The sequence below is a fragment of the Mitsuaria sp. MSU3D genome (genome assembly GCF_056867975.1).
The window spans coordinates 4,425,654-4,539,707 of the sequence record NZ_CP200314.1 but is presented as its reverse complement, the minus strand read 5'-3'; the positions used below and the strand labels follow the sequence as shown (position 1 = coordinate 4,539,707).

The following is a 114,054-nucleotide window of genomic DNA, read 5'->3' as shown; positions in this document are numbered from 1 at the left end:
GCCACATGGGCTCCATCGAGGTGATGGCGCCGATCTTCTCTCGCGACTCGCTGCTGCGCTGCCAGCCCTCCTTCCACCGCAGCCGGATCGGCTGGGGGCTGGACTTCGTCTGGCCGGGCCTGATCGACAACGCGGACCGACGCCGCATCGCGGTGCTGGACGCGACGCCGGTGTGGCACACACGACCGGTGCGGGGCGGCGATCTCTACAAGAACCATCCAGACGCGGATCCGAAGGAGGACGAACGCCGTGTGCTGGCGACCTACGGTCGGGAGGCGTCGCGCTTCTTCGCGAAGTACCAGTTCTTCGGCGGCGTGCGCGAGGTGCGACCGCCGCTGGGACAGCGCCTTGCGCTGGCGCTGCGCGGGCTGAACGCGAAGCGGCGCTGGGCGCGCCGGCGCCGGCAGTTGCTCGAGCGCGGCATCGTGACGACGGAAGGCGGCGAGAAGACGGGGACGGTGTGAATCCGGCAGCGCCCTACTTGAAGCAGTAGGAATCGCGCGCACGTCGACCGCGAATGCGCAGGTGTCGTCGGCGCCTCGACTGCATAGAGTGACTGCATCGCCCAACCGGGCTTCCAGCAGTCGAGGTGCATGCATGACGACAGAATCCCATCGCGAGCCGGACCGCCCGCCCGTGGAAGCGTGGCAGGCGCAAGGCCTCTATCCGTTCTCCGGCGATCCCGCAACGACTGTTGAGGTGATCGAGCGTCAGCTCTTCGATGAAGCGGCCTGGCACTTGTCTCGCTTCCATCCGGTGTTCCCGACCCTCACGCCCGAGGCCGTGGCGCTGCAGTTCCGGCTGTTGCGGCAGGCGGTCGAATGCGGTCCGGAAGAGCTGCAGCTCCTGCTGACCGAGGTACTCAACCTGCCCGCTGAGGAGCGGCAGATGATGGCGGAGCTCCTCAAGGATGTGTCGTTGTCGTCGGTGATCCGCGAATCGCATGTGGTCGCGCAGCGGCTGCAGTTGCTCGACGGACTCGAGACGCTCCTCTTTGACACGCAGCTCCAGCCGCACGTGAAGGAGCGCGGCGAATTGCATCCCATCGTCGCGCGCAATCCGTGGCTCTTCGGGGACGAATTCGCTCTCTCCGTCGACAACCGGTCGCTCACGGAGGTGCTGCGCAAGCACCAGAAGATGCTGGGAAGCGAGATCCAGATCGACAAGCCGCTCGAAGGCCCGAAACAGAAGCTGGCCATCATCGACCTCATGTTCTCCCGCGCGACGCGTCGCCATCAGCCGTCGACGCTGGAGCATCTGGTGGTGGAACTCAAGGCGCCGCGGGTCAGGATCTCCGAGGACGAGATCGATCAGATCAACCGCTACGCCAAGCGCGTGTCACGCGATGAGCGCTTCCGCGGCGTCGAGGTCAAATGGTCGTTCTGGCTGGTGGGCCGGGAACTCGCGAGGGGCGCGCGCGAGCACGCGGAGTTGGAGCGGGAAGTGCATCTTCCGTACAACTTTTCGGTCCGCGTGACGACGTGGGCGGAGGTGATCGACGAGAACCGCGCACGTCTCCAGTTCCTGCAAGAAACCCTCGACTACAAGGCCAGCCGGCAGACGGGATTGAAGCACCTTCAGCGGCGTTATCCCGACTGCCTGGGCGAAGTGGTCCAGCGCGCGCGTGAACCGCAGGGACTCTATGCGCGCGGGAGGTGAGCCTGTGCGAAGGGGCAGCATCGCCGCCGCCTTCGCTCACGCCATCAGACAAACATGCCGCCCGACGCCTCCACGCGCTGCGCGGTGATCCAGCCGTTGTCGTCCGACAGCAGCGAGGCCACGACCGGGCCGATGTCGTCCGGCAGGCCGGCGCGGCCGAGCGCCGTGACCGAGGCGATGAAGCCGTTCACCTCCTTGTTGTCGCGCACCGCGCCGCCGCCGAAGTCGGTCTCGATCGCGCCGGGCGCCAGCGTGTTCACGCGGATGCCGCGGGCACCGAACTCCTTGGCCATGTAGCGGGTCATCACCTCGACGCCGCCCTTCATCGTCGCGTACGCGCCGTAGCCGGGAATCGTGAATCGCGCCAGGCCGCTGGACACGTTCAGCACGCTGCCGCCGTCGTTGATCAGCGGCAGCAGCGCCTGCGTCAGGAAGAACGGGCCCTTCAGGTGCACGCGCATCAGTTCGTCGAACTGGTCTTCGGTCGTGTCCGCCATCGGCGTGTGGACGCCCATGCCGGCGTTGTTGACCAGGTGGTCGAAACGATCGCGCTGCCAGTGCTGCTTCAGGGTCTGCTTCAGCGCCTCGGCGAAGGCCGGGAAGGCGCCGCTGTCGCCGACGTCCAGCTGCAGCGCCGCCGCGCGTCCGCCGAGCGCGCGGATCTCGTCGACCACGGCCTGCGCTTCGCCCTGCTGGCTGCGGTAGGTCACGATGCTGTCGATGCCGCGGCGGGCCAGATGGACGGCCGCATTGCGGCCCAGGCCGCGGCTGCCGCCGGTGATCAGCGCGATCTTGGTGTTGGAGGAAGTGGTCATGGTGAGCTCCTGTTCGGACGGGTTGATCGGATGCAGGAACTTTATTGATCGACGAATGGCGTATAAATCACCTAAGTCTGATTTGACCGTTCGTCCAAGGTGAACAAATGAGCGACGCCAACGTCCTTTCCTCACCGATCTCCGCGGCGCCTGCAGCGACTGCGCCCGCTCCTCCCACGGCGCCGGGCGCCACGCCAGGCGCAGCGCTGGCCTCGCCGCCGCCGTCCCTGGACACGCTCCAGGTCTTCGTCCGCGTGGCGGAGCTGGCCAGCTTCACGCAGGCGGCGCAGAGCCTCGGCCTGCCGAAGGCGAGCGCCTCGACGGCGGTCCAGCGGCTGGAAGCCAGCCTGGGTACGCGGCTGTTCCACCGCACGACGCGGCGCGTGCAGCTGACGCAGGACGGCCAGGCCTGCTACGAGCGCTGCAAAGACCTGCTGGCCGATCTCGACGACATGCAGACGATGTTCCAGCCGGCGGCCAGCGGGCTGCGCGGCCGGCTGCGGGTCGACATGCCGATGCGGGTGGCGCATGACATCGTCGTGCCGCGCCTGCCGGAGTTCCTCGCGGCGCATCCCGGCTTGGAGTTGGAGCTCAGCAGCACGGACCGGCGCGTGGACCTCGTGCGCGAGGGCTTCGACTGCGTGCTGCGGGTGGGACCGCTGAGCGACTCGAGCCTCGTCGCGCGACCGCTTGGCGGGATGGAGATGGCCAACCTGGCCAGCGCCGAGTACCTCGCCGCCTTCGGCGTTCCGCAGTCGTTGGAGGATCTCGCGCACCATCGGCTCGTCCAGTACGCCACGACGCTCGGTCAACGCTGCCCGGGCTTCGAGTGGTGCGACGCGTCCGGCGCGACGCGCTTCGAGCCCATGGCAGGGGCGCTCACGGTGAGCGATTCCGGCTCGTACACGGCGGCCTGTCTCGCGGGTCTCGGCATCACGCAGGTGCCGCGCCATGGCTTCGAAACGGAGGTGCTGGATGGCCGGCTGGTCGAGGTGCTTCCGCAGTTCCGGCCCGCGCCGATGCCGGTCCACCTGATCTATGCGCACCGCCGGCAGTTGCCCCGGCGCGTCCAGGCCTTCATGCAATGGCTGGCCGACCTGATGGTCCCGCGCCTGTTGCCGCTATCCTCTGCGTCTCCGGCCCCGACGGCCTGAACCGCTGATCACCTTGCGTTCCGACGACCCCCTCTTGGACCCGCACACCGCCCCTTCCCAGCAAGCCCGCGCCGCGCTGCAGGCCGGTGACGCCGTCGCCGCGCAGGCGCCCGGCGAGGAGTGGCTGCTGCTGGCGCTGGAGGAGGGGGACGACGCGCAGCGCGCGCAGGCGCTGCTGCACCTGGCGCGTTGCGACCGCGTGCTGCACCGGCCCGGTGACGCACGGGAGCGGAGCGAGCTGGCGGCACGGCTGTTCCGGCAGCAGGGCGACGCGATCGGCGAGGCCGGCGCGCTGTCGGTGCTCGCGCACAGCGCGTCGACGGCGGGGCATCACGAGGAAGCGATCGAGGCGGCGCTGCTCGGCCTGCGGCTGGCGCAATCGCGCGGTGACGGCGCGGCGCTGGTGGTGGCGTTGCAGGACCTCGGCGCCTGCCACGTGTGGGCGCGCAATTTCGACAAGGCGGCCGAAGTGCTGCGACAGGCCGCCGACGCGGCCAACGCGTGCAAGCCCCGGCTCAGTCCGCTGATCGCCTGCCTGTGGCTCGCGCTGGGGTCACTCCTTGCCTACGCCGGCGAGCGCGAGCAGCGCGGCCAGTTGCCGCCGCTGGGGCCGCTCGAGGGCCACCTCATCAACGCGCGGCATCTGCTGTCCGAAGGCGATGCCGAGACGCACTGCTGGTGGACGTTGATGCAGACGATGGCGCAGATCTGGAAGGGCGCCACGGCCTACGCGCAGCCGGAGCTGCAGCAGACGCTGGCGCAACTGCCGGAGCAGGAGCGCCACTGGCTCGTCGCCTTGGCGGGCTGGGTGCAGGCGGAGCTCGCGTGGGCGCGACGGCTGTGGCCGCAGGCGCGGCGCGCGGCGGCGCAGACGGTGACGGCGGCGGACGCCGTGCAGCATGAGCCGCTGGCGCAGCTCGGCGAGCTGATCGCCAGCCAGATCGAGGAACAGCAAGGGCAGCCGCAACGCGCGCTGCAGCGGATGCGCGCGCTGCGCGAGCGCGAGGCGCGCGTGCGGATCGCGAGCCTCGCGAGCCGCGAGGCGACGGTGCAATGGCAGCTCGACGCGCGCCGCAGCGAGCGCGACCGCGCGCAACTCGCCGACGAGGCGTTGCGGCTGGAGAAGCTGTCGATGGAGGATCCGCTGACGGAGCTGGCGAATCGCCGCAGCTTCGAGGATCACGCGCGGGCGCAGCTCGCGGGCGGCGGCGTGGTGAGCCTGGCGCTGATCGACGTCGACCATTTCAAGCAGGTCAACGACCGGCACTCGCACCTGGTCGGCGACCAGGTGCTGAGCCAGATCGCGCGGCTGATGCGGCAGCACGTGCGGGAGCACGACGTCGCCGCACGCCTGGCCGGCGACGAGTTCGTGCTGCTGCTGCGCGGCGCGACCGAGGAGATCGCGCAGCAGGCCTGCCGGCGGCTCGACGAGGCGGTGCGCAAGCACGACTGGAGCACGGTGTCCGAGGGCCTGCAGGTCAGCATCAGCATCGGCGCCGCGCAGCGCCAGGAGGGCGACACGCTGGAGACGCTGATGGCGCGCAGCGACGCCGCGATGTACGCCGCCAAGCGCGAGCGCAAGAGTGCCGCGATGACGGGGACTTGGCTGACCGATGAGAGCGAAGGCGAGGGCGATTCGCCGGATTGATCGCCGCTATCCTTGGCGCCTCTTCGCGTTCACAGCATCCTCCCTCGAGCGGGCGATCAAGCCGCTTTGCCGCATGCATTTGATTGAAGGGGAACGACATGGCGCTCGCCCTGCCATCCGGCTTCGAGATCGCGAAGTTCAGCGATCTCGATTACGAAGGAATGACCGTGGAGGTCCGGTACCGCGGCGTGCCGGTCGCACAGTTGAATCGCGAACACGGGAAGGACTGTCAGGAGGTGGAAATCCCGACTCGTTTCTCACCAGAGGATGAACGCTTCCGCTTCCCGCTGAAGGACTTCATCGAGGCGTTGGAAGCAGCACGGGAGTTGCTCGCGACGCTCGAATAGAGACTGCAGGGCAACGGCGACAGAGTTCGCGGGGAGCCGAAAGGGCCTCAGTGCCCCTGCTCCCTTGCCCGCTTGAGCAGCAGCTCCCGCTCGCGCTCATTGCCGGTCATCGCGGCGGCGCGTTCGAATTCCTCTTTGGCCTCCGCATTGCGGCCGAGCTTGGACAGCAGGTCCGCGCGCACGCTGGGCAGCCAGTGGTACTGCTTCAGCGCGGGCTCTTCCATCAGGCGGTCGACGATCTCCAGACCGACCGCGGGCCCGAAAGCCATCGACAGCGCCACCGCGCGATTCAGCTCCACCACCGGCGACGGCTGCCGCACCGCGAGCGCCTCGTAGAGCGCCGCGATGCGTGGCCACTCGGTGTCTTCGGCGCGACGTGCCCGCGCGTGGCAGGCCGCGATCGCCGCCTGCAGCGCGTAGGGTCCCAGGCCTTGCCCATCGTCCAGCTCGGCGGCCAGGCGGTCGGCCGCTTCCAGCGCCGTCAGGCCACGTTCGATAGCCGCCGCATCCCATGTCGACCGGTCCTGCTCCAGCAGCAGCACCGGCTGCCCCTGCGCATCGACACGCGCCGCGGCGCGTGAGGATTGCAGCTCCATCAGCGCGAGCAGGCCGTGCACCTCGCTCTCCCTCGGTGCGAGCTTCACCAGCATGCGCGCCAGCCGCAGCGCCTCGTCGCACAGGTCCTGGCGGATCCAGCGCTCGCCGCTGGTGGCCGCGTAGCCCTCGTTGAAGATCAGGTAGAGCACCTCCAGCACGGCGGCCAGCCGCTCGGTCAGCGCCTCGCCGCGCGGCAGCTCGAACGGCACGTTCGCCTCACCCAGCGTGCGCTTCGCGCGGACCAGCCGCTGCGCCACCGTCGGCTCCGACTGCAGATACGCGCGGGCGATCTCGCCTGTCGTCAGGCCGGCCACCATCTTCAGCGTCAACGCGACGCGCGCTTCCAGGCTCAGCACCGGATGGCAGGCGCAGAACATCAGTCGCAGCACGTCGTCGCCGATCTCGCGCGCCGCGCGGTCGTCGTCCAGGCGCTCGACGAAGTCCGGCACGATCATCGCCTCGCGCGCGTCGAGTTCATGGCCGAGCTGCTCCAGCTTGTCGCCGCTCAGCTTCACGTGGCGCAGCCGGTCCAGCGCGCGGTGCTTGGCCGTCGTCATCAACCACGCGGCGGGCTTGTCCGGCAGGCCCTGCCTCGGCCAGGTCTCCAGCGCGGCGACCAGCGCGTCCTGCGCCAGTTCCTCCGCCAGCGGGACGTCGCGCGTCAGCCGCGACAGGGCACCGATGATCTTGGCGGACTCCTGCCGCCAGACGGTCGTGATCGCGCGATGGGTCTCGTCGGTCATGCGCGCGATGGTACGCGCGCGCGCTCAGCCTCAGGCGCCGGGGAACTGCGTGATGTCCATGTACATCAGCTCCCAGATGTGCCCGTCCGGGTCCGCATACGCCTGCGAGTACATGAAGCCCATGTCCTGCGGCTCGCGCGGCACGGTGCCGCCGGCGGCCAGGGCCTTGGCGATCAGCTCGTCGACCTGCGCCTTGCTCTCGCAGGACAGGCAGGTCAGCACCTCGGTCGTCGCATGCGCGTCCGCGATCCTGCGCGGCGTGAAGGTCTGGAAGAACTCCTCCACCAGCAGCATCGCGTAGATGTCGTCCGAGATGATCATCGACAAGGCCTGCTCGTTGGAGAACTGCGGATTGAACTCGTAGCCCATCGCGCCGTAGAAGCGCTTGCTGCGCTCGACGTCCTTGACGGGCAGGTTCACGAAGATTTGCTTGTGGCGCATGGGGGAACTCCTCGATGGGTGTGAAGTCGTCGGGCCCGTGCGGGTGGATCGGTGGTCGCATCGTGCCCTCCTGATGGCGGCGCTCCGCTTCCGGAGCGTCCACACTGGCACGACGACGCAGCCCCGCCGGTTTCGACAGGACGCGACGCGATCCTGGAAAAAAACTTCAGGGAGTCCTCGGGAGGCGGCCTCAGGCCTTCGACTCCGCGTAGCAGGGGACCAGCGAGCGGACCTCCACCGTGCACCACTCCGCCGCCGGGCATTCGCGGGCGATCGCGAGCGCCTCCTCGCGGGTCGTCACGTTCAGCCAGAAGAAGCCGCCGACCATTTCCTTGGCCTCGGCGAACGGGCCGTCGATCGTCGTCATGCGACCGTCGCGCTTGGCCACGCGGGTCGATCCGTTGACCGACTGCAGCGACTGCGCCGCGTGCAGCAGCCCCTTCGCCTGGAGCTGCCCGGCGTAGGCGGTCATGCGGTCGTAGGCCTCGCGGCCTTCCTCCGGCGTGCGCGCCTCGCGCTGGCCGACAGGTTCGTTGATCAGCAGGATGTAGCTCATGCGGGTCTCCGTGGAATGCGGGCGGAATGCCGGGGAAGGCGGACTTGGCGGGAGTCGACCGGATCTGCGGGCTATTGGACACCACGTGCCCCCGGCACTGTCAAAGGTCAGGGCATGAGACGCCGGCGATGGGCCCGTCCACGCCGGCCGCCGTCGATCCGCCGGGCGCGCTGTCGATCCGTCGTTTCCCCGGGCCGGGCGGCCACGGCGGCTCCCTACACTGCGCCGCATGACTCCCGCCCCCTCCCGGCCTCTCTGGCGTGACGCCCGCCGACTGCGCGCCTCCTGGCATGCCTGGCTGAGCAACGACGTCCAGCCCAGCGGCCCCGAATGGCTGCAGTGGGTCTGGACGCTGCTGTTCTCCTGCGCGCTGGCGGTCGGCTTCACGGTGCTGGGCTTCCTCCTGAACGCGCGCTCCGCCCGCTGGACCGATCCCGCGATGTGGGCCTGGTGGTACTGGAAGAACGTTGTTGTCTGCGTGACCATCGGCCTGGTGATCCAGACGCTGTTCACGATCCTCGTGCCGCTCTTCGGCGGCCGCGCCCGCATCCGCGCCTGGGCGGACTGGAAGCGCACGGTGTTCTTCTCCGCCGTGCCCTTGCTGGGCGTGCTGATCGGCTGGGTACCGGGCATGTGGATGGCGGGCCTGGCGAACTGGGTGCGGATGGACTGGTCGCAGGGCGGGAAGATCATCGGCATCACCTCCGCGCTCTCGCTGTGCATCACCTTCGCGTTGCACCACTGGTTCGCGTCGAGGCACCGGCAGCTCACCGCCGAGCGCCGCGCCACCGAAGCGCAGCTGCGGCTGCTGCAAGGCCAGATCGAACCGCACTTCCTGTTCAACACGCTGGCCAACGTCCACTCGCTGATCGACTACGACGCGCCCAAGGCCAAGGAGATGCTGGGCGCCTTCACGGCCTACCTGCGGGCGTCGCTCGGCGGCCTGCGTCGCGAGACCGGCCCGCTCGACGACGAGCTGTCCCTCGCCACCGCCTACCTGACGGTGCTGCAGACGCGGATGGAAGACCGCCTGCGTTTCGAGATCCACGCCACGCCCGAGGCCCGCGTCGTGCCGTTGCCGCCGATGCTGCTGCAGCCGCTGGTCGAGAACGCGGTCCATCACGGGCTCGAGCCCAAGATCGAGGGCGGCACCGTGCGCGTCGATGCCGCGCTGAGCGGCGGCTTCCTGGTGATCGAGGTGCGCGACGACGGCGTCGGCCCCGGCGCCTCCCGCCGCACCGGCAACGGCATCGCGCTGGCCAACCTGCGCGAGCGCCTGATGACGCACTACGGCGACCGCGCGTCGCTGACCCTCGTTCCCGCCGAGCCCGGCTGCCGCGTCACGCTGCGCGTGCCGCTGGACACCTGAACGCCTGAACGCTTGAACGCTTGAACGCTTGAACGCCCGACGGCCTGACTCACTTCTTCTTCCCATGCCGACCATGACCGCACCCACCGCGCTGATCGCTGACGACGAACCCCACCTGGCCCGCGCGCTCGCCGCGCAACTGACCGCCGTCTGGCCGGAGCTCGACATCGTCCACATCGCCCGCAACGGCCAGGAAGCCGCCGAGCAGATCGCGGCGTTGCAGCCGGACCTGGCCTTCCTCGACATCCAGATGCCGGGCCTGACCGGGCTGGAGGTCGCGGAGGGCATCGAGGGGTCGACGCGAGTCGTCTTCGTCACTGCCTACGACCAGTACGCGGTGCAGGCCTTCGAGCAGGAAGCGATCGACTACGTGCTCAAGCCGGTGGAGGCGGAGCGGCTCGGTCGCACGGTCGAGCGGATCCGCCGCGCGCTGGCGAAGCGGGACGCGGGCGCGGCCGGCGCGGCTGGCGAGGACGGAGTGGACGCGCGCCTGCTCGCCGCGCTGCAGCGCCTGCACGCGCCGGGCAGCGCGCTGGCGAGGGCGGCGGGGCCGCTGCGCTGGGTGCGCGCGACGCAGGGTGACCTGATGCATCAGGTCCCCGTCGACGAGGTGCTGTTCTTCCGCGCCGACGACAAGTACACCTGCGTGCAGACCGCGACGACCGAGTACCTGATCCGCACGCCGATCCACGAGCTCGCCGCGCAACTCGACGGCGAACGCTTCTGGCAGGTGCACCGCTCGACGATCGTGAACCTGGACCATGTGAGCGGCACGCGCCGCGACGAGCTGAGCCGGCTGTTCGTGCGCGTGCGCGGCCACGCGAGCGAGCTGCCGGTCAGCCGCGCGTACGTGCATCTGTTCAAGTCGATGTAGGCCCCCGGGCGGTTGGCGGTCTGCTGGCGGCCTGTTGGCGAGCGGCGGCGGCCGAGGCGGGCGAGGTCCCGTCACGGGCGCCCCCTACACTGGCGGGCACATGCAGCTCGATCCCCGCTCGATCACCGTCATGACCGCGCTGATGGCGGCGATCATGGGCGGCGTGCTGCTCGGCGTGCGGCGCAACTATCCGCCGACGATCCGCGGATTGCTGCCCTGGGCGCTGGCGCCGATGACCTGCGCGCTCGCCGCCGGCGTCTACGCGCTGCAGGGACTGCTGCCGGAATTCCTGGTGGCGCAGACCGGCAACGTGCTGCTGCTCACGGGGTGCGGCCTGTTCTATTTCGGCTCGCAACGCTTCTTCGGACAGCGCGTGACCTGGCGCCTGTGGGGCGCGATCGCGCTGCTCAGCCTGGCCGTGCTGACCTGGTTCCTGGTCTGGCCGGACTACCGCGTGCGCATGGTCGTGTTCACCGGGACGATGACGGCCTGCGTGCTGGCGCATGCGCGGCTGGTCCTGCGGGATGGCCGCGGTTTCGCGGCGCGCCTGATCGGCGCGACGCTGCTGCTGCAGGCCGCCGTGCTGGTGCTGCGCGGCCTGGCGACGTTCTGGGTCGATGGCGCGCAGTCCTCGCGTTTCGCGATGACGGCGGTGCAGACGAGCTACATCGCGAGCTATTGCTTCAGCGTGCTGCTGCTGAGCGTGGGCGTGCTGCTGATGGCCAGCGAGCGCGTGCGCGAGGAATTCGAGCTGCTCGCCACCCGCGACGCGCTGACCGGCGCGCTGACGCGTCGCGCGCTGCTGCAGGCCGGCGGCGAGGAATTCGATCGCTGGCGCCGCTACGGGCAGCCGCTGTCGCTGCTGCTGCTCGACATCGACCACTTCAAGCTGGTCAACGACCGGCACGGTCACCAGGCCGGCGACCGGGTGCTGGCCGGCGCGGTGGCGGTGATGCGTGAGCAACTGCGCGTGACGGACCGGCTCGGTCGTTATGGCGGCGAGGAGTTCGTGATCCTGCTGCCGTCCACCGATGCCGAGGCCGCGCATGCCTCGGCCGAGCGCGTGCGGGCCGCGCTCGCGACGCACGCGCCGGAACCCGGCATCCCGCCGTGCACGGCGAGCCTGGGCGTGGCCTGGGCGCTGCCGGGGGATGTCAGCCTGGACGCGCTGCTCGCGCGTGCCGACGCGGCGCTCTATCGCGCCAAGGCGAACGGGCGCGATCGCGTCGAGTGATGCGGGCGCCGCCTCACTTGAAGAACCAGTACCCCACCACGATCGCGCCCACGAGGCCGACGAAATCCGCGAACAGGCCGCAGGTCAGCGCGTAGCGGGTCTTCTTGATGTTGACGCTGCCGAAGTAGACGGCCAGCACGTAGAAGGTGGTCTCGGTCGAGCCCTGGATGATCGCGGCGAGCTTGCCCTCGAAGCTGTCGACGCCGTAGGTCTTGAGCACGTCCACCATCAGGCCGCGCGCGCCGCTGCCCGACAGCGTCTTCATCAGCCCGACCGGCAGCGCCGGGACGAAGTCGGTCGGCAGGCCCAGCGCGCCCACGCCGGCGGCGATGCCGCGCACGACGAACTCCATGCAGCCCGTCGTGCGGAACACCGAGATCGCCACCAGGATCGCGATCAGGTAGGGAATGATCTGGATCGCGACGCCGAAGCCCTCCTTGGCGCCTTCGACGAAGGACTCGTAGACGTTGATGCGGCGCCACGCGCCGACGGCGACGAACATCACGATGATGCTCAGGATCACGCCGCTGCCCAGCACGCCGATGTACTGCGACATCACCTCCGGCGGGTAGCTGTGCAGCCAGCCGAAGACGCCGGCCATGATCGCGATGAAGCCGCCGACGAACACCAGCACCGGCACGCTGAACAGGTTGATGCGCTGCACCCACGCCACCGCGATCAGCCCCGACATGAACGAGATGAAGGTGGCGATCAGCGTGGGCAGGAAGATGTCGGCCGCGTTGAACCCGACCAGGCCCTGGTCCACCGCCATCGCCTGCCGGATCGCGATCACCGTGGTCGGGATCAGCGTGATGCCGGCGGTGTTCAGCACCAGGAACATGACCATCGCGTTGCTGGCGGTGTCCTTCCGCGGGTTGAGCTCCTGCAGCTCCTTCATCGCCTTCAGGCCCAGCGGCGTGGCGGCGTTGTCCAGGCCGAGCATGTTGGCCGAGAAGTTCATGACCATCGAGCCGCCCGCCGGATGGCCGCGCGGCACCTCCGGGAAGATGCGGCCGAAGAACGGGCCCATCGCCCGCGCGAACAGCTGGATCACGCCGGCGTTCTCGCCGACCTTCATCAGGCCCAGCCACAGGCTCATCACGCCGACCAGGCCGAGCGAGATGTCGAAGCCGGTCTTGGCCGTGTCGAAGATGCCGGTCAGCACCTGCGTGAAGATGGTCAGGTCGCCCTGGACCAGCCGCGCCAGCGCGACCGCGAAGCCGATCAGGAAGAACCCGATCCAGATGAAGTTGAGCACCATGGGCGCGCATTATTCCGGCCCCGCGCGCATCGGGCCGAGGCGACTGGGGATTGCGAGCATCACCTTGTGGGGGCGGGTCATAACCGCCGCGGGACAGGAGGGAGGATCACGTCGGGCGGACGGCGGACCGCCGCAGCCGTCGCGCGCACGACATCGGCACACCTGGGGCCGTCGAGCCCGATGCCGGGCAGTCGAGGGCCGAGGTGCCCCTGCTCGCGGTCATTGAGCCGCGAGGGCGGTCTCCGAAGAATGGCCTGGCCCTTCCTGTCGTCGAAGGGCTGGAGACCGTCATGTCGATCCTTTCCTGCTGTCGAGGGCCCGCCGGCCCGATCTCCCACGCCAGGCGCCCCGGCATCCGCCGCGGACGCGGACCGTGGATGCTCGGCGCCCTGCTGGGCACGATCCTCGCCGCCGAGGCGGCCGCGGACGCACCGCGGCGTCCCGCGCCGTCCGCGACGCTCTACCAGGTGCCCTTGTGGGTGCTGGGGCGGGACCATTGCTCCGCGACGCAGATCTCGCCGCGCGTGGCGTTGACGACCTACGCCTGCGCCGTCGGCGCGTTGTCCCCCGCGGGCGATGGACGCGTGCAGCTCACGCAGCGCGTCAATCGGCGGCCGTTGAGCGGGCGCCTCATCGAGGATCGCCTGCTGAGCCACGCGCCTCCGGCAGGACTGCAACTGATCCTGCTGGACGAACCCCAGTCCTGGGAGCCGTTGGGCACCACCGGCGCGCCGATCCCGAGCTATCGGCGCGAGCGGGAACTGCTGCGCGATCCTGCCGCGCCCAACCCCGCCCGGTGGGAGGGCACGCGCCTCTATGCCTACGGACCCACGCCGACGCGGGCCGATCGCACCGACACGCCCATGTTCATCCGGAGCTATCACGGCGTGATGGGCTCGGGCTTTCGATTCGGCGATGAGGTGAACGTGCCGCTGACCTACCGCTCGCTGGCCTTCCACAGGAAGACTGAACCGGCGCGTTTTGACGCCGCTCCCGGGACGGCTGCCAGCGGCGTGGACACCTTGGGCACGGACGTGACGGCGGCCTTGCACGGCCGCGATGACGTGTTGCGCGCCGACCGCTGGCTGATCCCGCTGGTCGGAACGGCGGCGGACGGCATCACCCGCACCGGCCGCCCGGTGCCCTTGCCCGGTCAGCCGGCCGTGCTCTACGCGCCCTTCATCGGCGCCAACCAGGGCGCCGGCCTGATGGCGACGCGCGCCTCGCCCGTGGACGAGTACTACCTGCCGGGGGCGCTCGTGGGTCTTGTGGCCGCGCCGGGCACCTTGCATCCCCGTCTGGCGCTGCATTGGCCGGAGGTGCACCGGGTGATGCTGGCTCAGGGACTGCGGGCCGATGCCGCGCATCTGGCGCGGCAGGTCCTGGATGCCAGGCTGCCGTGGAACGGCAATGCCGAAAGCGGAGCACCGGGCGACATCTTCGAGAGCGAGGATTCCCGGACCGGCGCGACGAGCTTCTATCGACTGAAGGCGCGGATCCCGGAAGGGTCCTACTGGTGGTTGCCGAGGATCGGGGACGACAGCGATCCGTGGTGGGAGCCGCTCGGCACCGCGCTGCCGACGCGTTGGCGCGTCCTGGGCTGGCGCGCGCCGCAGTCGGGCCGCGCGCCGGAAGTCGACGACATCCCTGCCGAGGATGCCACCGTGCCCTGACCTCGACCGGGAGGAGACCTGACCCCGGTCGGTCGACGCGGGTCGCGGTCCGGCACAAGCTCATTGGGCCGGCGCGACCGACTTCGAAGAATGGCCAGACCCTTCCGGTGTGGAAGGGGTGGAGTGCCTCATGAATGATCGTCTGTCCCGGCCCCGTCGTGGCCTTGCCCGCTGGCTGCTCGCGATGCTGCCGCTGACCGGCGCGGCAGGCGTCGGCGCCAGCGTCACCACCGGCGTCAACAGCGGCGCCCACATCGAGATGCCGCCCGCCTGGCTGCTCAGCAACATGCATTGCTCGGCGACGCTCATCACGCCGCGCGTCGCACTGACGGCGCAGCGCTGCGTCGAGGGCTGGCCTCACCACAGCTTCCGTCACCGCGGGACGGATCAATGGCAGATGGGCGTGGCGGTGACGTATCCCCGCCAGCTCGGGCCGTTGGGCGATGTGGCGCTCGTCCTGTTCGACGCGCCGTTCGGCGGCGGCATGCCGACCACGGTCCCCATCCCCAGCTATCGCCTCGAGCAGCGGCTGCTCTCGGATCCGGTGCCGATGACCGGCGAGCGCATCAGGACGACCCTGGCGGTCTACGGCCAGGATCACGATCCCGGCGGCGTCTGGACCTCCGCGCGCCGCAGGACGACGTATGTGGCCGACACCGAGATGCCCCTCATCCATCGATCCTTTGCCGGGATTCGCGCCTGGAGGACCTCGGATGACCTCTACCGGCACTTCTTCTTTCCCTACAGCTACTTCTGGCAGTCGGCGGCCAGCGGCCTCCATGCGTCGCTCTATGAGACGCCCGCCGGTCAGGGCGGGCTGGCGTTCAGCGACAGCGACACCGACGACCTGATCGTGGGCCTCACCGGGCACACGGCCGGCTGGGGCCGGTTCGCGGTGTCGCCCATCGATGCCGGCGACCGGGGCGGCGCCATCCTCGCGACCCGGCAGGTCGGCGAGTGGCTGGTGAGCACCGTCTCCGGCACGGTCGTGCATCCGCGGCTGAGCGCCTATTGGCCCTGGGTCTACAGGACGCTGATGGCCCGGGGGATGCGCGACGACGCGGTGCAGCTGGCGAGGCAGGTGCTGGGCACCGGCCGCTGGGGCGACAACGATCACCGCGGCACCCTCGGCGACATCCATGTCTACGAGAACCCGTACAACGACGATGTCGAGTTCTTCCGGCTGGCGGCGTTCGACGGCGAGGGCCGCTACTGGTACTTCTCCCCCGGCAAGACGGACAACCTCCACTGGGAATACCTCGGGACGGATCTGCCGGACAAGCTGCAGGCGACGACGCCGGTTCATGCCTGGGGCGAGAACGATTTCCGGGGCACCGTCGGCGATGTCTTCATCCATGCCAACCCGTACTCGAATCGCGTCGAGTATTTCCGCTTGAAGGCACTGGACAGCGATCAGCGCTACTGGCTGTTGCCGAGGGACGCCGGCGACACGTTCTGGTGGACCTATCTCGGCACTGATCTGCCGACGCGGACGCTCAGGTTCGTCGAGTGACCGTGACGTCGCCCGGAGATTCCGCGCGCGCCGACCCAGGCCCAGGCTCAGGCCCAGGCGTCGGGTCAGCTTTCGAGGAAGCGCTCCCGCACTTCCAGCACCTGCGGCAGCACGCTGATGAAGAGCTCCACCAGCGCCGGATCGAAGTGCCGGCCGGCTTGCGCGCGCAGGTGCTCGACCGCCCGCTCGATCGGCCACGCCGGCTTGTAGGGCCGGATGCTGGTCAGCGCGTCGAAGACGTCGGCGATGGCGACGATGCGGGCCTCCTGCGGGATCGCCTCGCCGGCCAGTCCTTCCGGATATCCGCTGCCGTCCCACTTCTCGTGGTGCGTCAGCGCGATGCGGCGCGCCAGGCCCAGCAGTCCGGTCGTCTGGTCGCCGAGGATCTCGGCGCCGATGGCCGGGTGCCGGCGCATCACCGTCCACTCGGCTTCCGTCAACGGACCCTGCTTCTGCAGGATCGCGTCCGGAATGCCGAGCTTGCCGACGTCGTGCATCGGCGCGGCGTGCAGCAGATCGTCTGCCTCCCGGTCGGTCCAGCCCGCGGCCAGCGCCAGCAGGTGGGCGAAATGGCTCATGCGAACGACGTGCCAGCCGGTCTCGTTGTCCTTGTATTCCGCCGCGCGGCCCAGCCGCTGCACGATCTGCAGCCGCGTCTCGCGCAGCTCGTCGGCGCGCACCAGCGACAGGTGCGTGCGCACCCGCGCGCGCACGACCGGGGGGCTCACCGGCTTGGCGATGTAGTCCACCGCGCCGGCCTCGAAGCCCTCGGTCTCGTCGCTCGAATCGGCCAGCGCGGTGACGAAGATCACCGGCGTGCGTTTCGTCGCCGGCTGCGACTTCAGCACCCGGCAGACGTCGAGGCCGGACATGCCCGGCATCATGATGTCCAGGAGGATGAGTTGCGGGGACTCGCTCTTCGCGAGCTCCAGCGCCTTCTGCCCGTCGCGCGCGAACAGCAGCCGGTAGTCGTCCTGCAGCACGTGGCGCAGCACCTGCAGGTTGGCCGGCTCGTCGTCGACGAGCAGCAGCTTGGGGCGGTGGTCGGCGATCACGGCGTCATCCTCGCGCGCCCGAGGCCGCTGACGAGGCCGCGCTCAGTTGCCTGCGCAGCGACTGCAGCAGCAGCACCGCCGCGTCGAAGTCGAAGTCGTCCAGTGCCTGCGCCAGCGGCGCGATGCGATCGGCGCCGAAGGCGGTGCGCAGCGCGGCCAGCGATTCGTCGTCGAGCTCGCTGCGCTTGAGGGCCGCCGCCAGCCGATCGATCAGCGTCTTCTTCTCGCGGATCTCCTGCGCCACGGCGACCGCCGCGGCCGACGGCTCCGCCATCGGCATCGGCGCGCTCGCGGCAAAGCCCGACGGCGTGCCGTCCAGCTCCACGATCGCGTCCAGCGTGTGCTGCAGCGCCATCGCCAGCGTGTCGACGAGCGCCATCAGATCTTCCTGCCGGCCCAGCCGCAGCGCCGATTCGACCGGCTGCGCCGCGGCGAGCAGTGCCGGCATCGCCAGGCTGCCGGCCACGCCGCGCCAGCGATGCACCAGCCCGCGCATCTCGATCCATTGCCGGCTGTGCGTCAGCTGATGCAGCCGCGCGACGCCGTCGCGCTGTTCCTCGGCGAAGCGGCGCAGGCCGCGCTGCCACGCGGTCACGCTGCCCCACAACCGCAGGCCCTGCTGCCAGTCCAGCGGGCCGGCCATCGCGCCCGCGACGCGGGCATCGATCGCATGGCGCGTCGTCGGCACCGGACCGGCGAGAGCCGGCGAGCGGCCCGGCGTCAGGCCCAGCACGCGGGCGATCTCGGCGAACAGCCGCGCCGGGTCCAGCGGCTTGACCGCGAAGCCGTCCATGCCGGCGGCCAGCGCCGCCTGGCGGTCTTCTTCCAGCACGCTCGCGGTCAGCGCGACGACCGGCGTGTGGCCGCGACCCTGCGCATGCTCGAAGTTGCGGATCCGGCGCGTCGCGCCCAGCCCGTCCAGCCCCGGCATGTGGACGTCCATCAGTACCGCGTCGAAGCGTTCGTCGGAGAAGGCCTTCAGCGCCTGCAGCCCGTCCGAGGCCAGCGTGACCTGATGGCCCTCGCGGCCCAGGATGATCTGCAGCAGCTCGCCGTTCTGCGCCACGTCGTCCGCCACCAGCAGGCGCAGGGGCGGCAGCGTCACGGCCACCTCGGTCGCGTCGGACTCGGCGCGCGCGGCGTCGCCCGCCGGCAGCGGCAGCCAGACGTGGAAGGTGCTGCCCTGGTCGACCTCGCTCTCGACGGTGATGCGGCCGCCCATGCGCTCGACCAGCTGGCGCGAGATCGTCGTGCCCAGTCCGGTCCCGCCGAAGCGGCGCGTCGTCGAGGCGTCGGCCTGCGCGAAGGCGTCGAAGATCCGGTCCAGCCGGTCGGCGGCGATGCCGATGCCGGTGTCGATGACGGCCAGGTGGATCTGTCCGCCCTCCTGGCGCATGCGCAGCGTCACCACGCCCCGCTCGGTGAACTTGATGGCGTTGCCGACCAGGTTCAGCAGCACCTGCTGCACGCGCAGCGGGTCGCCCTTGAAGAAGCGCGGCTCGGCGCCCGGATAGTCGAGGTGCAGCGCCAGGTTCTTGCGTTGCGCCAGCAGCCGCAGCGAGTCCAGCGCCTGCTCGCAGACGGTGCGCAGCGAGAAGTCGACGACCTCCAGTTCCATCGCGCCCTTGTCGAGCTTGGCGGTGTCCAGGATGTCGTTGAGCAGCGACAGCAGCGAACGCGCGGAGCCCCGCACCGTCGTCAGATGGCGGCGCTGCGAGTCCGTCAGGGTGGTGTCCAGCAGCAGCTCGGTGAAGCCGAGGATGGCGTTCATCGGCGTGCGGATCTCATGGCTCATGTTGGCCAGGAAGGCGCTCTTGGCCGCGGCGGCGGATTCGGCGCGTTCCTTGGCTTCCTCGAGCTGGCGCTGCAGGCGCTTGGGTTCGGTGATGTCGAGGATCACCCCGTCGATCCACTGCGCCGCGCCGCGGGCGTCGCGTACCGCGCGACCGCGCTCGGACACCCAGCGTTCGCCGGCTTCGCGGGTGTGGACGCGATACTCGATCGAATACGGCGCATCGGCGGCCACGGCGGTCTCGACCGATGCGTTCACGCGCTCCTGGTCGTGGCGGTGGATCAAGGCGGCGAAATGCTGCCGGCCCTCCAGGAAGTCCTGCGCGGGCCAGCCGGTCAGTTCCTCGACGGCGTCGTTGATCAGCAGCATCGACCAGTTCTCGTCCATGCGGCAGCGGAAGGTCACGCCCGGGCTGTTGGCGATGACGGTGCGGTACTTGGTCTCGCTGTCGCGCAACGCCTGCTCCATCGTGAGCATGCGGCGGCGCTCGTCCATCAGGTCGGTGTTGAGGCGGCGCAGCGCCAGCAGGCCGTTGGCGCCGGCGGTGATCGCGCTGATGGCCAGCGCCATCACGGTCACGGCCAGGGCGAGCCAGCCCGCGTTCTCGACGCTGGTGTTGCAGGGGCCGTCGCCCAGCCCGACGAAGCGCGCCGCGCCCATCGCCGTGTAATGCATGCCGGCGATCGCGCAGCCCATCACCAGGCCGCCCAGCGCGATCGCCCAGTGACGGTGGATCCGGCCGGCCAGGCCGAAACGGATCCACAGCGCCAGCATCGCCAGCAGCACCGCCACGACGATGGAGGCGGCGAACCAGACGGGGTCGTAGCGCAGCGCGAGGGACATCTCCATCGCCGCCATGCCGGTGTAATGCATCGTGCCGATGCCGGCGCCCACCAGCACGCCGCCGACGACCAGCCGCCAGCCGTTGAGCTGGTGACGGGCCAGCAAGGCCAGCGCGACCCAGGACGCGATCACCGCCGGCACCATCGAGATCGCGGTGATGTGGGCGTCGAAGGCGACCTGCGCGCACAGTTCGAACGCCAGCATGCCGATGAAGTGCATCGACCAGATGCCGCCGCCCAGGGCCAGCGCGCCGGTGGCCAGGATCGCCTGGCGGCGCCAGCCCTTGGCCGGCTTGGCCACGCCCGCGACCTGCAGCGCCAGCGCCGAGGTCAGCGAGGCGACGGCCAGCGACAGCAGCACCAGTGGCCAGTCGTAGCGGCCGGTGAGCAGCAGCGTCGGGGCGCCGTCGCGGAACAGGAAGAACTGCGGCAGGACCGCGAGGAGGTCGGACACGGAGGGGGCAGGTCGTGCGCTCGCGCGAGCGCACGACCCGGGCATGGGAGGAGGGCGCCATGGTGCCAAGAAGCGGCGTTCGTCATACGGCACAAATGCGCGACTACTCGCCCGCAAATGCAAACGCCCCGCGAATGCGGGGCGTTTAGCGGAGCGTCCGGAAATCAGAAGGCGGGGACGACCGCGCCCTTGTACTGCGTCTGGATGAAGCGCTTGACCGCCTCGGTCTGCAGCGCGGCGGCCAGCTTCTTCACGGCCGGGGCGTTCTGGTTGTCGTCACGCGTGACCAGCCAGTTGGCGTAGGGCGACTCGCCGCCCTCGATCGCCAGCGCGTCCTTGGACGGATTCAGCTTCGCCTCCAGCGCGTAGTTCGTGTTGATCAGCGCCAGGTCGACCTGCGGCAGGATGCGCGGCAGCGTGGCGGCCTCGATCTCGCGGAACTTCAGCTTCTTCGGGTTGTCGGCGATGTCCTTGGTCGTGGACAGGATGTTGGCCTTGTCCTTGAGCTTGATCACGCCGGCCTTGTCCAGCAGCAGCAGCGCGCGGCCGCCGTTGGTCGGGTCGTTGGGGATGGCGACGGTGCCGCCCTCGGGCAGCGCGGCCAGGGTCTTGTGCTTGGTCGAGTAGGCGCCGAAGGGCTCCACGTGCACGGCGGCGACGGCGACCAGGTGCGTGCCCTTGCCCTTGTTGAACTCGTTCAGATAGGGCTTGTGCTGGAAGAAGTTGGCGTCCAGGCGCTTCTCAGCGACCTGCACGTTGGGCTGGACGTAGTCGGTGAAGACCTTGACCTCGAGTTCCACGCCTTGCCTGGCCAGCTCGGGCTTGACGAGGTTCAGGATCTCGGCGTGCGGCACCGCGGTGGCGGCGACGGTCAGCTTCTCGGCGGCGGCGGTGCCGGCGGCCGCCAGGGACAGGGCCGCGACGGCGGCGGTGAACAGCTTCTTCATGGGTAGAACTCCTCTGAGGGAACGGTGCCGCGCGCCTGCTTGGGGCGCCCGGCGATGGAAGGGGGGAGGCGGGGTGCGGGTCGACGTGACTAGCGATGGGAGACGCGGGTCACCAGCCAGTCGCCGAACATCTGCAGCAGTTGCACGAGCACCAGCAGCAGCACGACGGTCACGACCATGACCTCGGTCTGGAAGCGCTGATAGCCGAAGCGGATGGCCAGATCGCCCAGGCCGCCGCCGCCGATGACGCCGGACATCGCCGTGTAGCCGACCAGCGTGATGGCGGTGACGGTGAGCGCGGAGACGAGACCGGGCAGCGCCTCGGGCAGCAGGCCCTGCCACACGATCTGGCGTGTGCTGGCGCCCATCGCGAGACCGGCCTCGACGATGCCGCGGTCGACGCCGCGCAGCGCGGTCTCGACCAGGCGTGCCAGGAAGGGCGTCGCACCGACGACCAGCGGCGGGATGGCGCCGGCCACGCCGAGCGAGGTGCCGGTGACCAGCAGCGTGAACGGGATCAGCACGATCAGCAGGATCACGAAGGGCAGCGAACGCAGCACGTTCACGACGAAGGACAGCAGCGTGTACACCTTCGGCGAGGACACCAGCCGGTCGCGGTCGAACAGGTAGAGCGCGATGCCCAGCGGCAGGCCGAGCAGCGCGGTGAACAGCAGCGAGCCGCCGAGCATCAGCAGCGTGTCGCCGCCGGCGGTGGCGATCTCGGGCCAGTCGATGGCCTTCAGCGTGTCGAGCAGGGAAGGGGTGGTGGCGGGGCTCATGCGCGCAGCTCCTCGACCTGCACGCCGCGCTCGGCCAGCAGCTGCCGCGCCGCGGCGTGATCGCCGCCGCTGACGGCGATGGTCAACTGTCCATAGGGCTGCTTCTTGATCCGGTCGATGCGGCCGGCCAGGATGCCGAAGTCCAGATTCGCGTGACGGGCGACTTCGCCCAGCAGGGGCTCGTAGGTGCGTTCGCCGAAGAAGGTCAGCCGCCAGAGACTGCCCGCGACATGCGCGTAGTCGTCGCGCTGCTCGCCTTCGTCGACGTGTTCCGCGGCGAGGACGAAGCGCTTCGCGGTGCCCGAGCGCGGATGCAGGAAGACCTGCGCGACGGGACCCTGTTCGACGATGCGGCCGCCCTCGAGCACCGCGACCCGGTCGCAGACGCGGCGGACCACGTCCATCTCATGCGTGATCAGGACGATGCTGAGCTTCAGCTCTTCATTGAGCTCGGCGAGCAGGTCCAGGATGGAGCGCGTGGTTTCGGGGTCGAGCGCGCTGGTGGCCTCGTCGCACAACAGCACCTGCGGGTCCAGCGCCAGCGCGCGGGCGATGCCGACGCGCTGCTTCTGTCCGCCCGACAACTGCGCGGGATACTTGTCGGCCTGGTCGGCCAGACCCACCCGGGCCAGCAAGGCCTGCACCCGCGGGGCGATCCGGGCCGCCTCCCAGCCGGCGATGCGCAGCGGCCAGGCGACGTTCTGCGCGACGGTGCGCGAGCTCAGCAGATTGAAGTGCTGGAAGATCATCGCGATCTTCTGCCGGGCGGCACGCAGGCCGGCGGCGTCCAGCGCCTGCAGGTCCTGGCCGGCCACCACCACGCGGCCGCTGTCCGGCCGCTCCAGCAGGTTGATCACCCGCAGCAGCGTGCTCTTGCCAGCGCCCGACGCGCCGATGATTCCGAACACCTCGCCCGATTCGATCTTCAGATCCACGCCCTGGAGCGCCAGAACGCGGCGACCCTCGACGTCATACGATTTGTGCAGGCTTTGGAGTTCGATCACGGGACGATGAAGGACGCTAGCGGCAGGTGACACCCGTTGCCGTCGTGCGCCTCTCTTTGGGGCGGAAACCGTGATGCTTAGGGATTACCCGGCGTTTGGCAAGCAATCAATGCTTATATGCATATGCCGGGGTGGGGATTCTGCTGAATTCGTATAACGGGAAGGGAGCTTTCAGCGTCCATGCCCGGGGGGCGCTTCGGTGTCGGACGAATATCCTTCGGCGGTTCGGGCGTTGGCCGCCGAGGCATGGGGCCCCGGACGCAAGGTCCGAAACCCCACGCCTCACCGTCCCCAACCACTTCCGTACTGCCCCGGTTTTGCTACCGAGGACTGCCTACGCTGGAAGAGCGAGGGAGGCGAGCTCGCGGATCAGGTCCGCAATGTTGTTGCGCAGCGCGGACTCCGTGGCGATGCGCAGTTGCTCGCTCGGGTTCAGGCTGTCGTCGATGCCGGCCTTCTGCGTCGTGCGCAGCGTCCGCTGATAGAGCACCTTGCCGCCGCCAGCGGCACGTTCCGTCAGTGTGTAGCGGACGGAGAGGGCGACCTCGGGCAGCACCGGCACGTTCGGCTGAGCCAGCGCAAGGACCTCGACCTGCAACTGGTAGCGGCCGGTGTCGGGAACGTCCGGCATCAGCCCCAGGCGCCGCAGCGACTCCTGGTAGGTCTGGTTCAAGGTCATCGCGTTGATGCGGCTGCCCCACCACATCGAGGTCTCCTGGCCCCCGGTGACCGGCAGCAGGTCGATGTTGCGCCGCAGTTGCGGACTGATCCACGAACGCAGCTGCAACGACTCCATGTCGGTCAGCGAGGACTCCAGCGGCCGCGCCGGCGTGCCGCATCCCGCCAGCAGCGCGCAGGCGCACGCCGCGGCAGCCAGCTGGGCCAGCGCGGAACGGAGAGGAGCGGGGCGACGGTCGATCATGCCGGGCATCTTGCCTCCGCAAAGCGGGCGTCGATCGCCCGAAGTGGACCGCTTTCGGGGCTCAGTGTCTGAGGCTCAGGGGACGAGGCTCAGAGCCGCCGATGCTGCAGCGCCGGCAGTTGCTCGCGCACCTGCGCGATGCGCGCCGGATCGATCCTGGCCACCGCCAGGCCTTCGCCCTCGGGCACGCAGGCCAGGACCTCGCCCCACGGGTCGACGATCATGCTGTGGCCCCAGGTGCGGCGGCCGTTCTCATGCGTGCCGCCCTGCGCCGCGGCGATCACGTAGGCCTGGTTCTCGACCGCGCGGGCGCGCAGGAGCAGCTCCCAATGCGCCTGTCCGGTCGTGAAGGTGAAAGCGGCCGGTACGCTGATGAGGTCGAGCGGACGCTCGCCGCCGAAGCTCATGGCGCGGTACAGCTCCGGGAAGCGCAGGTCGTAGCAGATGGACAGGCCCACGCGCAGCGTCGGTCCGTCGGGGATCGCCGCGTCGACCGTCACGGGAGCCTCGCCGGCTTCCAGCACGCGGGCCTCGTCGTAGCGCTCGCGGCCGTTGTCGTAGCAGAACAGGTGGAGCTTGTCGTAGCGCGCCGTCAGCGAGCCGTCCGGCGCGAAGACGCAGGTGGTGTTGCGCACCCGCTCCGCCGGCACCGGCGCGCCGTCGATCGCCATCGGCAGCGTGCCGCCGAGGATCCACACGCCGTGCTCGCGCGCCGCGCGGCTGAGCACGCCCTGGATGGGCGCATCGACGTCACCGGGCCGCTCGGCGAAAGGCAGCTTGTCGGTGTCCTTGTGGCCCATCAGGCAGAAGTACTCGGGCAGCGACACCAGCGCGGCGCCTTGCCGGGCGGCCTCGCCGATCCAGTGGCGGGCGCGCTCGAGGTTCTCCTCCAGCCGGGTGCCGGCCACCATCTGGATCGCGGCGACGGTGACCGGGGCGGCGGCGCGCGGCCCGGCGCTGGGGGAGGCGGTGGATGGCGTGCTCATGGGGCGGTCTCTCCTTGCGGGGCGGCCGTGCCGTTGTAGCTGCCCTGCGGCTGGGCGCGGCGCGGCAATTGCTCGATGCGGGGATCGGACCAGGTGCCGGTGACCCGGAATTCCTCGCTGCTGGCCGCGGCCAGCGGCTTGCGCAGCAGCCACTGCGCCAGGAAGGCGCCCAGCCCGATCGCGGGGTTCACCGCCGCATAGGCGAGCGCCGCGCCGCCGGCGTTGATCTCGGGCAGCACCAGCACGTGCAGGTCCTGGGTCTCGGCGGCAAGGTCCGCGCTGCCTTCCATCAGCACCGCGGCCTGCAGGCCCTTCATGCGCAGGTTGTCGCTGCGGGCCACGCCCTTGCCGATGCGGATGTCGCCGGTGACGTTGTCGAAGGCGAAGCCCTCCGAGAACACGTCGCGGAAGTCCAGCATCAGCCGCCGCGGGATGGACTGGAGGCTCAGCACGCCCAGCAGCCGCCCGACGCCGGGCTCCGCCTTGAGGAACTGGCCCTTCTCCATCGCGACGCTCAACTGGCCGCTCATGCTCGCGTAATCCGGCGAGAGCGGCGACCCCTGCCAGGCCACCTGGCCGGTCAGTTCGCCCTTGCCGCCGCGCAACACCTGGCCCTGGCCGAGGCGCTCCATCAGCTTGCCGGCGTCCGCGACGTCCAGCTTCCAGTCGAGCTCGGTGCGGCGCAGCGCCTGGCCGGGTTCCGGCGCCCACTTGCCGGACGCGCTCAGCGTCGCGTCCGGGCTCTTGAGCACGAGCCGACCGAGACGCCAGTCCCGCGCGTCGCTCTGCTGCTGGGCGTCGATCTCCAGCCGGCCCAGCCGCTTGCCGCGCAGCTCGAAGTCCTCGACGACGATGTCCAGCGTCGGCACCGACTTGGGCTGCTTGTCGAGCAGCTGCTCGACGCCGTCGACGTCGCTGCGGGGCACCGACAGCCGCGACAGCCGGGCATAGACGCGGCCCGGCTGGTTGGGCTTCGCGGCCCGCACCTCGATCAGGCCGCTGAGCTGCTGCGCGTCCATCGAGACCCGCCAGCCCGCGCCACTGTCGTGCGAGATGCCGGCGGTGACGGCGTTCAGCGTGCGGCCCGCCACCTGCAGCGTCTGCGCCTTCAGCGTCAACTGCGACGGCGCGTACCCGCCGTCGGCCATGCCGTCGGTCGCGCTGTCGAGCGCCGTGCCTTCCTTCCCGCCCGTCAGCCCCGGCAACGCGGTCTGCCAGGCGTCGGCGTTGAACTGGTCGAAGGTGGCGCGGGCGACGACGCCCTGCGCCGGCAGCTCGGGCAGCTTCTCGCGCACGGCCACAGCGCCGCGCAGGACCTTCGCCTCGTGCGTCGTCACGTCGCGCTGGTAGAGCGCCTGCACCGGGCCGGCCTCGACGCGCAATTCCTCGCGCTGCGTGCCGGCCTGCGCCGCGATCGCCCGCGTCGCGATGCGCAGGGGCCAGGTCTCGTCGGCGGACTTGTGCATCGGCGCCGGCAGGTTGACCGCGATGCCCTGCATCGGACTGGTGACGGTGACCTCCGTCTGCCCGCCCTTGAGCACGCCCAGCTCGAAGCGCAGCGAGGTCTGTCCGGTCATCACCGACGCGACCTGCTGCAGCCCCAGTTCGGGCGCGTTGCGCAGCGCCTCGGCCGTGACCGTGCCCAGCGCCGCGAAGCGCATCGAGCCGTCAGGCTGGCTGCCGCCGTCGAAGGTGGCGTCGCCGCCCAGCACGCGCGCCTGCCCGCCGCGGATCTGCAGTCCCTTCTGGTCGAAGCTCACCAACGCCTTCGCCTGGCCGAGCAAGGGGGTGTCGGGCCGGATGCGCACGTCGTTGCCGGTCAGCGTGACCAGGCCCTTCACCGTCGTGTCGTCGATGTGCATCAACGGCAGCCGCAGGTTGAGCTTCAGCGCCATCGGGCCGGTGGCGGTCGTGTTGTCCAGCACGTGGCTGGTCAGCGCCGCGACCGGCGAGTTCTTCACGTAGCGCAGGCCGTCGACCAGCGCGCCGCGCGCCTGGCCGTCGATTTCCAGAACGGGCGCGTGGTGGTACAGGTCGGGGATCGATCCCTGGACGTTGAACAGTTCCACGCCCATCAGCTTCGTCTTGGCGTTGCGGATGCTCATGGCGGCGCGGTCGAAGATCAGCTCGGCGTCCAGCTGTTCCATCGCCGGCCACGGCGACTGGAAGGCCGGATGCTCGTCGTCGGCCGGGTGGCTGGGCACATAGGCCAGCGTCAGGTTGCGGACCTGCCCGGACACGCGGAACTGGCCCTTGCTGCGCGGCGCGTCGAAGGGGAAGTCGAGCAGGTCGCCCTGCAGCCGCACCTGGATCTTGTGGACGGTGCCGTCGCGGATTGCGTCGCGGACATACCGTCGCGCCTCGTGGCCCATCGACGCGGGCAGGTAGCGCAGCACCCGCGGCGCGCTGATCTCGTCGATGCGGCCGGTCAGGTCGAGCTTGCCCGCGTCGTGCGGACGCTTGCCGTCACCGCTCTGCCAGGCGCCGTCGATCTCCGCGCGCAGGTCGTCGTTGGCGATCCGGACGCCGTTGAACTGCACCGACCAGCGCGTGCGGGGCTCGTCGGGGGCCGACGCCGCGGTCGCGATCGAGGCCGCCGCGAGCGGGCTGACCGCCGGCTTCACCGTAGACGGCAGCGTCGTCGGCAGCACTGTGGCTGGAGCCGGCGCGCGCTTGCCGCCGAGGGGCGCCGGACGCTGCGCCTGCCAGCGCAGGGTGGCCTGCGCCTGCTTCAGCGGCAGGGACGGCTCTTCGAAGACGCCGGGCAAGGTCACTTCGCCGTTGTTGATCGCCAGCGTGGCGGTGCCGCCCTGCTCGTTGGCGTCGAACTGGAGGTCGGCGCCGCTGACGCCGGGCCGGCCGGTCGGCGGCGAGGAGCCCGGATCCGCAGGCGCTTCCGGCGCCGCGGCCGTCAGGTGCAGGCCCTGCAGCTGTCCCTTGGCGCGGTAGCTGCGCGGCGCGTCGAGCGTGCCCTCCCAGTGGAGCTGCAGCGCGTTGAGCAGACCACCGGGTTTCATGTCGGCGATCAGCTGGCGTTGCGACTCGGCCAGCGGCAGCCGGGCCAGGATCTGCGCCCCGAGGGTCAGGTCCAGCTGCTGCGCCTGGAAGTCGCCTCCGGTCAGCGCTCCGGTCTTGGGGTCGCGTTTCACGTCCAGCAGCCAGTCCGAGCGCGGCCAGTCGAGGCCGTCGCCCGCCTGGAAGCCGAGCCCCTTGGCCTCCAGCGACAGCGATTGCGGCGTCTGCTTGAGCACCAGCCGGCCGCCGATCTTGGCCAGCGCCAGCTCCGGCAGTCCCGGCGCGACGCGCAGCTTCACCGCGCGCAGGCCCATGTCCAGGGTCAGGCTGCGCGGCTCGCCGCGATCCACTTCCAGCCAGGCGCGCAGCGCGCCGTCGCCTTCGTTGAGCTCGAAGGGCAGGTCCACGTAGCGGCGCAGCTCGCTGACGTCGGTGCGCGGCAGGTGGCCGAAGAGCTGCCCGCTCCAGCGCTGCACGTCGCCGGGGCGGTCCAGCAGCGATTGCGTGAATTCGCCGCGCAGCGTGAAGCGCTCGCCCCAGCCGGCCGGCGGCGTCGCGTCCAGCCGCAGCCGGTGGCGCCGCAGGCCGTTGCGCAGCACCAGGTTCAGGTCGAAGAGCTCCAGCGGCGGCGCCGCGCGCAGCTCGTCGACCCAGCGGATGCGGCCATGCAGGATGACGAATTCATGCTGCTCGAAGAACCAGTCGGCGGCGTCGTCGGAGGCCTGCGTGTCGGACGGGCCGTCGACGCTGAGGCCGGCGACGAAGACGCGGCCCTTGGCATCGCGACGCAGCAGCAGCTCGGGGCTGTCCAGCAGCAGCTGGGAGAAACGCAGTTCAAGGGCCAGCAGCGAGCGCGGCGACAGCGCGGCGCTGACGCGCGGCAGGTGCAGGGCTTCGTGGCCGGCGGCGTCGGTGATCCGGACGTCGCGCAGGTCCAGCGTGGGGATCCAGCCCGAGGATTTGGCGCTGATGGCGCCGATCTTCACGGGTACCCCCAATGCCTGGGTGGCTTGCTTTTCGAGCTCGGGTCGCCAGTCGTCGATGTGGGGCAGAATCGCCCAGTGCAATGCCAGCCAGGCCGCGATCAGCAGGGAGAAAACCCCTGCCGAAGCCAGACCGAGCCAGAGGGCGCAACGTGCCCACCAGCGTCGTTTCGCGACCGCGGAACCGGAGTCAGGACTGGTGGCGGCGGACGAAGACATGTAAGGGTGGACGGCGGTCGCCGAATCTAGCACAGCCATTCCGGCCATGAGCCAGCGAGAGCATTCTTTACCGATGGATTCAGTTGCCTCGGCAACCTCGAACCCGGCAGGCGCCACGACGCCCGCCGCGTCCGCGGACCACAGCCGTTTCGTTCAGCGCATCCGCCGCCGTTACGCGGCTGAGTTGCCGTTGCTGCCGCCCGGGCTGCCGGACGACGTCACGATGCGTGCCGTCGTGGACCGGCTCCGGCAAGCCGGGCGCCCGCTGCCCGCCGCGCTGCGCGTGATGCGCCAGCTGGTGATGGAACGGCTGGCCGTGCTCGACGTCGAGCAGGGCGCCCCGATGACCGACGTGACGCAGGCGATGACGCACCTGGCGGAGGTGACGCTGGACATCGGCGTCGTGGCCTGCCGCGCCGAACTCGACGCCCAGTACGGCGCGCCACGCGACGCCGTCGGCCAGGACATCGACTTCTGGGTCGTCGGCATGGGCAAGCTCGGCGGGCGCGAGCTCAACGTGTCCTCCGACATCGACCTGATCTATGTCTACGAGGAAGACGGCCAGACGGAAGGCAACGGCGCCGGCGGCCAGAAGATCTCCGCGCACGAATACTTCGCCCAGCTGTCGCGGCGGCTGTCGACGCTGATCGGCGACGTGACCGAGGATGGTCAGGTCTTCCGCGTCGACCTCGCGCTGCGGCCGAACGGCAACTCCGGACCGCCCGCCGTCAGCATGGCGATGCTGGAGGAGTACTTCCTCGTCCAGGGCCGCGAATGGGAGCGCTTCGCGTGGTTGAAGAGCCGCATCGTCGCGCCGCGCGAGAGCGTCAAGAGCGGCCGCGCGATGCAGCTGCGCAGCCTGGTGACGCCCTTCGTCTACCGGCGTTATCTGGATTACGGCGTCTTCGAAGGCCTGCGGCAGCTGCACCGCAAGATCCGCGACGAGGCCCAGCGCCGCGCCGCCGGGCGGCCCGAGCGGGCCAACGACGTCAAGCTGTCGCGCGGCGGCATCCGCGAGATCGAGTTCATCGTCCAGCTGCTGCAGGTGGTGCGCGGCGGGCAGTTCCCGGAGATCCGCACCCGCTCGACGTTGAAGGCGCTGACGCGGCTGGCCGCGCGCGGCCTGATGAAGCCCGAGACCGCCACGGCGCTGGCCCAGGGCTACGACTTCCTGCGGCGCGTCGAGCACCGCATCCAGTACCTGGACGACCAGCAGACCCACTGCCTGCCCGCGGCGGACGAGGACATCGGCTGGATCGCGCGCAGCCTGAACCTGACCTGCAACAGCCACGCCTGTCCGCTGCTGGACAAGCTGATGGAAGTGCGGGAGCTGGTGGCGACCGAGTTCGACGCGCTGCTGCACGACGGCGTCGCGCCGGGCGGCAAGGGCAATTGCAGGAACGGCATGTGCGGCGGGCCGCCGCTGCCGATCGACAGCGAGGAATTCCTCGACAAGCTGCCTGCCGAACTGGCGGGCAATGTGCGCCGCTGGGCCCAGCAGCCGCGTGTGCAGAGCCTGCGCGAGGAATCGCGGCTGCGGCTGGCCAAGCTGGTCGGGCGCGCGGCGCAGGCGGTGCGCCAGGGCGAGTGCACGATGGACGCGGCACAGCGCTTCGTCGACTGGATCGAGCCGCTGCTGCGCCGCGAGAGTTACCTGGCGCTGCTGGTCGAACGCCCCCCCGTGCAAGGCCGGCTGCTGCGCCTGCTGGGACTGGCGCGCTGGCCGATGCGCTACCTGATGCAGCATCCCGGCGTGATCGATGAACTGGCCGACGCGCGGCTGCTGAACGAGCGCTTCGACGGTCCGGCCTTCATCCAGGACCTGCAGGCGCGTCACGACGCCTGGGCCGAACACGGCGAGGCGAGCGAGGATGCGCTGCTCGACAGCGTGCGCCGCGCGCATCACGCCGAGGTCTTCCGCACGCTGGTGCGGGACGTGGAAGGGCAGATCAGCGTCGAGCAGGTCGCCGACGAACTGTCGCTGCTGGCCGATGCCACGCTGCAATGCGTGCTCGACTGGGCCTGGGACCGCCTCAAGCAGAAACACCGCCCGGCACCGCGCCTGGCGGTCATCGCCTACGGCAAGCTGGGCGGCAAGGAACTGGGCTACGGCAGCGACCTGGACCTGGTCTTCCTCTTCGACGACGAGGACGACAACGCGGCCGAGATCTACGGCGCCTTCATCCGCAAGCTGATCACCTGGCTGACGATCCGGACCGCGGCGGGGGAGCTCTTCGACATCGACACGGCGCTGCGGCCCAACGGGAACTCGGGGCTGCTGGTGACCTCGCTGTCCTCGTTCGAGAACTACCAGGGCGGACGTGGCAGCAACACGGCGTGGACCTGGGAACACCAGGCGATCACGCGGGCGCGTTTCTGCGCCGGCGACGCGTCGCTGGCCGAGCGATTCGAGGCCACGCGCCGCGCGGTGCTGACCGCGCCGCGCGATCCGGCGGCGCTGCGCGAGGAGGTCGTCGCGATGCGCGAGAAGCTGCGCGCCGCGCGGACCGTGCGCGCCGGCTTCTTCGACGTCAAGCACAGCCCGGGCGGCATGGTCGACGCCGAATTCGCGTTGCAGTACCTGATCCTGGCGCACTCCGCGCAGCACCCGGAACTGCTGGCCAACGCCGGCAACATCGCATTGCTGCAGCGCGCCGAGTCGTTCGGACTGCTGCCCGCCGACGTGGGCCGCGCAGCCGCGGACGCGTACCGCGAGCTGCGGCGCGTGCAACACCGGGCGCGGCTGAACGAGCAGTCGACCTCGCTCGACGGCGAGGCCGCCGAGGCGCTTGCGCCGCAGCGCGACGCGGTGCTGGCGCTCTGGCGGGCCGTCTTCGGCTGAGTCGCGGAGCGGGACCGGATGCCGGGACGCGCTTGGCTCCTCGTCGCGATGGCGTTGGCCATCGGCTCGATGGTCGCCTGGATCCAGCCGCCGCAAGTGCAGGCCGCGATGGCGTGGCGACCCGAACTTGCGGCGACCCAACCCTGGCGTGCCGTCAGCGCGGCGTGGCTGCACTGGAGCCCGCAACACCTGATCGCCAACCTCGCCGGCTGCGCCGTGATCGGGCTGCTCGGCATCGCCGCGCGGCTGACCGCGCGTGACGCGGCGGCGTGGCTGCTGGCGTGGCCGCTGACGCAGTTCGGCCTGCTGATCGAGCCCTCGCTCGAGCGTTTCGGCGGCGCGTCCGGCGTGCTGCACGCGGGGGTCGCGGTGGCCGCGATCGGGATGATGCGGATGCGGGCGTCTCACGGGCGGGAGCGCGTGATCGGGCTGCTCATCGGCGTCGGACTGGCCGTGAAGGTCGCGGCGGAGCGGCCCTTGTCGGCGCCGGCCTTGCGGCACTGGGACGGCTGGAACATCGCGATCGCGCCGCTGGCGCACCTGACGGGGCTGATCGCCGGCGTGGCGACGGCGCTGCTGTGTGCGTTGGCCGCGCGGGCCTGGGCAAGTCGCACTGACCGCCGGGCATGATCCGGCGCCATGGAACGCAAGCAGCATCTCGACAGCACGGCGGTGGTCATCCTCCTGGGATGCTGCGTGCTGTGGGGCCTGAACCAGGTCGCGGCCAAGGCCGCGCTGACCGAGATCGGTCCGCTGTGGCAGGCGGCCTTGCGCTCCGGCCTGGCCGGCGCGCTGGTGTGGGGCTTCGCCGCGGCGCGCGGCATCGCGCTGTTCCGGCGTGACGGCAGCCTGCCGGGCGGGCTGCTCGCGGGCCTGCTGTTCGCGGCTGAATTCGCCTGCATCTTTATCGGCCTGCAGTACACGACGGCGTCGCGGATGGTGGTCTTCCTCTACCTGTCGCCGTTCGTCGTTGCGCTGGGCATGCCCTTGATCTCGCCGGCCGAGCGGCTGACGAAGCGGCAAGCCGCGGGGCTGCTGGTCGCCTTCGGCGCGGTGGCCTTCGCGTTCGGCGAGGGACTGCACGGGACCGGGCAGACGATGCAGTGGCTGGGCGATGCACTGGGGGTGCTGGCCGCGCTGCTGTGGGGCGGAACGACGCTGGCGATCCGCGCGACGAAGCTGTCGTCCGCCAGCGCGGAGAAGACGCTGCTGTACCAGCTGGCGATCTCGGCGATGGCGCTCGCGGCCGGCGCGATGGCGGCCGGCGAGTCGCTCCCGCTCGACTGGTCTTGGCGCCTGCTGGGGCTGTTCGGTTTCCAGGCGGTGATCGTGTCGTTCGCGAGCTACCTGTTGTGGTTCTGGCTGATCCGCCACTACCCGGCGACCAAGCTGTCCAGCTTCACGCTGAGCACGCCGTTGTTCGGCCTCATCGCGGGCGCGCTGCTGCTGGGCGAGCCGATCACCCCGCGATTGATGCTCGCGCTTGCGGGCCTGGCGGCGGGGATCGTGATGGTGAATCGCTGAGGCTGCTCAAGGCGAATTGAGGAAGTCGAGCACGGGGTTGCGAGGCGGCGGCGGCGGATCCCTGTCGAAGTTCCGTTTGGCCCATTGGGCCAAGGGAGAGTTTTCGGGAAGGGCTTTTCGGATTCGTTCTTCCTCCAGATATTGTTGAAGCACCTCGCCGAAAGTGATTTCATGCGGCGCCTTTCGACGCGGATGCTGGACAAGGGGGCTGGGCATGACGTCAATCGTCGCTGCATGGTCTATCGCGTTCATGTGATGGCCTTCAAGCAAGTGAGTGATGGAGTCGCGCCGAGTAGCGCGTGTTCCGGCTGAGGTCGAAGAAGTGCTTCCGGTGGATCCATACCAATCCTTCTTCTTTGGTAATGACCGCCACGTCGATGGGTCCGCCAACGGTCTCGGTTGACGATGTCACCCGTTCTTTCAGGGACTGGAGTTCGAGAAGAGATGTCGCCAAATGGGCCATCTCCTCGATGCCCAGGCTTTGAAGAATCCCAAGCAGCGGAGCCCGGTTGCTCTGCCAGTTCAGCCGTTTCCAGTCCGCCATGAAATCGCGCTGGCAGGTGTCGGAAATCTGTTCGATGCACTGGTCTGGAACGTCAATGCCAGCCTCATGAAGTCGCTGGAAGACCTTCGCGAAAGCAATCTGGCTTTGTTCATTGACGATGCCCTCGAGGGCTCGATCGAAGCCGTCCGTGAAGACATTGATCATCGAACTCATGGCGAACGGCTGGATCAAGGCGTCTCCGTCTCGCGTCATTTCATATGAGTTCTGAAGTCGATAGAACAGCTCGTCGCCCAGATGACCGAATATCTCCAGCTGGACATAGGAGGGGAAGATCTGATCCTCGCCATACCCCGCGATGACGAGGCCGGAACGTGGCAGAAGGACCTCGGGCATGACATACCGCAGTCGATGCCCCAGGTCGGCAAGGTCCTCGCAGTCCATCGCCTGCAACGAGTCAGATCCTGCGATTTGGATCTGCGCGCGCCGCACCCAGGGATCCAGTTCTTCGAGAGCGCGATGCATGGCTTCTTCCGTCAAAGGGGCGGCGACGCCCTTCGCATTCAGAATCGCACGGATGCGGTTCACCTGCCTGTCCCAAGCCGACCGACGCAGATCGAGTGGCAGTGCTGTGTCGAGGATCGATTCGTCGCCGTTGCACGCGAGGCGGGCGACCTCCTTGATCGCTGCGTCGAACTGCCCGGTCGTCTCTTGTTCCCTGAACGTCGTTGGAAACAGCCGGTCGTTGGCGGTCAAGAACGAGATGATCGCCGCAGCGTATTCGAGCGTCCGATTGAAGGTCCTCGGCCCAAGATGTGAGCGAAACAGTTTGATCGCCAATTCCCAGGGGACAGCGTCGATGCTGGCGTTGCCGAAGACGGCTGCGGCCATCGCGCCGTTCTTCGTCAACTCGAAGATCTTGTTGGCCGACTTCGAGTAACGCGGATGGTCGGAGCCGGACGAGGTCGTCGCGGCGCTGTCGGCGCCGATGACGATTGCGCGCTTGTTGAGAAGAAGTACTTCGCTGGTCATCCGATGTCCCGGTTCAGGAGAACTGACGTTTCGAGCGCCGTCTGCCTGATGCGGAAGCGACCGAAGGAAGCTTGAAATTGTTGGCGACGGTCGGCGTCACTGGCAATTCGCTCATTTCGGTGAGATCGATGCAATTGCATGCAGTCGCTCCCTCCAAATGGGAGCGCATGGGCTGTGGATGTCACCCCTTCGACCCTCGAATGGGGGAAGCGCCTACCGCTCGCATCGCCGTCCGTCTATACGCCTGCTAGAGCGCCTGGAGGGCCTCGCCATTCGACTGTGACCCCCTCGCTGCCGGATTCGCCGGCTTCGAGCAGCCACGCCTCGTCGCCATCGCGCCCCCGACCGACATCGAGATGGGCCGGGTGGGCGACGGGACCTGAGGGCGCGGGGCAGGCCGCTTCCGGCCCGGCCGCGGTCAGGCGTTCAGAGTTCGATGATCCCGCGCTTCAACGCGATCGTGACCGCGTGGGTGCGGTCCTTCGCCGACAGCTTGCCCAGGATGGTCCGCATGTGGACCTTCACCGTCTCCTCGGTCAGCGAGAGGTGCTCCGCCACCTCCTTGTTCGCGTGACCGAGCGCCACCAGGCGCAGCACCTGCGTCTCGCGCAGCGACAGCGCACGGCTGCCGGCATGCTGCGCGATGGCGGCCTCGATGGCCGGCGGCACCATCATCCGGCCGGCATGCACGCCGCGGATGGTGTCCAGCAGCTCGGTGCGCATCAGGCCCTTGAGCAGGTAGCCCACCGCACCGGCCTTGATCGCGCGCGCGGCCTGGAAATCGCCGGGAAAGGTCGTGAGGATGACGATCCGCGCCTGCGGGAACTCGCGACGGATGGCCGTCATCGCCTCGATGCCGTCCATGTCCCGCATGCGCAGGTCCATCAGCGTCACGTCGGGCTGGTGCTGGCGGAAGCGCGACAGCGCCTCCAGGCCGGTCGTGGCCTCGGCCACCATGCGCATGTCGGGCTCGGCGTCGATGACCGTCGTGATGCCGCTGCGCATCAGCGCATGGTCGTCAACGGCCATCACCGTGATGGGGGAGGAGATCGGGGCGGAGTCGTTCACGCGCGGTCAGCGGTCAGGTCGGGAGCGCCGGCTCGTGGGCGCAAGGGCCGAAGCGTAGCCGCAGCCGACGGTCCGGATCGCCCCTGGGGCTACTCCCGCTCCCTCGAAAGAGTTAGCCCGGAGGTGTCGCGCCGGCGCCTCGCGCCACCCCCGCGGCTCGCCCGATCCGCCCGCCGCTTCTGCTAGTGTTCCGGCCCCATGACGTTGTCGCTCGTGATGTCCGCTCCCATGCGCCGTACGCCCCGGGCTTCGCCGGCGGCGACGACGGCGTTGCGCGCGATGGCGACGCTCATGTCGATCGCGAGCGGGGCCTGGAAGGCGGTTGGGATGGCGGTGCTGGCCGCGACGCTGCTGCTGGCCGCCGTGCCGGTCCGCGCGCTGGACCACGGGCTCGCCATGAACCAGTTCCATCACCGTGCCTGGACCGCCGAGGACGGCGTGCCGATGGAAACCTGGACCATGGCCCAGACGCCGGACGGACTGCTCTGGATGGGCGGCCCGAACGGCTTGACGCGCTTCGACGGCGTGCGCTTCGAGCGCTTCCGCCCGCCGCCGCCGCAGGAGTTCCCGTCCGGCACCGTGGCGAAGGTGCTGGCGACGTCCGGTGGCGATCTGTGGGCCGCCTTCTTCCCGCGCGGGCTGGTCCGGATCCGCGGCGACCAGGTCTGGCGCGTGCCGGTGACGGAGGCGGTGGCGACCGCCCGCATCCGGTCCATCGCCGAGGATGCGGACGGCGCGATCTGGGCGGGCGGTGCGACCGAGCTCTTCCGCTTCCAGAACGACCGCTGGGAGCGCATCGACGCGTCGTGGGGCGTGGAGGGCCGCGCCATCGACGGCGCGGTCGTCGACGGGCGCGGCACCGTCTGGATCTGCGACAACGAGCGCCTGCTCGGACTGCCGCAGGGCGAGACGCGTTTCCGCGCCGTCGGCGACTGCAAGGAGGCGACCAGCCTCCAGGTGCTGCGCGGCGAGACCTGGCTGGTCTTTGCCAACGAGATGCGCAAGGCGCCGGCGCTGTCGCGGATGGCCATCGCGCGGGACCCGCGGCTGTCGACGCGGCGGGGGTCGTCGACCGTGGTGGACCGCGACGGCAACCTGTGGACCGTGTTCTGCCCGGCGGGCCTGTGCCGCCGCCGGCTGCCCTGGCCGCTGGAGGGCGACCGCGTGCCGCTGACCGGCGAGTACGAACGCTTCGCCGCGCCGGAGGGCCTGTCGGGCGACTTCGGGATGATGATCCTCGAGGACGTCGAAGGCAGTCTGTGGGTCGCGACCAAGACCGGCCTGGACCGCTTCCGGCGGGCCGCGCTCGTGCCCGCGCCGATGCCGCGCGCCACCAGCAATTTCGCGCTCGCGGCGGATCCGGGCGGCGGGGTGACGGTGGCGGCGTACTCGCCGGTGGCGTCCACCGTGTGGCGGCTGTCGGGCCCTGCGGGCGAGGCCGAGAAGCTGCCGGCGCCGGGCGCGCAGATCACCGCGGCGGGCCGCGACGGCCAGGGGCGGCTCTGGCTGGTCGGACCCGCGGGACTCTGGCGCCGCGAGGGCGCGCGGTGGGAGGGGATTCCCAGACCGCCGGGCGTCGGGGAGCGCTGGATCAGCGGCATCGTCCCCTACGGCGACGGCCTGATGGTCGCCTTCCAGCGCGGAGGCGTGCAGACCTGGGAGGACGGCCGCTGGCAGCCGCTGTCGTTGCCGGGACAGCCGTCGCCGCTGGAGGCCGCGGTGGCGTGGGCCGGCGACGGCACCTACTGGTTCGGACTCAAGGACAACCAGGTGCTGCGCTGGGCCGACGGCAAGGTGCGCAGTTTCGGGCCGGCGCAGGGTGTGGATGTCGGCGACGTGTTGCTGGTCCATGCCGGCCGGTCGCGACTGCTGATCGCGGGCGAACGCGGCGTGGCGATCCTGTGGGACCACCGCTTCGTGCCATTGGCGACCGAGGTGCCGGAGACGCTGGCCGGCGTGTCCGGCATCGCCGAGACCGCGGACGGCGACCTGTGGCTCAACGGGCGCAAGGGGGCGGTCCATGTCCGGCGCGAGGACCTGCTCCGCTTCCTGGGCGATCCCGGCCAGCCGCTGAAGGTGGAGGTGCTGGACACGCTGGACGGCCACCCGGGCGGCGCCACCGCCTTCTGGCCGCAGCCGAGCGTGGTGGAGGCCGCGGACGGCCGGTTGTGGTTCGCGGGCACGACCGGCGTGGCGTGGCTGGATCCGCGGCGGTCACGGCGCAACGCGGTGCCGCCCGTGGTGCGGATCACCGGGCTGCGCGCCCATGGCGTCGAGTACGCGCCGGGCGCGACGGTGACGCTCCCGAAGCACGCCGAGATGATGGAGCTGCGCTTCTCCGCCGCGAGCCTCGCGGTGCCGGAACGGGTGAGCTTCCGCTACCGGCTGGACGGGGTCGATACGCGCTGGCGCGACGCGGGTCCGCGGCGGGAGACGGCCTACAACAGCCTGGGTCCGGGCAGCTACCGCTTCCACGTGCTGGCCATCAACAGCGACGGCGTCGCGGCGCCGCAGGAAGCGATCCAGGACATCGTCATCCCGGCCGCCTGGTACCAGACGGCGCTGTTCCGCGTGTTGTGCGTGGCGGCGGTGATCGCGCTGATCTGGGCCTTGCACCGGCTGCGCCTGAGGCAGGCCGCGCGGCGGGCGCGCGAGAAGATGCGCACCCGCATGGCCGAGCGCGACCGCATCGCCCGCGAGCTGCACGACACGCTGCTGCAGGGCGTGCAGGGGCTGATCCTGCGTTTCGAGGCGCACTCCGCGCAGCTGCCGGCGGCGCATCCGGTGCGCGCGGCGATCGATGCGGACCTGCTGATGGCCGACGACGTGCTGGATGAGAGCCGCCGCCGCGTGATGGCGTTGCGCGGCTCCCAGCCAGGTAGCGCGAGCCTGCCGAGGGCGCTGGAGGACATCGCGTCGCAGCTGGCGCGGGACTACGACGGCGAGTTCCGGCTGGAAATCGTCGGCCGCGAGCGGCCGCTGCGGGCGGAGGTCCGGGACGAGCTGCGATTGATCTTCGGCGAGGCGCTGCTGAATGCCTTCCGGCACGCGCGGGCGAATCGCATCACGATGACCTGGCGCTTCGGATGGTGGCGACTGCGCGTGGAGCTGCGCGACGATGGCGAAGGCATGCCGCCGTCGCTGGCCGCGAGCGGCCGACCAGGGCACATGGGACTGGCGTCGATGCGGGAGCGCGCGCGCGCGGTGGGCGCGCGCTTGACGATCACCAGCGCGCCGGGGCAAGGCACGAGCGTGACCTTGACGATGCGTGCATCGCGCGCGAGCTGAACGCTGGCAAACCCTTCTGGAAAAGCATGCACATCGAAATCCGTTTGACAGCGTTCTTCTCGCATGGCGATGAGCGACGGTTCTTTGAAGGGCTGCGAGAGCTCGACTGCATCAAGGATTTCAAAGGTGTCGGCCGGGGCCTGGTGCTGAATGTCGAACTCAATCGACTCAGCAAGGAGCGTGTCTTCGAGTTGATGGCCTTGTTGTGGCGGTATGAGATCGATCTGAGCCCCTTGCGGGAACTCTCGAAGAAGGAGAAGTTCTCATGGATCTTGCGACCGGATTTCTATTGGCATGAGCGTCTGTGTCGATGAGGCGAGCTCGGAGATGCAAGGCCTTGAAACGATCTTCAGTGGGGCTCGCGTCGCGCAGGAACGGGTGAGACAACCATGATCATGAAGACAAGATTTCGTGAGGGTGCTTGGTTTGCCGCCGCCATCGCAGCGGCGTTGGTGTTCATCCCTCCGCTTTTTGCCCACAAGCTCGATGGATGGAATGCCGCCAAGGAGCTCCTGCCTGCCGAGCAGGCGCTGGTCGCCGCATGCGGCAAGGAGATGCGAGTGGACCTCAGCAGATGGTTCTATACGTACCAGTTCTCCGGCGACAAACGCCGAGGCGAAGTTTCGAGGGCGGGTGACCAGCCCGAGTTGCGATCGAGGCTTCACGGTCGAGCTGCGGAGCAGGTCCGATGCATGGAAAGTCACCAAACTCTCCATGACTTGAAGACGCTGCGCCCGATGGGCGCTGATCTCTTCCAGATCATCGACCTGCAGAGGGATTCCCTATGAGTTCAAGACTGATTGTCCTGGCGACCGCCGCCGCGCTGATCAGTTGTCGGCGCAAGGATGGTTTTCATTCCGCCGCTCTTTGCGGATAGGCTCGACGCTTGGGATGCTGCTTGTGTCAGCTTCATGGAGAAGGCACGCCAATGGATCGTCAGACGGGATTGAAATGGCTGCGTCGCGCGGCGAAGGGCGGTCATCGGGACGCGGCTCGCATGCTGACTGCGGCGACAGAACGCTCTGCGCCGGGCGGAAGTGACCTCGGCGGTGCGGCCGGTGCCGCCGCGGGCAGCGCAATGGTTGAGGCGGTCAAATACGGGAACGACTGCGGATGCAAGAAGTGAACAGATACATGAAACTCGCCGGGACGCTTGGACTCGGAATCTTGTTGATACTTGCTGGCGCAGGCGCGGTCCTCGTATTGCGGTGGGCCGTCGAGGCGATGGGCTATGTGGTACCGCCATTGCTATTCCTCGCCATCTTCTGCGGCGTTATCGGGCTGACGGTTTCGGCCGCAAACCAAATGTGGCTGAAACAGGGCCACCGACTGGGCTTCATCAAGCCAAAGAAGGCGCAGGACTGAGTGCGTGGGCTAATGAAGGGGATCGCAAAGACCCTACCCGTGCCAATGTTGGGCGTGGTGCTGGTTGCTGCCTTCCTGGTGGCATGCGGAGCCAGCGATGACGGGCGCAACCTGCCTGAAAGGTGCAATCTCGCCTTCGGTCAAAGGTCAATCGGCGAGATCGTGGAAAAGATTGGCGCCCCGCAGGAAGACGCGTCATCCAAGCAGTTCCTGAATTGGGTCGAGCCGACACCGGCCGGCAAGCACTTGCTGAAAATCATCTGCCCGATCAAATGCCAGGCCAGTGAAATGCCAACAATGGTGCTCTTCATCGTCCATCGCGGTGAGGACGACAAGCAGGTCCACCTGAAGGTGCTGTTCGAAGCCAAGTCGGGGACGGTTCGAGGGGCGGTGCAATGAAGAGGTATCTGCGCCTTCTCCTTGCCTTTGCCGCCGGTGTTGCACTACAGGTGTCGACCATGGTTTCGATCCATTTCCTTCAGATCTGGCTGCCTGCGAACGGCGTCATGGTGTCGGAGCAAGTCTTCCTGGGCGTTTCATGCGGGGCCATGGTTCTTGCATTCGCAGTAGGCGCGAAGTTGTGCTTGCGTGAGGCAAGGAGGCTCGGCCCGGCACGTCCCGGGCCAATGGACAGGATGAGATGAAGACCTCACGCGTTTCTCCTTTCTGCCGGGTCAGCCATGACTTGAAGACGCCTTGCGGGATGAGCGCTACGCTCCTCCAGATCATCGACCTGCAGAAGGAGCCCTCATGAGTTCGAGACTGTTCGCGCTGGCCACCGTGACCGCCGCCGCGCTGATGTCGTCGCTGGCCATGGCGCAGACGCCCGTCGTCGACGCCGCCGTCTCCGCGGCGGTGGCGGATGCGACACGACCTGCCAAGGACGTCCAGCAGGACGCCTCGCGGCGACCGGCGGACCTGGTCGCCTTCTCCAAGGTGAAGCCCGGCGACAAGGTCATCGACGCGGTGCCCGGCGGCGGGTACTGGACGCGGATCTTCTCGACGCTGGTGGGGCCCAAGGGCAAGGTCTACGCCTACGTGCCGAGTGAGTTCGCCGTCTTCAAGTCGAACCCGGCCGCCACCGCGAGGGCCATCACCGCGGAGCCCGGCCATGGGAACGTCGAACAGACCTCGAGCCCGCTCGCCGAGCAGCCGCCGGCGTCCATCCACAACACGCTCGACGTCTTTTGGACCTTCGAGAACTATCACGACTTCCACGACAGCTTCATGAAGGGCGCTGACGTGAACGCCTACAACAAGGCGGTCTTCAGCCTGCTGAAGCCGGGCGGGTACTACATCGTGGCCGACCATTCGGCCGTGGCGGGGTCAGGTCTGAAGCACACCGAAGACCTGCATCGGATCGACCGTGAGACGGTCAAGGCCGAAGTGGAGAAGGCCGGATTCGTGCTCGACGCGGAAACCGATGCGCTGGCCAATCCCGCCGACGACCGCACGCTGAAGGTGTTCGATCCGGCGATCCGGGGCAAGACCGATCGCTTCGTGCTGCGGTTCAGGAAACCGTGATCTCAAGGCAGCAGGACGATCTTGCCGATGGTCTGACGAGTCTCCAGGGCGCGGTGCGCCTGCGCGCCGTCGCGCAAGGCGAGGGTCTGAGAGAGACGCAACGTCACGACGCCTGATCGGATCCAGCTGAACAATTCCGTTGCGCGAGTCCGGCGCTCTTCGGCAGTGGTGAGCACGTTCCACAGATCACCACCGACGAGGGCCAGCGAGCGATCCATGAGCCGCCGGGGATCCACCGGCGCCGGGTCGCCCGCCGCCATGCCGTAGAACACGATCGTGCCGCCGGTGCGCGCGGCATCCAGGCTCTCGCGCAGCGTGGTGCCGACCGAGTCGTACACGACGTCCGCGCCGCGCCCGTCGGTGAGCGCCTTCACGGCCTGCAGCCACCCTTCGGTCGGGATCACCACGTCGGCGCCGGCCTCGCGCACGGCTTGTCGCTTGGCGTCGGTCGAGGCGATGCCGATGACGCGCGCGCCCAGGTGCTTCAGGATCTGCACGAGCAGCAGCCCGACACCGCCCGCCGCCGCATGCACGACGGCCCAGTCGCCAGCGCGCACCGCGTAGCTGTCGCGGCACAGGTACTGCGCCGTCAGGCCCTGCAGCAGGCAACCGGCGGCCGTCTCGAAGGACGTCTCGTCCGGCAGCGGAATGAGCCGGTCCACATCGACCGCGCAGAGTTCCGCGTTGGCGAACGGGCTGTCGGCGAAGCCGACGCGCTGACCGGGCCGCAGGCCGCTGCCCTCGGGCGCCGCGACGACCTCACCCGCGCCTTCGTAGCCCAGGATCCACGGCGGTGATCCCGCCAGGTGATAGTTGCCCTTGCGACGATAGACGTCCGCGAAGTTCAGGCCGACGGCGCGCATGCGAACGAGCGCCTGATCGGGGCCAGGAACGGGATCGGGCACCGCTTCGTAGCGGAGGACGTCGGCATCGCCGAATTGGTGAAAGACCAGTGCTTGCATGGCGCCCCCTTACAGTGATCGCGTCAGGCCGCCGTCGACGCGCAGGTTCTGGCCCGTGATGTAGCCGGCCCCTTCGGACGCCAGGAACGCGATCGTCGCGGCGATCTCGTCGCTGCGTCCGTAGCGCTGCATCGGCACGCCGTCGCGGCGTTCGTCCGTCGCGGGGAGGCTGTCGATCCAGCCTGGAAGCACGTTGTTCATGCGGATGTTGTCCGCCGCGTAGGTGTCCGCGAAGATCTTCGTGAAGGCGGACAGGCCCGCCCGAAACACGCCCGAAGTCGGGAACTGACCGGACGGTTCGACGGCCCACGCCGTCGAGATGTTGATGATCGTGCCGGACTTCTGCTGCTGCATCGTCGGCACCACGGCCCGGGACGCGCGCACGACGTTGAGGAGGTAGGTGTCCATGCCCCGATGCCAGTCGTCGTCGGAGAGCTCGAGCAGCGGACCGCGCGGGCCATGCCCCGCGCTGTTGACCAGCACGTCGATGCGGCCCCAGCGCGCCAGCACTTGATCGACGAGACCGCTCAGATCCGACGCGGATTGATTGGAACCGGTGACGCCGATGCCGCCCAGTTCGCGTCCGAGGGCTTCGCCCTTGCCCGACGAGGAGAGCACGGCGACGCGGAAGCCGTCCTGGGCGAGGCGGCGCGCCGCGGCGGCGCCCATGCCGCTGCCGCCCGCGGTGATGATGGCGACCCTTTCTACTGTCGTATCGGCTGTCATGGTGCTCTTCCTGTGTCGTGCCGCCGCCGGATGGCGCCTGCCCACGTGGGTCGATACGCTATCAGCGCCGTCTCGATCCGGCGAGTCCGTGCACCTACATCCATCCAGTAGAAAAGCTACAGTCCATCCATGAACACACCGCTGGTGGGGCTCCCGTCGCTGAAGGCGCTCCGGATCTTCGAGGTCGTGGCGCGGCACCTGAACTTCCGGCTCGCGGCCGAGGAGCTCGACGTGACGCAAGGCGCCGTGGCGCAGCAGATCCGTGCCCTCGAGGCCGACCTGAGCGTCAAGCTCTTCGAGCGGCATCCGCGCGGCCTGGCGCCGACCGGTGCCGGCGCGGCCTACGCGCGCCGCGTGCGCCTGGCCCTGGAAGAGATCGCCGACGCCACGCGCCTGCTGCGTCCTGGCGACCGGCACGTCACGATCAGCGTGGCCCCGACGATCGCCACCAAGTGGCTGCTGCCGCGATTGCCCCGCTTCACCGCGCGTCATCCTGATATCGACTTGCGTGTCCTCGCGACGGAACGCGTGTCCAGCTTCCACGCGGAAGGTGTCGACCTGTCGATCCGCTGTGGTCGTCCGCCGTTCGGCCCGGGTGTCGAGGCGCGGCTGCTGCTCGAGAACAACCTGATCGCCGTGGGCAGTCCGTCGCTGCTCGCCGGCGCGGCGGCCCTGACGCCGGAGCGGCTGGCGAGCTGTCCGCTGATCCACGACGGGCATGACTCCTGGCCGGCATTTCTCGCGCAGGCGGGCGTGGCGGCTTTGCCGTTGAAGGGCACCCGATTCAACCAGACGGGCCTGGCCATCGACGCGGCGATCGCCGGGCAAGGCCTGGCCCTCACGGGCAGATTCTTCATCGAGTCCGACCTGGCGGCCGGCCGCCTGGTGCAGGTGACGCCGCAGGTGCTGCACCTGGGCCTCGATTACTACCTCGTGTCGCCACGACGCGCTCGCGGGGACGCGCCGTTGGGGGATGTCGCCGCGTGGCTGGTCGAGGAGGCGGCGAGTGCTGCTCAAGGCTGCGTCGCATGAACGACAAGCTGCTTGCCCTCCGACTTTTTGCGCGCGTTGCGCGCACCGGGAGTTTCTCGGCCGCCGCGCGAGAACTGGACCTGTCCCAGCCTTCGGTCTCGCGGATCATCGCGGCGCTCGAGCAGGACGTGGGCGCGGCGCTGGTCACCCGCACGACGCGGGCGCTCACGCTGACGGATGCCGGCACGGACTATCTGGCGCGTGTCGAGGCAATCCTGGCCTCGCTCGAGGAGGCCGATCACGTGGCTCGCGGGTCGCTGGAACTGCGCGGCTCATTGCGGGTCGCCTTGCCTGCGAGCTTCGGCGTGCGCGAGATCGTTCCCTTGCTGCCGGGTTTCCTGACGCGCCATCCTCTGCTGAACGTCAACCTGTTGATGAACGATCAACGGCAGGACACGCTCAGGGAGGGCGTCGATGTTGCGTTGCGCCTCGGCGATCTGGCGGATTCGAGCGCGACCGCGCGCCTCATCGGTCGCACGCATCGCTTGATCGCGGCATCGCCGGCCTACCTGAGAGCCAACGGCACGCCCACGACGCCGGCCGACCTCGCGACTCACACGGCCATCGTCGGCCCTGCGGGAACGAGTGCCGCGGGCTGGTGGTTCCAGAAGGACGGCCGGGACATGACGATCCGCGTCGACAGCCGGCTGAGCGTGTCCGTGAACGAAGGCGCCGTCGCCGCTGCTGTGGCGGGGATGGGCGTCGTGACGACGGCGTTGTGGGGATGCCGCGCCGAACTCGCGACCGGCGCGCTCGTCCAGTTGCTTCCCGACTGGACCATGAAGGACGTCGAAGTCCACGGCATGTTCACGCCCGGCCGGCCGCCGAAGCCGTCGGCCCGGGCATTCGTCGAGTACCTGATCGCCGAACTGCCGCGCTAGCGCGGCAATCCAGACCTGATCAGGCGCGCTGTCCACCAGAGGCCGTGATCCGTTCGCCGGTCACCCAGGCCGAGTCGTCGGAGGCCAGGAACCGCGCCACGCGGGCGATGTCTTCCGGTTGGCCCGGGCGGCCGAACGGGATCGAGGCGATCACGGCCTCGACGGCCTCCTTCGGCCAACCCAGCGCGGCGATGCCTTCGGTGATGGTGGCGCCCGGCGCGATGCTGTTGACGCGGATCTTCTTCGGCGCGAGTTCGACCGAGGTCACGCGCGTGACGGCGTCGACGGCGCTCTTGGAGGCCGCGTAGATCGCCGAGTTGGGCATGTAGCCGACGCTGGCGATGGAGCTGATGTTGATGATGCTGCCGCCGTTCGGGCCGAAGTGCTTGGCGGCCTCCTGCGTCGCGGTGATCAGGCCCAGCACGTTGGTGTTGAACTCGCGATGGAACTCCTCCTCCGTGGCGTCCTGGACGGCACCGAAGGCGTAGACGCCCGCGTTGTTCACCAGAATGTCGAGCTTGCCGAAGGCGCGCTTGGACTCTTCGAACAGCCGGCGGATGTCGGCGGTCTTGGAGAAGTCGGCCTGGATGGCGACGGCCTTGCCGCCCGAGCTCTGGATGTCGGCGACCAGGGCGAGCGCGGCGTCCTTGCTGGTCGCGTAGTTCACGACGACCGAGGCGCCGGATTGGGCGAATAGCTTGGCGATGCCAGCGCCGATGCCTTTGGAGGCGCCGGTGACGATGGCGACCTTGTCGGTGAGTGTGGTCATGGATTCAATCTCTGGATGACGGCGCCGGGGTGGCGTCGGGATGAACTTTGGTTCATCGTCCAGTGAATGAGTAGGTGCGAGGACGACTAAGACTTATTCGTTGAGAGGGGTGAATCGTCTGCCGCCTCACGGTGGCGATGAGTCACCTTTCGCCTCAGTGACTGCGGCCATGCACTGCCGCTGGCGCCGCGCATCGTTAAGACTGGCGCGATGCCTATCCGAGGTGAGGTTTGAAGCTCGGGCTTGAGCGCTCAGGCTTGCAGCGAAGGCTGCTCCGCTTCATCCCCCCTTTTCTGCAGTCTGTCGCCCCCCGCTAGGGGAGAACGGGGGCGCTTGATATGGTGTGCTACATCAGCAACACACCGGCGCTTCCGCGCCCCGCGTCATGCACAGCTGGAACGATCAAGCGCCGATCTATCAGCAGCTCGCCGACCGACTGGCGTCGCAGCTGCTCGACGGCGATCCCCCCGAAGGCGAAGCGCTGCCATCCGTGCGCACGCTCGCCAGTCAGTACCTCATCAACCCGCTGACCGTCAGCCGCGCGCTGCAGGCCCTCGTCGACGAGGGCCTCGTCGAGAGCCGCCGCGGCCTGGGCATGTACGTCCGCGACGGCGCCCGCATCCGCTTGCTGCATACCGAGCGCGAGCAGTTCCTCCAGGAGGAATGGCCTCGGTTGCGGGAGAAACTTCGCCGCCTGGGCCTCCGGCCCCAGGACCTGAATTGGGAGGACGCATGAAGACGCTCATCGAGGCCAGCCACCTGAGCCTGAACTACGGTCGCAAGGCCGCGCTGCAGGACCTGACCTTCACCATCCCCGCCGGCCGCGTCGTCGGACTGCTCGGCCACAACGGCGCCGGCAAGACCACGCTGATGAAGACCCTCGTCGGCCTGAAGCGCGCCGAAGGCGAGCTCCGCGTGCTCGGCCTGGATCCGCATGCGGACCGCGCCCAGCTCCTGACCTCGCTCTGCTACATCCCCGACGTGGCCGTGCTGCCGCGCTGGGCCAAGGTCTCCGAGCTGATCCGGCTGATGGCCGGCCTGCAGCCCGCGTTCTCCGCCGACCGCGCCCGGCAACTGCTCAAGCGCACCTCGGTCACCGAGAACGACAAGGTCAAGCAGCTCTCCAAGGGCATGGTCACGCAGCTGCACCTGGCGCTGATCGCGGCCATCGACGCGAAGCTGATGATCCTCGACGAGCCGACGCTCGGCCTGGACGTGATGTCGCGCAAGAGCTTCTACGAGATGCTCATCGACGAGTGGTGCGACGGCGAGCGCTCGGTGCTCATCTCCACCCACCAGGTCGAGGAAGTCGAGACCCTGCTGTCCGATGTGCTGATGCTCGACGAGGGCAAGCTGGTGTTGAACATCTCGCTGGCGGAGATGGACGAGCGCTTCGTCGCGCTGTCCCATGACCCCGACGCCGCCGAGCTGGTCGCCGCCAACCATCCGCTGCTGCGCTACCGCGTCCAGGGCCGGCCCGCCGCGCTCTTCGACGGCGTGCCGCCCGATGCCGTCGCGCATCTGGGCCAGCGCGTGCGCCCCAGCCTGGTCGACCTGTTCATGGCGCTGACCCGCAAGCCCGAGCGCCAGGCCACCGAAGCCTGATAGCCCCTCTACCAAGGACCCTCCCATGACGCTCTTCAACACGCTGCTGCTGCGCGAGTGGCTGCAATACAAGCGGGCCTGGATCGGCCTGGTGCTGGCGCCCGTGCTGGTGCTGCTGGCGCTGGTGCCGTTCAGCCAGGTGGATGGCATCGACGTGCCGAGCCCCGAGCCGGTGGCGCTGATCGCCGGCCTGCTGACCGTCGGCCTGGTGCTGGCGCTGGCCCTGGCCGTGTCCGTCTACCAGCTGATGGGCCTGGCCCGCCGCGACCAGCAGGACCGCTCGATCGAGTTCTGGTCCTCGCTGCCCGGCAGCCATGCGGCCAGCATCGGCGCGCCGATCGTTGCCCACGGCATCCTGGTGCCCGTCGTCGCCACGCTGCTGGCCCTGGTCGGCGGCGCGATCGTCGGGTCCGCGATGGCGTTCAAGGAATTCGGCCTGGCCGCGCTGCAGCAGACGCAGTGGTCGGCGCTCTTTGCGGCTACCTTGTGGCTCGGGCTGCGGCTGGCGGTCGGGCTGGTACTCGCGGCGCTCTGGCTCTCGCCGATCGTGCTCGCGCTGATGGCGGCCTCGGCCTGGCTCAAGCGCTGGGGCGCGCCGCTGCTCGTCATCGCGGTCGCGGCCTTCCTCAACATCTACAAGAACGAAACCGCCGCCGAGGTGCTGCGCAACGCGCTGATCACGCAGGTCGCCGGGGTCGGCGCATCGCTGGTCCAGACCGGGACCAGGCTGGTGATCGACTCGGACCGCGAGGGCCATCTCAACATGCAGGACTTCTTCGACATGCTCTACCGCTTCCCGGACTACGCCCGGGAGGGGCTGCCGCAGGTGCTGCAAGCCGCGTGGCATCCGCAGTTCGTCGGCGGTCTGGTGATCGCGGGCCTGTGCTTCTGGCTGCTGGTCCTGCAGCGCAAGCGCAGCCTCTGAGCAGACAGGAAGCGCCCGCCCAGGGCGCTTCCTTCATCCCATCGTCGGGAAGGGACTGACGCCGATGATCAGCCGGTGCAGCCCCATGACGAGCGCGATCCAGGCGACCACGCCGATCGCGACCGAGATCGCCGTCCCCGTGGCGGTCCCCGCGGGCGGCGGCGGAGCGCCACGGCGCCGGGCCGATCGGAAGTCCAGGATCGCCCAGGCCAGGAAGGCGCCGAACAGCACGAGGTCCGCGACGGTGTTGTTGGCCAGCAGGTGACCGAAGGCCCACAGCTTCACGGACAGCAGCATCGGGTGATGCAGCTTCGCCTTGATGTGGTTGCGGGGCACCTGCGAGGCCGCCAGCAGGATCAGCGAGGGCAGCATCAGCAGCCCGGCCAGATGGTTCATGCCGCGAGGCGTCGCCCACAGCGGGTGCGGATCGAGCCGCGCCTGCCCGTAGCCCCAGATGATCAGCAGCAGGCCGATCACGGAGAGGGCGGTGTAGCTGAGCTTCCAGCGTTTCTCGCCCCAGGCGGCGAGGCGGGCGTCGCGCCAGGCCGGCGCGACGATGCGGACCGAATGCGGCCCGAGGAAGAGAATCAGTCCGAGGATGAGTGCCCACATGGTGAAGTCGCTCCTTTGCGGCGCGGACTATGCGCCTGCCGGGAGGACATCACCAGTGCCTGGCGGATCAAGAGACCCTTGTCGCGGACGGCTGGAATGCGGGAGAAGCCGGCGTCGTGGCGGCCGGCTCTCCGGTCGGGGCCTGGACCTGGCGCAGATCGCCTTCGGCATGGTCGAGCCACGCCATGGCCGCCAGCAGGGCCAGCACCGCGACGGCGATGCCGATCGCGGGCAGCAGCAGGCGCCGCCAGCGGTGGGCGGCAATGGGCGGCTGCGCGGGCACCGGCGGTGCGGCGCCGTGGAGACGGGCAGGGGCTTTCATGGCGGAACTCCGGTGGACGTGGAGGTCGCCGCGGCGCTCAGGGGAGCACGGCGCCGAGACCCCACAGCAGCGACGGATAGACCGCGCCCCAGGCCACCGCGAGGATCGCGAGGGCCTTCATGCCGACGAAGATCGGCGGGACGTACTTGGCGGTGACGGTGGGCTTCGACATGGTGCGCTCCTTGAGCTGGCGACTCATGAATTGCAAACGGCGTGCCAGCTCGGCGCGTTGACGGGCGCGGGCGTCGAAAACATGACGTTACTCACGCATCACGAGACCGACATGGTCCGCGCGGCCGGGCTCACGCGCGCTTCACGCCGCGAGCTTGCCGCGGCGAGCGTCACGCGCTCCGGTCCACCCGGAGCGCCAGCAGCACCGAGGTGTGCGTCTTGATCACGCCCTCGATGTCGCCGATCTCGTCGAGCAGCGCATCCAGTCGCGCCGTGCTGTCGGCGCGCAGCGTGGCCATGTAGTCGAACTCGCCGCTGACCGACGCGAGCTGGCGCAACTCGGGCAGTCGCGAGAGTCGCTTCACCACCTCGCGCCCGGCGCGGGGCTGCACCGTGATGCCGACGAAGGCCTGCACGCCGCGCTCGACCGCCTCGCCGCCCAGACGCACCGTGTAGCCGGCGATCAACCCCTCGGCCTCCAGGCGCGCCAGCCGCGCCACCACGGTGGTGCGGGCCACGCCCAACTTGCGTGCAAGGTCGGCGGTGCTTTCCCGCGCATTCGCCTGCAGCAGCGCGATCAGGTCGCGGTCGGTTCGGTCGCGCAGGGTCGCGGGCGACGAGGGGAGCGATTCGGACGCCGGATCGGGCGCGGTCTTCCTGGCATTCATGGGCGGGACCTTCGACAGGCTGTGACGGAGTGCTCGGGATAAACCCTCGTTTTCGCCGGAATGAATGATTCGGCTGACGAATCGTCAGTATCGACCTGTTTTCCGTCGAACTCGTGCTTTCTTTCGTCAGCGGAGGTTCCGACACTGCCCGCATCGCATCTGAAACCTCATCCGCACAGGATCACAAGGAGTACGACATGAAAGTGGCACTGCTGGGCGCCGGACACATCGGCCAGACCATCGCGCGACTGCTGCAGGGCAGCGGGGACTATCAGGTTACCGTGATGGACAAGAACGCCGGCGCGCTGAAGCTGCTGGCCGGCCAGGGCCTCGCGACGAAGACCGTCGACACGGAGGACAAGGCCCAGCTGGCCGCCGCGCTGCGCGGCAACGACGTGGTCGTGAACGCGCTGCCGTACCACCTGGCCATCACCGCCGCGCACATGGCGCTGGAAGCCGGCTGCCACTACTTCGACCTGACCGAGGACGTGGCCGCAACCAAGGAGATCAAGCGCATCGCCGAAGGCGCGAAGACCGCCTTCATGCCGCAATGCGGCTTGGCGCCGGGCTTCATCGGCATCGTCGCGCACCACCTGGCCAAGCGCTTCGACTCGCTGAGCGACGTCAAGATGCGTGTCGGCGCGCTGCCCGCGTTTCCGACCAATGCGCTGAAGTACAACCTGACCTGGTCGGTCGACGGCCTGATCAACGAGTACTGCCATCCCTGCGAGGCGATCCACGACGGCGCCCTGATCGCCGCGCTGCCGCTGGAAGGCCTGGAGCACTTCTCGCTGGACGGCACGGAGTACGAGGCCTTCAACACCTCCGGCGGCCTGGGCACGCTGTGCGAGACCTGGGAGAACAAGGTCCGCAACCTGGACTACAAGACCGTCCGTTATCCGGGGCATCGCGACCTGATGATGTTCCTGCTGGACGACCTGGCGCTGAAGAACGACCAGGAGAAGCTCAAGGACATCATGCGCAAGAGCATGCCCGCGACGATGCAGGACGTGGTGCTCGTGTTCGTGACCGTGTCGGGCATGAAGAACGGCGTGCTGATGCAGGAAGTCTTCGCCCGCAAGATCTTCGCGGAGCGCGACGGCGCGCAGCCGCTGTCGGCGATCCAGATCACCACCGCCGCCGGCATCTGCGCCGCCGTCGACCTGTTCCGCGAAGGCAAGCTGCCGCAGTCGGGCTTCGTCCGTCAGGAAGAAGTGGCGCTGCCCGATTTCCTCGCGAATCGCTTCGGCAAGGCGTATCAGCAGTCGCGTCAGGTTGAATCGATTGGTTGATCGATCGATTCGATCGGCTCATCGCACGACCCGCCTGAACGGCTGAAGGAGAATTCCCCGATGACTTCCACCACCACCGACTTGCTGGCCGCCCTGGGCGTGCCGGCCGCCGCCGTCACCGGCGGCTCCATGACCGTCCGCAGCCCCATCGACGGCGCCGTGATCGGCGCGGTCCACGAGGCCAAGGCCGCCGACATGACCGCCGCGATCGCGAACGCGCAGCAGGCCTTCCTGGCCTGGCGCACCGTGCCGGCGCCCAAGCGCGGCGAACTCGTGCGCCTGTTCGGCGAGGAGCTGCGCGCCAACAAGGCGGCACTGGCCCGCCTGGTCTCGCTGGAAGCCGGCAAGGTGACCAGCGAAGGCGAAGGCGAAGTGCAGGAGATGATCGACATCTGCGACTTCGCCGTCGGCCTGTCGCGTCAGCTGCACGGCCTGACGATCGCCAGCGAGCGCCCCGGCCACCGCATGATGGAGCAGTACCTGCCGCTGGGCGTGGTGGGCATCATCTCGGCGTTCAACTTCCCCGTCGCGGTGTGGGCCTGGAACTCGGCGCTCGCGCTGGTCTGCGGCGACACCTGTGTCTGGAAGCCCAGCGAGAAGACCCCGCTGACGGCGCTCGCCACGCAGGCGCTGTTCGAGAAGGCCGTCGCCCGTTATGAAGGCGCGCCGAAGTTCCTGTCGCAGGTCCTGATCGGCGGCGCCGGTGTCGGCGAGGCGATGGTCGACGATGCGCGCGTGGCGCTGGTCTCCGCGACCGGCTCGACGCGCATGGGCCGCGCGGTCGGCCCGCGCGTCGCGGCGCGTTTCGGCCGCTGCCTGCTGGAGCTGGGCGGCAACAACGCCATCGTCGTCACGCCGAGCGCGGACCTGGACCTCGCCGTGCGCGGCATCCTGTTCGGCGCCTACGGCACGGCCGGCCAGCGTTGCACAACGACCCGCCGCGTGATCGCGCATGAATCGATCCATGACGAGCTCGTCGCCCGCCTGGACCGCGCCCGCGCGCAGCTCAAGATCGGCAGCCCGGTCGAGCCCGGCAACCTGATCGGCCCGCTGATCGACAAGGCCGCCTTCGACGCGATGCAATCGGCGCTGGCCGCTGCGCGCGAGCAGGGCGGCGAGGTCAGCGGCGGCGAACGCGCGCTGGCGTCGCAATATCCGGAGGCGTTCTACGCGGTGCCGGCGCTGGTCCGCATGCCGGCGCAGTCGGCCATCGTGAAGCACGAGACCTTCGCCCCCATCCTGTACACGCTGAAGTACAAGACGCTGGACGAGGCGATCGCGCTGCAGAACGACGTGCCGCAGGGCCTGTCCTCGGCGATCTTCACCAACGACATCCGGGAAGCCGAAACCTTCGTCAGCGCCAGCGGTTCCGATTGCGGCATCGCCAACGTGAACATCGGCACCTCGGGCGCGGAGATCGGCGGCGCCTTCGGCGGCGAGAAGGAGACCGGCGGCGGTCGCGAATCCGGATCGGACGCGTGGAAGGCCTACATGCGCCGCACGACCAACACGGTCAACTATTCGCGCGAGCTGCCGCTGGCGCAGGGTGTGAAGTTCGATGTCTGATCTGACGGCGGAATTGAAGGCCCGCGTGGCCGAAGCCGCCGGCAGCGGCGTCTTCCAGGTGTTGAGAGCCGCGCTCGGCGAAGAGGCGGCCTCCGCCGCCTTCGCCCGAGTGCAGGTGGTGCCGGGCCTGCGGCGTCCCGCGGGCGAGCGCGTGTCGCGCGCCGAGCTGGCGCAGGCGCTGAACATGGCGCTCTTCCTCGACGTCACCGATCGCGTGCCGATGGCCGCTGCGTACGTGGCCGACCTGCAGCGCGACGGGCAACAGCTGGTCTTCGACCACGGCGCGCTGCGCACGGTGGCGTGGCCGTCCGGCGCGCTGCCGCCAGGAGAGGCCGCGATCACGCGCGTGCTGCGTCCGCTGGGCTTCACGATGGCGGCGACTTATCCGCTGCCGCGCCTGAAGATGACCGGCCGCGCCTGGCGCCACGCCGACTTCCCCGAGGACATCGCGCAGTTCTTCGTCTCGGAGCTGCATCCGGAGCGCTTCTCCGGCAGTTTCCAGGGCGCGGTGACGCGGGTGCTGGCGACGTCGCAGGATCCGCTGACACCGGGCGATCTGGCGCTGCTGGAACAGCTCGCGCGCGACGGCGATCTGCCGACGGTGTCCGCGGTGGCGCTCCTTCCCCAGCTGGTCGGCTGCTTCGCGCGGCAGCATGCGCTGTTCGAGGCGGACGACTACCAGGTGCTGCTCGCCGAGTCGGCCGAGATGGCCTGGATCGCGACCGAAGGCAACGCCTTCAACCACGCGACCGATCGCGTGGCCGACATCGAGTCGGTGGTTGCGGCGCAGCGCGCGCTCGACCGGCCGGTGAAGGACGCGATCGAGACCTCCGCGACCGGGCGCGTGCGCCAGACCGCGTTCAAGGCGGCGCGCGTGATGCGCGAGTTCCTCGATCGCGGCCAGCGCGTGATGCTCGAAGTGCCGGGCAGTTTCCACGAATTCATCCAGCGCGCGCCTCTCGATGAGTCCGGTGCGCTGGACCTGGCCTTCGACGCGGGCAACGCGACCGGCATCTTCAAGATGACGGCGGGCGCGGCCAAGGACGCCGACACGACGGGCGAGGCCGCGGCGTGCTGAGCTTCCAGGCCGGCGGCTTCCTCGCGGAGGCCATCGCCGTCTGCGGCGAAGCATTCGTCCAGGTGGGCGCGGACATCGAGCCACGCTTCCTGCAACCGGCGCGTTATGCCGCGGGGCGGGCCGCCGCGCTCGTGCGTCCGGGCAGTCGCGACGAGGCGGCGCGCGTGCTGGCGCTCGCGGCCGCTTGCGGGCTTCGTGTGGTGGTGCAGGGCGCGCACACCGGGCTGGTCCGCGCGGCCACGCCGGATGATGCGCACGGCGAGGTGCTGCTCAGCACCGAGCGGCTGCGCGAGGTCTTCGAACTCGACCTGCTCGATCGCACGCTGCGCGTGTCGTCGGGCTTCCGGCTGTCGGAGATCAACGAGCGTCTTGAGCCGCACGGCGTGTGGTTCCCCGTCGACCTCAGCGCCGATCCGTCGATCGGCGGCATGGTCGCTCACAACACCGGCGGCACGCGGATGCTGCGCTACGGTGACGTGCGCGCCAACACGCTGGCACTGGAGGTTGTGCTGGCGGAGCCGGCGGGTCAGGTCTTGCGTCTGGGGCAGGGGCTGCAGAAGGACAACTCGGCGCTGGCGCTCGGACAGCTGTTCATCGGCTCGTCCGGCAGCCTGGGGCTGGTCAGCGAGGTGACGATCAAGCTCGCGCCCTTGCCGCGCCAGCGGGCCGTGGCGCTGGTGGCGCCGGCATCGCTGGCCGAGGTGTTCCCGCTGTACGCCGACGTGATGCAGCATTGGGGCGGGCTGGTCTCGGCCTTCGAAGGCATCAGCCGCGCGGCGCTCGAGGCCGGGTTGCATGGCCAGGATGTCGCGCGCTGGTTCGAAGGGCAACTGCCAGACTACGCCATGCTGATCGAACTCAGCAGCGAGCTGCCGGCGGATCAACTTGCGCTCGACGGACTGCTGCAGGGCTGGCTCGAGGGCGAGTTCGAATCCGGACGGGTGCGCGATGCCGTGCTCGATGCCGACGAGGCGATCTGGGGACTGCGCCATCGCATCAGCGAAGGACTGCGGGTGCAGGGCAAGGTGATCGGGCTCGATCTCTCGCTGCCGCGCAAGCACTTCATGGCGTTCCGCGAGCGCGGGGCGGCGTGGCTGGCCGAGCGCTTCCCGCAGGTCCGGCTGGCCGACTTCGGCCACCTGGGCGATGGCGGGATGCACTTCAACATGGTGTGGCCGGCGACGGCTGGCGCGCTCACGCCGGAGCAAGAACTGACCCTGCGCGAAGGCCTGTACGCGCTGATCGCGGAGCTGGGTGGATCGATCAGTGCGGAGCACGGGGTCGGGCCTCAACTGCAGGCGGCGTACCGGGCGCATTGGGAGCGGGTGGAGCCGGGGATGCTGGATTGGGCGAGGAGAGTACAGGTGTTGTGGGATCCGCACGCCCGTCTTGGAAAAGTGAGTTGGGGTGGTTGAATCGCTTGTCAGTGTTCAAAACCATGCTAAAGTCCGATTCCTCGCTGCAACGGAAGTTGTGACGGGGAAGAAATCCTGAAAGCCCAGGTGGCGGAATTGGTAGACGCACTAGTTTCAGGTACTAGCGGGTAACTCCGTGGAGGTTCGAGTCCTCTCCTGGGCACCAAATCTGAAAAGCCGGCTTCTAGCCGGCTTTTCTCATTCTGAGGCCCAGGAAGTGATGTCCGGGGGACATCACGGGAGGACTCGAATGGTTTGGACCGTGAGGTCCAAACCGGGGTCGCGCTTGCGTGACCGAGTCCTCTCCAGCGGGGTCGGCGAGCGGTGCTGAGGTGCTCCGGGGCTCCCCTCCCACGCCGACCGTTTCCCTATGGCAAAGTCGGGCGAGCCTTCCGGACCCATATGCCGCCACGTAAACCCGCCACCATCATCGACGTTGCCCGAGAAGCGGGGGTCTCCATCAAGACGGTATCCCGGGTTCTGAATCAGGAGCCCGGCGTCCACACGGAAACCCGCGAGGCGGTCCTGAAGGTCGTCGCCGACCTCAAATATCGCCCGAAGCAATCCGCCCGCAGCCTCGCCGGCGGCCGCTCCTTCCTGATCGGCCTGCTGTACTACGACCCGTCCGCGGCCTTCGTCGGCGGTGTCCAGCAAGGCGCGACGCTGCGCTGCCGCGAGGCCGGCTACCACCTGGTCGTCGAGTCCCTCCACAACGACGCGCCTGACCTCGCGATGCAGGTTGACCGCATGGTCTCCGCGCTGCGCCCCGACGGCATGATCCTCACGCCCCCGCTGTGCGACCACCCCCAGGTCCTGGCCGCCTTGCGCGAGAGCCAGACCCCTTGCGTGCTGATCTCCCCTGCCGCCGACCAGCCCGACCACCCGAGCGTCCGCATGGACGACGTCCACGCCGCCGAGGAGATCACCAACCTGCTGATCAGTCTGGGACACACCCGCATCGCGATCATCAAGGGGGCGAAGGAGCAGGTCGCTTCCAAGCGCCGGTACCAGGGCTACCTGTCCGCGTTGAAGGCGCACAAGCTGCCGCTGGACAAGGACCTGGTGGTGCAGGGCGACTTCACCTTCGACGCCGGTGTCGAGGCCGCCTATCAGCTGCTGAGCCGTCGCCAGCGTCCGACCGCGGTCTTCGCGAGCAACGACGACATGGCGCTGGGCGTGCTCGCCGCGGCGCAGCGCCTCGGCCTGGCGGTGCCGGGCGATCTCTCGATCGCCGGCTTCGACGACACACCCGCCGCCGCGCGCGTGTGGCCGCCCTTGACGACGGTGCGCCAGCCGATGGACGACATGGCGCGCGTCGCCGTGGACCTGCTGATCGGCGCGCCGCGCGATGCCGAGCCGGATGCGGAAGCCGACGAGGCCGCCAAGCCCCGGCACCGCGTCCTGCCGCATGAACTGGTCGTGCGCGACTCCACCGCGGTGCTCGGCACAACCACCGCGCCGCGCCTCAAGAAGCCCTGAGCGCTTCGAGCGCCCGAGGCCCGTCCTCGCGACGTGCCTTCAGGCGGCCCGCCGTCCCGTCCGCGCGAGGAGTTGCTCGATCAACACCCGATGCGGCGGCAGATCCCGCAGCGCATGCGCGCCGAGTTGCGCGATCGTCGCGAACTCCCGCCGGGCCTCCTCGCTGCGCATCAGTGCGGCAGCGCCGGTCCCGAGCTGGGTCTCGAATTCCATCCCGTAGAGCACGTACTGCCAGCTCGCCGGCAGGTACATCTCGACGTCGGTGATGAAGTCCAGCCGCTGCGGCGGCCGGCAGCGCCACATCGCGAGCTTCTCCTTCAGCGAGTCCGTGAACGACGCCGGATCCGCGTTGTCGCGCCAGAACGTGGTGTCCGTGCGCCGCGTCAGTCCGTAATGCAGCTTGATGAAGTCGACGATCCGCGCGTAGCGTTCCTTCATGAACGCGTTGAAGTGCTTCGCCACCGGCGCTGTGTCGCCGTTGAACGGGAACAGCTGCCCGATCAGATAGGCCGCCGTCTCGATGAGCCCGATGCCCGAGGACTCCAACGGCTCCAGGAACCCACCCGACAGGCCGACCGCCACGCAGTTCTTCACCCACTGCGTCTCGCGGTAGCCGATGTTGAGCGCGAGCTTGCGCGGCGTCAGCGCGTCCGACGCCGGGCCGATGTAGCGCCGCAGCGCGCGTTCCGCCTCGTCGTCGTCGCAGTACCGGCTGCTGTAGACGTGACCGATCCCGCGGCGCTCCTGCAGCCCGATGTCCCAGATCCAGCCGTGGTCCTGCGCGCTCGCGATCGTGTACGACGCGATCGGCGCATCGGGCTTCGCATACGGCACCTGCATCGCGAGCGCGCTGTCGACGAACAGCACGTCGCTCATCGACTTGAACGGTGAACCCAGCGCCTCGCCGATCAACCGCGCGCGGAAGCCGCTGCAATCGACATAGAGCCCGGCCGTCAGCGTGCCGGCCTCCTTCGTGTGCACCGCGGCGATCGCGCCTTGTTCATCGAGGTCCACGCGATCCACCGTCGCGATCACGCGCTTCACGCCGAGCGCCTGCCCGTGCTCCGCCAGCAGCGCGGCGAAGCGCCCCGCGTCGAAGTGATACGCATAGTTCAGCGGCCCGAGGAAGTCCCCGTCGCTCGCGCGTTTCGGTCCATGCCGGGCATCGGCCACCGCCTTCTGCAGCGTCACCGCCTCCGCGAACGCGCGCCCCTCGCCGGCCTCGCCCATCAGCCAGTACGGCAGCAGTTCCGGCGCGCCGGGGCGCTGGCTCGGCTGGCTGAACGGATGGAAGTAGTGATCGGCGCCGGGCGTCCCCGGCGGCCGCACCCAATGCTCGAAACGGATGCCCTGCTTGTACGTCGCCGAACAGGCCTCGAGGAATTCCGCCTCGGCGATGCCGATCGCCGACAGCGTGCCGCGGATCGACGGGAAGGTCCCTTCGCCCACGCCGATGATGCCGATGTCGCTGGACTCCACCAGCGTGATGCGGACGCCGCCGTGCGTGGTGCCGAGCTGTCGCGCGAGGAACGCGGCGGTCAGCCAGCCGGCCGTGCCGCCGCCGACGATGAGGATGTCCTGGATGGGCTGCATGCGCTTGTCTCCTGATGTTGTGGGGCGCGGTCCGATCTACGGGTAAATGATAGTGAGCAAAATGACAACGATGTCAATCGACCCGTTGACAGCGTTGTCATGCGTTGCCTACGATGCACTCAAATTACAAGAACAAGACCCGGAACAGAGCTTCGTATCGAAAGCCCACCAGGAGACAACATGACTGACCGCCTCATCCGCCGGCCGCGCCTCGGCCTGTCCACGCCTGTCCAGATCGCGGTCCTCGCGCTGATGGCCGGCGCCGCCCACGCCCAATCGACCGAAGCTCCCGCGCCTGCGCCGCAGGCCGAAAGCAGCAGCTCCGCGTCCTCGACCGACGCCAAGGAGAACAAGGCGTTGCCGCAGGTCGTCGTCACGGCGACCAAGCGCAGCACCTCGCTGCAGAAGACCCCGATCGCGGTGACCGCGATCAGCGCGTCGACCATCGACGACGCCCACGTCAAGAGCATGCTCGACGTGTTCAACCTCGTGCCCAGCATGCAGGGCACCGGGCAGGGCGACCACGGCATCGTGAGCATCACGCTGCGCGGCATCGGCAACGACTCCGCCAAGACCGAATACGCCGACCCCGAGGTCGCGCTGTTCGTCGACGGCGTCTTCGCGCCGCGGCCCGAGGGCGCCGCGACCATGCTGTTCGACCTGGACGGCATCGAAGTGCTGCGCGGCCCGCAGGGCACGCTGTGGGGACGCAACTCCACCGTCGGCACGATCAACATGAAGACGGCCAAGCCGGTGTTGAAGGACAACACCGGCTACGTCGAGCTCGGCACCGGCAGCTACAACCGCCTGGGCGCGAAGGGCGCGATCAACATCCCGCTGGGCGACACGCTCGCCGCGCGCGTGGCCTTCATCCACGAGCAGCACGACGGCTACGTCGACTACCAGAAGCCCACGCAGTACACGCTGGCGCAGCAGCAGGCGGCGTACAACGCGGGCAACACGGGCGGCACCTTCCCGCCGTTCCAGCCGATCAACTACAACCTGTTCACCACCGGCGGACCGAAGTACAACGCGCAGGACCAGACCGCCGCGCGCCTGAGCTTCCTTTGGCAGCCGATCAAGGCCTTCCGCTGGGACGTGTCGGTCGAGCAGTTCGCCGACCGTGGCACGCCGGCGATGAGCCTGATGCAGACGCCGCGCGAAGGCCAGAAGTTCTGGTCCGCGCTGATCGACACGGCGCCGTCGCTCAAGCGCGACTCCACGTCGATCCGCAGCCGCGCCGAGTACGACATGGGCGGCATGTCGCTGGCCTACGTCGCGGGCTACACGCACTTCAAGGGCTCGGGCACCTACGACCAGGACCTCGGCGTGCAGATGCCGACCAGCTTCACGACCGGCGCCAACCACCAGGAAGACAACACCGTCTGGACCAGCTACCGCAGCCAGAGCCATGAGCTGACGCTGCAGAGCACGCAGAAGCAGACCATCGACTGGGTGCTGGGCCTGTACTACGCGGCCGAGGACAACGGCATCCGCTTCGACATCCCGATCATGAACGGGACGCAGCAGGGCACGGTGAGCTGGCAGGGCTCGTTCATCCAGCCCAAGGAGACGGTCGATTCGAAGGCCGCCTTCGGCCAGGCGACCTGGAACCTGACCGACGCGTTCCACCTGACCGGCGGCCTGCGCTACACGCACGACGACCGCAAGAACATCGGCGGCCGCGGCTGGACCTGGGCATACAACGCGGCGGCGCCGCAGATCCCGCTCAATCCGACGATCGATCCCACCGATCCGGCCAACGGCTACCAGGCGGGCAACATCAACGACGCGCACTACAAGGGCAGCAAGACCACCTGGCTGGCGCGCGCGACCTACGACATCGACAAGAACTCGATGGCCTACGGCAGCGTGTCCACCGGCTACAAGTCCGGCGGCACCGGCGACGGCGGCCTGCCCTACGGTCCGGAGACGCTCACCAACTACGAGGTCGGCTACAAGACTTCGCTGCTGGACGGCCGCATGACCTTCAACGTCAGCGCGTACCACATGAAGTTCAAGGACTTCCAGTTCAGCGCGCCGGTCATCGTCAACGGCAACCGCCAGTTCGCGTACTCCAACGCGGAGGGCGCGAAGGTGTCCGGTCTCGAGCTCGAGACCGCCTGGATGATCACCAACGACGACAAGCTGATGCTGTCGGCCTCGTACACGAAGACCAAGCTCGGCGCGCTGGTGGCCGCGTCCAACGACTACCAGCTGCCGACCTGCTTCGACCCGACGCTGGGCGGCACCTGCCTGAACGTCACCGGCAACGAGCTGCCGCACGCGCCGAAGGTGGCGATCCAGCTGATGTACGAACACGTCTTCCCGCTCGCCAACGGCGATCAGGTCGCGCCGCGCATCAGCTACCACTACCAGTCGGCCAACTGGCTGTCGGTGTTCAACCTGGGCGAGGGCGATCGTCAGAAGGCGTATTCGACGGCGGACATCAGCGTGCGCTACTCGTCGAAGAAGAACTGGTACGTCGACGGCTTCGTGCGCAACGTCTCGGACGAGAAGATCAAGACCAGCGCCGGCAGCGCGGTCAGCTTCGCCAATCCGGTCTGGACCGCGCAGTACGCGGCGCCCCGCACCTTCGGCGTGAACGCAGGCTACAACTTCTGAGCGCTGTGCCGACTGTCCACCTGAACCGGCGATCGGCAGCGTGCGCGCTGCTGGCTGCCGGGGTGGCCGCCGCCGTTCCTGCCTCGCTCCCTGCGGCGGCCCAGGTGCTCCCGACGCGCACGCCGACCTCGGTGCTGCGCGTCGCCACATTCCCCGATCTCGATCGCGCCGCGATCGCCGCCGCGCCGCGCTGGCGCGCGCTGCATCCGGACGTCGAGCTCAAGTTGCTGTCGATGCAGTACGCCGATCACCACCTGTCGATGACGACCGCGCTGGCGACCGGCTCCGGCCTGCCCGACGTGATGGCCATCGACCTGCGCTACATCGGCAAGTTCGCCGGCTCGGGCGGATTCGTCGACCTGAACCAGGCGCCGTTCAACGCGGCCGCGCATGCGGACGAGTACGTCCGCTTCGCAATGACGCAGGGCGTGGGGCCGACCGGCGCGCAGGTCGCGATCCCCGCCGACATCGGCCCCGGCACGCTGATCTATCGCAAGGACCTGCTCGACCGGGCCGGTGTCAGCGAGGCGGAGATCACCCGCGACTGGTCCTCGTACCTCGCCGCCGGCGAGCGCATCCGCAAGGCCACCGGCGCGTACCTGATGGCCGATGCGGCCGACCTGCGCGACATCGCGCTGCGCCAGGGGATTCAGGACGGCGAGGGGCTCTACTTCGATGCGGAGGGCCGCGTGCTCGTCGAATCGGCCCGCTTCCGCCACGCGTTCGAGCTCGGCCGCGCCGCGCGCCGCGCGGGCCTGGACGCGCGTGCGATCGCGTGGACCAACGACTGGGCGGCCGGCTTCAAGCAGGGCCGCATCGCGACGCAGATGATGGGTGCGTGGCTGGTCGGCCAGTTGCGCAACTGGATCGCGCCGCAGACGGCGGGGCTGTGGCGTTCGGCGCCGCTGCCCGGCGGCGTGCAGGCGGCCTACGGCGGATCGTTCTATGCGATCCCGAAGAAGGCCGCCAACAAGACGGCCGCTTGGGACTTCATCCGCTTGATGACGGCTGACGCGCAGGTGCAGCTCGAGTCGCTGAAGGTGCTCGACAGCTTCCCCGCGATGCGCGCGGTGCTGCGCGATCCGGTGATGGACGAACCGATCGCCTTCCTTGGCGGCCAGCGCGCGCGCCAGCTGTGGCGCGAGACCGCGTCGCAGATCCCCGCGATCCCGGTGAACCGCTTCGACGCGCTGGCCACGACGGTGATCCGCGACGAGTTCGAGCGCGTCATCGCCAAGGGCAAGGCCATCGCGGAGGCCCTGGCCGACGCGCGCCATCTCATCGAACGCCGCGCGCGCCGCCGCTGAGGTCACACGCATGTCTGCGCGTCGATTCCCCTCGCTGTCCGCACTGCGCTGGCCATCGTTCCGGTTGCCGGCGCTGCGCTCGCGGCGTCTCGCGCCTTACCTGTTCATCGCGCCGTTCTTCGCGCTGTTCCTGGTGTTCAGCCTGTTCCCGCTGGTGTTCTCGATCTACCTGTCGCTGCAGCAGTGGAACCCGGCCGAAGGCCTGCACACGATGCACTGGGTCGGGCTGGAGAACTACGGCTACGCGCTCACCGACCCGTGGTTCTGGGACGCGCTCTACAACACCGCCTGGTTCGCGCTGGTGGCCGGCGTTCCGCAGCACCTGGTGGCACTGCCTCTGGCGTTCTTCATCCATCGCCGCTTCAAGCGCGGCCGGGACCTGATCGTCGGCGCGTATTTCGTCCCGTACATCACGTCGAGCGTCGCGATCGCGCTGATCTTCACCACGCTGTATTCCAAGGACTACGGCCTGATCAACGCCGCGTTGGCCGAGCTGACGCGCATCCCTTTCATCGGCAGTCCGCTGGCCTCGCTGACGGCGCTGAAGGAGGGCGGCATCGACTGGCTGGGAGACGCCGACGTCACGCGGCCTGCCGTGGCCTTCGTCGTGTTCTGGCGCTACCTGGGCTGGAACCTCGTGCTCTATCTGTCGGGCCTGCAGGTCATCGACAAGGACCTCTACGAGGCGGCGACGCTGGACGGCGCGACCGAGTGGCAGCAGTTCTGGCACGTGACGCTGCCGCTGCTCAAGCCGATGATGTTCTTCGCGGTGACGCTGACGATCATCGGCAACCTGCAGCTGTTCGAGGAGCCGTTCATCCTCGTCGACGGCGAGAAGGGCGTCGCGTCGTCGGTGATGACGACGGCGATCTTCATGTACCGGACGGCGTTCTCGGACGGCGACTTCGGCACCGCGTCGGCGATGTCGTGGTTGATGTTCGTGCTGATCGCCGTGCTGACCTGGGTCAACGCGCGGCTCTTCGGCCGCGATCCGCGGAGTCGCCATGACACGCGGTAAGAAGAACTGGCTGGCGGGGCTGATCGTCGCCGGGGGCGCGCTGCTGCTGGTGGCGCCGCTGTACTTCACCTTCGTCTTCGCGACGCATGGCCGCACGGACATCTTCAATACGCCGCCGCCGCTGTGGTTCGGCGACGCCGCACCTTCGAACCTGCGGCTGCTCGAGGAGCGCCTGCCGTTCTGGCGCAACCTCGGGATGAGCCTCTACGTCGCGTCGATGACGACGGCGCTGAACCTGCTGTTGTGCTCGCTGGCCGGTTACGCGTTCGCGATCTACGAGTTCCGCTTCAAGCGCACGCTCTTCGCGATCGTGCTCGGCTCGATGATGCTGCCGGCCTTCCTGCACATGATCCCGAGCTTCATGGTGATGGACGCGCTGGGCTGGATCGACGAGCCCCGCGCGCTGTATGTGCCGGCGGCCGCGAGCGCGCTGGGCATCTTCCTGATGCGGCAGTACATCGGCTCCGCGATCCCGCCGGACCTGATCGACGCCGCACGCATCGACGGCTGCGGCGAGCTGCGCATCTTCTGGAGCATCGTGCTGCCGCTGCTGACGCCCGCGCTGGGCACGCTGGGGCTGATCACCTTCATCGCGAGCTGGAACAACTTCGTCGCGCCGCTGGTCGTCATGCGCTCGGCCGAGAACTACACGCTGCCGCTGGCGCTGCGCTCGATGCAGGCGCCCAACAACACGGAATGGGGCGCGCTGATGATCGGCAGCGCCATCGCGATGCTGCCGCTGCTGGTGGCGTACTTCTTCAGCGCCCGGCGGCTGGTCGCCGGGCTGACCTCGGGAGCCGTGCGCGGCTGAGGCCGGCACGCTCCCCGCAACCGACCGCCGGAAACGCCATGTCCTCTCCCGCGATTCCTTCGACCTCCTCGATTCCCTCGATCTCTTCGACCACGACTGCCACCACCATGCACGCGAACGACGCCAACCCCGCCGCAGACACCGCCACCTTCCAATCGCTGATCCAGTCGTTGCCCGCGGACTTCCAATGGGGCTCCGCCACCAGCGCCGCGCAGATCGAGGGCGCGGCCCGCGAGGACGGCAAGGGCGAGTCGATCTGGGACCGCTTCTGCGCCCAGCCGGGCCGCATCAAGGACGCGTCCAACATCGACGTGGCCTGCGACCACTACCGCCGTTATCCCGAGGACGTGAAGCTGATGAAGTGGCTGGGGCTGGACGCCTACCGCTTCTCGTTCTCCTGGCCGCGCGTGCAGCCGCTGGGACGCGGCGCGTGGAACGAGGCCGGCTTCGCGTTCTATGACCGGCTGATCGACGAACTGCTCGCCGCGGGCATCAAGCCCAACGCGACGCTCTACCACTGGGACCTGCCGCAGGCGCTGGACGATTCGATCGGCGGGCTGCTGTCGCGCGACGTGGTCCCGCTGTTCGCCGAGTACGCCGCCGAGATCGCGCGGCGCTTCGGCGACCGGTTGTCGACGATCGCCACGCTGAACGAGCCGTGGTGCTCGGCCACGCTGGGCTACGAGACGGCGCAGTTCGCGCCCGGCCACACCAGCCGGGCCGAGGCCTACCAAGTCTCGCACCACCTGCTGATGATGCACGGCGCCGCGATGCAGGCGATGCGCGCGGTCGGTTCCAAGGCCCAGCTCGGCATCGTGCTGAACCACACGCCGTCTTTCCCGGCCGATCCGCTGAGCGAGGACGACCGCCGCGCCGCGCGCATCGACGACGGCACCAACGTGCGCTGGTACATGGACCCGGTGTTCCGCGGCCAGTACCCGGCGGACATCGTCGAACACCTGGGCGCCGACGCGCCGAAGATCCAGGACGGCGACCTCGCGCTGATCCAGCAGCCGCTGGACTTCCTGGGCATCAACTTCTACACCCGCAGCGTGCTCAACGGGCAGCAGCAGTTCGTGACGCCGCCGGGGGAGCTCGGCTTCACCGACATGGGCTGGGAGATCTACCCGCAGGCGCTGACCCAGCACCTGCTGCGCATCACGCGCGAGTACACGCCGCCGCCGATCGTCATCACCGAGAACGGCATGGCCAACGCGGACAGCGTCGTGGACGGCCGCGTGCCTGACGCGGCGCGCATCGCCTACCTGCGCGGCCACCTGGAAGCGCTGGCGCAGGCGGTGGCGCTGGGCGCGGACGTGCGTGGCTATTTCTACTGGAGCCTGCTGGACAACTTCGAGTGGAACTCGGGCTATCTCAAGCGCTTCGGGTTGTTCCACGTCGACTATGCGTCGCAGCAGCGGCTGGCCAAGGACAGCGCGCACTGGTATCGCGACGCGATCGCGGCATTCAAGGCCGGTCGCTGACGGGCGCGTTGAAAGGCGCGTTGATGGGGACGTTGAGCGCGACGCGCTAAACACCGGCCGCAACGGCGTCCGTCACCGGGATCCTGCGACGGACTGTGGCAGCATCCATGACTTTTCGGGGCAGGCGACCCACTTGCCCCGCAAACGCATGGAGCATCGGTGAAGGAGCACAAGGCATGACACAGGGCGCAACGGCGCCAGCGCGGTTGCTGGCGGATGTGGGCGCGACGCACGTGCGTTTCGCCAGCCAGGGCGGTGCGGCCGAGCCGCTGGAACACGTGGCGCGATATGTCTGCCAGGACTTCGACACGCTCGCGGACGCCATCTTCTATCACCTGCATCGCGAGGGCCTGCCGACGCCGCGCAGCTGCGCGATCGGCATCGCGACAGCGGTCACCGGCGACCATGTCCGGATGACCAATCACCACTGGAGCTTCTCCACGCGGGCGCTGCAGTCGGCGCTCGGGGCGGAGCGGCTGCTGGTGATCAACGACTTCACGGCGCTGGCGCTGGCGTTGCCGACGATCGGGCCGCAGTCGACGCGCAAGGTCGGTGGCGGCGAAGCCGTCGTCGGTGCGGCGCGTGGGTTGGTCGGACCAGGGACAGGATTGGGCGTCTCGGGACTGCTGCCGTCCGAGGATGGGACCTCGATGGTCGCCGTCGGCGGCGAGGGCGGGCATGCGACGCTCTCGTCGTACGAGCCCGAGGAGCGTGCCGTGCTCGACCTGCTGCATCGTCGCTTCGGTCATGTGTCGGCGGAGCGCGCGGTGTCCGGGCCTGGACTTGAAAATCTCTACACGGCGCTCGCCGAACTGCGCGGACTCAAGCTCGCACCCGGCGAAGGTCGGACCGCGCCGGCCATCACCGCCGCCGCGCTCGCCGGCGAACCCTTCAGCAGCGACGTCGTCAGCATGTTCTGCGCGCTGCTCGGCGACATCGCCGGCCACGTCGCGCTCACGCTGGGCGCGCGTGGCGGGCTCTACATCGGCGGTGGCATCGTGCCTCGCCTCGGCGAGTGGTTCGATCGCAGCCCGTTCCGGACGCGTTTCGAGACCTGTGGACGATTGACGTCATATCTGCGAGCCATCCCCACGTTCGTCGTCCACGAGGCGGATCAGGCGCCGTTGCTCGGTGCAAGCCGCGCGCTTGACCGGGATGTGCTGACGCACTGAGGGCGGTTGTCCTTCTTCGGTCGGGGCGTTGGCCGCCGATGCATGGGGCCTTGGCGTCAAGCGCCAAAACCCCACGCATCGCCGTCCCCCATCACTGTCATCCTTCCACGGGTTTGCGACCGAGGACTGTGAAGGTGGCGACCGAGGACTGCGATGAAAAACGGCCGGGGACTTGGTAGTCGCCGGCCGTCCGTTGCGGGGTCAGGTGTTACCAGATCCGGATGCGGTCCTCGCTGGGCTTGAACATCTTGTCGCCCGGCTTGGTCTTGAAGGCCTCGTGGAAACCGTCGTGGTTGACGGCGGCACCGTTGGCACGGAACTCCGGCGGCGAGTGCGGATCGATCGTCAGCAGTTGCAGCTTGCGCTCGTCACGCGCCTTCTCGCGCCAGGCCTGCGACCAGCCCATGAAGAAGCGCTGCTCACCCGTGTAGCCATCGATCACCGGAGCCGGCTTGCCGCCCAGCGAGCGCAGGTAGGCCTTGTAGGCGATCTGCAGGCCGGACAGGTCGGCGATGTTCTCGCCCAGCGTCAGCTTGCCGTTCAGGTGCTTGCCGGCGATGGGCTCGTACCCCTCGTACTGCGCGACCAGCTTTGCACCGATCGCGTCGAAGGCCTTGCGGTCGTCGTCGGTCCACCAGTTGCGCAGCTTGCCGTCACCGTCGAACTGGCTGCCCTGGTCGTCGAAGCCGTGGCTGATTTCATGCCCGATCACCGCGCCGATGGCACCGTAGTTCACCGCATCGTCCGCCTTGGTGTTGTAGAAGGGCGGTTGCAGGATGGCGGCCGGGAAGACGATCTCGTTGAGCGTCGGGTTGTAGTACGCGTTGACCGTCTGCGGCGTCATCAGCCATTCGCGCCGATCGACCGGCTTGCTGGCCTTGGCGGCCTGGCGCTTCCATTCGAAGGTCGATGCGCGCAGGTTGTTGCCCACCGCGTCGCCCGCCTTGACTTCCAGCGCGGCATAGTCGCGCCAGACGTCGGGGTAGCCGATCTTCACCATGTACTTCGACAGCTTGTCCTGCGCCTGCGCCTTGGTCGACGGCGTCATCCAGCTCAGCTTGTCGATCGACTCCTTGTACGAGGCCAGCAGGTTGTTGACCAGCTCCACCATCCGCGCCTTGTCCGCGGCGGGGAAGTAGCGCGTGACGTAGACCTCGCCGACGGCTTCGCCCAGCGCGCCGTTGACGTTGCCCACCGCCTGCTGCCAGCGCGGCAGCGGGCTCTTCGCGCCGGTCAGCGCCGCGCCGTGGAAGGCGAAGTGTGCGTCGCGGTAGACCTTGGGCAGCGTCGAGGCGTTGGCGTCGATCGTGCGGAAGGTCAGGTAGAGCTTGAGGTCGTCCAGCGGCGCTTCGCCCAGGATCTTCGCGGCGCCCGTCAGGTAGCTCGGCTGCGAAGCGGAGAGCTTGTCCAGGCCCGGCAGCGAGGCGGCGGTGAAGAAGGCGTTCCAGTCGAAGCCCGGCGCCTTCTGCGCCAGCTCGGCCGGCGTCATCGGGTTGTAGGTCTTCTGCGGATCGCGCAGCTCGACCTTGTCCCATTGCACCTGGGCCAGACGCTCCTCGAGCGCCAGCACGCGCTGCGCGCTGCCCGCCGGATCCGCGATGCCCGCGGCCTTCGCCAGCTTCTGCAGGTAGTCGACGTAGGCGCCGCGCGCCTTGGACAGGCGCTCGTCGTCCTTCTTCAGGTAGTAGTCGCGGTCCGGCAGGCCCAGGCCGCCTTGCCAGGTCTGCAGGCGGTTGATGGTCGGGTCCTGGTAGTCGGCCTCGATGCCCAGCGGCACCGGCAAGTCGACGACGCCGGTCTGCGCGCCCAGCCAGATGGCCAACTGCTCGCGTGTCTGGATCGCCGCGATGCTGTCCAGCAGCGGCTTCACCGGCGCGAGGCCGGCCTTGTCGATCGCCGCGGTGTTCATGTAGGCGGCGTAGTAGTCGCCGATCTTCTGCTCGACGGTGCCGGCCTTGGCCTTCTTCTTCGAGAGGTCCTCGATGATCGAGCGCGCCCGCTTGTCGGAGAGGTCCGCCAGCAGGTGGAAGGCGCCGTAGGAGGACTTGTCGGCGGGGATCTCGGTGGTCGAGAGCCAGTGGCCGTTGGCGGCGCGGAAGAGGTCGTCCTGCGGGCGGACCGACTTGTCGTAACCCTTGAGATCCAGACCCGATTGCGGCTGTGCCGCCATCGCGAAGCCGCCCAGCTGCATCAGCAGGGCGAGGGTGGTGAGGCGGAGGACATTCTTCATCGCAAGCAGCTCTTGAGCGCGGGCCGGGCCCGACGAGGCCGCCAGCCTATGCCAGAAGACAGCCCCATGACAAAAGGCATGAGGCCGTCTGTGGCGCCCGTCGCACCGGGGCTTTCCAGCTTGCCGGGAGGCGCCTCAAGTGGCTGCGCACCGCCCGCCGGTACTCGCCATCGCCCCGACCTTTACCTCCGCTTTACCGGAGGCACGGTCCGCTGTTCCGGTGAGGCCGTTGAGGCCGTTGAGGCCGATGGCCGGCGCTGCCGATGCCGGCGACCTCGTGCTCAGCGTGAGGGCCGCGATGACGAGCGCCGCGCCGATCCATTCCTGCATGGCCGGATGCTGGCCCAGCGCGACGCTCATCAGCAGTGCCGACACCGGCACGCCGTTCAGGAACAGTGTCCCGCGCGAAGCGCCCAGTTGCCGCACGCCGAAGTTGAACGCGACCACCGCCGCCACCGTGGGCACTGCCGCGATGTAGATCAGATGCGGCGCGACGGTCGTCACGTCCTGCCAAGCGGGCGCGTCGATCCAGCCGCCGGCGGTGGCGACGAGCGCGAAGGCCACCTGCCAGGGCAGCGCCGCGATGGCGGTCAGGCCGGTGTATTCCAGCGGACTGAGGTCCGGCACCTTCGCCGCGCCCCGCGTGTAGAGCACCCAGCCGACCGTGCCCAGCAACGTCAGCGCGTCGCCGAGCAGCATGTGCGGCGGACCGTCGGTGCGCCCCAGCACGCCGGAGACGAGGATGACGCCGCTGAGCGCCAGCACCGCCGCGCCGGCCACCGCGATACCCGGCCGCTGACCGTCGAGCAGCCAGCGCAGGAGGATCGTCGTCATCGGCAACGTCGCCATCAGCACCGCGCCGTGCGAGGGCAGCGACAGCTTCAGCCCCTCCAGCACCAGGATGCCGAAGAAGCCGTAGCCCAGCACGCCGTAGCGCGTCAGCGTGCCCCAGTGGGCGCGGAGCTTGGCCCAGGGCCGTTCGCCGAAGAAGACGACCAGCAGCGTCATGCCGACACCCGCGAGCAGGTAGCGCACCGCCGTGAACCAGATGGGATCGAGCCGGCTCAGCACCGGCTTGCCGACGAGGAACAGGCTGCCCCACGAGATCGCCGCGAACAGCATCGCGACGGTGGCGGCATAGGGGTTGGAGAGGCTCATGGCGCCCTTCGCTTTCGCAAGACTTCGATGGGAGGGAAGTCTGGGCGCCGCCTCGCGCGGGGTCCATGCGCATCTTTGGAACACGCGTTCCGAGAATGTGAACAACGGTCCCGCGGCGGCTTGTCAGAATGCGGACCCATGGAGCTGTACCAGCTGAAGAGTTTTCTGGCCGTCGTGGCCGAACGCAACCTGACCCGCGCCGCGGAGAAGGTGTTCACGTCCGTGCCTGCCGTCAGCGCGCAGATCAAGGCGCTGGAGGAGGAACTCGGCGTCCAGCTGTTCGAACGCAGCTCGCGCGGCATGACACTGACGATCGCCGGCGAGAAGCTGGCCGAGGAAGCTCGACGGACGCTGGACGCCGCGCAGCGCCTGCGCCAGGCGGCGGCGCAGATCCGCGGCGACGTCCAGGGCGTGCTGCGCATGGGCACGGTCAGCGACCCGATCTCGCTGCGCTTGGGCGAGGTGCTGGTCAAGCTGGCGGAACGGCATCCCGGAATCGGTCTGCAGTTGATGCAGCGTCTGTCGCTGCACAGCGTGCAGGCGCTGCGCCGGGGCGAGGTCGATTGTGCGTACGTGCTCCATGACGGCGAGACCGCCGAGGGGCTGATCGTCAATCGCCTGCGACGGATGGAACTCGCGGTCGCGGTGCCGCGTCGCTTCGCGGACCGCGATTGGCCGGTGTCGCGCGACGCGCTGCTGTCGCTGCCGTGGATCGGCACGCCGGTGGACTGCGGTCTGCGCGCCGCGGCCGAACGCCTCTTCCAGAGCGCTGGTCGCGAGCCGCCGCACAGCCTGATGGCCGAGACCGAAGCCGCCGTGCGCGGCATGGTCGCCAGCGGCCTCGGCGCGGCGGTGCTCCGGCTGGATCAGGCGCAGGCCGCCGTCGACGCCGGCGAGTTGCGCATCTGGCCGCACTGGCAGGACGAGACCTGGCTGTGCTGGCTCCAGAAGGATGGCCCCGAGGAGCATGCGCTGACCGCGCTGCGCGAGCTGGTCGAGGAAGTCTGGCGGGAATGAACGAACGTTCGGGTTGATTTTTCGACCGACCGGTCGGGCTGCGATACTCCGTCGATCACAACGGAGACTGCATCGTGGAGACCCTGCAGATATCGACCGACACGCGTGGCGTGACCCGCGTGACGATGAACCGGCCCGAGGTGTTCAACGCCTTCGATGAAGCGATGATCGCGGATCTCGATGCCGCTTTCGTGCGACTTGGCCAGGATCCTGCCGTCCGGATCGTGGTGCTGGAGGGCGCCGGCAAGGCCTTCAGCGCCGGTGCCGATCTCCAATGGATGAAGCGTGCGTCGGAAGCGACGCAGGCGTGGAACGTCGAGGACGCGCGCCGATTCTCCGGCATGCTGGACCGCATCGCCCGCTGCCCGAAACCGACGATCGCGAAAGTCCACGGCGTGGCGCTGGGTGGGGGCGTCGGATTGACGCTGGCCTGTGACATCGCCGTCGCCACGGCGGGCGCGCAGTTCGCCGTCAGCGAGGCCCGCTTCGGGATCCTTCCGTCGGTGATCGGCCCCTACGTGATCAACGCCGTCGGCCCGCGTGAGGCGCGTCGGCTGGCGTTGACCGCCAGTCGCATTCCCGCCGCCGAGGCACTGAGAATCGGCCTGTTGCATGAGGTCGTCGAGAGCGACGCGGCCGGCGGACTTGACGGCGCCGTTGAGCGCTGGATCGCGGAGCTGCTGATGAACGGCCCTCAGGCGCAGGCGGAGATCAAGACGCTGTTCGCGCAGCTCGAGGTCGGACCGGTGAGCGGCGAGGTCCGCGAACTGACGGCCCAGACCATCGCCCGCGTGCGCATGGGCGCCGAGGCGAAGGAGGGCTTCGCCGCATTCCTCGCCAAACGACCGCCCGACTGGGTGCCGAAGCCCGACGGTGCAGCGTAGCGGTGACAGGACGCGGGTCGGCGCGCGATGCGCCGCTTCGCAGGATCGACAGCGAGACACGAAGAGAAGATCAGGAGACAGCAATGGCGAAATCGACGGGATCCTGGCGCATTGCGACGGCCGAAGCCGCGCAGGCGCCGGTGGCGGTGATCGGCGCGGGCGTGATGGGCGCGGGCATCGCGCAGGTGGCGGCGCAGGCCGGTCACCCGGTCCAGCTGATGGATCTGCGTGAGGGCGCCGCCGCTGCGGCGATCGCGCAGATCGGCAAGGCGCTCGACGGACTCGTGTCCAAGGGACGCCTGGAGGCGGCCGAGCGCGAAGCGGTGATGGGCCGGCTCTCGCCGGCCGCCGCGACGGTTGAGTTGAAAGACGCAGCGCTCGTGATCGAGGTGATCGTCGAGAAGCTCGAGCCCAAGCAGGCGCTGTTGCGTGAACTCGACGCCCTGCTGCCGTTCGATGCGCTGATCGCGTCCAACACCTCTTCCATCAGCATCACCGCGCTCGCCAACGGCATGGCGACGCCGCGCCGCCTGGTCGGCATGCACTTCTTCAATCCAGTGCCGCAGATGAAGCTCGTCGAGATTGTCGGGGGCGCGGAGACCGCCTCCACCGCCGCGTCGGCGATCGAACAGTTGTCGCGCCGCTGGGGCAAGACGCCGGTGCATGCGAAGTCGACGCCGGGGTTCATCGTGAACCGCATCGCGCGGCCGTACTACGCCGAAACGCTCGCGTTGCTGCAGGAACTGGCCGGGTCACCCGCGCAGCTGGACCGCGCGCTGCGCGGGGCCGGCTTTCGCATGGGGCCTTGCGAGTTGATGGATCTGATCGGACACGACACCAACTACCTGGTGACGCAGTCGGTGTTCGAGGCCAACTTCGGCGACAAGCGATATCAGCCGTCGCTGGTGCAAAAGGCGCTGGTCGACGGCGGCCGGCTGGGACGCAAGTCCGGCAAGGGCTTTTACAACGGCGTGCCCGCCGTCGCGCCACCGGCCGCTCCCGCCGAGGAGGACGTCGGTCCGGTCACGCTGGCGGGACAGGGCGTGTTGATCGACCGGCTCGGCGACTGGATGATGACGCGCGGCGTCACGTTCGAGCGCGATCTGACGGCGGACTGGCAGGGCGCGGCCATCGAGGGTCTGCAGTTGCACTTCACTCGAGGGCGTTGCGCCGCACAGCTGGCGCATGAGCGCAGCCAGCCCGGCCTGGCCGTGATCGACTGGCCACTGGTCCCGGACCGCATCGACGGCCTGGCCATCGCCTTTGCGCCGCGCATCGAGGCGGCGCTGCGGACGCGCGCCGAAACGCTGCTGCGCAGCCTCGGCTGGGAGCCGCTGGTCCTGCGCGACGTGCCTGGTCTCGCCGTCGCGCGGACGATCGCGATGCTCGTCAACGAAGGCGCCGACGCGGTCTGGCAGGGGGTCTGCGACGAGGCCGGCGCCGACACGGCGATGAAACTCGGCGTCAACTATCCGGCAGGCCCCTTCGAATGGCTCGCGCTGCTCGGCGCGCCGGTCGTCGTCGACATGCTCGACGGGCTCTTCGACGCGTATCGCAGCGAGCGCTATCGCGTCAGCCCGCTGCTGCGGCAGCGCCTGTGGGCCTGAACGGCAGGCTCGCACCGACCGGACCTGGATCCGGACATGAAAAAAGCGACCCGCGGGTCGCTTTTTCATTGGCGCTTTCGAGCGCAGTCCGGACGCCTCAGAGCAGCATGCGCAGGTGCGCTTGCGCCTGCAGCAGCGGCGGCAGGCAGTGCTCGACCATCTGCTCCATGCTCATGCGCGTCGCGTGGACGCTGATGGCCATCGCGGCGACGGTGTCGCCCTTGTAGTTCTTCAGCGGCACGGCCACCGAGCGCAAGCCTTGCTCCAGCTCCTGGTCGATCAGCGCGTAACCCTGGGCGCGGGCGCGGGCGATCTCGATGCGCAGGCGTTCCGGATGCGTGATCGTGTGCGGGGTCAGCGCGGTCAGTTCCTGGCGGGCGATGAAGGCGTCGACTTCCGCTTGCGGCTGGGCCGCCAGCAGCACGCGGCCGTTGCCGGTGCAGTAGGCCGGCACGCGCGTGCCTGGCTGCAGCGTCGGGGAGACCACGCGGCCCGCGCTCGTCGCCGAGATGCAGATCACGTCGTTGCCGTCTAGCACGCCGGCCGACGAGGCTTCCTTCATCGCGTACGCCAGCTTGTGCAGCTCGGGTTCGATGATGCGCGGCAGGCGGGCGGAGTGCATGTAGCTCTGGCCCAGGCGAAGCACCTTCGGGGTCAGCGCGAACATCTTGCGGTCCTGCGAGACAAAGCCCAGATGGGTCAGCGTCAGCAGGTAGCGGCGGGCGGCCGCGCGGGTCAGGCCGGTGCGGCCGGCGACCTCGCTGATGGTCAGTCTGGGGCGTTCCTGATCAAAGGCTTCGATCACGGCCAGGCCTTTTTCCAGGCCGGCGACCAGATCACGCTTCAGCGGACCGGTACGGACTTCAGCGTCAGGGGAGGGGACGACCGCTTGGATTGCGGTCAGTTCATCATCGTGGGCTCGTGCAGCGGACATGGCGGGAGGGAGGACGTGCGTTTGACGCCCAAATCTGCTGGGCGTAAGCAGGTGATGTCCACGACTATAGGGACAACCCTGTGAAGAATGTTTGCCAGGGCAAATGTTTTATCCGCAAATCGCACGCTCATGCATCAAATTGGTGCGTTTTCTGCGCAGAACGCCCCACCGCCTTGGTCAGGTGGTGTACGTGGGCGTTCAGCGGGAAAAAGGTGCGCGAAACCGCGGTCGGTGGTCGCTAAGCAGGCGGTCAATAGTCAGACATCATGCTTGTCACCGCATACCCTACATATATGAGCGGTATGCGCCATCAAACGAAGTCAGTATCACACGCGGTGTGCGATTGGCGCCTACGTGGTCCTACGTGCGCCCATGACTATTTCTTTGCCGCCCCCAACCTTTGGCTATGGGTCCGTTCGCAGTGGTTGGCTCGATCACGCTCTCGCCCTGCACCAAAATGAGGTCAGACAACCTGGGCGACTGCTGGAATTCTCAAACGCTTCTCAAAATGTCGCGTTCAGCCATGAACGAGGGACAGGAAGCCGGTCACCGCCGGCTCCTGAGCAGGTCAGACGCGCTCGACGACGACCGCGATGCCCTGGCCCACGCCGATGCACATCGTGCACAGCGCGTAGCGGCCCTGGATGCGGTGGAGCTGGTTGATCGCCGTCGTGACCAGCCGGGCGCCGCTGGCGCCGAGCGGGTGGCCCAGCGCAATCGCGCCGCCGTTGGGGTTCACGCGAGCGTCGTCGTCCTGCAGTCCGAGGTCTCGCAGCACCGCCAAGCCCTGGGCGGCGAAGGCTTCGTTCAGTTCGATGACGTCCATCTGGTCCAGGGTCAGGCCCACCTGGGCCAGGACCTTCCGCGTCGCCGGCGCAGGGCCGATGCCCATGATGCGCGGCGCAACGCCGGCCGTCGCCATGCCGAGCACGCGTGCCCGCGGGGTCAGGCCGTGCCGGGCGATCGCGGCTTCGCTGGACATCAGCAGCGCGCAGCTGCCGTCATTGACACCGGACGCGTTACCGGCAGTCACGCTACCGTCCGGTCGGACGACACCCTTGAGCTTGGCCAGCGCCTCCAGGCTGGTCTCGCGCGGGTGCTCGTCCTGGCGCACGATGACGGCGTCGCCCTTCTTCTGGGGAATCGTGACCGGGCAGATCTCGGCGTCAAAGAATCCGTTGCGCTGCGCGGCCAGTGCCTTGGTTTGGCTGGAAAGCGCCATGCGGTCCTGCGCGTCGCGCGCGATGGCGAAATCGACGGCAACGTTCTCGGCCGTTTCCGGCATCGCGTCGACGCCGTACTGCGCCTTCATCCTCGGATTGATGAAGCGCCATCCGATGGTCGTGTCGTAGATGGCATTGGCGCGGGAGAATGCGGTCTCCGCCTTGGGCATGACGAAGGGCGCGCGGCTCATGCTTTCGACGCCGCCGGCGATCATCAGATGGGCTTCACCGGCCCGGATTGCTCGGGCGGCGCTGCCGACGGCGTCCATGCCGGAGCCGCACAGCCGGTTCAGCGTCACGCCGGGCGCGCCGATGGGCAGGCCAGCCAGCAGGGCGGACATGCGCGCCACGTTGCGATTGTCTTCGCCCGCCTGATTCGCGCAGCCGTAGAACACGTCGTCCAGCGCTTCCCAGTCCAACGACGGGTGACGCGCCATCAGGGCCTGGATCGGTACCGCACCCAGATCGTCCGCGCGAATCGACGACAGGGCGCCGCCGTAACGCCCGAAAGGGGTGCGCTGCGCATCGCAGATGAAGGCGTGCATGAAAAGTCTCCTGTATCTTTATGAGAATGCGAGGTTCGGAGGATCATAGGGGGGTGCAGGAAAAACCTGTGACAAGTTGCACGATCCCCCCGCGATCATGCGCAACGCCGTACGGTTGACGCGCTTTTGATTTAAGTTGCGCCCCTCCGCAGCCGAAGCTGCTGACGAGGGCGTCCGAACCGGGACGCGGAACTACAAGAATGAAGGACAGATCGGCAGACCCGCTCATCGATGTGAACCAGCTGAAAGTCGGGATGTTCATCCATCTCGACCTCGGCTGGATGTCGCATCCGTTTCCGCTCAGCAGCTTCAAGCTGAGTTCGGAAGAGCAATTGCTGATTCTTCGCCGTCTTGGCCTCAAGCAGGTGCGCTGGAGTCCGGGCAAGAGCGACCTGCCGCTGGAGGCGACGCCGATGCCCGCGCCGATGCCCGCGGCCGCCGTCGTCGAGGAAAACCGCAGCGCCGAAGACGAGGTCCGCGAACGCCATCGCCGCCTGTTGACCGAGCAGCGCGAGGCGCTGCTGCTGTGCGAGCGCCAGTACGCCGAGGCCGCGAGTGCCCTGCGCGACCTGATGGACCTCGTGCCGCGCGAGCCGACGGACGCGCGAGACCGGTCGTCCGCGTTGTCCCGGGCGCTGCTGGACAAGATGCTGGTCGAGGGCGACATCAACATCCGCCTGCTCAACGAAGGTGCCGGCGACCGCGGCACCGCGCATGCGCTCAACGTCGCCGTGATCGCGATGCTGCTGGGCCGCGCCTTCGGCCTCGGCCGCGACGAGATGCTGGACCTCGGGCAAGGCGCGCTGCTCCACGACATTGGCAAGATGGAGCTGACCGCCCGATTCCGTCACCGTGACGACAGCTTCACCGCCGCCGAGGTCGCCGCCTACCAGCAGCACGTCGCCAAGGGAGTGGTGCTGGGACAGAAGATGGGCGTGGGGGCTGGGCCGCTGCTGATCATCGCGCAGCATCATGAACACGCCGACGGCAGCGGCTTCCCGCAGCGCCTGAACGCAGACCGCATGAGCATCGGCGCCCGCATCGTGGCGCTCGTCAACCGTTTCGACGGCCTGTGCAATCCGCTGCTCAGCTCCAAGGCGATGACCCCCCACGAAGCGCTATCCCTGATGTTCGCGCAGGGGCGCAGCCGTTTCGACGCCACCATGCTCAACGCCTTCATCCGGATGATGGGCGTGTATCCGCCGGGCTCCGCCGTGCAACTGACCGACGACCGCTATGCGCTGGTCGTGGCCGTGAACTCGTCACGCCCGCTCAAGCCCAAGGTCATGGTCCACGACCCCAAGGTGCCGCGCGACGAGGCGCTGGTGCTGAACCTGGAAGAGCTGCCCGACCTCGGCATCCGCCGCAGCGTCAAGCCGCAGCAGTTGCCGCGCGCCTCGCTGGACTACCTCAGCCCGCGCAGCCGCATCGCCTACTTCTTCGAGTCCGCCGGTGTGACCTCCCTCCCGCCGCCACCCCCCGGGGAGATGGCTGCGTGAATCTGCCGACCCGAGCCACCGCCGCATCTCCCGCGGTGTTCAACACCGCGTTCCTGCCGCTGATCGACGGCCTGCAGGAAGCGGTGTGGCTCGTGGACGCGCGCACCCACAGCGTCGTGGCAGTCAACCACGCGTCGCAGCAGTTGCTCGGACTGCAGGCCAGGGACCTGGTCGGAAGCAGCGTCGAATCGCTGGCTTCCACGCCGGAGGACGCGCTGTTCTGGATGGACGCCGCGATCGGCCGTCGCGAGAGCCTGCACACCGACACGATGATGCGTCACGCCGACGGCCGCATGCTGTGGGTCTCCCGCCGCATCAGCTACGTCGCGCAAGCGCAGGGCGACGGCCTGTGGCTGATCGCGATGCGCGACCAGACCCAGCAGCGGCAGCATGACGAAGAGCGAGAGACGCTGCTCGCCGAACTGCGTGCCACGCTCGAATCCACTGCGGATGGCATCCTGGTCACGGACCTGGCCGGCCGGATCCGCAGCTTCAACCAGCGGCTGGCATCGCTATGGGGCATTCCCGAAGACCTGCTCAACGATCGCAATGACGACGCCGTCCAGGCCTGGATGCGGCGCAGCGTCGTCGACGGTGCCGCCTACGCCATGCGGCTCGGCGCGATCCAGGAATCACCGCTGCTGCACACCAGCGACAACCTCAAGCTGATCGACGGCCGCGTGCTCGAGCGCGTATCGCTGCCGCAATGGAGCCGGGGCCGGCCGATCGGCCGCGTCTACTCGTTCCGCGACCTCAGCGAGAAGCTCGCCGCGCACCAGCGCATTGAAGAGCTGTCGCACAACGACATGCTTACCGGGCTGCCGAACCGTCGGGCGCTGATGGAACGCGTCGACTACGCGCAGGCCATGGCACGCCGCGAGACGACCCCGTTCGCGCTGCTCAACGTCGACCTCGACCGCTTCAAGCAGATCAACGACACGCTAGGCCACTCCTACGGGGACCGCGTCCTGAAGGAAGTTGCGCTGCGCCTGAAGGAGTCGCTGCGCGAGGTCGACACCGTCGCGCGGCTTGATGGCGATGAGTTCGCGCTCTTGATCCATCAGGCAGACGCCCGCGGCGCCGAGCACGCGGCGCGCCGCGTCCAGGAGGCGATGTCGCGGCCATTCTGCTTCGACACGCTGAGCTTCACGGTCACCTGCAGCACTGGCATCGCGCTGTTCCCCGGCGACGGCGCCAGCGCCGAGGAACTGCTGGCCAGTGCCGAGCGCGCCATGCACTGGGTCAAGGAAAGCGGCCGCAGTGCCTTCCGCTTCCACCAGCCGCGCAAGGACGTGGACCTGCTGTCGCGCATGCGGCTGGACCACGCGATGCGACAGGCGCTCCAGGAACACGAGTTCCGCCTGCACTTCCAGCCGCAGGTCTCGCTGGAGACCGGCGAGCTCATCGGTGCGGAGGCGCTGATCCGCTGGCGCGATCCGCTGCGCGGCGACGTGCCGCCGTCCGAGTTCATCCCCGTGGCCGAGGAGAGCGGCTTCATCGTCGCGATCGGTCAGTGGGTGCTGCAGCAGGCGGTGGCGCAGGCCGCGGCGTGGCTCCAGAAGGGGCTGCGCGTACCGGTGGCGGTCAACGTGTCGGCGCTGCAGTTTCAGCAGACGCAGTTCGTCGAGCAGGTGGCGCAGGCGCTGCGCGCCTACGACCTGCCGCCGTCGCTGCTGGAACTGGAGCTGACCGAATCCGTCCTGCTGCGCGATGCCGAGGAAGCCTTGCATCGGATGGAGGCGCTGTCGGAACTCGGCGTGCTGATGGCCATCGACGATTTCGGTACGGGCTACTCCAGCCTGGGCTATCTGAAGCGCTTTCCGATCCAGCGCCTCAAGATCGACCGCAGCTTCGTCAAGGGGCTACCGGGGGATGCGAGCGATGCCGGCATCGTCAACGCGATCGTCCAGATGGGTCGTGCGCTCAACCTGAAGGTCATCGCCGAGGGTGTCGAGACCGATGCGCAGCGCGACTTCCTGGCCCGCTGCGGCTGCCACGAGTACCAGGGCTTCCTGTGCGCGCCGGCGCTGGAGACGCGAGCCTTCGAGGAGCGTCAAACCCAGATCGCGGCGCAGGCTGAGGCCGGAAGGCTGGCCCGCGGACAGGCGGTGGCGCCGCGTGCCGCGCGCGCGTCCGTGCATCTGCTGCGCGGCGGGTGAGCCGCACTGCGTCCGAAGGTGCATCGGGATCGACCCGGAGAACGGGCGAACCGGGGTCGGGAGGTCTCTCCACTGCCTGCCGCGCGAGGGCGGCACAATGCGTCGATGGCCGCCGTCGACGGCCGGGAGACACGCGTGCTGTACAAGTTCAAGTCGAAGGCCGGGGCTGATGTCATCATGCTCGCCGCCCATGGCGATCAAGCGCTGCAGGCCCTGGGCCGCAGTCCGGCTCCCCAGGGGATTCTCCAGGCGTCTGACCTGCCCGCGCTGATCGCGCAGGGAGAGTCCGCGATTGCCGAGGAGCAGCGAGCGCTGGATCGTGCCGCCGAGGAGGCCGTGGCCGACGGCCGCAAACCACCGCCCAAGCCCGAGGTCACGTTGCGCCAGCGCCTGTGGCCGCTGCTGGAACTGATGCGTACCGCGCAGGCCGCCAGCACCGATGTGGTCTGGGGCGTCTGAGTGGACTCGACCCTGATCCTGGCCATCCGGCATGGCGAGACCGCGTGGAACCGCGAAGGCCGTTTGCAGGGACACTTGAACCTCCCGCTGAACGCTCTGGGCGAGCGTCAGGCCGAGCGGCTCGGTGCCGCGCTGGCCGAGCATCCGATCGACGCGATCTATGCGAGCGACCTGGATCGAGCCGCAGTGACGGCCCGGCATCTGGCGGCGCCGCACGGTATCGATGTCCAGCTCGATGAGCGACTGCGGGAACGCGCTTTCGGCATCCACGAGGGCAAGCTCTGGACCGAGATCGAATCCGGTTTTCCTGAGGACGCCCTCCGCTGGCGCCGGCGTGAGCCGGACTTCGAGCCGCCCGGCGGCGAGAGCCTGATCACGCTGTACGCGCGTTGCGTCGCCGTCGTGTCCGAACTGGCCGCGGCGCATGCGGGGCAGACGATCGCGATCGTCGCGCACGGCGGAGTGATGGACTGCCTGTACCGGGCCGCGACCCGCATCGACCTGCAGGCGCCGAGAAGCTGGGTCCTCGGCAACACGAGCATCAACCGACTGCTGTACTCGCCGCAAGGATTCAGTCTGGTCGGATGGAACGATGATCACCATCTGCAAGGCCTGACGCTGGATGATCCTGGCGTGCCGGGCTTCATGCCGGCCACGACGGTGACAGCCAAGGCTTGAGCGCCGGATCGCCGGCTCCCTCGAGGGACGGCGGCCGCGGAGATCGACAGAAGCGCCGCATCGAGCGCTCATCGAGGAGACACATGACCGACGCACAGATCATCGTGCTGGCCACGCCGGTGTTCTTCGCCCTGATCGGGCTTGAATACTGGGTCGGCCTGCGCCGCGGCCGCAACACCTACCGCCTGAACGATGCAGTGAGCAGCATCGCGCTGGGCATGCTCAGCCAGGTGGTGGGCGTGCTGACCAAACTTTTCACGCTGGGGATCTACACCTGGGTCTTCGAGCGGGCGGCCTTGACCCGACTGGACGCAGGTGCCTGGTGGGTCTGGCTGTTGGGGCTGCTGCTGTACGACTTCCTCTACTACTGGCACCACCGGCTCGGTCACACGACCGCGCTGCTCTGGGCCGCGCATGCCGTCCACCACCAGAGCGAGGACTACAACCTCTCCACCGCGCTCCGCCAGACCGGGAGCGGTTGGCTGGTGGGCTGGATCTTCTACATGCCGATGGCCATCCTCGGCTTCCCGCCGCTGGTGTACGCAGTCGTCGCGCTGATCGACTTGCTGTACCAGTTCTGGGTGCACACGCAGCAGATCGGCAAGCTCGGCTGGTTCGACCGCTGGTTCTGCTCGCCGTCCAATCACCGCGTGCATCATGCCGTCAACGATCCCTATCTTGATCGCAACTACGGCGGAATCCTCATCATCTGGGACCGGATGTTCGGCAGTTTCCAGGAGGAACTGGATCGCGAGCCCTGCGTCTACGGCACCCGGGATGCGCTGAAGAGCTGGAGCCCCTGGACCGCCAATGTCCAGGTCTATGCCAAGTTGCTGACCAAGACGCGACGCACGACGCGCTGGCGGGACAAGTTGCGCCTCTGGTGGGAGCCGGCGCACTGGGAGCCCGGTGTCGGCGCCCGCATAGCGCCCGGATATGACCCGCACACCAGGCCGCTGTTCGACCCGAAAGTCGCGTCCTCGCACGCCTGGGCAGCGGGAGCGATGTTCCTGCTGCTGCTCGTCGCCGTCGCGCTGTTCCTCTGGAACGCCCATCGACTCGGTCCGATCGAGCAGATCGCCGTCCTCGCCGGACTTCTGGCGGGACAGGTGCTGACCGCGCGTCTGCTATCACCCGCCGACCCCCTCGTTCACCCCTAACGGGGAACTGTTGCAATTTTGCGTCGGGCGTTATGGGTGCGTGCAACGCACTTCTATACTCCGCACACCTTGCAGTAAAGCCATTGAGCCAGACCGGCTGAAACCTCCAACTGGATGAAGGTGGGTATGAAAAAGATTGCATTCGCTGCGGCCATCGCGGCTCTTTCCGCTCCCGTGTTCGCGCAGAGCTCCGTCACGCTCTGGGGTCGTATCAACACCTCGGTGGAAAGCATCAAGACCGGCAACAACGACCGCGTCGCCTCGGTGATCAACAACAACTCCCGCCTGGGCTTCAAGGGCACGGAAGATCTGGGCAGCGGCCTGAAGGCCAGCTTCGCGCTGGAACACGGTCTGAACTCGGACGACGGTCGCCAGACCAGCTCGGCGTTCTGGAACCGTGAAGCCAGCGTGCAACTGGCCGGCGATTTCGGCGCGATCCGTCTGGGCCGCTGGACGCCGGGTTCGTACTACGCCACCGCGGACTACGTGTCGATGCACAACCACGACACCGGCACGTCGGAAGACAAGCTGTACTCGGGTGCCGGCTTCACGCAGACCAACAAGGTCGGCTACTTCACGCCGAACATCAGCGGCTTCAACGGCGAGTTCACGCTGCACGCCGGTGAAGGCGTCGACCCGCGTGGTTACGACGTCGCCCTGAACTACGACCAAGGCCCGGTGCACCTGGGTGCTGGTTACAGCAAGCAAGGCAGCGCCAAGCAGTACGCGATCCGCGGCCTGTATGAACTGGGCGCCTTCACCTTCGGCGGCTACGCGCAGCGCGAAGAGTCGGGCACCGCACTGGTTGCCGGTGGCAAGGACAGCCGTTGGATCGGCCGCGCCGCCGTGATGTACACGCTGGGCCAATCGGAATTCCACCTGAACGTCGGTGGTACCAAGGCGGGCGCGTACTCGTTCAACAGCGGTCGCAACGGTGGCAAGCAATACACGCTGGCCTACAACTACAACCTGAGCAAGCGCACCAAGGTCTACGCTTTCTACACCGCCGTGGACGCCACCACTGCGAACAAGCGCGACGATCTGAACTCGTTCGCCCTGGGTGTTCGTCACAACTTCTGATCTCCGGATCACGAAGCAGAAAGGCGCTCCTCGGAGCGCCTTTTTCATTGCAGCGTCGGTGCACCTGTTGTCTTGCAGGCTCAGCCGGCGCTCATTCAAGCTCGAACAACTGCCCCGCCTGTTTCGGCGGAGCGACTCCGAGGTGGCGATACGCCGCCAGCGTTGCGATCCGCCCGCGGGGGGTGCGCTGGAGAAAGCCCTGCTGGATCAGATAAGGCTCGATGACGTCCTCGATGGTGCCGGGCTCTTCGCCGATCGCCGCAGCGACGTTGTCCAGCCCCACCGGCCCGCCGTCGAAGCGGTGCACCACCGCCTCAAGCAACTTGCGGTCCATCAGATCGAAGCCCAGCGGATCGACGTCCAGCATCGCCAACGCCTTTTCCGCGATCGTGCGGGTGATGGTGCCATCGGCCTTGACGTCGGCGTAATCGCGGACGCGACGCAGCAACCGGTTGGCGATCCGCGGCGTGCCGCGCGAACGCCGCGCAACCTCGAGCGCGCCTGCCGGCTCGATCGGTGCGCCGAGCAGCGACGCGGACCGCGTCACGATGCGCTGCAGTTCATCGGCCGTGTAGAACTCCAGCCGGGCGACGATGCCGAAGCGATCGCGCAGTGGGTTGGTCAGCATGCCGGCGCGCGTGGTCGCGCCGATCAGCGTGAACGGCTGCAGGTCAAGCTTGATCGAACGCGCTGCCGGGCCTTCGCCGATCATGATGTCGATCTGGTAGTCCTCGAGCGCCGGATAGAGGATTTCCTCGACGACCGGCGAAAGCCGGTGGATCTCGTCGATGAACAGCACGTCGTTGCGCTCGAGGTTGGTCAGGATGGCGGCGAGGTCCTTGGGCTTTTCGAGGACCGGCCCGCTGGTCTGGCGCAGGTTGACGCCCAGCTCCGCGGCCACGATGTGACTCAGCGTCGTCTTGCCCAATCCCGGCGGTCCGAAAAGCAGCACGTGATCGAGCGCCTCGCGTCGCTTTTTCGCGGCGCCGATAAAGATCTCCAGCTGCTCCCGCGCCTTGGCTTGGCCGACGTACTCGTCGAGCAGCTTGGGGCGCAGTGCGCGTTCGATCGCGTCCTCGTTCGGCGACGCCGGTTGTGCGCTGATCAGGCGGGCCTGCTGCGGCGCGGGCGTGAAGTCGTCGGTCTGGATGCTCATGGTGGGAGGGTACGCCGCGCGCGCGGATTCATGACAGGTGCTTCATCGCCAGCTTGATGCCTTCGCTGACGCCAATGTCCCCCGGCAGCGTCTTCAGCGCCGTACCGGCTTCCTTCTCGCTGTAACCCAGCGCGACCAGCGCCTGGAGGATGTCGGCCTGCGCGTCGTTGGCCACGGACACCGGCAGCGACAGGTCGGGGCTCAGCTTGCCCTTGAGCTCCAGCAGCAGCCGTTCGGCCGTCTTCTTCCCGATGCCCGGGACCTTCACGAGACGGCCAGCCTCCTGCCTGGATACGGCCTGCGCCAGGTCGCCGACCGACATGCCGGACAGCAGCGACAAGGCCATCTTGGGGCCGACGCCGCTGATCTTGATCAGCAGACGGAAGGTGCTGCGCTCTTCGGCTGTGAGGAAGCCGAAGAGGACGTGGGCATCCTCGCGGATGCTCAGGTGCGTCAGCAGTGTGGCGCGCTCGCCCAGGCCCGGCAGATTGAAGAAGGTGCTCATCGGCACATCGACTTCGTAGCCGACGCCTTGCACGTCGATGAGGACCTGCGGGGGCGATTTTTCCGCAATGACGCCGGTGAGCTTGCCGATCATGGGCGCGGATTATCCGCGTTCAGCGGCGATTCGACGGTGATTTGCTGGATGTTTGTCCAGTATTTTCCCGAGGCGTGCGGCCACGCCTCGAGATCCGGCGCGCGAAGCGCTCAGTTGCGCCCGAAAAGCCCCAGGCGTTGTGCTTCCAGCGCCGCTTCGGCGCGCGAGCTCACATTGAGCTTGCGGTAGATCTGCTTCACATAGTCGGCGATCGTGTGGCGCGACAGCCCCAACTGCACGCCGATCTCCGGCAGCGTGAAGCCCTTGGCGACGCGAAGCAGCACTTCCGTCTCGCGGTCCGTCAGCGAGACCTCGTGCAGCACCTGCGCGGCCTGCGGCCGGCGTTGCGACGTGAAGTAGGCGATGACCTTGCGCGCGATCGACGGGGACAGCGGCGGCTCTCCCTGGCTGATGCGCTGGAGCTGCTCGACCAGCAGCTCGCGCGATTGCTCCTTGAGCAGGTAGCCGAAGGCACCGGCCTGCAGGGCAGGGAAGAGATGCTCGTCGTCGTCGTGGATGGTGACGATCACCGACTGGACTTCAGGCTGTTTCTCTCGCAGCGCGGAGATCACGTCGACCCCGGAACCGTCCGGCAGGCCCAGGTCCAGCAGGGCCAGCGTGAAGCGCTGCGAGTTGACCTGCTGCAATGCGTCCTGCACCCGCGAGCACTCGGTGACGACCGCGTTGGCGAAGACCTGTTTGACCAGGACCTTGAGCCAGGCGCGGATTTCGGGAATGTCTTCGAGGAGCAGGATGTGGTTCATGGCGCGGATTCTTGCTCAGGATTGTCGTGCGGGCGGAGTGCTCGCTGACTTCCTGCAACGGTACGGCTTTCTGGAGGGACTGACCATCCTGATCAACGCCGGACTGTGGCGCCGGCGGCAATGGATCACGCTGGCATGCGATCAGAGCGGGATCGTCAGCCGGATGACGGTGCCCCAACCGGGGCCGGATTCGACCAGGCACTGACCATGCATCTGCTTGGCGCGCGCCTTCATGCTGGCCATGCCGTGTCCCTTGTCCAGGCGACCTTCGAGCTCCAGCGGGATGCCCTGGCCGTTGTCCTGGATCACCACGGAGAAGTAGCCGTCCTGCGCCGAGCAGCTGATCACGCAATGCGTGGCGCCGCTGTGCTTGATGATGTTGCTCACCGATTCGCGCAGGATGCGCGTCGTCTGCACGTAGGCGCGGGCGGGGAAGGTGTGCTCGATGTCCTCGGCGGGCGATTTCCACTCGGCCAGGATGTTGGCCTGTGCCAGTCGCGAGACCACCTCCGCGCGCCAGTCCCCCAGCGCGTCCAGCAGTTGCACGGGCTTGCCGGTCAGGCCACGCACCGACAGCCGCATCTCCTCGAGCGCCTCGCGCGCGAGCGTGGAGATCCGGTCCGACTCGCTGGTGTGGACGATGGTCAGCAGCTTGGCACCCAGGTCGTCGTGCAGGTCGGCGGCGATGCGCTTGCGCTCGCGTTCGGTGACCTGCTCCAGCTTGGTTTCCGCGACCTGATCGAAATGGCGCTCCAGCTCGGCGATGCGCTCCTGCAGACGCAACTCGCCTTGCAGGACGGCGAGCTCGGACTGCGTGAGCGCGCGGGCGAACTCGCGCACGCGATGCAGGCCGAGTCCCAGCAGGCACAGTGGCCCGAGGATGCCCGCCAGACCGCTGCCCGGCAGCGTCCAAGCGGCCAGCACCGCGAGCGCGCCGAAGCCGATCAGCACGCAGCTGAGGATGAAGTCGGACTGCGGGTATCGCTCCTCCAGCGTCGGGAGGAACATGTCCTGCCACAGATGCCAGAGATGCCAACCCATCGCGACCAGCAACTGGGCGCCCAACCACCAGAGCGCGAAGGAGGCGATCCGTGTTGCCGGCACCGGCAGCAGCAACGCGGCAGGAAAGAGCAGCGCCTGGGCCAGCAGCGCGCGATGCATGCGGCGATCGCGTCGTCGCATCCGCCGCATCAGGTAATGGATGGCGCACCACAGCAGCCACGGCGCCAGGATCACCGCGATCCCCGTGCGCCATGACGACAGGGGCGCGAGGCCAACCGTGACGACCCATCCCGGCATCAGCACGAGCAGCCAGCTGATGTGACGTTGGGCGCGGCGTTGCCAGATCAGCAATCCCAGCACGAAGGCCATCAACACCAGCGCGGACTGCAGACCATAGGCGAGCTGCGGCGCCAGACGCGTCCATAGCGTCGCGAAGGAATCGGTGGCGACGCCGTCGGCACCGGCGACCGCCGCGCCCGCGACCTGGGCGAGACAGACCGGCACGGCCAATGTCAGCGCGGCCGCGGCGCCGAACGCCGCAGGTCTGGATCCTCCCTGTGCCGGCACGGCATCGCAGTGGCCGGCGTCTCCTTGTTGTTCCGTGATCCGGTGCATGGGGGGCGATTGTGCAGGCGCAGCAAGCGCGCGGCGCACTGGCGCGCGACAATACCGCCCTCAACCCCCCTGAATACGGAGCCTCCTCCGCCTTGAACCTGCGCCACGCTTTCACCCCCGCCGACAACCGGCGTCTGTCGCACCTGTGCGGCCCGCTGGACGAGCATCTCCGCCAGATCGAGGCGGCGCTGACCGTGCGCATCACCCATCGCGCCGAGCACTTCAACATCGAGGGCGACCGCGCTCCGGCGCAGCGCACGCTCGCCTTGCTGGAGTCGCTGTACGCGCGGGCCGACCGGGCCATTCCCGGCGAGAGCCTGCGTCTGGCGATCGTCGAGGCCGCCAATGACGTGGCCGCGCCGACGAAGCTCGCCAACGGCGAGGACGCGGACGGCGACAACATCGTGCTGCGCACGCGCCGCGCCGACCTGGCCGGTCGCACGGGCAATCAGCATCTCTACCTGCGCAGCATCCTGTCGCACGACATCAGCTTCGGTATCGGCCCCGCAGGCACGGGCAAGACCTTCCTCGCGGTGGCCTGCGCGGTGGACGCGCTGGAGCGCTCGACCGTGCAGCGCATCATCCTGACGCGCCCGGCCGTCGAGGCGGGTGAGCGCCTCGGCTTCCTGCCCGGCGATCTGACGCAGAAGGTCGATCCCTACCTGCGCCCGCTCTACGACGCGCTCTACGACCTGATGGGCTTCGATCGCGTGACCAAGGCGTTCGAGAAGGGTCAGCTGGAAATCGCCCCGCTCGCCTTCATGCGGGGGCGCACGCTGAATCATGCGTTCGTCATCCTCGACGAAGCGCAGAACACGACGCCCGAGCAGATGAAGATGTTCCTGACGCGCATCGGCTTCGGCAGCAAGTGCGTGGTGACCGGCGACACGAGCCAGATCGACCTGCCGCGCGGCATGCACAGCGGGCTGGTCGACGCGGAGCAGGTGCTGGACGGTGTCGAGGGCATTGCGATCACGCGCTTCACGCGCGCGGACGTCGTGCGTCATCCGCTGGTCGCGCGCATCGTGCAGGCTTACGAGGACCAGGCGGAAGTGCTGGCGCGCGAGGAAGCGCGCGCCCAGGAAGAGCATCGTGCGCAGTTCGCGGAAGAGCGTGAAGAGCGTCGTCTGAGGGCATTGCGCATGCGCGAGGCGGCGATTCGATTCGATGAGGTGCCATCGGCACCGCCGCCGCCGCCGCCCGCACCGGTGAAGAAGGCGCCCACCAGGAAGCCCGCGTCCAGGCCGGCGGCGAAGAGCTCGGCGACGAAGCCCGTCGCGACGAAGACTGTCGCGAAGAAGGTGGCCGCGAAAAAGGTGGCCGTCAAGAAGCCCGCTGCGAAGCAGGCGGCGGCCAAGTCTGCCGGCAAGTCCGCGCGAAAGGGAGCCGCGCGATGAGCCGCCCAGAATTGAGCCTGTCGCTGCAGTTCGCGGACCCGCGCCACAAGGCGCTGCTGCCGCGGCACAAGGTGATCCGCTGGATGCGCGCCGCGCTGGAACTGCCGGGCGAGATCACTGTCCGCATCGTCGACGCGGAGGAAGGGCAGTCGCTCAACCGCGAGTACCGCTCGAAGGACTACGCGACCAACGTGCTGACCTTCGACTACACGCACGAGCCCGTTGTCGCCGCGGACCTTGTGATCTGCGCCGAGGTGGTCGAGCGCGAGGCGAAGGAGATGGGGCTGGACCTCGCGGCGCACTACGCGCACATGCTGGTCCACGGCACGCTGCACGCGCAAGGCTACGACCACGAAGAAGACGACGAGGCCGAGTTCATGGAAGCACGCGAGACCGAGGTGATGCTCGGCCTCGGCTTCGCCGATCCCTACGCCAGACGCTGAGCACTACTGCTGCGTGCCCAGGTAGCGCTTGCGCCAGAAGAAGGCGCCGAGCGCGAGGGCGGTGACGACCATGACGCCGACGGCGATCCAGAAGCCGGTGGCCCGGTGGATCAGCGGCAGGGTGTCGAAGTTCATGCCGAAGACGCCGGTGATCAGGTTCAGCGGCAGGAAGATGGCCGTCAGCACGGTCAGCGTCCGCATGATGTTGTTGGTGCGCTCGCCGGTGAGCGAGAAGTGCATCTGCACCGAGGTCTCGGCTGAAGTCTCCAGCCGCCGCACATGGGTCAGGACCCGCTCGACGTGTTCGAGCACGTCGCGCGACCGCACGCGCAGCAGCTCGCGCTCGCGCTCCGCGCGCGCATCGCCGACGGGCCATTCGCCGAGCGCGTCGATCCATTCCTGCACGGCGCTGCGCTGGTCCTCGCAGAGGTCTTCCAGCCGCGACAGCGTGTCACGGGCGTGCAGCACCACCGGCCAGTCGCGGAAGTGGCCGCGCCGATCGAGCAGCAGGTTCTGCAACGTGGTCAGCTGACGCGTGAGCAACCGGCGCAGATCCAGGTAGCTGTCCACCATGTGGTTGACCATGCGCAGCATCAGCTCGGCCGGGCTGTGGGGCAGGCGGGTGCTGCCACGCAGGTCGCGACCCTCTTGCTGCGCGCCGAGCTTGCCGGCGAAGTGATCCCGCAGCGAGCACTCGCCCGGATGCACCGTGATCAGCACGCGGTCGAAGACGGCGAAGCCGACCGGACTCGTGTCGATGGCCTTCAGGGCCTCGTTGACCGCCGCGGCGTGGCGGGGCTCATCGTCGGACAGGTACTGCTCGCTGCCGGGCATCGTCGCGAGCCGGCGGAAGACCATCAGGTCGTACGAGCTCGTGTAATCGAAATGCGACGGCAGCTGCGGATTCATCAGATCCGATACATGCAGGTCGAGCAGTTGCGCGCCGGCCCAGCGCATCAGCCGCTGCTGCAGCGTGCCGAGCTGGAGCTCGAATTCACGCCGCGGCAGCCCGATCCACAGGAAGCCCTCGGGCGGGAGTTCGTCGGGCAGCTCGGCGAGTTCCTCGTAGAGCGCGTCGCTGAGATGGAAGATGCGCATGCGTCGGTCGGGCAGCCGGCGTTCCCTGGAGCCGTCGAAGCTCAGGCGCCGGCGCGGATCAGGCGCGCCGCGTCCATCGCGAAGTAGGTCAGGATGCCGTCGGCGCCGGCGCGCTTGAAGGCGAGCAGCGCTTCGAGCATCACGGCGTCGTGGTCCAGCCAGCCGTTGGCCGCGGCGGCCTTGATCATGGCGTACTCGCCGCTGACCTGATAGGCGAAGGTCGGGACCTTGAACTCGTCCTTCACCCGGCGGACGATGTCCAGATACGGCAGGCCGGGCTTGACCATCACCATGTCGGCGCCTTCGGCCAGGTCCAGGCCGACTTCGCGCAGCGCTTCGTCGCTGTTGCCCGGGTCCATCTGGTAGGTCTTCTTGTCCGCCTTGCCGAGGTTGCTGCGCGAGCCGACCGCGTCGCGGAACGGGCCGTAGAAGGCACTGGCGTACTTGGCGCTGTAGGCCATGATCCGCGTGTGGATGTGGCTGTCGGCCTCGAGCGCGGCGCGGATCGCGCCGATGCGGCCGTCCATCATGTCGCTGGGCGCGACGATGTCCACGCCCGCCCGGGCCTGGACCAGCGCCTGTTGCTTGAGCAGCTCGACGGTGCGGTCGTTCAGGATGTAGCCCTGCTCGTCGAGCACGCCGTCCTGGCCGTGGCTGGTGTACGGGTCGAGCGCCACGTCCGTCAGCACGCCCAGGCCGGGCACCTTCTCCTTGAGCGCCCGCACGACGCGGGGAATCAGACCGTCCGGGTTGGTCGCCTCGATGCCGTCGGGCGTCTTCAGCGCCGTGTCGATCGCGGGGAAGAGCGCGATCACCGGGATGCCGAGTTCGACGCATTCCTCCGCGACGGGGATCAGCCTGTCCAGGCTCAACCGGGACACGCCCGGCATCGACGCGATCGGTTCGACGCGGTTCTCACCCTCATGGACGAACACCGGGAAGATGAAATCGCTGGCGTGCAGGCGGTGTTCGCGGACCAGCGCCCGGGTGAAGGCGTCGCGACGCAGGCGACGGGGGCGGCTGGCGGGATAAGGGGCAGGAAGTTGCATGATTTCCGAGAAGTACCACCAGCATGAGGGGTCACTAGGTGGAAAGACGTAGATTCCGAAATTCGGCAGATCTGTTAAAGTCGTTCTTGAATGATAGCCGCTGGCTGTCGTTCCCTGCTTTTCCTCCCTGAGCAGGAGCCTTAACGTGATGACAGCGATAAGGCTTTCCGACCCCGGCTGTGAAGCCGGGGTTTTTTTCGCGCCCTCCATAATGCCGCGATGCTCTGGATCAAAGCGCTACACATCATTTTCGTCGCCGCGTGGTTCGCCGGCCTCTTCTATCTGCCGCGGATCTTCGTGAACCTGGCCATGGTGCCCGCCGACAGCCACGCCGAGCGCGAACGGCTGTTGATCATGGCCCTGAAGCTCTACCGCTTCAGCTCGGGATTGATGCTGCTCGCCCTGGCCTTCGGGCTGACGCTGTGGCTCTACTACGGCATCGGGCGCGGCCCGGGCAACGGCTGGATGCATGCCAAGCTCGCGCTGGTCGTCGCCGTCATCGGCTATCACCACGTGTGCCGCGCGTTCCTGCGCAAGTTCGAGATGCTCGCCAACCGTCGCAGCCACAAGTGGTTCCGCGTGTTCAATGAGGTCTCGGTGCTCATGTTCGCGGCGATCGTGATCCTGGTCGTCGTCAAACCCTTCTGATCCGGTGATGCATCGGCGCAGTTCCGCCACCTGGCTGGCCCTGTGTTACGCCGTGCTGGTGGTCTACGCCAGCCTGTATCCCTTCTGGCCCTGGCGGATGCCGCCGAGCCTGCCCTGGCCCGGCTTCGTGGGGCTGCCCTGGCCGCGCTACTGGGGCAAGTTCGACATCTGGGTCAACGTCGTCGGCTACTGGCCGCTCGGATTGCTCTGCTTCGCCGCGGTGAGCCGCGGCAGCGGCAGTCTCATGCGTGCACTGCTGCTGACGGTGGTCGGGCTGCCGCTGCTGTCGTTCTCGATGGAGACACTGCAGTACTTCCTCCCGGGCCGCGTGCCGTCGCTGGCCGACTTCCTGTTGAACAGCGCCGGCGCCTGGCTGGGCGGGCTGTGCGCGTGGGCGGTGCTGGGACTGGGCGGGCTCCGGCGCTGGAACGGCTGGCGCGAGCGCTGGTTCGTGCCGCACAGCGCGGGCGCGCTGGCCTTGCTGGCACTGTGGCCGGTGGGGCTGCTGTACCCGGCGCCGTTGCCCCTGGGGCTCGGCCAATTGTTCCCGCGTCTGCGCGAGTGGGCCGAGCTGCTGCTGGAGAACACGCCCTGGGAGCTGGTTCCCAAGGAGCTGACCGACGAGCTGCCGCTGCCGCCGGGACTGGAGGCGATCGCGATCGCCATGGGCGTCCTGGCGCCGTGCCTGCTGGCGCTGTCGGTCGCGCGACCGGGCAGGCGTCGCGCGTTGCTGGTGCTGGGCGCGATCGCGCTGGGCGTGACGACGACGGCCTGGTCGACGGTGTTGAACTTCGGCCCCGATCACGCCTGGGCCTGGCTGACCGCGACGACCGCGCCGGGCCTGATCATCGGCGGCGTGCTCGCCATGCTGGCGGCGTTCATGTCGCGGCGCGCGAACGCGGCGTGGGGGCTGGTCGTGCTGACCGTGCTGATCGCGCTGATGGCCGAGGCGCCGTCCGACCCGTACCTGCTCGAGAGCCTGCAGTTCTGGGAGCAGGGCCGCTTCGTCAACCTTTACGGGCTGGCGCAATGGGTGGGGTGGTTGTGGCCGTTCGCGGCGCTGGCGTGGCTGCTCTACGGCGTCACGCAGAGCGATCGATCAGGCCCGCCGCCTGCCGATGGGCGGTCTGAAGGACAGGCCGATCGTGACGGACCGCACGAACGGCCGCTCGGTGGAAACCCTGAAACTACAATCGACCGATGAGCTCTGCCAGCTACTACCAACGCCACATCTTCTTCTGCCTGAACCAGCGCGAGAACGAGAACGCCTGCCTTCAGCACAACGCGCAGGAGGCTTTCGACCACTGCAAGAAGCGCGTGAAGGCCGAGAAGCTGGCCGGCAAGGGCGGCGTGCGCGTGAACAAGGCGGGCTGCCTGGACCGCTGTGCCGGCGGGCCGGTGGCGGTGGTGTACCCGGACGCGGTCTGGTACTCGTTCGTGGACAACAGCGACATCGACGAGATCGTCGAGCGCCACCTCAAGCATGGCGAGGTCGTCGAGCGATTGGTGCTCGACGATTCGGTCGGCCGCTGATCGGGAGCCCGCTCGCATGAATGCACAGACCCAGCGCCGGCAGATCGCCGGTCCGGCCGGCGAGATCGAATGCGCCATCGATGAACCCGCGGTCGACGCGGGCCCGCTGCGCGGCGTGGTGGTGATCTGCCACCCGAATCCGACGCAGGGCGGCACGATGGACAACAAGGTGGTGCAGACGATCGCGCGTGCGTTCGTGCACCTGGGCTATCGCGCGGTGCGCTTCAACTTCCGCGGCATCGGCAAGTCGGCCGGCGCCTGGGACGAAGGCCGCGGCGAGGTCGACGACGCGCTGGCCGTGATCGCCGCGTTCCGCGATCCGGCGCAGCCGCTGGCACTGGCCGGCTTCTCCTTCGGCGGCTTCGTCGCGTCGCAGGCGGCGCTGAAGCTCGAGCAGCCCGCGGAGCGTCTGCTGCTGGTCGGTCCGGCCGCGAGCCGCTTCGGCGTCGCGACGGTGCCGGCCGATACCGTCGTGATCCACGGCGAACAGGACGATGTGGTGCCGCTGAGCGCGGTCTTCGACTGGGCGCGCCCGCAGGCGCTGCCGGTCATCGTGGTGCCCGGTGTCGGGCATTTCTTCCATGGGCAGTTGCCGCTGCTCAAGAACTTGGTGCTGCGCGGCTGGCATGCCGTCGGCGACGCGCGCACCTGAGGATTCCTCCCGAATGAAACGCTTCCTTGCCTCCCTGGCCCTCGGCTTGGGCCTGTCCAGCTTCGTGATGACGACCGGCGCCTCGGCGCAGGCGCTGACGCCGCCCGAGATCGCGGCGCGCAACTTCGTCCTGCTGGACCTGACGACGCACCAGACGCTCGCCGAGCGCGACGCCGATACGCCGCAGGATCCCGCCTCGCTGACCAAGCTGATGACGGCGTACGTCGTCTTCGACGCGCTCAAGGCCAAGCGCCTGACGCTGGACCAGACGCTGACCGTCTCCAAGCGCGCCTGGGACGAGCGCAAAGGCGACCCGTCGCTGATGTTCATCGACACGACCATGACGCCCAAGGTCGACGAGCTGCTGCGCGGCATGATCATCCAGTCGGGCAACGACGCGTCGGTCGCGCTGGCCGAAGGCGTGGGCGGCACCGTCGAGCAGTTCGTCGCGATGATGAACAAGCAGGCGCAGGCCTGGGGCCTGAAGAACACCGCGTTCAAGAACGTCACCGGCATCACGGAGCCCGGCCACAAGACGAGCGCGCGCGACATCGCGGTGATCTTCTCGCACGTGATCCAGGACTTCCCGCAGTACTACGCCGACTACTACTCCAAGCGCGAGTACACCTTCAACAAGATCCGCCAGTCCAACCGCAACATGCTGCTGGGCCGCGATCCGTCGGTGGACGGCGGCAAGACCGGCTACACCGATGCGGCCGGCTACTGCCTGGCCGCCAGCGCGCAGCGCGACGTGCCCAACGGCAAGCGCCGCCTGCTGAGCGTGGTCATGGGCACGGCCTCGAAGGAGGCGCGCGCGACCGAGAGCCAGAAGCTGCTGAACTGGGGTTACTCGGCCTTCGACGCGGTGCGCCTGTTCGAGAAGAACCAGCCGATCACGACCGTCAAGGTCTGGAAGGGCGCCGTGCCGGAAGCCAAGCTGGGCGCGGCCGACGCGGTCTTCGTCGCGGTGCCGCGCGGCGAGGGCGGCAAGCTCAAGACCGACATTCAGCGCACCGACCCGCTGGTCGCGCCGCTGGCGCTGAACCAGCGCGTGGGCACGCTGAAGGTGACGACCGCGGGTGGCGCGCCGGTGGCCGAGGTGCCGCTGGTCGTGCAGCAGGAGGTGCCGCTGGCCGGCATCTTCGGCCGCGCCTGGGACGCGATCCGGCTCTGGATCAAGTAAGACCCGAAGACCCGCGGGTCGGCGAGGTGCTGGCGCCATGGCCCGGTCGGGCCGTGGCGACGGGCCTGTCGGCCAAGGCCCCTCGCTTGCCGGGGTTGGCGAGCCGGGCCGGCGGCGTACAGTCGGTGGCTTCGGCGTGACCACACAGCGGGAGCCACTGATGACCATGCCCTGGGTTGACCTGCCCTGCTACCTGAACGGCCACCTGGGCCGGCTCGGCGATGCCCGGGTGCCGGTGATGGACCGGGGATTCCTCTTCGGCGACGGCGTCTACGAGTCGATCCCCGTCTACGCGCGCCGGCTGTTTCGCGTCGACGACCACCTCGACCGGCTCGGTCGCAGCCTGAAGGCGTTGCGCATCGAGGACCCCTACGAGCGTGAAGCCTGGCTGGACCTGTTCCGCAGCCTGGTCGCGCACCTGCCGGAGGTCGAGGACCAGATGATCTACCTGCAGGTCACCCGCGGCGTCGCGGCGCGCGGCCATGCGATGCCCAAGGACCTGGAGCCGACGGTGCTCGCGTACACACAGCCGCTGCACGCGCTGACGCCGGAGCAGCGCCACCAGGGCCTGAGCTGCGTGACGGCGCGCGATTTCCGCTGGCAGCGCGGCGACATCAAGAGCATCTCGCTGCTGGGCAACGTGCTGGCGCGGCAGGCGGCCGCCGATCAGGACGCCGACGAGACCGTGCTGATCCGCGACGGCTACGTGACCGAAGGCTCCAGCAGCAACGTCTGGATCGTGCGTGACGGTGCGCTGCTGACGCCGCCGCCGGGCGAGACGCTGCTCGAAGGCATCCGCGTGCGTCTGCTCAAGGAGCTCTGCGAGGAACTCGGCATCGCCTGCAACCTGCGCCCGATCGCGGAGACCGAGCTGAGCACCGCGGACGAGATCCTGCTGACCTCCGCCAGCAAGGAAGTCGCACCGGTCACGCGGCTCGACCACGACCAGGTCGGCCATGGCGCGCTGCGCGGCAAGCCGGGCCCGGTCTACGCAAAGCTCCACGAGGCCTATCAGCGCGCCAAGGTCTTGCAAAGCCGCTGACCGACTCCACTTGAATTCCCCATCATGACCAGCTTCAACAACGCCCCGATCCCGCCCGAGCAGTCGCTCATCGAGTACCCGTCGCAGTTCCCCATCAAGGTGATGGGCGCGCATGTGGAGGGCTTCGTCGAGGCGATCGTCAGCGTCGCGCAGCAGTTCGATCCGGCCTTCGACGTGTCGAGGGTGGAGAAGCGCCCGAGTTCGGGCGGCAAGTACCTGGGCGTGACGATCACCGTCACCGCCACCAGCCGCGAGCAGCTCGACGAGCTCTATCGCACGCTCACCACGCACCCGATGGTGAAGGTGGTTCTCTAACGCTCAGACCGAGCCGGCGTCGGCGGCCAGCGCGTCGTCGACCGCCTTGAGCTTGTACGGTGCGGCCTCGTCGCCGTTGCGTGCCGCGATGTCGTACCAGTAGCGCGCCAGTCGCAGATCGCGCTCGACACCCAGGCCCGACTCGTACATCGACGCGATCAGGTACTGCGCGCCGACGTCGCCGCCCTTGGCCGCTTCGCGGTACCACTGCGCGGCCTGCGGGAAGTCTTTCCCGGCACCACGACCGAGATAGAACGCGGTGGCCACGGCCACCTGCGCGTCGACGCTGCCGTGCTCGGCCGCCTTCAGGTACCAGGACTGGGCCTGGACCAGATCGGGTTTGCCGTCCTCGCCCTGCTCATAGAACTGACCCAAGGCCAGCTCCGCGCGCACAAGACCGCGACCGGCTGCGCGTACCAGCAACCGGCGGGCGAGCTTGGCATCGGGCTTCGGCACTTCCGCGCGCAGATGCATCATCGCGAGGTTGTAGTCGCCCAGTGCCAGGCCTTGCTGCGACAGCGCGCGGAACTGCTTTTCAGCGGCACGGAGGTCTCCGCGCTCATAGGTCGCGAGGGCCTGTTCGAGCGTGACGCTGGCGGCCGACGCGGTGCCGCCCTGCAGCGCGAGGCAGCAGACCGCGAGCGCGGCAAGGGCCGTGATGTGACGCGGCATGGCGCGGCTCCTGAATGTCCCGATGCCGGCGATGCTAGAGCCATCGCGGCTAGCATGCCGGGATGCTGATCAAGACCCTGGGCCGCGTCGACTATGCGGCCACGCTGGAGGCGATGCGCGCTTTTACCGAGACGCGCGGTCCGGACACGCCGGACGAGCTCTGGCTCTGCGAATTCGACCCCGTCTACACCCAGGGCCTGGCCGGCCAGGCCGACAACGTCCTGGATCCTCAAGGCATTCCGGTGGTGCAGACCAACCGCGGCGGACAGGTGACGTACCACGGCCCCGGTCAGGTGGTCGCCTACCCGCTGGTGGACCTGAAGCGGCTGGGCATCTTCGTCAAGGAATACGTGTTCCGACTCGAGACCGCCGTGATCCAGACGCTGGACGGCTTCGGCGTGACGGGTCACCGCGTGGCCGGGGCGCCCGGCATCTATGTACGGCTGGACGACCCGGGGGCGCATGCCGCCCTGACCGGGCCGGCCAACCCGGCGGACCCGTTCCGCGGACTGGGCAAGGTCGCGGCGCTGGGGATCAAGATCAGCCGGCACTGCACGTATCACGGCGTCGCGCTGAATGTCGCGATGGACCTGAAGCCCTTCCTGGGCATCCATCCGTGCGGATACGCAGGGCTTCAAACGGTGGACCTCGGTACACTCGGGGTTTTCACGGACTGGGCCACGGTGGCCCAGCGGTTCGGAGATCGGCTCTCAGCCCAGCTCCAACCCTGAGGCCCGGAACAAGGCAACCGAGAGAACGCCTGATGGCAACCGAGAACGTCACCCACGAAGCCAAGAGCGCGTCCGACTACGACGCGACCGCCAAGCAGAAGGCGCAAGCCAAGACGGCGCGGATCCCGATCAAGATCATTCCGGCGGAACAGCTGAAGAAGCCGGACTGGATCCGGGTGAAGGCCGGTTCGCCGTCGACGCGCTTCTACGAGATCAAGCAGATCCTGCGCGAGCACAAGCTGCACACGGTCTGCGAGGAAGCGTCCTGCCCCAACATCGGCGAGTGCTTCGGCAAGGGCACGGCGACCTTCATGATCATGGGGGACAAGTGCACGCGGCGCTGCCCGTTCTGCGACGTCGGCCACGGCCGGCCGGATCCGCTGGACGTGGACGAGCCGCTCAACCTGGCCAAGACGATCGCGGCGCTGAAGCTGAACTACGTGGTGATCACCAGCGTGGACCGCGACGACCTGCGCGACGGCGGCGCCGGCCATTTCGCCGAGTGCATCCGCAAGGTGCGCGAGCTGAGTCCCCGCACGCAGATCGAGGTGCTGGTGCCCGACTTCCGCGGCCGCATGGACCGCGCGCTGGACATCCTGAAGGCCGCGCCGCCGGACGTGATGAACCACAACCTGGAGACCGCGCCGCGCCTGTACAAGGAAGCGCGTCCGGGCTCGGACTACCAGTTCAGCCTGAACCTGCTGAAGCGTTTCAAGGAAGCGGTGCCGGGCGTGCCGACCAAGAGCGGCATCATGGTCGGCCTGGGCGAGACGGACGAGGAGATCCTCCAGGTCATGCGCGACATGCGCGCCCACGACATCGACATGCTGACGATCGGGCAATACCTGGCCCCGTCGGGTCACCATCTGCCGGTGCGTCGCTACGTGCACCCGGACACCTTCAAGATGTTCGAGGAAGAGGCCTACAAGATGGGCTTCACGCACGCGGCGGTCGGCGCGATGGTGCGCTCCAGCTACCACGCGGACCAGCAGGCGCATGCCGCGCTGGAGAAGGTGGAAGCGGAGAAGGCTTCCGCGGCCTGACCCATCGAACGCCATGAAAAACGGCTCCCTGGCGGGAGCCGTTTTGCTTTGATGCGCTGCCGCGGTCCTGCTTCGGCTGGGGAGAACGCCCTTGAGCGCCCGTCAGGCCGGCGTCCAGCGCCCCGCCACGTTCTTCAGCAGCAGGTTGATCGCCGCCAGCTGACGGTTGCGGACCGACAGCAGCGAAGCCTCCGCGTTGAAGGCGCTGTTCTGCGCGGTCGTGACGTCCAGGAAGGACACCGTGCCCGCACGGTACTGGTCCGTCACCAGTTCGAGGTTGCGCTGCGCGGCGTCGAGCGCCTCCTGCTGCAGCCGCGCTTCCTCGCGCAGATGGTTGGTGAGGATGAGGTTGTCCTCGACCTCCTGCAGCGCCGTCAGCACCGTCTGGCGATAGGTCGACGTCGCGACCTCCGCGCTCGTGCGCGCCTGCGCGCTCGCCAGCTTGCGCTGGCCGCCGTCGAAGATCGCCTGCGCCAGCGACGGGCCCAGCGACCAGAACAGGTTGGGCGCGGACAGCAGGTCCGTCAGCGTGCTGTTGCGATAGCCGGCGCTGCCCGACAGCGTCAGCGACGGGAAGTACGCCGCGTCCGCGACGCCGATCTGCGAGTACGCCGCCGCCACGCGCCGCTGCGCGGCCGCGATGTCCGGCCGGCGCTCCAGCAGCTGCGAAGGCAGCATCTCCGGCACCGCCGGCGGCTTGGGCAGCGCCGCGTTCTTCGCCAGGTCCAGCGCCGACGGCGGCAGTCCCAGCAGCACCGCGATCGCGTGCTCCAGCTGGCCGCGCGTCGAGCGCGTCTCCAGCAGCTGCGCCTCCGCCGAGCGCAGTTGCGTCTGCGCCTGCAGCACGTCGCTGCGCGCGGCGACGCCGCTCTGGTAACGCGCCTGCGTGAGGTCGAGGAAACGCTGATACGCCTTCACGCTGCGGTCGTAGAGCGCTTCCTGTGCTTCGGCGGTCCGCAGCGAGAAGTAGGTCTGCGCCAGCGTGGCCTGCGCGCTGAGCCGGGCCGCGGCGAGGTCGTCGGCGCTCGCCTGCAGCGAGGCGCTCGCGCCCTCGCTCGCCAGGCGCAGCCGTCCCCAGAGGTCGGGTTCCCAGCTCGCGTTCAGCGAGGCCTGCACGCTGTTGGTCGGTCCGCGGTTGATCGAGCCGTTGGTGACATTGCCGTCCGGGCTCGCGCTGCGCGTGCCTGAGACGCCGACGGACAGCGTGGGGAACAGCGCCGAGCGGCTCGCCTCCAGCGCGGCGCGGGCGCCGGCCACCTGCGCGATGGCCGCCTTCAGATTCTCGTTGCCGATCACCAGCCGGTGCTGCAGGTCGTTGAGCACGGGGTCGTCGAACAGCGTCCACCACTGCTCGGGCACCGGCTCCGCGGCGGCGGGGCGCGCCTGCTTCCAGAGCGCGTCTTCCTTGAACTGCGCCGGCGCCGCGACCGGCGCGGGCGGATCGACGCGCGTCATCGCGCAGCCGCTCATCAAGGCGATCAGCGCCGCGGACGCCGCCGCTGCCGCGATCGTGGTGAGGGCCGCGCGCGGGCGGGCGGAGGGGGCATTCATCATCATCGGGGTCTGCATGTCTCAGCCCTGCAGGGTCGGAGCCGGGGGCGGCTCGGGATTCATCGGGGGCGCGGCGTTCGAGGCCTTGGCGACCTTCGCGGCGCGCCTGGCCGCGCGGCGCTTCATCACGCGCTGGCGCAGCCGCTCCATCGTCACGAAGACGACCGGCGTCGTGTAGAGCGTCAGCACCTGGCTCAGGATCAGGCCGCCGACGATCGCGATGCCCAGCGGCTTGCGCAGCTCGGCGCCGTCGCCGCTGCCCAGCGCCAGCGGCACCGCGCCGAAGATCGCGGCGAAGGTCGTCATCAGGATCGGCCGCAGCCGCAGCTTCGCGGCGCGGAAGATCGCCGCGCCCGCCGTCAGGTGCGCCGTCGTGCGCTGCCGCGCGATGGCGAAGTCGATCATCATGATCGCGTTCTTCTTGACGATGCCGATCAGCAGGATCACGCCGATCAACGCGATGATCGAGAACTCCGTGTTGAACATCATCAGCGCCAGCAATGCGCCCACGCCCGCCGACGGCAGGGTCGACAGGATGGTCACCGGATGCACCAGGCTCTCGTAGAGCATGCCCAGCACCAGGTAGATCGCGATGATGGCCGCGCCGATCAGGATCGGCTGCGACTTCAACGCGTCCTGGAATGCGTTGGCCGTGCCCGCGAAGGTGCCGCGCACCGAGACCGGCACGCCCAGCTCCGACATCGCGTTGCCGATCGCGTCCGTCGCCTGCGACAGCGACACGCCCTCGGGCAGGTTGAAGCTGATCGTCGATGCCGGCGAGCCGCTCTGGTGGTTCACCGACAGCGGCGTGTTGGTCGTCTCGAAACGGCTGAACGCCGACAGCGGCACCTGCGCGCCCGTGCTGCTCGTGACGTAGAGCTTGCGCAGCGTCTCCGGCCCCTGCAGGTACTGCGGGGCCAGCTCCATCACCACGCGGTACTGGTTCAGCGGGTTGTAGATGACGCCGACCTGGCGTTGGCCGAAGGCGTTGTTCAGCGTCGTGTCGATGGTGCTCACCGTCACGCCCAGCCGCGCGGCCGCGTCCCGATCGATGACCAGCGAGGTCTGCACGCCCTTGTCCTGCTGGTCGGTGTTGACGTCGGTCAGGTCCGGCAGTTGCGACAGCGCGTTGCGCACGCGCGGCTCCCATTCGCGCAGGACCTCCAGGTCGTCCGCCTGCAGCGTGAACTGGTACTGCGCGTTGGCCTGCCGGCCGCCGATGCGGATGTCCTGCACCGGCACGAGGAACAGGTTGGCGCCGGGCTCATGCGCCATCTTGTCGCGCAGCCGGTTCACGACCTGGTCCGCCGAGACCTTGCGTTCCTTCAGCGGCTTGAGCGTGATGTAGAAATTCGCGCCGTTGCGCTGCCCGCCGCCGGTGTTGCCGTTGACGTTCTCCACCGCCGGATCGGACAGGATGATCTCCATGAAGCGGTCGACCCGCTTGCGCATCATCTCGAAGGAGCTGCCCTGGTCCGCCTGCACGCCGCCGATCAGCACGCCGGTGTCCTGCTGGGGGAAGAAGGTCTTGGGGATCGCGCCGTAGAGATGCACGTTCAGGGCGACCACCGCCACCAGCGACAGCAGCGCCACCGGCTGGTGCCGCAGCGTCCACATCAGCGAGCGCCGGTAGCCGCGCGCCAGCGCGCGGTTGAACCGTCCCGCGGCGCGCGCGAACCAGCCCTTGCGTTTCGTCGCGGCGCCCGGCTCGGGTTCCTTGCGCGGCTTCAGCACGCGCGAGGCCATCATCGGCGTCGTCGTCAGCGACACGATCATCGACACCAGGATGGAGGCCGACAGCACGACGGCGAATTCGCGGAACAGGCGCCCGACGACGCCGCCCATCAGCAGGATGGGGATGAACACCGCCACCAGCGACAGGCTGATCGAGATCACCGTGAAGCCGATCTCGCGCGCGCCGCGCAGCGCGGCCTCGACGGGCTGCAGGCCCTGCTCGATGTAGCGGGTGATGTTCTCGAGCACCACGATCGCGTCGTCCACGACGAAGCCGGTGGCCACCGTCAGCGCCATCGCCGACAGGTTGTCCAGGCTGTAGCCGCACAGGTACATGACGCCGAAGGTGCCGGCCAGCGACACCGGCACGGCCACCGCCGGCAGCAGCGTCGCGCGCCAGCTGCGCAGGAACAGCAGCACCACCAGGATGACGAGGCCGACCGCGATCGCCATCGCGCGCTGCACCTCGTCCAGCGAGGCGCGGATGGTGGGCGTGCGGTCGCTGATGACCTTGAGGTCGATCGCGGGCGGGATGGAGGCCTGCAGCCGCGGCAGCAGCTCGCGCACGTGCTGCACCGTCTCGATGATGTTGGCGCCCGGCTCCTTCTGGATGAACAGCAGGATCGCCGGCTGGCCGTTGGAGGCGCCGTAGTTGCGCACGTCCTGGACCGAGTCGCTGACGTCCGCCACGTCGCGCAGCCGCAGCGCGGCGCCGTCGCGGTAGGACAACACCACCGGCGCGTATTCGGAGGCGGTGCGCGCCTGGTCGTTCGCGCCGACCTGCCAGTAGCGGCCCGACTGCTCGACCGCGCCCTTGGGCCGGTTGGCGTTGGTGTTGGTGATGGCCTGGCGCACCTGGTCGAGCGAGATGCCGTTGGCCGCCAGCTTGTCCGGGTTGAGCTCGACCCGCACCGCGGGCAGCGCGCCGCCGCCGACATTGACCTGCCCGACGCCGCCGACCTGCGCCAGCCGTTGCGCGAGCACGGTCGATGCGGTGTCGTACATCTGGCCGCGCGTCAGCGTCTGCGAGGTCAGCGCCAGGATCATGATCGGCGCGTCGGCCGGGTTCACCTTGCGGTAGGTCGGGTTGCTCGGCATGCCGGTTGGCAGCAGCGTGCGCGCCGCGTTGATCGCGGCCTGCACGTCGCGCGCGGCACCATCGATGTCGCGGCTCAGGTCGAACTGCAGCGTGACGTTGCTCGATCCCAGCGCTGAACGCGACGTGATCTCGGTGACGCCCGCGATGCTGCCGAGCGCGCGTTCGAGCGGCGTCGCCACCGTCGCGGCCATCGTGTCCGGGCTCGCGCCCGGCAGCGAGGCGGACACTGAGATCGTCGGGAAGTCCACCTGCGGCAGCGGCGCAATCGGCAGGAAGTGATACCCGAGCATCCCCGCCAGCGCGATGCCGATCGTGATCAGCGTCGTCGCGACCGGCCTCGCGATGAACGGCGCCGAAATATTCATGGAGCACCCCGATCGCCGGGTACGGCGATCGACCCTCCGAGAGGGTCGGGCCCGGCTTGGGGCGGCCCGGCGCTCGGGCCCGTCGCCTCCGATCCAGAGCCCGAATCCGACCCAGGACTGCGGCGACGCTCGCGCCAGCGCTGCGCCATCTGCGCGAAGCCCAGGTAGATCACCGGCGTCGTGAACAGCGTCAGCAGCTGGCTCACGATCAGGCCGCCGACCATGGTCACGCCCAGCGGGTGCCGCAGTTCATGGCCGACGCCGGTGCCCAGCATCAGCGGCAACGCGCCCAGCAGCGCGGCCATCGTCGTCATCAGGATGGGGCGGAAGCGCAGCAGCGAGGCCTGGTGGATCGCGGCGCGCGGCTCGAGTCCCTGCTCGCGCTCGGCCTCGAGCGCGAAGTCGATCATCATGATCGCGTTCTTCTTGACGATGCCGATCAGCAGCACGATGCCGATGATCGCGATGATCCCCAGGTCCAGCCCGCCGAGCAGCAGCGCCAGCAGCGCGCCGACGCCGGCCGACGGCAGCGTCGACAGGATGGTGACCGGGTGGATGTAGCTCTCGTAGAGCACGCCCAGCACGATGTACATCGTGACCACCGCCGCCAGGATCAGGAACAGCGTGCTCGACAGCGAGTTGCTGAAGGCCTCCGCCGCGCCCTGGAAGCTGGTCTCGACGCTGATGGGCAGGTCGAGCTGGGCCTGCTCCGCCTTGATCGCGTTCACCGCATCGCCGAGCGCGACGCCCGGCGGCAGGTTGAACGAGATCGTCGCGGCCGGGAACTGCGCGACGTGGTTGATCGCCAGCGCGGCGGGGCGCTCGACGATCTGCGCGACCGAGCTCAGCGGCACCTGAACCGAGGTGGTCGACGCCGTGCCGGTGGCGCCGGTCGTTGTCGTGCTGCCGGGCACGTACAGGCCTTCGAGCGCGCGCGGTCCGCTGCGGAACTCCGGCGCCGCTTCGAGCACGACCCGGTACTGGCTGGACTGCGTGTAGATCGTCGAGATCAGCCGCTGGCCGAAGGCGTTGTAGAGCGCGGTGTCGATCGCCGCGATCGTCACGCCGAGCCGGCCGGCCGCCTCGCGGTCGATCTGCACCCAGGCCTGCAGGCCCTGGTTCTGCAGGTCGCTGGCGACGTCGGCCAGCTGCGGCAATTGCTTGAGCCGCTCCAGCAACTGGTCGTTGGCCTTCTGCAGGTCGCCCGAGTCGGGCGAACTCAGCAGGAACTGGTACTGCGTCTTGGAGATGCGGTCCTCGATCGTCAGGTCCTGCACCGGCTGCATGTAGGCGGTGATGCCCGGCACCTGCCGGTTCGCGTCGCCCAGCCGCGCGATGATCTCCGTCGCGGACGCGTGACGCGCCGAGAACGGCTTCAGCGTGATCTGCATGCGGCCGGTGTTCAGCGACGCATTGGCGCCGTCGACGCCGATGAAGGACGCGATGTGGTCGACGTCGGGATCCTTCAGGAAGACCTCGGCGAGCTTCTGCTGGCGCTCGCTCATCGCGTCGAAGGAGGTGCTCTGCGTCGCCTCGGTGATGACCTGCAGCAGGCCGGTGTCCTGCACCGGGAAGAAGCCCTTGGGCACGACGACGTACAGCAGCGCCGTCAGCGCCAGCGTCCCGAAGAAGCCCAGCAGCGTCAGCACCGGACGGTCCAGCACCCAGTCCAGGCCGCGGCCGTAGGCCCGGATCATGGCGTCGAACTTCTCGCCGAACCAGGTGCCCAGGCGCGAGTGCTTCTGCTCGACCTCGGGCTTCAGCAGCCGGGCGCTCATCATCGGCGTCAGCGTCAGCGAGACGAAGGCCGAGATCAGGATGGACACCGCCAGCGTGATCGCAAACTCATGGAACAGGCGGCCGACGACGTCGCCCATGAAGAGCAGCGGGATCAGCACCGCGATCAGCGAGACCGTCAGCGAGATGATGGTGAAGCCGATCTGCTTCGAGCCCTTGATGGCCGCCTCCATCGGCGAGTCGCCCTCCTCGACGTAGCGGGCGATGTTCTCGATCATGACGATCGCGTCGTCGACGACGAAGCCGGTCGAGATGGTCAGCGCCATCAGCGTCAGGTTGTTGATCGAGAAGCCGGCGAGGTACATCACGCCGAAGGTGCCGATCAGCGACAGCGGCACCGCGACGCTCGGGATCAGCGTGGCGCTGCCGCTGCGCAGGAACAGGAAGATCACCGCCACCACCAGCACGATCGCGAGCAGCAGCTCGATCTCGGTGTCGTCGACCGAGGCGCGGATCGTCGTCGTCCGGTCGGACAGGATCTGCACGTCCACGGACGCGGGCAGTGTGCCCTGCAGCTTGGGCAGCAGCGCCTTCACGCGGTCGACGGTCTGGATCACGTTGGCGCCGGGCTGACGCTGCACGTTCAGGATCACGCCGGGCGTCGTGTCGGCCCAGGCCGCCAGGCGCAGGTTCTCGGCGTCGTCGACGATCTCCGCGACGTCGTTCAGGCGCAGCGGGTTGCCGTTCTTCCAGGCGATGATCAGGTTCTGGTATTCGGCGGCGGAGCGCAACTGGTCGTTGGCATCGATCGTCGACGCGCGCTGCGCGCCGTCGAAGCTGCCCTTGGCCTGGTTGACGTTGGCGGAGGCGATGGCGCTGCGCACATCGTCCAGCGACAGTCCCAGCGCGGCCAGCGCGCGCGGATTCGCCTGGATGCGCACGGCGGGCCGCCGGCCGCCGGCGATGCTCACGAGGCCCACGCCGTCCACCTGCGACAGCTTGGGTGCGAGGCGGTTCTCGACCAGGTCGTGGACCTTGATCACCGGCAGCGATGGCGAGGTCACGGCGATCGTCATCACCGGCGCGTCGGCCGGGTTGACCTTGCTGTAGACCGGTGGCATCGGCAGATCGCTGGGCAGCAGGTTGCTGCCGGCGTTGATCGCGGCCTGCACTTCCTGCTCGGCGACGTCCAGCGACAGGCCCAGCGAGAAGCGCAGCGTGATCACCGAGGCGCCGCCTGAACTCGACGAGGTCATCTGGCTCAGGCCCGGCATCTGGCCGAACTGACGCTCCAGCGGCGCGGTGACGGTGGTCGAGATGACGTCGGGGCTCGCGCCCGGATAGAGCGTCGTGACCTGGATGGTCGGGTAGTCGACCTCCGGCAGCGCGGACAGCGGCAGCAGCCGGTAGGCGAGCAGGCCGGCCAGCAGGATGGCCAGCATCAGCAGCGAGGTCGCGACCGGCCGCTCGATGAAGGGACGGGACGGGTTCATGGCCATGGCCGGGCCTCGATCAGTTGCCGCCGCCCGAGGCCGCCTGCCGCTTCGCGCGTTCGGCGCGTCGCTCGGCGATCCAGGCTTCCCGCTCGGCGGGACTCATCTTCATGACCTTCTCTTGGACATCGGGCGGCAGGCGGTCCAGCCAGGCGGGACGTTCGCCGCCGGACTGCGCCGCGTCATTGCGAGCTTCCGCCGTCGGCGCGCGCACCGCAGCGTCGGCCGGATTGCCGGAGCCCTGGGGCGACGACGCGCCCGAAGCCCTGCGGCCTTCGCCCCAAGCGCCGGAAGCGGTGCCGCCCGGTGCGCTCGCGCCACGGCCGCGACGCGGTGCCGCGTTCGCGCCGGCGCGCTGCTTCGGATCGGCGGCGATGACCTCGACCTTCGCGCCTTCGCGCAGCCGGTCGACGCCATCGATGACGACGCGATCACCCGGTTCGACCTTGCCGTCCACGGCCATCCAGTCGCCGTCGACCGCGCCGGTCTGCACGACCCGCGTGGTGACGGCGTTGTCCGCGCCCACGACGTAGACGTAGAAGCCCTGCGCGCCGCGCAGCACCGCGGCGGCCGGCACGGCCAGGCGGTTCTGCTCGGTCGCGAGCTGCAGCTTCACGCTGACCGACTGGTTGGGAAACAGCGCATCGTCGTCGTTCGGGAACAGCGCCTTGAGCTTGATCGTGTCGGTGGTGATGTCGATCGCGTTGTCGGCGGTCGCGAGCTTGCCGGTGGCCAGGCGCGTCTTGCCGTCGCGGCTCCAGGCCTCGACCGTCATCGCGGTCTTGCCCTTCAATCCGGCACTGACCTGCGGCAGCAGCGCCGAGGGGACGGCGAAGGTCAGCGCGATCGGGCGCGTCTGCGTGATGCTGACGATGCCGTTGGTGTCGCCGGTCTGCACGACGTTGCCGATGTCCGCCTGCTTCAGGCCGACGCGGCCCGAGATCGGCGCCTGCACCCGACTGTAGGTGACCTGCAGCCGCGCGCTGTCGACGGCGGCCTGATCGGCCTTGACCGTGCCGACAAGCTGGTTGACCGTGGCCTGCTGCGTGTCGACCTGCTGGCGCGCGATCGCGTCCTTGGCGAGCAGGTCCTGGTAGCGCGTGAGGTCGATGCGGGCGTTGTCCAGCGTGGCCTTGTCGCGGGCGAGCTGGCCTTCGGCTTGGCCGAGCGCGGCCTGGAACGCACGCGGGTCGATCTGTGCGAGCGTCTGGCCGGCCTTGACCTGCTGGCCTTCGGTGAAATGGATCTGCTGCAGCACGCCGCTGACCTGCGCGCGCACGACGGCGGTGTTGGACGCGCTGATCGTGCCGATCGCGGCGGCGGTGTGGCGGATGTCCTGCAGCCGCGCGGGCATCACCGACACGGGCTGCACGCGGTTGGCGGCGAAGCGGCCGCCGCGACCGGGACCACCCCCACCGGGGCCGCCGGCACCGCCCGGTCCGCTGGCGGCCGAGGCGGGTCCGCCCGCCGCGCCGTCGGCGCCGCGACCCTTCCACCACCACCAGCCGCCGGCCGCGACGGCCAGCACGAGAAGGCCGAGGACCCAGGGCGTCGCCCGACCTCGCTGTCGCCGGTGCGTGAACGCGTGGGAAAGCGGGGAGATGACAGTCCCCGGCGTGCCGGGCAGGTTCTTGTTCGTGTTCATTCGGGCGGGCGATGCTTGCTATGTCGCTACCCTAGTATCTGGCGACAGCACCCTGGTGTACCCGAGGAAAAGAATCGCAAAGCGTCGGGGCTAACCCGCGCATTCGAGGGGATCACGAGGGGGGCATCGACGCCGTTCTGGCCTCGCGTCGACCGGCGATCCGCGCTTGGTCGACGGGGCGCTCCGACCAGGAAAAATGCCGCTCGAAAGCGGCATGGATCGGTGGGGCGGCGCGGGCTCAGCTGTCGGCGAGCAGCTTCTCGATCGTGCCGTGCAGCGCGGCGAAGTCGGGTTCGCCGACGAAGCGCTTGACGATCTCGCCGCGCTTGTTGATCAGGAAGGTGGTCGGCGTGAGCTGCACCTTGCCGAAGCTGCGGGCGATCTCGCCGGTGCTGTCCATCGCGACGCCGAAGGGCAGGTTGCGCGTCTCGGCGTAGTTGGCGACGTAGGCTGGCGGGTCGTAGCTCATGGCCACGGCCAGCGTGTCGAAACCCTTGTCCTTGTACTTCTGGTGCGTCGCGATGACCTGCGGCATTTCCTTGACGCAGGTCGTGCAGGAGGTCGCCCAGAAATTGACCAGCATCACCTTGCCGGGCCACGCCTGCGCGGAGGCGTGCTTCGAGCCGTCGAGCAGCACGTAGTTCACCTGCGGGGCAGGTTCGGGCTTCAAGCCCTCATAGGCGAGGCCGGCGCCGACACCGACGGCGGCAACCAGCAGCAGGAGTCCGGACCAGCGAGGCAGCTTCATGGTGCGCGAGTGTATGCGCGAGGGTGTCGGCCCGCCACTTTGGAGGGGCTTAAGCCGGGTGCCCGCCCAAGGCGGCGGCGAGGGGCGGCGCCGAGGGGCGGCTCCGGGTCGGCTTGCCTGGGCGTCAGAGCGCCTTGGACAACTCGAACAGCAGCACCGACGGCAGCGCGTCCTGCAGGTTCTGGCGCGAGATCCGCGCCATGTGGTCCGCCGTGGCCGTGGACAGCTGCGTCTGCTGATCGCCGTCCAGCACTTCGATGAAGCTGAAGCTGGGCACCTCGCTGGTGATGTCGGCGCGCAGGCGGTCGAAGTCGGCGTCGCGCATCGATTGCTCGAAAGCGATGCCGTGTGGCAGCCCCTCCTCGCAGAACTGCAGCGCCTCGTCCATCGAGCCGACGGCGTCGATGATCAATCCCATGTGGCGCACGGCGTTCTGGATCTCCTGACGCACCTCGCGGCGCGGCGAGACGATCAACAGATGGCAGCCTGCCAGCGGCTTGGAGTTGTGCGACGGCGTCGGATCGTCGAGTTCGGGCCGTTCCGGCCGGGCCGGCGGCGCCAGCTCGTGCGGCGCGGCGGGCTCGTCGACGGCGACATGCGGAAACTCCAGCGTCAGCATCGTGATGCCGGCTTCGTCGTCGCGCAGCGGCAGCGCGCCGAGGGTCAGCGCGGTCTGCTCGATCAGGCGCCAGTGCAGCGAGTTCAGCGACTCCGGCGGCGCGTTGATCACCGCCGACGGGGCACTGCCCAGGTCCAGCGAGCGGTGGGCGAAGCGACACATCAGTCGCGCCTTGGCGGGCCACGGCGTCACGTCCAGCCGCATCTCCAGCGAGGAATGCGTGTTGGCGAGCGCCCAGTCCATCACCGCGTTCAGCAGCGAAAACAGCAGCGACGCGTCGGTGACCACCTCGATCGGCTGCAGCAGCTGCCGGATCTGGATGCCGCGGGCCTGCGTCTCGCGGCTGCGCTGCGTCAGCACGCCGCGCAGCACCTGCGTCAGCGGCACGCGCTCGCGGGACAGCCTCAACCGTCCCGAGGCCAGCCGCGCCAGCTGCTGACTCACCATGCCCGCCTCGCGTGCCTGCGCCACCGAGTCGCGCAGCGCCCGCAAGCCCTGGCGATCGATCTGGCCCGTGCTGATCAGCGTGTGGATCCGCTCCAGCGCCGCGCTCAACGGGCCGGCGATCTCGGCGCCGAGCTGCTGGACGATGTCGCCCCATTGCGAATCGCTCGGGGGCTGCGCCATGTCATTGGCAGCCAACGGCGCGGCAATGGAGGGGGGCGGGCGGGACATGCTCTCTCGTTCTTGTGAGCCTCCGGCGGCATGCCGGGGCAGGGAGGCGCCATGGTTCCGCGCGGTCCCGGGGGAGGCCATCCCGTGACTCGGGGGCAATCGCCCCCCTGGGTGGATGGCGTGAAATGGCTCACGATTGCTCGGGTGTCGGGGGCGGATGGCGGACGTTCCTGGACTGCTTGCGCCGAGCGTTGGCCGCCAGGTCATGAGGCCCCCGCGGCAAGCGCGGAAACCTCACGACCTGCCGTCCCATCCACTGCCGTCCTTCGACGGTGTTGCTACCGAGGACGCCGTCAGGGCTCCTGGGCCTGGCGGTCAGCGAGCATCAGGAGACGTTCGGTGAGTTCCTTTGGAGCGGAAACCATGACCTGATGACCGGTGGGGATCTCGAAGAGCTCCCAGCCGGGCTGGCTGCGCGCGCGTTCACGCGCGGCGGCGATGGTGAGGAGGGCCGGACGGTTGCAGTCGATGAAGGTGCGTGGGCGCTTCAGCCACGCCGCCTGGTCGAAGTCGAGCGGGCTGTCATAGACGCCGCCGGGCTGCGGGCGCTGGCAGCGCATCATCCAGTCGAAGTCGTCCGGCTTCAGGCCCATGCCGTTGGGCTCGGTCACCGGCAGGTGGCCGAACTTCGAGATCAACTCGCGGCGCTGGATCTGGGTTTCCGGCGTGTGGCGGCTGGACCAGGACTCGCCCGGTTCCGGCACCACGGCGTCCAGGTAAACCAGTCGCGAGATGCGGTCCGGCATCTGATCGGCGACGCCGGTGATCACCATGCCGCTGTAGCTGTGGCCGACGAGCAGGACATCGGCCAGTTCCTCGCACTCGATGACCGCCTTCACATCGTCGATGTGCGTCTGCAGGCGGATGTCCGCGTGCGGTTGATGGGCCCGTTCGCCGACGCCGCTCAACGTCACGGGGAACACCTGGTGCCCGGCCGCGCGCAACGGTCCGAGCACCCGCTTCCATGCCCAGGCGCCCAGCCAGGCACCGTGCACCAGCACGATGTTCACGCCCTTGCCGGGAGATTCCTCATTCCGGACCTGCGCCGGATCCTTGCTGCTCATGCGATGACCCCTTCCTCGCGCCATGCGGCGATCGCGTCGGGGCCGTGTCCGAGCTCGGCGAGAACCTCGTCGGTGTGCTGCCCCATCAACGGCGGGGGCAATCGGTAGGCCACGGGTGTCTCCGACAGCTTCATCGGACTGGCGACCACTCGCAGCGCATCGCTCTGCGGATGCGCCATCGACACCACCATGCCCCGGTGCTGGACCTGTGGGTCGTCGAAGACTTCAGCCAGGTCGTTGATCGCGCCGCCCGGGACCTTCGCCGCTTCCATCGCATCGAGCCAATGCTGCCGAGGTCTTTCGGCGACGCGGGCGGCCAGCATCGGGACCAGGTCGTCCCGATGCCGGACCCGCTGCGAATTGGTCGAGTAGCGCGGATCACGGGGGAGGTCCGGCAGGCCGAGGAGCTCGCAGAACTTGACGAACTGACCGTCGTTGCCCACCGCGACGATCAGGTGCCCGTCGCTGGCCTGGAAGACCTGGTACGGCACGATGTTCTGGTGGGCGTTGCCCATGCGGCGCGGCGCCTTGCCGGTCGTCAGGTAGTTGGCGCCGAGGTTGGCCAGCATCGCGACCTGCGTGTCCAGCAGCGCCATGTCGACGACCTGACCCTGGCCTGTCGCGTCCCGGTGGCGGAGCGCGGCGAGGATCGCGACCGTCGCATACATGCCGGTGAAGAGATCGGCCACCGCCACGCCGACCTTCTGCGGCCCGCCGCCGGGCAGCGCGTCGGCCTCGCCGGTGACGCTCATCAGTCCGCCCAGGCCCTGGACCGCGTAGTCGTAACCGGCGCGATCACGGTATGGCCCGGTCTGGCCGAAGCCGGTCACCGAGCAGAACACGAGGCGCGGATTGATCTCGAGCAGCGCCGCGGCGTCGAGCCCGTAGCGGGTCAGGTCGCCGACCTTGTAGTTCTCGACCAGGACGTCGGCCCGTCGCGCCAGCTCCCGGATCAAGTCCTGACCCCGTGGGCTGGCGATGTCGATCGCGACCGAACGCTTGTTGCGGTTCGCGCCGAGGTAGTAGGCCGCCTCGGCGGTGTCCTGCCCGTCCCGGTCCTTCAGATAGGGAGGCCCCCATCCGCGGGTGTCATCCCCCCCTGGGTGGCCGCCCTTTGGCGGGCGCTCGACCTTGATCACGTCCGCGCCGAGATCGGCCAGCGTCTGCGTGCACCAGGGGCCCGCCAGCACGCGGGAGAGATCCAGCACGC

General features: G+C 68.7%; 97 protein-coding genes, 1 tRNA gene and 1 pseudogene (2 of these 99 running past the window's edge). 56 read left to right on the top strand and 43 right to left on the bottom strand.

Annotation, left to right across the window (positions count from 1 at the left end; all coding sequences use genetic code 11):
• Both AC1VNM_RS19945 and AC1VNM_RS19940 read left to right on the top strand, forming a co-directional pair.
• A protein-coding gene (locus AC1VNM_RS19945; protein WP_483108047.1) for a DUF707 domain-containing protein crosses the window boundary here: on the top strand, positions 1-464 show its 3' portion. Its footprint begins 412 nt before the window's first position; 464 of the gene's 876 nt are visible here — the last part of the coding sequence; the start codon falls outside the window, past its left edge; its stop codon occupies positions 462-464.
• A 319-nt stretch (positions 465-783) separates the two neighbouring features.
• Positions 784-1,659, top strand: coding sequence for a histidine kinase (locus AC1VNM_RS19940; protein WP_483108046.1), 876 nt, complete (start codon positions 784-786; stop codon positions 1,657-1,659).
• A gap of 44 nt (positions 1,660-1,703) precedes the next feature.
• Here the strand turns inward: AC1VNM_RS19940 and AC1VNM_RS19935 are convergent, their stop codons facing one another.
• Positions 1,704-2,474, bottom strand: coding sequence for an SDR family NAD(P)-dependent oxidoreductase (locus tag AC1VNM_RS19935; protein WP_377159525.1), 771 nt, complete (start codon positions 2,472-2,474; stop codon positions 1,704-1,706).
• 107 nt (positions 2,475-2,581) lie between these two features.
• On the opposite strand from AC1VNM_RS19935, the gene AC1VNM_RS19930 reads away from it, so the two are divergent.
• The 3 genes from AC1VNM_RS19930 to AC1VNM_RS19920 all read left to right on the top strand — a co-directional run bounded on the left by AC1VNM_RS19930 (position 2,582) and on the right by AC1VNM_RS19920 (position 5,623).
• Entirely contained in the window at positions 2,582-3,628 is a 1,047-nt protein-coding gene (locus tag AC1VNM_RS19930) for a LysR family transcriptional regulator (protein WP_483108045.1), read from the top strand.
• Between the two features lie 34 nt (positions 3,629-3,662).
• The gene (locus AC1VNM_RS19925; RefSeq protein WP_483108044.1) at positions 3,663-5,276 is read left to right on the top strand and encodes a diguanylate cyclase; all 1,614 of its coding nucleotides are present in this window, start codon (positions 3,663-3,665) and stop codon (positions 5,274-5,276) included.
• 98 nt (positions 5,277-5,374) lie between these two features.
• Positions 5,375-5,623, top strand: coding sequence for a hypothetical protein (locus AC1VNM_RS19920; RefSeq protein WP_483108043.1), 249 nt, complete (start codon positions 5,375-5,377; stop codon positions 5,621-5,623).
• A gap of 47 nt (positions 5,624-5,670) precedes the next feature.
• On the opposite strand, the gene AC1VNM_RS19915 is transcribed toward AC1VNM_RS19920, so the two are convergent.
• From AC1VNM_RS19915 to AC1VNM_RS19905, 3 genes are all read right to left on the bottom strand, one after another.
• Positions 5,671-6,963, bottom strand: coding sequence for an RNA polymerase sigma factor (locus AC1VNM_RS19915; protein WP_483108042.1), 1,293 nt, complete (start codon positions 6,961-6,963; stop codon positions 5,671-5,673).
• A gap of 30 nt (positions 6,964-6,993) precedes the next feature.
• Complete coding sequence (locus tag AC1VNM_RS19910; protein WP_483108041.1) at positions 6,994-7,404, bottom strand: VOC family protein; 411 nt, start codon at positions 7,402-7,404, stop codon at positions 6,994-6,996.
• 190 nt (positions 7,405-7,594) lie between these two features.
• A complete protein-coding gene (locus tag AC1VNM_RS19905; RefSeq protein ID WP_377159540.1) occupies positions 7,595-7,960 on the bottom strand; it encodes a YciI family protein in 366 nt (121 codons plus the stop codon).
• 229 nt (positions 7,961-8,189) lie between these two features.
• On the opposite strand from AC1VNM_RS19905, the gene AC1VNM_RS19900 reads away from it, so the two are divergent.
• The 3 genes from AC1VNM_RS19900 (at position 8,190) to AC1VNM_RS19890 (ending at position 11,437) form a co-directional block, all read left to right on the top strand.
• Entirely contained in the window at positions 8,190-9,329 is a 1,140-nt protein-coding gene (locus AC1VNM_RS19900; protein ID WP_377159542.1) for a sensor histidine kinase, read from the top strand.
• 73 nt (positions 9,330-9,402) lie between these two features.
• The gene (locus tag AC1VNM_RS19895) at positions 9,403-10,203 is read left to right on the top strand and encodes a LytR/AlgR family response regulator transcription factor (RefSeq protein WP_483108040.1); all 801 of its coding nucleotides are present in this window, start codon (positions 9,403-9,405) and stop codon (positions 10,201-10,203) included.
• Between the two features lie 100 nt (positions 10,204-10,303).
• Positions 10,304-11,437 carry a GGDEF domain-containing protein gene (locus AC1VNM_RS19890; RefSeq protein WP_483108039.1) on the top strand — a complete coding sequence of 378 codons (1,134 nt, stop codon included), beginning with the start codon at positions 10,304-10,306 and terminating at the stop codon, positions 11,435-11,437.
• A 13-nt stretch (positions 11,438-11,450) separates the two neighbouring features.
• Here AC1VNM_RS19890 and AC1VNM_RS19885 read toward each other — a convergent pair whose 3' ends face one another.
• Complete coding sequence (locus AC1VNM_RS19885) at positions 11,451-12,698, bottom strand: nucleoside recognition domain-containing protein (RefSeq protein WP_431100511.1); 1,248 nt, start codon at positions 12,696-12,698, stop codon at positions 11,451-11,453.
• A 290-nt stretch (positions 12,699-12,988) separates the two neighbouring features.
• Between AC1VNM_RS19885 and AC1VNM_RS19880 the strand changes: the two genes are divergently transcribed.
• Both AC1VNM_RS19880 and AC1VNM_RS19875 read left to right on the top strand, forming a co-directional pair.
• Positions 12,989-14,371, top strand: coding sequence for a hypothetical protein (locus AC1VNM_RS19880; RefSeq protein ID WP_483108038.1), 1,383 nt, complete (start codon positions 12,989-12,991; stop codon positions 14,369-14,371).
• Positions 14,372-14,501: 130 nt separating this feature from the next.
• Entirely contained in the window at positions 14,502-15,884 is a 1,383-nt protein-coding gene (locus AC1VNM_RS19875) for a trypsin-like serine peptidase (protein ID WP_483108037.1), read from the top strand.
• 65 nt (positions 15,885-15,949) lie between these two features.
• Here the strand turns inward: AC1VNM_RS19875 and AC1VNM_RS19870 are convergent, their stop codons facing one another.
• The 8 genes from AC1VNM_RS19870 to AC1VNM_RS19835 form a co-directional block, all read right to left on the bottom strand.
• Positions 15,950-16,939, bottom strand: coding sequence for an HD domain-containing phosphohydrolase (locus AC1VNM_RS19870; RefSeq protein ID WP_483108036.1), 990 nt, complete (start codon positions 16,937-16,939; stop codon positions 15,950-15,952).
• A gap of 4 nt (positions 16,940-16,943) precedes the next feature.
• Positions 16,944-20,027, bottom strand: a complete 3,084-nt coding sequence (locus AC1VNM_RS19865; RefSeq protein WP_483108035.1) for an MHYT domain-containing protein — start codon at positions 20,025-20,027, stop codon at positions 16,944-16,946.
• A 164-nt stretch (positions 20,028-20,191) separates the two neighbouring features.
• Positions 20,192-20,974: a MetQ/NlpA family ABC transporter substrate-binding protein gene (locus AC1VNM_RS19860; RefSeq protein WP_483108034.1), complete on the bottom strand. Its 783-nt coding sequence runs from the start codon at positions 20,972-20,974 to the stop codon at positions 20,192-20,194.
• An 89-nt stretch (positions 20,975-21,063) separates the two neighbouring features.
• The gene (locus AC1VNM_RS19855; protein ID WP_483108033.1) at positions 21,064-21,753 is read right to left on the bottom strand and encodes a methionine ABC transporter permease; all 690 of its coding nucleotides are present in this window, start codon (positions 21,751-21,753) and stop codon (positions 21,064-21,066) included.
• Positions 21,750-22,757: a methionine ABC transporter ATP-binding protein gene (locus tag AC1VNM_RS19850; RefSeq protein ID WP_377159560.1), complete on the bottom strand. Its 1,008-nt coding sequence runs from the start codon at positions 22,755-22,757 to the stop codon at positions 21,750-21,752. The genes AC1VNM_RS19855 and AC1VNM_RS19850 overlap by 4 nt, the downstream gene beginning before the upstream one ends.
• A gap of 334 nt (positions 22,758-23,091) precedes the next feature.
• Complete coding sequence (locus tag AC1VNM_RS19845; protein ID WP_377159562.1) at positions 23,092-23,679, bottom strand: hypothetical protein; 588 nt, start codon at positions 23,677-23,679, stop codon at positions 23,092-23,094.
• 89 nt (positions 23,680-23,768) lie between these two features.
• Positions 23,769-24,665: a carbon-nitrogen hydrolase family protein gene (locus AC1VNM_RS19840; RefSeq protein WP_483108032.1), complete on the bottom strand. Its 897-nt coding sequence runs from the start codon at positions 24,663-24,665 to the stop codon at positions 23,769-23,771.
• Entirely contained in the window at positions 24,662-28,882 is a 4,221-nt protein-coding gene (locus AC1VNM_RS19835; protein WP_483108031.1) for a YhdP family protein, read from the bottom strand. The genes AC1VNM_RS19840 and AC1VNM_RS19835 overlap by 4 nt, the downstream gene beginning before the upstream one ends.
• A gap of 73 nt (positions 28,883-28,955) precedes the next feature.
• Between AC1VNM_RS19835 and glnE the strand changes: the two genes are divergently transcribed.
• Genes glnE through AC1VNM_RS19820 form a run of 3 tightly spaced genes read left to right on the top strand, consistent with a single transcriptional unit; the run spans position 28,956 to position 33,248 of the window.
• Entirely contained in the window at positions 28,956-31,724 is a 2,769-nt protein-coding gene (glnE, locus tag AC1VNM_RS19830) for a bifunctional [glutamate--ammonia ligase]-adenylyl-L-tyrosine phosphorylase/[glutamate--ammonia-ligase] adenylyltransferase (protein WP_483108030.1), read from the top strand.
• Between the two features lie 18 nt (positions 31,725-31,742).
• The gene (gene rrtA / locus AC1VNM_RS19825) at positions 31,743-32,354 is read left to right on the top strand and encodes a rhombosortase (protein ID WP_483108029.1); all 612 of its coding nucleotides are present in this window, start codon (positions 31,743-31,745) and stop codon (positions 32,352-32,354) included.
• Positions 32,355-32,363: 9 nt separating this feature from the next.
• Positions 32,364-33,248: a DMT family transporter gene (locus AC1VNM_RS19820; protein WP_377159570.1), complete on the top strand. Its 885-nt coding sequence runs from the start codon at positions 32,364-32,366 to the stop codon at positions 33,246-33,248.
• A 6-nt stretch (positions 33,249-33,254) separates the two neighbouring features.
• Here AC1VNM_RS19820 and AC1VNM_RS19815 read toward each other — a convergent pair whose 3' ends face one another.
• From AC1VNM_RS19815 to AC1VNM_RS19805, 3 genes are all read right to left on the bottom strand, one after another.
• Positions 33,255-33,500: a hypothetical protein gene (locus tag AC1VNM_RS19815; RefSeq protein ID WP_377159572.1), complete on the bottom strand. Its 246-nt coding sequence runs from the start codon at positions 33,498-33,500 to the stop codon at positions 33,255-33,257.
• 10 nt (positions 33,501-33,510) lie between these two features.
• A complete protein-coding gene (locus AC1VNM_RS19810) occupies positions 33,511-34,782 on the bottom strand; it encodes a hypothetical protein (protein WP_483108028.1) in 1,272 nt (423 codons plus the stop codon).
• A 426-nt stretch (positions 34,783-35,208) separates the two neighbouring features.
• Positions 35,209-35,850, bottom strand: a complete 642-nt coding sequence (locus tag AC1VNM_RS19805) for a response regulator (protein ID WP_431100497.1) — start codon at positions 35,848-35,850, stop codon at positions 35,209-35,211.
• Positions 35,851-36,078: 228 nt separating this feature from the next.
• Here AC1VNM_RS19805 and AC1VNM_RS19800 point away from each other — a divergent pair, with 228 nt between their 5' ends.
• From AC1VNM_RS19800 to AC1VNM_RS19775, 6 genes are all read left to right on the top strand, one after another.
• Positions 36,079-39,138, top strand: coding sequence for a sensor histidine kinase (locus tag AC1VNM_RS19800; RefSeq protein WP_483108027.1), 3,060 nt, complete (start codon positions 36,079-36,081; stop codon positions 39,136-39,138).
• 26 nt (positions 39,139-39,164) lie between these two features.
• Positions 39,165-39,452, top strand: coding sequence for a hypothetical protein (locus AC1VNM_RS19795; protein WP_377159578.1), 288 nt, complete (start codon positions 39,165-39,167; stop codon positions 39,450-39,452).
• Between the two features lie 75 nt (positions 39,453-39,527).
• Positions 39,528-39,926, top strand: coding sequence for a hypothetical protein (locus AC1VNM_RS19790; RefSeq protein WP_483108026.1), 399 nt, complete (start codon positions 39,528-39,530; stop codon positions 39,924-39,926).
• Between the two features lie 325 nt (positions 39,927-40,251).
• Positions 40,252-40,503: a hypothetical protein gene (locus tag AC1VNM_RS19785; RefSeq protein WP_483108025.1), complete on the top strand. Its 252-nt coding sequence runs from the start codon at positions 40,252-40,254 to the stop codon at positions 40,501-40,503.
• 39 nt (positions 40,504-40,542) lie between these two features.
• On the top strand, positions 40,543-40,902 hold the full coding sequence (locus AC1VNM_RS19780) for a hypothetical protein (RefSeq protein WP_483108024.1): 360 nt from the start codon (positions 40,543-40,545) through the stop codon (positions 40,900-40,902).
• Between the two features lie 351 nt (positions 40,903-41,253).
• The gene (locus AC1VNM_RS19775; protein WP_483108023.1) at positions 41,254-42,027 is read left to right on the top strand and encodes a class I SAM-dependent methyltransferase; all 774 of its coding nucleotides are present in this window, start codon (positions 41,254-41,256) and stop codon (positions 42,025-42,027) included.
• A gap of 2 nt (positions 42,028-42,029) precedes the next feature.
• On the opposite strand, the gene AC1VNM_RS19770 is transcribed toward AC1VNM_RS19775, so the two are convergent.
• Together AC1VNM_RS19770 and AC1VNM_RS19765 are read right to left on the bottom strand one after the other, a co-directional pair.
• Positions 42,030-42,989: a quinone oxidoreductase family protein gene (locus AC1VNM_RS19770; protein WP_483108022.1), complete on the bottom strand. Its 960-nt coding sequence runs from the start codon at positions 42,987-42,989 to the stop codon at positions 42,030-42,032.
• Positions 42,990-42,998: 9 nt separating this feature from the next.
• Positions 42,999-43,715, bottom strand: coding sequence for an SDR family oxidoreductase (locus tag AC1VNM_RS19765; protein WP_483108021.1), 717 nt, complete (start codon positions 43,713-43,715; stop codon positions 42,999-43,001).
• A gap of 129 nt (positions 43,716-43,844) precedes the next feature.
• Here AC1VNM_RS19765 and AC1VNM_RS19760 point away from each other — a divergent pair, with 129 nt between their 5' ends.
• Both AC1VNM_RS19760 and AC1VNM_RS19755 read left to right on the top strand, forming a co-directional pair.
• Positions 43,845-44,747, top strand: coding sequence for a LysR substrate-binding domain-containing protein (locus tag AC1VNM_RS19760; RefSeq protein WP_483108020.1), 903 nt, complete (start codon positions 43,845-43,847; stop codon positions 44,745-44,747).
• A complete protein-coding gene (locus tag AC1VNM_RS19755; protein WP_483108019.1) occupies positions 44,744-45,628 on the top strand; it encodes a LysR family transcriptional regulator in 885 nt (294 codons plus the stop codon). Before AC1VNM_RS19760 ends, AC1VNM_RS19755 begins: the two co-directional genes overlap by 4 nt.
• 19 nt (positions 45,629-45,647) lie before the next feature.
• Here AC1VNM_RS19755 and AC1VNM_RS19750 read toward each other — a convergent pair whose 3' ends face one another.
• Positions 45,648-46,397 (bottom strand): glucose 1-dehydrogenase, encoded by a 750-nt coding sequence (locus AC1VNM_RS19750; protein ID WP_431100470.1) that lies wholly within the window; start codon positions 46,395-46,397, stop codon positions 45,648-45,650.
• Positions 46,398-46,782: 385 nt separating this feature from the next.
• On the opposite strand from AC1VNM_RS19750, the gene AC1VNM_RS19745 reads away from it, so the two are divergent.
• The 3 genes from AC1VNM_RS19745 to AC1VNM_RS19735 are packed head-to-tail and all read left to right on the top strand — an operon-like array spanning position 46,783 to position 48,927.
• Positions 46,783-47,133, top strand: a complete 351-nt coding sequence (locus tag AC1VNM_RS19745) for a GntR family transcriptional regulator (protein ID WP_377159628.1) — start codon at positions 46,783-46,785, stop codon at positions 47,131-47,133.
• Positions 47,130-48,002, top strand: a complete 873-nt coding sequence (locus AC1VNM_RS19740) for an ABC transporter ATP-binding protein (RefSeq protein ID WP_377159630.1) — start codon at positions 47,130-47,132, stop codon at positions 48,000-48,002. The genes AC1VNM_RS19745 and AC1VNM_RS19740 overlap by 4 nt, the downstream gene beginning before the upstream one ends.
• A gap of 25 nt (positions 48,003-48,027) precedes the next feature.
• Complete coding sequence (locus AC1VNM_RS19735) at positions 48,028-48,927, top strand: hypothetical protein (protein WP_377159632.1); 900 nt, start codon at positions 48,028-48,030, stop codon at positions 48,925-48,927.
• 33 nt (positions 48,928-48,960) lie between these two features.
• Here the strand turns inward: AC1VNM_RS19735 and AC1VNM_RS19730 are convergent, their stop codons facing one another.
• The 4 genes from AC1VNM_RS19730 to AC1VNM_RS19715 form a co-directional block, all read right to left on the bottom strand.
• Complete coding sequence (locus tag AC1VNM_RS19730) at positions 48,961-49,539, bottom strand: NnrU family protein (protein WP_483108018.1); 579 nt, start codon at positions 49,537-49,539, stop codon at positions 48,961-48,963.
• A 67-nt stretch (positions 49,540-49,606) separates the two neighbouring features.
• Entirely contained in the window at positions 49,607-49,861 is a 255-nt protein-coding gene (locus AC1VNM_RS19725; protein WP_483108017.1) for a hypothetical protein, read from the bottom strand.
• Between the two features lie 37 nt (positions 49,862-49,898).
• Entirely contained in the window at positions 49,899-50,033 is a 135-nt protein-coding gene (locus AC1VNM_RS19720; RefSeq protein ID WP_483108016.1) for a hypothetical protein, read from the bottom strand.
• Between the two features lie 169 nt (positions 50,034-50,202).
• Positions 50,203-50,700, bottom strand: a complete 498-nt coding sequence (locus tag AC1VNM_RS19715) for an Lrp/AsnC family transcriptional regulator (RefSeq protein WP_377159640.1) — start codon at positions 50,698-50,700, stop codon at positions 50,203-50,205.
• A gap of 197 nt (positions 50,701-50,897) precedes the next feature.
• Between AC1VNM_RS19715 and AC1VNM_RS19710 the strand changes: the two genes are divergently transcribed.
• From AC1VNM_RS19710 to AC1VNM_RS19685, 6 genes are all read left to right on the top strand, one after another.
• Complete coding sequence (locus AC1VNM_RS19710) at positions 50,898-51,992, top strand: saccharopine dehydrogenase family protein (RefSeq protein WP_483108015.1); 1,095 nt, start codon at positions 50,898-50,900, stop codon at positions 51,990-51,992.
• Between the two features lie 60 nt (positions 51,993-52,052).
• A complete protein-coding gene (gene amaB / locus AC1VNM_RS19705; protein ID WP_431100466.1) occupies positions 52,053-53,558 on the top strand; it encodes an L-piperidine-6-carboxylate dehydrogenase in 1,506 nt (501 codons plus the stop codon).
• Entirely contained in the window at positions 53,551-54,636 is a 1,086-nt protein-coding gene (locus AC1VNM_RS19700; RefSeq protein WP_483108014.1) for a 2-oxoadipate dioxygenase/decarboxylase family protein, read from the top strand. The genes amaB and AC1VNM_RS19700 overlap by 8 nt, the downstream gene beginning before the upstream one ends.
• The gene (locus AC1VNM_RS19695; protein ID WP_483108013.1) at positions 54,630-56,051 is read left to right on the top strand and encodes an FAD-binding oxidoreductase; all 1,422 of its coding nucleotides are present in this window, start codon (positions 54,630-54,632) and stop codon (positions 56,049-56,051) included. Before AC1VNM_RS19700 ends, AC1VNM_RS19695 begins: the two co-directional genes overlap by 7 nt.
• 81 nt (positions 56,052-56,132) lie before the next feature.
• Positions 56,133-56,217: transfer RNA gene (locus AC1VNM_RS19690), tRNA-Leu, on the top strand.
• A 236-nt stretch (positions 56,218-56,453) separates the two neighbouring features.
• Positions 56,454-57,530, top strand: coding sequence for a LacI family DNA-binding transcriptional regulator (locus AC1VNM_RS19685; RefSeq protein WP_377159648.1), 1,077 nt, complete (start codon positions 56,454-56,456; stop codon positions 57,528-57,530).
• A 39-nt stretch (positions 57,531-57,569) separates the two neighbouring features.
• On the opposite strand, the gene AC1VNM_RS19680 is transcribed toward AC1VNM_RS19685, so the two are convergent.
• Positions 57,570-59,123: a tryptophan halogenase family protein gene (locus AC1VNM_RS19680; protein WP_483108012.1), complete on the bottom strand. Its 1,554-nt coding sequence runs from the start codon at positions 59,121-59,123 to the stop codon at positions 57,570-57,572.
• Between the two features lie 180 nt (positions 59,124-59,303).
• Between AC1VNM_RS19680 and AC1VNM_RS19675 the strand changes: the two genes are divergently transcribed.
• The 6 genes from AC1VNM_RS19675 (at position 59,304) to glk (ending at position 67,540) form a co-directional block, all read left to right on the top strand.
• Complete coding sequence (locus tag AC1VNM_RS19675) at positions 59,304-61,748, top strand: TonB-dependent receptor (RefSeq protein ID WP_377159652.1); 2,445 nt, start codon at positions 59,304-59,306, stop codon at positions 61,746-61,748.
• A gap of 62 nt (positions 61,749-61,810) precedes the next feature.
• A complete protein-coding gene (locus AC1VNM_RS19670) occupies positions 61,811-63,055 on the top strand; it encodes an ABC transporter substrate-binding protein (RefSeq protein WP_483108011.1) in 1,245 nt (414 codons plus the stop codon).
• Between the two features lie 10 nt (positions 63,056-63,065).
• Positions 63,066-64,073, top strand: coding sequence for a carbohydrate ABC transporter permease (locus AC1VNM_RS19665; protein ID WP_483108010.1), 1,008 nt, complete (start codon positions 63,066-63,068; stop codon positions 64,071-64,073).
• Complete coding sequence (locus AC1VNM_RS19660) at positions 64,060-64,884, top strand: carbohydrate ABC transporter permease (RefSeq protein WP_377159657.1); 825 nt, start codon at positions 64,060-64,062, stop codon at positions 64,882-64,884. The genes AC1VNM_RS19665 and AC1VNM_RS19660 overlap by 14 nt, the downstream gene beginning before the upstream one ends.
• A 107-nt stretch (positions 64,885-64,991) precedes the next feature.
• Positions 64,992-66,368, top strand: coding sequence for a GH1 family beta-glucosidase (locus tag AC1VNM_RS19655; RefSeq protein WP_483108009.1), 1,377 nt, complete (start codon positions 64,992-64,994; stop codon positions 66,366-66,368).
• Positions 66,369-66,544: 176 nt separating this feature from the next.
• Positions 66,545-67,540, top strand: a complete 996-nt coding sequence (gene glk, locus AC1VNM_RS19650; protein WP_377159661.1) for a glucokinase — start codon at positions 66,545-66,547, stop codon at positions 67,538-67,540.
• 208 nt (positions 67,541-67,748) lie between these two features.
• Here the strand turns inward: glk and AC1VNM_RS19645 are convergent, their stop codons facing one another.
• Together AC1VNM_RS19645 and AC1VNM_RS19640 are read right to left on the bottom strand one after the other, a co-directional pair.
• A complete protein-coding gene (locus AC1VNM_RS19645) occupies positions 67,749-69,770 on the bottom strand; it encodes a M13 family metallopeptidase (RefSeq protein WP_483108008.1) in 2,022 nt (673 codons plus the stop codon).
• 135 nt (positions 69,771-69,905) lie between these two features.
• A complete protein-coding gene (locus tag AC1VNM_RS19640; RefSeq protein ID WP_483108007.1) occupies positions 69,906-70,928 on the bottom strand; it encodes a DMT family transporter in 1,023 nt (340 codons plus the stop codon).
• Positions 70,929-71,066: 138 nt separating this feature from the next.
• On the opposite strand from AC1VNM_RS19640, the gene AC1VNM_RS19635 reads away from it, so the two are divergent.
• From AC1VNM_RS19635 to AC1VNM_RS19625, 3 genes are all read left to right on the top strand, one after another.
• Positions 71,067-71,945: a LysR family transcriptional regulator gene (locus tag AC1VNM_RS19635; protein ID WP_377159667.1), complete on the top strand. Its 879-nt coding sequence runs from the start codon at positions 71,067-71,069 to the stop codon at positions 71,943-71,945.
• A 74-nt stretch (positions 71,946-72,019) separates the two neighbouring features.
• Entirely contained in the window at positions 72,020-72,829 is an 810-nt protein-coding gene (locus AC1VNM_RS19630) for an enoyl-CoA hydratase-related protein (RefSeq protein WP_483108006.1), read from the top strand.
• An 83-nt stretch (positions 72,830-72,912) separates the two neighbouring features.
• Positions 72,913-74,436 (top strand): 3-hydroxyacyl-CoA dehydrogenase, encoded by a 1,524-nt coding sequence (locus AC1VNM_RS19625; protein ID WP_483108005.1) that lies wholly within the window; start codon positions 72,913-72,915, stop codon positions 74,434-74,436.
• Between the two features lie 97 nt (positions 74,437-74,533).
• Here AC1VNM_RS19625 and AC1VNM_RS19620 read toward each other — a convergent pair whose 3' ends face one another.
• Positions 74,534-75,370: an IclR family transcriptional regulator domain-containing protein gene (locus AC1VNM_RS19620; RefSeq protein WP_377159673.1), complete on the bottom strand. Its 837-nt coding sequence runs from the start codon at positions 75,368-75,370 to the stop codon at positions 74,534-74,536.
• 568 nt (positions 75,371-75,938) lie between these two features.
• Positions 75,939-77,138 (bottom strand): 3-oxoadipyl-CoA thiolase, encoded by a 1,200-nt coding sequence (gene pcaF, locus AC1VNM_RS19615; protein WP_377159675.1) that lies wholly within the window; start codon positions 77,136-77,138, stop codon positions 75,939-75,941.
• Between the two features lie 200 nt (positions 77,139-77,338).
• Here pcaF and AC1VNM_RS19610 point away from each other — a divergent pair, with 200 nt between their 5' ends.
• The 6 genes from AC1VNM_RS19610 to AC1VNM_RS19585 all read left to right on the top strand — a co-directional run bounded on the left by AC1VNM_RS19610 (position 77,339) and on the right by AC1VNM_RS19585 (position 84,173).
• Positions 77,339-78,637 carry an HD-GYP domain-containing protein gene (locus AC1VNM_RS19610; protein WP_483108004.1) on the top strand — a complete coding sequence of 433 codons (1,299 nt, stop codon included), beginning with the start codon at positions 77,339-77,341 and terminating at the stop codon, positions 78,635-78,637.
• Positions 78,634-80,796, top strand: coding sequence for a putative bifunctional diguanylate cyclase/phosphodiesterase (locus AC1VNM_RS19605; RefSeq protein WP_483108003.1), 2,163 nt, complete (start codon positions 78,634-78,636; stop codon positions 80,794-80,796). The genes AC1VNM_RS19610 and AC1VNM_RS19605 overlap by 4 nt, the downstream gene beginning before the upstream one ends.
• A gap of 105 nt (positions 80,797-80,901) precedes the next feature.
• Positions 80,902-81,255: a DUF1840 domain-containing protein gene (locus AC1VNM_RS19600; protein WP_483108002.1), complete on the top strand. Its 354-nt coding sequence runs from the start codon at positions 80,902-80,904 to the stop codon at positions 81,253-81,255.
• Positions 81,256-81,933, top strand: a complete 678-nt coding sequence (locus AC1VNM_RS19595; RefSeq protein ID WP_377159685.1) for a histidine phosphatase family protein — start codon at positions 81,256-81,258, stop codon at positions 81,931-81,933.
• 83 nt (positions 81,934-82,016) lie between these two features.
• On the top strand, positions 82,017-83,093 hold the full coding sequence (locus AC1VNM_RS19590; RefSeq protein WP_483108001.1) for a sterol desaturase family protein: 1,077 nt from the start codon (positions 82,017-82,019) through the stop codon (positions 83,091-83,093).
• Positions 83,094-83,219: 126 nt separating this feature from the next.
• On the top strand, positions 83,220-84,173 hold the full coding sequence (locus AC1VNM_RS19585) for a porin (protein WP_483108000.1): 954 nt from the start codon (positions 83,220-83,222) through the stop codon (positions 84,171-84,173).
• Between the two features lie 91 nt (positions 84,174-84,264).
• On the opposite strand, the gene ruvB is transcribed toward AC1VNM_RS19585, so the two are convergent.
• The 4 genes from ruvB to AC1VNM_RS19565 all read right to left on the bottom strand — a co-directional run bounded on the left by ruvB (position 84,265) and on the right by AC1VNM_RS19565 (position 88,308).
• Positions 84,265-85,329, bottom strand: a complete 1,065-nt coding sequence (ruvB, locus tag AC1VNM_RS19580; protein WP_377159691.1) for a Holliday junction branch migration DNA helicase RuvB — start codon at positions 85,327-85,329, stop codon at positions 84,265-84,267.
• A 28-nt stretch (positions 85,330-85,357) separates the two neighbouring features.
• The gene (gene ruvA / locus AC1VNM_RS19575) at positions 85,358-85,927 is read right to left on the bottom strand and encodes a Holliday junction branch migration protein RuvA (protein WP_377159693.1); all 570 of its coding nucleotides are present in this window, start codon (positions 85,925-85,927) and stop codon (positions 85,358-85,360) included.
• A 110-nt stretch (positions 85,928-86,037) separates the two neighbouring features.
• Entirely contained in the window at positions 86,038-86,691 is a 654-nt protein-coding gene (locus AC1VNM_RS19570; RefSeq protein ID WP_067069232.1) for a response regulator, read from the bottom strand.
• 141 nt (positions 86,692-86,832) lie between these two features.
• The gene (locus AC1VNM_RS19565) at positions 86,833-88,308 is read right to left on the bottom strand and encodes a sensor histidine kinase (protein ID WP_377159696.1); all 1,476 of its coding nucleotides are present in this window, start codon (positions 88,306-88,308) and stop codon (positions 86,833-86,835) included.
• A gap of 92 nt (positions 88,309-88,400) precedes the next feature.
• On the opposite strand from AC1VNM_RS19565, the pseudogene AC1VNM_RS19560 reads away from it, so the two are divergent.
• A pseudogene (locus tag AC1VNM_RS19560) lies at positions 88,401-89,354 on the top strand (PhoH family protein); the annotation flags it as partial.
• 347 nt (positions 89,355-89,701) lie between these two features.
• Entirely contained in the window at positions 89,702-90,148 is a 447-nt protein-coding gene (ybeY, locus tag AC1VNM_RS19555) for an rRNA maturation RNase YbeY (RefSeq protein ID WP_377159698.1), read from the top strand.
• 3 nt (positions 90,149-90,151) lie between these two features.
• On the opposite strand, the gene AC1VNM_RS19550 is transcribed toward ybeY, so the two are convergent.
• A complete protein-coding gene (locus tag AC1VNM_RS19550) occupies positions 90,152-91,246 on the bottom strand; it encodes a magnesium transporter CorA family protein (protein ID WP_377159700.1) in 1,095 nt (364 codons plus the stop codon).
• Between the two features lie 41 nt (positions 91,247-91,287).
• On the bottom strand, positions 91,288-92,295 hold the full coding sequence (gene hemB / locus AC1VNM_RS19545) for a porphobilinogen synthase (RefSeq protein WP_377159702.1): 1,008 nt from the start codon (positions 92,293-92,295) through the stop codon (positions 91,288-91,290).
• Positions 92,296-92,514: 219 nt separating this feature from the next.
• Here hemB and AC1VNM_RS19540 point away from each other — a divergent pair, with 219 nt between their 5' ends.
• The 7 genes from AC1VNM_RS19540 to AC1VNM_RS19510 all read left to right on the top strand — a co-directional run bounded on the left by AC1VNM_RS19540 (position 92,515) and on the right by AC1VNM_RS19510 (position 97,668).
• The gene (locus tag AC1VNM_RS19540; RefSeq protein WP_377159704.1) at positions 92,515-92,943 is read left to right on the top strand and encodes a CopD family protein; all 429 of its coding nucleotides are present in this window, start codon (positions 92,515-92,517) and stop codon (positions 92,941-92,943) included.
• A gap of 7 nt (positions 92,944-92,950) precedes the next feature.
• Positions 92,951-94,147: a VanZ family protein gene (locus AC1VNM_RS19535; protein ID WP_377159706.1), complete on the top strand. Its 1,197-nt coding sequence runs from the start codon at positions 92,951-92,953 to the stop codon at positions 94,145-94,147.
• Complete coding sequence (locus AC1VNM_RS19530; protein WP_377159708.1) at positions 94,144-94,476, top strand: (2Fe-2S) ferredoxin domain-containing protein; 333 nt, start codon at positions 94,144-94,146, stop codon at positions 94,474-94,476. The genes AC1VNM_RS19535 and AC1VNM_RS19530 overlap by 4 nt, the downstream gene beginning before the upstream one ends.
• 16 nt (positions 94,477-94,492) lie before the next feature.
• Positions 94,493-95,128: an alpha/beta hydrolase gene (locus AC1VNM_RS19525; RefSeq protein WP_483107999.1), complete on the top strand. Its 636-nt coding sequence runs from the start codon at positions 94,493-94,495 to the stop codon at positions 95,126-95,128.
• 13 nt (positions 95,129-95,141) lie between these two features.
• Entirely contained in the window at positions 95,142-96,311 is a 1,170-nt protein-coding gene (locus AC1VNM_RS19520; RefSeq protein ID WP_377159713.1) for a D-alanyl-D-alanine carboxypeptidase family protein, read from the top strand.
• A gap of 160 nt (positions 96,312-96,471) precedes the next feature.
• Positions 96,472-97,353 (top strand): D-amino acid aminotransferase, encoded by an 882-nt coding sequence (locus AC1VNM_RS19515; RefSeq protein ID WP_377159715.1) that lies wholly within the window; start codon positions 96,472-96,474, stop codon positions 97,351-97,353.
• Positions 97,354-97,377: 24 nt separating this feature from the next.
• Entirely contained in the window at positions 97,378-97,668 is a 291-nt protein-coding gene (locus AC1VNM_RS19510) for a DUF493 family protein (protein WP_377159717.1), read from the top strand.
• A 3-nt stretch (positions 97,669-97,671) separates the two neighbouring features.
• Here the strand turns inward: AC1VNM_RS19510 and AC1VNM_RS19505 are convergent, their stop codons facing one another.
• Entirely contained in the window at positions 97,672-98,340 is a 669-nt protein-coding gene (locus AC1VNM_RS19505; RefSeq protein ID WP_377159719.1) for a tetratricopeptide repeat protein, read from the bottom strand.
• 62 nt (positions 98,341-98,402) lie between these two features.
• Between AC1VNM_RS19505 and lipB the strand changes: the two genes are divergently transcribed.
• Together lipB and lipA are read left to right on the top strand one after the other, a co-directional pair.
• Positions 98,403-99,071 carry a lipoyl(octanoyl) transferase LipB gene (gene lipB, locus AC1VNM_RS19500; protein ID WP_483107998.1) on the top strand — a complete coding sequence of 223 codons (669 nt, stop codon included), beginning with the start codon at positions 98,403-98,405 and terminating at the stop codon, positions 99,069-99,071.
• Between the two features lie 32 nt (positions 99,072-99,103).
• Positions 99,104-100,114: a lipoyl synthase gene (gene lipA, locus AC1VNM_RS19495; protein WP_421036719.1), complete on the top strand. Its 1,011-nt coding sequence runs from the start codon at positions 99,104-99,106 to the stop codon at positions 100,112-100,114.
• Between the two features lie 102 nt (positions 100,115-100,216).
• On the opposite strand, the gene AC1VNM_RS19490 is transcribed toward lipA, so the two are convergent.
• From AC1VNM_RS19490 to AC1VNM_RS19455, 8 genes are all read right to left on the bottom strand, one after another.
• Entirely contained in the window at positions 100,217-101,683 is a 1,467-nt protein-coding gene (locus tag AC1VNM_RS19490) for an efflux transporter outer membrane subunit (RefSeq protein WP_483107997.1), read from the bottom strand.
• A 3-nt stretch (positions 101,684-101,686) separates the two neighbouring features.
• Entirely contained in the window at positions 101,687-104,863 is a 3,177-nt protein-coding gene (locus tag AC1VNM_RS19485) for a multidrug efflux RND transporter permease subunit (protein WP_483107996.1), read from the bottom strand.
• Positions 104,860-108,093: an MdtB/MuxB family multidrug efflux RND transporter permease subunit gene (locus tag AC1VNM_RS19480; protein ID WP_483109310.1), complete on the bottom strand. Its 3,234-nt coding sequence runs from the start codon at positions 108,091-108,093 to the stop codon at positions 104,860-104,862. The genes AC1VNM_RS19485 and AC1VNM_RS19480 overlap by 4 nt, the downstream gene beginning before the upstream one ends.
• A gap of 19 nt (positions 108,094-108,112) precedes the next feature.
• Positions 108,113-109,738, bottom strand: coding sequence for an MdtA/MuxA family multidrug efflux RND transporter periplasmic adaptor subunit (locus AC1VNM_RS19475; RefSeq protein ID WP_483107995.1), 1,626 nt, complete (start codon positions 109,736-109,738; stop codon positions 108,113-108,115).
• Between the two features lie 238 nt (positions 109,739-109,976).
• Entirely contained in the window at positions 109,977-110,486 is a 510-nt protein-coding gene (locus tag AC1VNM_RS19470; RefSeq protein ID WP_483107994.1) for a TlpA disulfide reductase family protein, read from the bottom strand.
• Between the two features lie 124 nt (positions 110,487-110,610).
• On the bottom strand, positions 110,611-111,780 hold the full coding sequence (locus AC1VNM_RS19465) for an ATP-binding protein (protein ID WP_483107993.1): 1,170 nt from the start codon (positions 111,778-111,780) through the stop codon (positions 110,611-110,613).
• A gap of 293 nt (positions 111,781-112,073) precedes the next feature.
• A complete protein-coding gene (locus AC1VNM_RS19460; protein ID WP_483107992.1) occupies positions 112,074-112,844 on the bottom strand; it encodes an alpha/beta fold hydrolase in 771 nt (256 codons plus the stop codon).
• A protein-coding gene (locus AC1VNM_RS19455) for a CaiB/BaiF CoA transferase family protein (RefSeq protein ID WP_483107991.1) crosses the window boundary here: on the bottom strand, positions 112,841-114,054 show its 3' portion. Its footprint extends 52 nt past the window's final position; the window shows 1,214 of its 1,266 coding nt (coding positions 53-1,266); its start codon lies off the right edge, out of view — the gene reads right to left on this strand; it ends in the stop codon at positions 112,841-112,843. Before AC1VNM_RS19455 ends, AC1VNM_RS19460 begins: the two co-directional genes overlap by 4 nt.

Excerpts from the sequence above, each read along its gene's own strand:
- AC1VNM_RS19935 (WP_377159525.1), bottom strand. The coding sequence starts at position 2,474 with ATGACCACTTCCTCCAACACCAAGATCGCGCTGATCACCGGCGGCAGC.
- AC1VNM_RS19930 (WP_483108045.1), top strand. The coding sequence starts at position 2,582 with ATGAGCGACGCCAACGTCCTTTCCTCACCGATCTCCGCGGCGCCTGCA.
- AC1VNM_RS19920 (WP_483108043.1), top strand. The coding sequence starts at position 5,375 with ATGGCGCTCGCCCTGCCATCCGGCTTCGAGATCGCGAAGTTCAGCGAT.
- AC1VNM_RS19915 (WP_483108042.1), bottom strand. The coding sequence starts at position 6,963 with ATGACCGACGAGACCCATCGCGCGATCACGACCGTCTGGCGGCAGGAG.
- AC1VNM_RS19910 (WP_483108041.1), bottom strand. The coding sequence starts at position 7,404 with ATGCGCCACAAGCAAATCTTCGTGAACCTGCCCGTCAAGGACGTCGAG.
- AC1VNM_RS19905 (WP_377159540.1), bottom strand. The coding sequence starts at position 7,960 with ATGAGCTACATCCTGCTGATCAACGAACCTGTCGGCCAGCGCGAGGCG.
- AC1VNM_RS19900 (WP_377159542.1), top strand. The coding sequence starts at position 8,190 with ATGACTCCCGCCCCCTCCCGGCCTCTCTGGCGTGACGCCCGCCGACTG.
- AC1VNM_RS19895 (WP_483108040.1), top strand. The coding sequence starts at position 9,403 with ATGACCGCACCCACCGCGCTGATCGCTGACGACGAACCCCACCTGGCC.
- AC1VNM_RS19890 (WP_483108039.1), top strand. The coding sequence starts at position 10,304 with ATGCAGCTCGATCCCCGCTCGATCACCGTCATGACCGCGCTGATGGCG.
- AC1VNM_RS19885 (WP_431100511.1), bottom strand. The coding sequence starts at position 12,698 with ATGGTGCTCAACTTCATCTGGATCGGGTTCTTCCTGATCGGCTTCGCG.
- AC1VNM_RS19880 (WP_483108038.1), top strand. The coding sequence starts at position 12,989 with ATGTCGATCCTTTCCTGCTGTCGAGGGCCCGCCGGCCCGATCTCCCAC.
- AC1VNM_RS19875 (WP_483108037.1), top strand. The coding sequence starts at position 14,502 with ATGAATGATCGTCTGTCCCGGCCCCGTCGTGGCCTTGCCCGCTGGCTG.
- AC1VNM_RS19860 (WP_483108034.1), bottom strand. The coding sequence starts at position 20,974 with ATGAAGAAGCTGTTCACCGCCGCCGTCGCGGCCCTGTCCCTGGCGGCC.
- AC1VNM_RS19855 (WP_483108033.1), bottom strand. The coding sequence starts at position 21,753 with ATGAGCCCCGCCACCACCCCTTCCCTGCTCGACACGCTGAAGGCCATC.
- AC1VNM_RS19845 (WP_377159562.1), bottom strand. The coding sequence starts at position 23,679 with ATGATCGACCGTCGCCCCGCTCCTCTCCGTTCCGCGCTGGCCCAGCTG.
- AC1VNM_RS19840 (WP_483108032.1), bottom strand. The coding sequence starts at position 24,665 with ATGAGCACGCCATCCACCGCCTCCCCCAGCGCCGGGCCGCGCGCCGCC.
- AC1VNM_RS19835 (WP_483108031.1), bottom strand. The coding sequence starts at position 28,882 with ATGTCTTCGTCCGCCGCCACCAGTCCTGACTCCGGTTCCGCGGTCGCG.
- glnE (WP_483108030.1), top strand. The coding sequence starts at position 28,956 with ATGGATTCAGTTGCCTCGGCAACCTCGAACCCGGCAGGCGCCACGACG.
- rrtA (WP_483108029.1), top strand. The coding sequence starts at position 31,743 with ATGCCGGGACGCGCTTGGCTCCTCGTCGCGATGGCGTTGGCCATCGGC.
- AC1VNM_RS19820 (WP_377159570.1), top strand. The coding sequence starts at position 32,364 with ATGGAACGCAAGCAGCATCTCGACAGCACGGCGGTGGTCATCCTCCTG.
- AC1VNM_RS19815 (WP_377159572.1), bottom strand. The coding sequence starts at position 33,500 with ATGAACGCGATAGACCATGCAGCGACGATTGACGTCATGCCCAGCCCC.
- AC1VNM_RS19810 (WP_483108028.1), bottom strand. The coding sequence starts at position 34,782 with ATGACCAGCGAAGTACTTCTTCTCAACAAGCGCGCAATCGTCATCGGC.
- AC1VNM_RS19800 (WP_483108027.1), top strand. The coding sequence starts at position 36,079 with ATGCGCCGTACGCCCCGGGCTTCGCCGGCGGCGACGACGGCGTTGCGC.
- AC1VNM_RS19795 (WP_377159578.1), top strand. The coding sequence starts at position 39,165 with ATGCACATCGAAATCCGTTTGACAGCGTTCTTCTCGCATGGCGATGAG.
- AC1VNM_RS19790 (WP_483108026.1), top strand. The coding sequence starts at position 39,528 with ATGATCATGAAGACAAGATTTCGTGAGGGTGCTTGGTTTGCCGCCGCC.
- AC1VNM_RS19785 (WP_483108025.1), top strand. The coding sequence starts at position 40,252 with ATGCAAGAAGTGAACAGATACATGAAACTCGCCGGGACGCTTGGACTC.
- AC1VNM_RS19775 (WP_483108023.1), top strand. The coding sequence starts at position 41,254 with ATGAGTTCGAGACTGTTCGCGCTGGCCACCGTGACCGCCGCCGCGCTG.
- AC1VNM_RS19770 (WP_483108022.1), bottom strand. The coding sequence starts at position 42,989 with ATGCAAGCACTGGTCTTTCACCAATTCGGCGATGCCGACGTCCTCCGC.
- AC1VNM_RS19765 (WP_483108021.1), bottom strand. The coding sequence starts at position 43,715 with ATGACAGCCGATACGACAGTAGAAAGGGTCGCCATCATCACCGCGGGC.
- AC1VNM_RS19760 (WP_483108020.1), top strand. The coding sequence starts at position 43,845 with ATGAACACACCGCTGGTGGGGCTCCCGTCGCTGAAGGCGCTCCGGATC.
- AC1VNM_RS19755 (WP_483108019.1), top strand. The coding sequence starts at position 44,744 with ATGAACGACAAGCTGCTTGCCCTCCGACTTTTTGCGCGCGTTGCGCGC.
- AC1VNM_RS19750 (WP_431100470.1), bottom strand. The coding sequence starts at position 46,397 with ATGACCACACTCACCGACAAGGTCGCCATCGTCACCGGCGCCTCCAAA.
- AC1VNM_RS19745 (WP_377159628.1), top strand. The coding sequence starts at position 46,783 with ATGCACAGCTGGAACGATCAAGCGCCGATCTATCAGCAGCTCGCCGAC.
- AC1VNM_RS19740 (WP_377159630.1), top strand. The coding sequence starts at position 47,130 with ATGAAGACGCTCATCGAGGCCAGCCACCTGAGCCTGAACTACGGTCGC.
- AC1VNM_RS19735 (WP_377159632.1), top strand. The coding sequence starts at position 48,028 with ATGACGCTCTTCAACACGCTGCTGCTGCGCGAGTGGCTGCAATACAAG.
- AC1VNM_RS19730 (WP_483108018.1), bottom strand. The coding sequence starts at position 49,539 with ATGTGGGCACTCATCCTCGGACTGATTCTCTTCCTCGGGCCGCATTCG.
- AC1VNM_RS19725 (WP_483108017.1), bottom strand. The coding sequence starts at position 49,861 with ATGAAAGCCCCTGCCCGTCTCCACGGCGCCGCACCGCCGGTGCCCGCG.
- AC1VNM_RS19720 (WP_483108016.1), bottom strand. The coding sequence starts at position 50,033 with ATGTCGAAGCCCACCGTCACCGCCAAGTACGTCCCGCCGATCTTCGTC.
- AC1VNM_RS19715 (WP_377159640.1), bottom strand. The coding sequence starts at position 50,700 with ATGAATGCCAGGAAGACCGCGCCCGATCCGGCGTCCGAATCGCTCCCC.
- AC1VNM_RS19710 (WP_483108015.1), top strand. The coding sequence starts at position 50,898 with ATGAAAGTGGCACTGCTGGGCGCCGGACACATCGGCCAGACCATCGCG.
- amaB (WP_431100466.1), top strand. The coding sequence starts at position 52,053 with ATGACTTCCACCACCACCGACTTGCTGGCCGCCCTGGGCGTGCCGGCC.
- AC1VNM_RS19700 (WP_483108014.1), top strand. The coding sequence starts at position 53,551 with ATGTCTGATCTGACGGCGGAATTGAAGGCCCGCGTGGCCGAAGCCGCC.
- AC1VNM_RS19685 (WP_377159648.1), top strand. The coding sequence starts at position 56,454 with ATGCCGCCACGTAAACCCGCCACCATCATCGACGTTGCCCGAGAAGCG.
- AC1VNM_RS19680 (WP_483108012.1), bottom strand. The coding sequence starts at position 59,123 with ATGCAGCCCATCCAGGACATCCTCATCGTCGGCGGCGGCACGGCCGGC.
- AC1VNM_RS19675 (WP_377159652.1), top strand. The coding sequence starts at position 59,304 with ATGACTGACCGCCTCATCCGCCGGCCGCGCCTCGGCCTGTCCACGCCT.
- AC1VNM_RS19665 (WP_483108010.1), top strand. The coding sequence starts at position 63,066 with ATGTCTGCGCGTCGATTCCCCTCGCTGTCCGCACTGCGCTGGCCATCG.
- AC1VNM_RS19660 (WP_377159657.1), top strand. The coding sequence starts at position 64,060 with ATGACACGCGGTAAGAAGAACTGGCTGGCGGGGCTGATCGTCGCCGGG.
- AC1VNM_RS19655 (WP_483108009.1), top strand. The coding sequence starts at position 64,992 with ATGCACGCGAACGACGCCAACCCCGCCGCAGACACCGCCACCTTCCAA.
- glk (WP_377159661.1), top strand. The coding sequence starts at position 66,545 with ATGACACAGGGCGCAACGGCGCCAGCGCGGTTGCTGGCGGATGTGGGC.
- AC1VNM_RS19645 (WP_483108008.1), bottom strand. The coding sequence starts at position 69,770 with ATGAAGAATGTCCTCCGCCTCACCACCCTCGCCCTGCTGATGCAGCTG.
- AC1VNM_RS19640 (WP_483108007.1), bottom strand. The coding sequence starts at position 70,928 with ATGAGCCTCTCCAACCCCTATGCCGCCACCGTCGCGATGCTGTTCGCG.
- AC1VNM_RS19635 (WP_377159667.1), top strand. The coding sequence starts at position 71,067 with ATGGAGCTGTACCAGCTGAAGAGTTTTCTGGCCGTCGTGGCCGAACGC.
- AC1VNM_RS19625 (WP_483108005.1), top strand. The coding sequence starts at position 72,913 with ATGGCGAAATCGACGGGATCCTGGCGCATTGCGACGGCCGAAGCCGCG.
- AC1VNM_RS19620 (WP_377159673.1), bottom strand. The coding sequence starts at position 75,370 with ATGTCCGCTGCACGAGCCCACGATGATGAACTGACCGCAATCCAAGCG.
- pcaF (WP_377159675.1), bottom strand. The coding sequence starts at position 77,138 with ATGCACGCCTTCATCTGCGATGCGCAGCGCACCCCTTTCGGGCGTTAC.
- AC1VNM_RS19610 (WP_483108004.1), top strand. The coding sequence starts at position 77,339 with ATGAAGGACAGATCGGCAGACCCGCTCATCGATGTGAACCAGCTGAAA.
- AC1VNM_RS19600 (WP_483108002.1), top strand. The coding sequence starts at position 80,902 with ATGGCCGCCGTCGACGGCCGGGAGACACGCGTGCTGTACAAGTTCAAG.
- AC1VNM_RS19590 (WP_483108001.1), top strand. The coding sequence starts at position 82,017 with ATGACCGACGCACAGATCATCGTGCTGGCCACGCCGGTGTTCTTCGCC.
- AC1VNM_RS19585 (WP_483108000.1), top strand. The coding sequence starts at position 83,220 with ATGAAAAAGATTGCATTCGCTGCGGCCATCGCGGCTCTTTCCGCTCCC.
- ruvB (WP_377159691.1), bottom strand. The coding sequence starts at position 85,329 with ATGAGCATCCAGACCGACGACTTCACGCCCGCGCCGCAGCAGGCCCGC.
- ruvA (WP_377159693.1), bottom strand. The coding sequence starts at position 85,927 with ATGATCGGCAAGCTCACCGGCGTCATTGCGGAAAAATCGCCCCCGCAG.
- AC1VNM_RS19570 (WP_067069232.1), bottom strand. The coding sequence starts at position 86,691 with ATGAACCACATCCTGCTCCTCGAAGACATTCCCGAAATCCGCGCCTGG.
- AC1VNM_RS19565 (WP_377159696.1), bottom strand. The coding sequence starts at position 88,308 with ATGCACCGGATCACGGAACAACAAGGAGACGCCGGCCACTGCGATGCC.
- ybeY (WP_377159698.1), top strand. The coding sequence starts at position 89,702 with ATGAGCCGCCCAGAATTGAGCCTGTCGCTGCAGTTCGCGGACCCGCGC.
- AC1VNM_RS19550 (WP_377159700.1), bottom strand. The coding sequence starts at position 91,246 with ATGCGCATCTTCCATCTCAGCGACGCGCTCTACGAGGAACTCGCCGAG.
- hemB (WP_377159702.1), bottom strand. The coding sequence starts at position 92,295 with ATGCAACTTCCTGCCCCTTATCCCGCCAGCCGCCCCCGTCGCCTGCGT.
- AC1VNM_RS19540 (WP_377159704.1), top strand. The coding sequence starts at position 92,515 with ATGCTCTGGATCAAAGCGCTACACATCATTTTCGTCGCCGCGTGGTTC.
- AC1VNM_RS19535 (WP_377159706.1), top strand. The coding sequence starts at position 92,951 with ATGCATCGGCGCAGTTCCGCCACCTGGCTGGCCCTGTGTTACGCCGTG.
- AC1VNM_RS19530 (WP_377159708.1), top strand. The coding sequence starts at position 94,144 with ATGAGCTCTGCCAGCTACTACCAACGCCACATCTTCTTCTGCCTGAAC.
- AC1VNM_RS19525 (WP_483107999.1), top strand. The coding sequence starts at position 94,493 with ATGAATGCACAGACCCAGCGCCGGCAGATCGCCGGTCCGGCCGGCGAG.
- AC1VNM_RS19520 (WP_377159713.1), top strand. The coding sequence starts at position 95,142 with ATGAAACGCTTCCTTGCCTCCCTGGCCCTCGGCTTGGGCCTGTCCAGC.
- AC1VNM_RS19515 (WP_377159715.1), top strand. The coding sequence starts at position 96,472 with ATGACCATGCCCTGGGTTGACCTGCCCTGCTACCTGAACGGCCACCTG.
- AC1VNM_RS19510 (WP_377159717.1), top strand. The coding sequence starts at position 97,378 with ATGACCAGCTTCAACAACGCCCCGATCCCGCCCGAGCAGTCGCTCATC.
- AC1VNM_RS19505 (WP_377159719.1), bottom strand. The coding sequence starts at position 98,340 with ATGCCGCGTCACATCACGGCCCTTGCCGCGCTCGCGGTCTGCTGCCTC.
- lipB (WP_483107998.1), top strand. The coding sequence starts at position 98,403 with ATGCTGATCAAGACCCTGGGCCGCGTCGACTATGCGGCCACGCTGGAG.
- lipA (WP_421036719.1), top strand. The coding sequence starts at position 99,104 with ATGGCAACCGAGAACGTCACCCACGAAGCCAAGAGCGCGTCCGACTAC.
- AC1VNM_RS19490 (WP_483107997.1), bottom strand. The coding sequence starts at position 101,683 with ATGCAGACCCCGATGATGATGAATGCCCCCTCCGCCCGCCCGCGCGCG.
- AC1VNM_RS19485 (WP_483107996.1), bottom strand. The coding sequence starts at position 104,863 with ATGAATATTTCGGCGCCGTTCATCGCGAGGCCGGTCGCGACGACGCTG.
- AC1VNM_RS19480 (WP_483109310.1), bottom strand. The coding sequence starts at position 108,093 with ATGAACCCGTCCCGTCCCTTCATCGAGCGGCCGGTCGCGACCTCGCTG.
- AC1VNM_RS19475 (WP_483107995.1), bottom strand. The coding sequence starts at position 109,738 with ATGAACACGAACAAGAACCTGCCCGGCACGCCGGGGACTGTCATCTCC.
- AC1VNM_RS19470 (WP_483107994.1), bottom strand. The coding sequence starts at position 110,486 with ATGAAGCTGCCTCGCTGGTCCGGACTCCTGCTGCTGGTTGCCGCCGTC.
- AC1VNM_RS19465 (WP_483107993.1), bottom strand. The coding sequence starts at position 111,780 with ATGTCCCGCCCGCCCCCCTCCATTGCCGCGCCGTTGGCTGCCAATGAC.
- AC1VNM_RS19460 (WP_483107992.1), bottom strand. The coding sequence starts at position 112,844 with ATGAGCAGCAAGGATCCGGCGCAGGTCCGGAATGAGGAATCTCCCGGC.